The sequence below is a fragment of the Brenneria uluponensis genome, from assembly GCF_032395385.1.
Lineage (GTDB): Bacteria > Pseudomonadota > Gammaproteobacteria > Enterobacterales > Enterobacteriaceae > Prodigiosinella > Prodigiosinella aquatilis.
Window position 1 is genome coordinate 1496136 of the sequence record NZ_CP135917.1, and the last position, 114293, is coordinate 1610428.

Genomic DNA, 114293 nt, shown 5'->3' on the forward strand with positions numbered 1-114293 from the left:
GATCTATTGATCTGGTATTTACGATCGGCAAAAACGATTGGAATCATTTTCTCAAGGTAATATTCTTTCCCTGAGAATTATTAGAGTTATTAGTTTCCCGGGGGTGTTTAAAGTTATAAGAAAAGTAACTATTCTTTAAAAAATTTATTCTGTTACTTTGAAAGTGATGTTCTTTATCCTGATTTTAATAGGTCAATAATAGATGTGAAGAGGTGCTCGATGCCAAGAGTAGTAATATGGAGTGAATGCCACTACACAGAGCAGGGATTAAAACTGTTGCTATTAAGACGGATGGCATTTATTAGAGAGGTTGCCTCTATTCAATTCAATCCAAAGATTGAGTTGAATACTAAAGACTATCTCATCATTAATTTAACAGGTAGTAACTTCACTAGATGCCTGGATTTTCTTAAGGAAAATGAAGAGGCTATAGATTGGGGAAGAGTCATAATTTTGTCATCTGAAATAGATGCCTTTATCATTGAGCTGGTTTTGATCAAGAAATTTAAATTCATATGTGTGTCTAAAAATATCTCTGAGATAGAAGAATTGTGCGAACAGTTCATTCTTAATAAGAGTGTTGAAACAGCTGAGTATAAATTAAATGTTACAAATATGGAAAGGAAGGTCTTGATTATGCTGATGTCAGGGCTCTCAACTATTCAGATTTCTTATATGTTAAAGCTCAGCTTTAAAACAGTCAGTCATCATAAATGTAACTTCCTTAAAAAGATCGGTGTAGAGAAAACATCAGCTCTTAATTTTTGGTATCATCACCGAATATGTAATAAAAAAAAACAATGCAAAAAAGTCATTGAATATGCTTGATAGGGTATTCAATCCAAGCTTATACAATTTAACTATACGCTGGATTTCTAAGAGAGGGTTGGATATTGAAGCTTGATAGCCGAATAGACTTCTATTATACCTATGAACCCATAGTTGATTCTTATGGAAGAATATTTTGCTTTGAAATGTTAACCAGATTAAAGATGACAAATTCTGGCAGGAATCAGTGTATTTTCTCTGAACTGTCTCCTGAACTAAAAATAAAGATTTTTATTAATCAGGTTAGCATCATCATCGGCAATGCAAGGTTATATATTGAAAATAACATATTGGTGTCGATTAATATTGATCACGATATTGCAAAATTCATTCATGATGATGATGAAGTGTGTGAAATTTTAAAAAATGCACATTACATTAGACTGGAAATAAACGAATTTTTCCCTGAATTCAGACATGATTCAGATGGTTTTTTATTGTCGCACTTGTCCTCATTATGCCCGCTCTGGTTGGATGATTTTGGTGCTGGCCTGACTAGTTTGAACACTGTTATGACCAAAAATTTCGAATATATAAAAATAGATAAGGATTATTTTTGGAAGCATAGAGGAACTGATTCATTTCTCAGAATGCTTAGTCATATTCGTCCTTATACGCAGGGTATTATCATTGAAGGTATTGAAAAAGACGCTGACATGGCCTGTTTTGAAGGGATAAACAATTTGGCGATGCAAGGTTACAAATGGCCTTCCTTTTCTCAGGCCAGGTTTATTCGGTGGGCGTTAAAAAAAATACATTAATGTTTATTGTAAACGTTTTATAAATTGGTTTTTTAGACTAAAAAACCAAGAGCGGTAGCATGGAATAAATATATTATAAATATTGAAATATATACGGGTATTGCTTGTCTTTGAATAAAGATGTGATGGCGTAGTCATAAATGGCTTCTGTTTTATCAGGGGTGATTTATTAAATTAGCATTTAAAATGCATATTTATATTTGCTATGAAAATAAGTTGGGTTCATTGGTGACCAAAAAACCAAGGGCGGTAGCGTTGAAAAATATGATAATTGTAGATTGTCGTTTTTTGAAGATATTTATATCTCATAATGACTTAACGGATGAGAGCTTTTTCTGACCTTTGATTTTTAGGCTTGTTAATGTGATGACGTTTAAATAGTCCTTTAAATAGTCATTTTTAATTGAATGCGCAAAAAATAGTGATAGTAATTAAATGACGAAAATAAAGTTGCTAGCATTTGTTTTATCAGCCTCGTTGCTTAGTGGGTGTACCGTTATTCCTGGATCCTACTTGCCGGTAAGTAATAAGACAGAGATAAAACAAGCAGATAATGACTATGATATTAATCAGTTAGTTACGCTTTATCCGATGACTCCAAGCCTGATTGAGAAAATGCGGTTAAGGCCTGCGGTGGCTCGTCAGAACCCCATTTTAAATAATGAACTGAAAAACTATCAATACCATATTGGTCCCGGTGATGTTCTAAATATCACAGTCTGGGAACATCCTGAACTGACGACCCCTGCTGGACAGTTCAGAAGCTCTAGTGAATCAGGAAGTTGGGTACATAGTGATGGAACTATCTTTTATCCTTATATCGGAAAAGTAATGGTAGAGGGTAAGACGGTCAGTGACGTCCGCCAGGAGATTACCCGCCGACTGGCGCAATATATTAAAAGCCCTCAGGTCGATGTCAATGTTGCTGCGTTTCGCTCGCAAAAAGTCTACATCACCGGCGAAGTAGTGAAGTCTGGTCCGCAGGCGATCTCCAATATTCCGCTGACTGTCCTTGATGCGGTAAACCGTGCGGGCGGTATGACCGAATTTGCCGACTGGCGAAACGTCATACTTACCCATCATGGTCAGGATCTGCATATCTCACTGCAAGCTCTGATGCAAAATGGTGATTTGATGCAGAACCATTTACTGGACCCCGGCGATATTCTCTACATTCCCCGTAATGACGACCTGAAGGTTTTCGTGATGGGTGAAGTCAATAAACAGTCAACATTAAAAATGGATCGTTCGGGCATGACACTGACCGAAGCGTTGAGTAGCAGCCAGGGATTGAATCAGGCGGTCGCCAATGCAACAGGAATTTTCGTGATCCGCCCGTTGCGTAAGGCTCATGGAAGTAAAATTGCCAATATTTATCAGCTAAACGCGACAGATGCCAGTGCGCTGGTCATGGGGACTGAATTTCAGCTACATCCCTACGATATTGTGTATGTCACTGCGGCCCCGGTTGCTCGCTGGAACCGTGTTATCAGCCAACTGGTGCCTACGATTGCCGGGATATATGACATCACTCAATCTGGTAAAGACATTCAAAGCTGGAACTAACTATGTTTAGTTCAATATTGGTGGTTTGCATGGGTAATATCTGTCGTTCTCCATTGGGTAAGGCGCTGCTGGAAGAGCAATTGCCTGACATTAATATCGACTCGGCAGGTCTTGGTGCGTTGGTTGATTGTCCGGCAGATCCCAAGGCGCAAGAGATTGCGCTCAGGCATGGGTTAAACCTGGAGCATCACCGGGCCAAAATCCTCACTGTCGAAATGTGCTATCGGTTTGATCTGATCTTGGTTATGGAAAAATGTCACATTGAAATGGTTGAAGATATTGCCGCCGAAGTCCGTGGGAAAACATTCCTTTTCGGGCATTGGGGGGGGAGGCAGGACATTAGTGATCCCTACCGCAAGGATATTCTCTATTTCGAGTCAACATACCAGTTGCTTAACTTATATTCAAAAAAATGGGCTAAGGCGCTAAAGGGCTAATCAAGGAATATAATGCTAGATAATAAATCACCCACTCAGCAGTTAAATAGGGATTTTAACGAATTAAGTTTGGGGCAACTGTTTGGAATATTGATAGATAATAAATGGCTGATCACATTGATTGTGACGTCATGTATTATCCTGGCCTTCCTTTATTTGTTAATAGCAACGCCAGTCTACCGGGCAGATGCTATGGTGCAGGTAGAGCAGACTGAAGGGAGTTCAATAATATCCAGCCTTTCAACGGTATTGCCTTCTACACCACCTGCTTCAGAAACAGAAATAGAGCTTATCAAGTCCCGGTTGGTGATAGGGAAAACGGTCAACGACCTGGAACTGACAACGGAGGTCAGCCCAGATTATTTCCCGGTATTTGGCCGTCTGTACCATCAGATGACCAGCAAGAGCGCTTGTCCATGTATTTCCTTGTCCGGCCTGAAGGTGTCGGATGCACTGATGGAACAACCGCTGGAGTTAACGGTAACCGGGCAAAATTCATTTAGCCTGACCTATGACGGGGACGTTATTGCGACAGGGAGGGTCAATCAGCCAGTGGTAACTGGCGCGGTCAGCCTGCGTGTAACGCGACTCGATGCCCCCATTGGCACAGTATTTCAGGTCAAGAAAAGAGAAGTGCTAAATGTCATTAATGAGATTTTGAGCCATCTGTCTGTTACTGAAAAAGATAAAAACACCGGTATTATTGCCCTCAGCCTGCTGGGTAATGATCGGGTGATGATCCGCAAAATTCTCAACAGCATCACTCAAAACTATCTACAGCAAAATATTGAGAGTAAATCTGCTGAGGCGGCCAGAAGCCTGGAGTTTGTACAACATAAAATTCCTGAGATCAAAAGTGCTCTGATATTGGCTGAAGACCGGTTAAGTCGCTACCGTCAGCAAAACGACTCGGTTGACCTGTCTCTGGAAGCGAAATCCATGCTTGACGGCTCATTGCAGCTTGATAATGAGCTGAACCAGCTTGCGCTGAAAGAAGCCGATATATCCAGGTTGTATACCAAAGAACATCCGGTTTATAAGGCGTTGTTGGATCAAAAAAGGGTTATTGAGCAAGAAAAGCAAAAAATTAACAACCAGATTAGTCAGTTACCTAAAACACAACAGGAGATCCTGGGTCTTACGCGTGATATGGATGTCACTCAGGATATCTATGTACTATTGCTTAATAAGCAACAAGAACTCAGCATCACTAAGGCGAGTAATTTAGGCAACGTCAGGATTGTCGACCCAGCAATAACGCAACTCAAACCTGCTGAACCTAAAAAAGCCGCCATTCTTTTACTGTCAGTGTTTATCGGGATTATTGTCTCAATAGGATATCTGATGATGCGGACGGTTATGAACCAAGGGGTCAAGAATCCGCTGCAACTTGAGAACAACGGCATTAATGTCATCGCCACCATTCCGTTTTCTGAGGATCACTGGCATCGCAGTCGTATAAAAAATAGCGCTTACCCACTGGTCGATACACTTGGTGATGCGGTGGCCCTTGAAGCTGTCAAAGGTTTGCGTACCAGTCTGCACTTTATCGCACTGGAAAAGGGCAACAATATCCTGATGATTACCAGCTCAGCGCCAAAGCTGGGGAAAACCTTTATCAGCGCCAATCTTTCGGTGGTTATGGCGCAGGCCAATAAAAAAGTGTTGCTGATTGATTGCGATATGCGGCGAGGAAAGCTACATGAGATCTTTGGTATCAATAAAAATCTGGGATTATCTTCAGTCTTGTCGGGGCAGGTATCTGCTCAAAGCGTAGTATTTCAAACCAGTGTGCCGAATATGGATATCATCCCTCGGGGTAAAGTACCGGATAACCCTTCTGAATTGTTGATGTCACCAAAACTCGATGAGTTATTCAGCTGGGCCAGTAAAGAATATGACATTGTCATCATTGACAGCACGCCATTATTGGCGGTAACAGATGCTATCATTGTTGGTCGATATGCTGGAATTTCATTGCTGGTTGTTGGGTTCGAAAATACCTCGATGCGTGAAATTAAAACGGTGATTCAGCGTTTCGAACGTAGTGGTGTGAACATTGATGGTACGGTACTTAACTCATTTATGAAAAGAGCCTTCAATTATTACGCCTACGGTGGTGATTATATTTACTCTTATGAAAAAAAATCTGAAAACCGGTGATGTATTCTGTTTAAGCCGATTCATGTACGGTATTCATAAATGAAGTTATCATGACAATATTGAACGTTGGAGTCTGGATTGAAAATAAATCCAGGTTATTAAAAGTTGCGTCTAATTTATCCTTAAGACTGTTATCAGCTTTCATTGGCGTATCAGCCCAATTTGTCATGGGTTATATGGTATCTCCAGCACAATACGGGCAATACCTGATTGTGGTGACAGTCTGTAACCTTATGCTTATTTTTTCAAAATGGGGACTGGATACGCTAATTATCAAAGAAATTTCGAAAGAATTCATCAGCCATAAGGTCAGTTTGTTACAACATAAAACCTCAGTGATCTATTTTAGTCTGCTGATTGTTTTCTGTTCTTCCGTACTATTTATGCTTGTTCTCTATTTGGTGAAAGATAGCGGATTGTTCAGTTTTTATTGGTTATCTGGTATCAATGAAAAAATATTTTTATTGATCTCGTGTTTTTTGGGACTCTCAGCAATGGGGTTGTCGCTGCTGAGAGGGCAAAGTAAACCGGTAACCGCCGATCTGATAGAGAATATCATCAGACCTGTTTTTTTTATTGCTGTAGCTTTTGCTTTTTATTGCTGGTCAGGAATTAATGCACAAAATCTGGCGGTGATTTATATGCTGTCGTTTATGGTGATTTTCTTATGCTGTATTACACTCTCGACCCCTTTACTTCATCCGGTGAATATCTCTTTCGCGTACATAGGTTCTCAAAAAGGGCATTGGTTAAACCAGGCGCTGTTTATCAATATTACCGCTATCATCAGTTTTGCCTATTTCCAACTGGATACCTTGCTGGTTGCCAAATTTCTCGGTAATGAGAGTGCCGGTGTTTACGGCATGGTGTGTAATTTTACCCGCTTTGTCACCATGCTGGCGACGATACTTTCCCTGCAATTTCAGCCTATCTTTGTCAGGCTCAGTGAAAGGGCGAACCATGGTGAATTATTTAGTGTTCTTAAGAAATGTCTGTTGGTTTCATACCTGTTTTCATTGGCCGCTTTTATAGCATTGGTCATTGCTGGACGCTTTGTTCTTCATCTGATCAATCCTGCTTATGTTATTGGCTATCCAGCGTTGGTCATGGTGTCTTTTGCTCACACTTTCAATGCGCTGGCCATTGTTCTTATTGCTTTTGGTAATGTGGTTAACCTTCACAAAAAAGTCATGGTGTATTACGTCCTTGGCGCGCTGGTGACTACCGGTCTTGATCTGATTCTTATCCAAAAAATGAATCTGATTGGAGCTGGATTGTCATTAGCCTTGGGATTGCTGTTTTTTAATGTCTTTATCTCTATAGCGATATTTAAAAAAATGAAGAGCGAACGACATAATGAAATCAAATAAAATAATCTGTTATCCAAAGGTATCTCGATATGAGTTCGGTAATTATGGAATAGGAGGTCCAGGTCTGGGTAATATGTTATTTCCCTGGAGCAGAGCGTGCGTTTTTGCTAAAGATAATCACGGTATTTTGCTTAGTCCTGCCTGGGCTCAAATCAAGCCGGCGCGTTTATTGCGTGGTGATATGGATCGGCGGAATTACTCAGGTTATTTTAAGCACAATAATGAGTATTGGTCCGGGTTGAAAAAGATAATGGCAATTTTAACCACCCGAATCATTGATGAAAGCCAACGGCATAAAGCAGTATTGCAAAATAGTGTCATCGTTAAATTTGAAGGGATGGCGACGCTTTTCGAGGAGATCAAATCTGAGTCTACTTTTATTCGTCAGGAACTACTCGATATCACTCGTGAAGAGCATAAAAAAGCCCTATGTGAGGATTTTTCGCGTACGCTCTGCGTTCATATACGACTGGGTGATTTCCAGGCGCCAACGCCACAAGCGCTAAGCAATGGTCAGACTAATACTCGTATTCCTCTATCCTGGTACATAAAGTGTGTGGAAAAAATCAGAGCGCAATACCCAGTGCCGCTGAAAGTTTGTGTATTTTCTGATGGAAGCAATGAAGAGCTCGGTGAAATGCTTTCAATGAAAGATACTTACCGGGCTGATTATGGCAGTGCCGTGGCAGACTTATTAGCGCTGAGCTGTGGCAAGATACTTGTCGCCTCAGGTTCCACCTTTAGCATGTGGGCCAGCTATCTGGGGCGTATGGATGTCATTTGGTATAAAGGGCAGTTAAAGCAAAAACTTTACCATGCTGGTGAAGCATTGGAAGTTGAATGGGACGGCGAGGACAATAGCCTGGATAATATGTTCAAGAATAGGCATTAACATGTTTATTGTTAATGCTATTTTAGCGATACTTACCATTTTATTGGTGTTGTTATCTGTAGTTAACTCTGCTCGCAATGGATTTTACGACATTATTCCAGGGTTGATAGCGGGAGTGTTGGTTTTTATTGCCATGCCGTTGGTTATGGTGTTTGCTTTCGGTGAAATACCGCCCAGCTTTCTGTCAATTGATACATTAACGTTGCACGAAGATAATGGTATTTATTTCTTCATATTCCTTTTTGTTTCGTTGATATTGTTGGTTAACGTGTTGACGAAAAAGGTTAACTTTACGTTGAAACCCATTATTGACAAAAGTATCAACGATAAGTGCACAGATATTTTTGCGTTTTTAGTCATTGGATTGTATTTTTTTCTTACTGTTATTATTGTTTTGTCAACGAATAAAATATCGGGGGGGCACTGGAATGAAGCCTCACAAGATATGTATGAAAATAGCCTTGTATCCGTTGTGTTAGGTAACTTTTCCAACGTCTATCGTGTTATTTACCCGATGATATTAGCTTTGTTAAGAGTGGATTGTAAAATCAGCAAAAAAACTTATTCTATTCTGCTACTTCTGTATCTGGTCATTGAATTGGTTTTTGTGAATAATCGAATAGTGGTGATGTTTGCTGTAATGTCCTTAGCTTATGTTAATAAAAAAAGATTGGTCAGATTCTCCTTGGCTTGTATGATTATTTCTCCTTTTGTCGCATTTATTAATTATGCATACCCGATTGCACGGGGACTGATGTGGGTCAATGGGTTTTCAATCCAGGGAATAAGTGATGCATTTAGCCTGGCGATTGCTTACCGAATGAACGAACGATCCAATGGCGAAGGCTCCTTTTTTGCAGAGATATTCAATAACCTGTTTGAAGCATTCAATATGAACGTGTTTAAATATGTCTACAACACGTTTGGGCATATCCATGATTTCTATTATGGGAAGACAGTTTTGCTCAGAAGTTTTTCTTTCTTTATTCCGTCTTCGATTTGGCCCGGGAAGCCGGCGGGTATTGGTGTTAATTTGGGGAACATGATTACAGGTGAAAATATACTGACCCTCAACTCAACACCATTGGGGGAGTTTTATGGTAATTTCGGTTGGTATTCACTTATCTTCGCGCCAGCTTTATTTTTTATCATTTGGTTGATATCAAGGCCGTTGTTGGGAGTTAAGTCCATGAGCTTTTGTTTATTCATGATCAGTTTTGCAGCTCTGCGGTTTGATTTTTCTTTTATCATGATTTCTATTTTTACTCTTTATGTTACTACACTCATGACCCTTGCGATTTATTTGTTCAGATATCCTTCGTTGCGTTGAAGATAAACATGCTTATTCTGACATATCGTGTGTCAGTATTTTAATTTCAGGGTGTTATTGAAAAATGCACGATGGTTGTCAATAATATTGCGCCAGAGGAACTGATGAAATTATTCTTTTTTCAGCCGTACATGACTACTTATCGTGAACCATTTTTTGAAGATATTTATTGTAAAACCAATGGTGAATTTGAAGTTATTTGCAGTGTAACTCCACAGGATTTTCACAGTTCTGGTAAAGTCCATTTTAAGATGACGTCGTTGGCGATAAAAAAAATAAACCGACTGTTTTTTTTTCGTAACATACCCTGGAAGAGGATCCGTCAAACACCATCTTGTGTTATTCATTTTGCTGATTTTAAATATATTAGTCTCTATCAAAGTGTCTTATTAAAATGTATATCATTCACCAGAGTCTATTTACATGGGCAGGGTGGATATAAATCACATGGTACGATAGCGAAATTGTTTTATTTTTTCTCTGTTTTATTAACTGATGGTTATATTTGTTATAACGAGTTCTGTGCAATAGAGCTTAAAAAGAAATTGCCCTATTTTTTGCATAAAAAAGTATTCCATATCGATAATTGCCTGTATCTCAACCCTGTCGAGAAAATCAATGCCGATGCAGGAAAAAGTATTGCTTTCATCGGGCGCATCAGACCCCGCTGTGGCCTGGAGGAATTACTCGATGCATTGGAACTGGCCAGGCAGAAGGACACCAGCTTAACCATCGAAATTGTTGGTAACGGTGATCCCGATTTCATTGTCGGTCTGTCACGGCGCTACAGCTTCGCCCATTTTCATGGTGCCGTTTATGACGAGGAGCATATTAAACGCCTTCTCTCATCTTGCCTGGCGGGCGCGTATGGCGGCGATGCCGGACTATCAGTCGTTCACTACATGGCACTGGGCTTGCCGGTCATTGTTCACAATGATTTGCGCCAGCACATGGGCCCTGAGCCGGCTTATGTCAGGGATGCTAAAAATGGTTTGCTGTTTGAAAAAGGCAATATCAACAGTCTTAGCAAAAAGCTACTGCAACTCGCTGGTGATCGTGAATTGAGAAACCGTCTGGCGGGCGCTGCGCTTGATACGTTCCACACATTGCAGTCTCCCTCTATGGCTGACAAGTTATTGAACATTATTAAGGAATAGATCGTGTTATTTTTAGTGGATATGCCACCGCCGGTACATGGGATGTCAAATATTAATTTGGCGATGTACAACCGTGTATTAAATGAAAATATTGCTGTTGTTGTTATTGATACTACGCCACACTGGTGCAATCTGAAGACGCATACCCGGCGCTGGAAACTGGTTAAAATATTCCATGCATTATGGGTAATGATAAGAATCTTAAAGTATTGTGTGTTCAGTACAGACAAGAAAGTCTATCGGCCGATTAACGGAGATCGTGGGCAGGTTTTCGATTATCTGTATCTTGGATTATTGAGTTGGTTCAAATGTTCTATTATTATTCATCATCACTCTTTTAACTATATTCATACGCAAAAAAAACTGTTCAAGAAATTGGTGAAAGTGCTACAAGGAAATGTCCGACATATTGTTCTTAGCGATAATATGGGGGCGTCGCTTTCAAGACTTTATGGTATACCTATGAAAAATTTTATCACGATTTCCAATGCCTCTTTTTTTAATGATGCGGAATGCTGTACACAACAGCGGCGACATGACTCAACGCTTACTCTGGGGCATTTATCGAATCTGTGCCTTGATAAAGGGATTGGAATTATATCCAAGACGATTAAATCATTAAATAAAACCACCATTCCTTTTACGTTTATTCTGGCTGGGCCGTTCGCAGATGAAGTATCCAAAAGAATTGTTACTGAGTTGTGTGAAAATAATCATAATGTAAAATATATTGGTCCTGTGTATGGCGAACTCAAGAAAGCGTTTTTTAGTAATATTGATATCTTTTTATTTCCTTCCGTTTATAAAAATGAAGCAGAACCATTGGTGTTATATGAAGCTGCGCAGCAAGGCGCATTGCTGATTGGCAGCGAAACTGGCTGTATGAAAGAGATGATTTCTTCTCTGGATGGAATCAGCGTAGGACTGCCGCTAGAGAGAGAATGTCCTGACTTATTCATTGATGCAGTGGTGTCATATATCACAGCGACGCCAATGAGCGACGTACAACGCGCGAAAAATCATCGTAAGAATCAGTTTCAAATTCTGGTGGCAAAGAATCGGTTGAAATTACAGCAACTCATGAAGGATTTTACCGATGTATGAACTTGATAAATTTAGCCTTCCTCCAGGCTTTAGAGGACGTTCATCATTAATTGTCATTATCTGGTGGGCGGTTCAGGCAACACTTTTTTCTTGGTCACCGCAATTTTGTTATCGCTGGAGAGTTTTTCTGCTCAGAGTATTTGGTGCCAAAATTGGTAAAAATGTTCTGATAAGGCAGTCGGCAAAAATAACTTATCCTTGGAAACTTACCATCGGAGATTATTCATGGATTGGTGATGATGTGGTGTTATATACCTTGGGCAAAATTCGTATCGGCCATCATTCCATAATATCTCAACGTTGTTATTTATGTACGGGCAGTCATGATTACCTCTCATCCAGTTTCGATATTATAGAGAAACCTATTTATATTGGAGATTCTTGCTGGTTAGCCACTGATGTCTTTGTTTCACCTGGTGTGAGTATCGAGAATGAATGTGTAGTTGGGGCACGCAGTTCAGTATTTAATAATTTGCAAAATAACGCTATTTATCGGGGGACTCCAGCAGTAAAAATTCGGGATAAAGTCTGACATTACTTATTTTTTATTAATGGGGTTAATATGACCAAAGTTGCATTAATTACAGGTATTACTGGGCAGGATGGGTCTTATCTGGCAGAACTTCTGCTTGAGAAAGGCTATGAGGTTCATGGTATTAAACGACGTGCTTCATTATTCAATACAGAACGTGTTGATCATATCTACCAGGATCCTCACGAAACTAACCCGAAATTCTCTCTTCACTATGGGGATCTCTCTGATACCTCGAATCTAACCCGGCTTCTGGCTGAAATCCGCCCTGATGAAGTTTATAACCTGGGCGCAATGAGCCATGTGGCGGTGTCCTTCGAGTCACCCGAGTACACTGCGGATGTCGATGGTATTGGTACCTTGCGTTTGCTTGATGCCATCCGTTTTTTAGGCATGGAAAAGAAAACACGCTTCTACCAGGCTTCAACCTCAGAATTGTATGGTCTGGTTCAGGAGATCCCGCAAAAAGAGACTACGCCTTTTTATCCACGTTCGCCCTATGCAGTGGCAAAACTTTACGCTTACTGGATAACCGTCAACTACCGCGAAGCTTATGGCATGTATGCCTGTAACGGCATTTTGTTTAACCATGAGTCTCCGCGCCGTGGAGAGACCTTTGTTACCCGGAAAATCACTCGGGCATTGTCCAACATTTCGCAAGGCCTGGAAACGTGTCTATATCTTGGCAACATGGATTCATTGCGTGACTGGGGTCATGCAAAAGATTACGTCAAAATGCAGTGGTTGATGCTTCAGCAAGACAAACCACAGGACTTTGTTATTGCCACCGGGAGTCAGTATTCAGTGCGGCAATTTGTTGAACTGGCCGCCAGAGAACTGGGAATTACGTTGCGTTTTGAAGGGCAGGGCGTTGATGAAAAAGGCATTGTCGCGGCAGTAAGCGGCGATGACAACGTTAATGTGCAGGTGGGTGATGTGATTGTTGCGGTCGATCCCCGCTATTTTCGACCGGCTGAGGTGGAAACGCTACTCGGGGATCCTACTTTGGCAAAAGAAAAACTGGGCTGGGTACCCGAAACAACCCTACAGGAATTGGTAGCTGAAATGGTGCAGAGTGATCTCGAATCAGCGAAAAAATTCAGACTACTTAAATCACACGGTTATGGCATATCAATTTCCATGGAGTGAGTCGCTGATGAACAAACAACGCGTCTATGTGGCAGGTCATAAGGGTATGGTAGGTTCCGCTATTGTACGCCTGTTGGCAAAAAGAGATGATATTGAACTGGTATTGCGCGACAGAGCCGAGTTAGATCTGATTGACGCCAAAGCAGTGGATCGTTTTTTTTCCCAGGAGAAGATTGATCAGGTTTATCTGGCGGCAGCTAAAGTCGGTGGTATTGTCGCGAATAACACCTATCCAGCTGATTTTATTTATCAAAATATGATGATTGAAAGCAATATCATTCATGCCGCACATTGCCATGATGTCAACCGACTGCTGTTCCTGGGATCATCCTGCATATACCCTAAAATGGCGGTGCAGCCAATACAGGAAAGCCAGCTGCTGACCGGTGCTCTGGAAGAAACCAATGCACCTTATGCAACGGCGAAAATTGCTGGGATCAAGTTGTGCGAATCTTATAATCGCCAGTATCACCGAGATTATCGTTCGGTTATGCCCACCAACCTTTATGGGCCAGGTGATAACTTTCATCCAACTCAATCCCATGTTATTCCCGCGCTGATACGCCGTTTCCACGACGCAACACTGAACAATACGCCCGAAATCTGGGTATGGGGCAGTGGTAATCCAATGCGTGAATTTTTGCATGTAGACGATATGACCGCCGCCAGCGTGTATGTTATGGAGCTGGATGTTGCGATCTATCAGGCTAACACCCAGCCGATGCTGTCTCATATTAATGTGGGAACCGGGGTTGATTGCACCATCAGAGAATTGGCGGAAACCATAGCCCGTGTGGTGGGATATAGTGGCAATATCCTGTTTGATGCGACGAAACCGGATGGCACACCGCGTAAACTGTTGGATGTCACGCGGCTTAAAAACCTTGGTTGGCACGCTACGATTTCACTGGAGGACGGGTTAAAACAGACTTATCAATGGTTCCTTAATAATCAATCGGCTTTTCGAACATGAGCAGCTCTTCCCAGCGTTTTATTCCTGTCTGAATTCACATCACATCACATCACATCATGGCGTGATGTGTTGCTTTCTGATTGTTTTGTCAATTACGCAATAGACGGTGATGTTATTCCGTGGGGGGAAGCTTGGCCGATGAAAATAGTGATTTACGGAATTAATTACAAGCCTGAATTAACCGGAATAGGGCGATACACGAGTGAAATGGCGGAGTGGATGGCAGCACAAGGTCATGACGTTCACGTTATCACCACGCCGCCTTATTACCCTGAATGGCAGGTTCACCGAGGTTACAGTGCGTGGCGTTATCGAAAGGAGGTAAACGGTAACCTCACTGTGTACCGTACCCCTATTTATATCCCCACCAAGCCCAGTACGCTGAATCGTCTGATTCATTTGAGTAGTTTTGCGTTGAGTTCACTGTTTCCCTTACTGGCGCAAGGAAAGTGGAAGCCAGACAGGATCATTGCTATTGCGCCTACTCTGATTGCCGTACCAGGTATGTTGATGTTATCCCGATTAACGCGGGCGAAAACCGTGTTGCATATTCAGGATTTTGAAGTGGATGCCATGTTGGGTCTGGGCATGGCCAGTGAGGGCCGTTTTGCCCGGTTGGCCAGAGCGTTTGAAAAAAAATGTTTGTGCTCAGTTGATTACGTTTCTCTTATTTCACATTCAATGGTCAGTCAGGCCATTAAAAAAGGCGTGTGTGCCGCTAACACACTGTTTTTCCCTAACTGGACGGAAATAGAACGTTTCCTCAACGTCGATGAGATGAGTGTCGATATCTTACGCCACCAGTTGGGGTTAGCCACCGATAAAAAGATTGTGCTTTATTCCGGAAATATTGGCGAAAAACAGGGACTAGAAACGGTTATTTCCGTTGCAGAGCAGTTGCAGGATCAAGACATTATTTTTCTCATCATCGGGGAAGGTGCAGGTAAAGCCAGACTTGAAAAAAGCGTGACTGAAAAGCAGCTAACACGCGTTGTGTTTAAACCATTACAGCCTTATGAGCAACTGCCCGCATTACTAAAAATGGCCGATTGTCATCTGGTTATTCAACGTAAAGGCGCGGCAGATGCCGTTTTACCGTCCAAACTGACCAATATTCTTGCTGTCGGAGGAAATGCCGTGATAACCGCGGAGAAAGATACCGAATTAGGGCGTTTATGTCTCATGCATAAGGGTATAGCGACCTGCGTGGAACCGGAATCTTTTGAATGTTTGCTTTCCGGGATCACTTACGCTTTAACCCTGCCTAAATACAATGCGATTGCTCAGGAATATGCTCGGCGGTCACTTGATAAAGAAAACATTTTGAGCCAGTTCATTGCCGACATCAGGGGTTGATAATGAAAAGTTCTCCGTTGTATCCCGTTATTATGGCCGGCGGTAATGGTAGTCGACTGTGGCCTCTTTCCCGCACTTTGTATCCCAAACAATTTTTGTGCCTCGACGGTCTGAGCTCCATGTTGCAAACCACTATTAAGCGCCTTAATGGTATTGCTTGTGAAGACCCGATTGTTATCTGCAATGAAGCACACCGCTTTGTTGTTGCGGAACAATTGGAGCAGATGGGTAAGCTGACCAAAAATATCATTCTCGAACCCGAAGGACGAAATACGGCACCAGCCATTGCGCTGGCGTCATTATTTGTGACTAAAAGATTATCATCGTTAAATAGCGTTGTTGACAGTGGCGGCGGGGATGATGACCCGTTGCTATTAATCCTCTCTGCCGATCATGTTATTCGTGACGAGGAAATATTCCGGCAAACGGTACTTAGTGCTATTCCCCTGGCTGCAGCCGGTAATCTGGTGACTTTTGGTATTGTGCCTGATGCGCCCGAAATCGGTTATGGTTACATTAAGCGCGGTAACCCATACTCTCCACAGACTGCAACGGACATTGCTTACCATGTCGCTCAATTTGTCGAAAAACCCGATGCTGACACCGCCCGGCAGTATCTCGAAAGTGGAGAGTATTACTGGAATAGCGGGATGTTCATGTTTCGCGCCAGCCGCTATCTGGAGGAGATTGAGCGCTGCCGTCCCGATATTCTGGCCGCATGTCAGGCCGCCGTGGGTCTGGCCATCCCTGATCTGGATTTTTTGCGAGTGGATAGAGCGGCTTTCATGGACTGCCCGGACGAATCTATCGATTACGCCGTCATGGAGCAAACCGATGAGGCAGTCGTTGTGCCGATAAGTGCGGGATGGAGTGACGTAGGTTCTTGGTCATCATTGTGGGAAATAAGTGATAAGGATGGTCACGGCAATGTTCATCATGGCGATGTGCTGAACTACCACTCCGTCGATAACTATGTCCATGCTGAGTCTGGGTTGGTGACTACTGTAGGGGTAGAAAACCTGATTATTGTTCAGACCAAGGACGCGTTGTTGGTGGCCAGCCGTGAACGAGTGCAGGACGTTAAGAAAATAGTCGAGTTACTTAAGTTACAAGGGCGCTCTGAACATTATATCCATCGGGAGGTTTATCGTCCCTGGGGGAGGTATGACTCCATTGATACTGGGGAACGCTATCAGGTTAAACGCATTACAGTAAAACCCGGAGAAGGATTGTCTTTGCACATGCATTATCACCGGGCAGAACACTGGATTGTTGTTGGAGGAACGGCAAAAGTCACCAAAGGTACGACTACGCAATTAATCAGTGAAAATGAGTCTATTTATATTCCTCTGGGCGAACAACATTGCCTAGAGAATCCTGGCATGATCCCCCTGGAATTAATTGAGGTGCGTACCGGTTCTTATATTTCTGAAGATGATATTGTCCGATTAAAAGATCGCTATGGTCGTATCTAAATAATAAAGACAGTTTCGTTTTCTATAACCGAATAGATGAGCTTACTTTAATATATCTAAGGACTATGGCATGACTTTGCCTCTAACATGTTTTAAAGCCTACGATATTCGTGGGCGCTTAGGCAGCGAATTAAATGAAGATATTGCCTATCGTATTGGCCGCGCTTATGGTGAGTTTTTCAAACCTAAAAATGTGGTGGTTGGCGGAGATGTCAGATTAACCAGTGAGGCCTTGAAAAGAGCGCTAACGGAGGGGTTAAGGGATGCGGGAACTGATGTTATCGATATAGGGTTGAGTGGGACAGAAGAGATCTATTTTGCCACTTTCTATTTAGGGATTGATGGTGGTATTGAAGTAACTGCCAGCCATAACCCAATCGATTATAATGGTATGAAACTGGTGCGCACCGGAGCCAGACCAGTGAGCGGCGATACCGGTTTGCGGGATATACAGCGTCTGGCGGAGATTAATCAATTTTCCCCGGTCATTGAACAGCAACGGGGTAGTTATCAGGCACTTTCGTTGCTTAGCGAATATGTCGATCATCTGATGGGTTATATCAACCCTGAAAATTTTACTCCGATGAAATTGATATTCAATATTGGAAACGGTGCCGCTGGACACGTCATTGATGCTGTGGAAAAACGTTTTCAGCAACAGGCTATTCCTCTGACATTTGTCAAAGTGCATAACACGCCCGATGGCCATTTTCCCAATGGCATCCCAAATCCTTTATTACCAGAGTGTCGGGCAGAGACTGCACAGGCGGTATTACAGCATAAGGCAGATTGTGGCATCGCTTTCGATGGCGATTTTGATCGCTGTTTCTTTTTCGATAATCAGGGGGAATTCATCGAAGGTTATTATATTGTCGGGTTGTTAGCTGCGGCTTTTTTAGATAAGCAGCCGGGCAGTGTAATTATTCACGATCCCCGACTGAGCTGGAATACCATTGACGTCGTAAAAAAAGCGGGAGGGAAACCGGTGATGTCGAAGACTGGCCATGCTTTTATTAAAGAAAGGATGCGTAAAGAAGATGCCGTCTATGGCGGTGAAATGAGTGCACATCACTATTTCCGTGATTTCGCCTATTGCGACAGCGGAATGATCCCCTGGTTGCTGGTTGCAGAACTGATGTGTACCAAACAGACTACGTTGAGTGAACTGGTCCGTGACAGAATACGTGCCTACCCCTCATCTGGTGAGATTAACAGTGTACTGTCGTCGCCGGATACGGCTATCGCCAGAGTCTATGATCACTTCTCATCTCAAGCATTATCGGTAGATAAAACCGACGGTATGACTCTGGAGTTTATCGATTGGCGATTTAACTTACGCAGTTCAAATACCGAGCCGGTTGTCAGACTAAATGTTGAATCGAGAAATAATCCCGATCTGATGAAGCAAAAAACACAAGATATATTATCTCTGTTGCGATTGTAAAAATCGGTTCTGTTATTTCGATATTTCCATTTAGTAAAAAGCTCAGTATCACAGTGAGATATTTTGCTACATGATGGGTGTATTATGACAAATTTTAAAAGTGCTCAAATCAGAGCAAGCACATCAGTTATTCTAATGGTGCAGCGTTTTGCTGATGTGACAATTATTCTTCTTTCAGTCTATTTTTTTTATTTAGTGAAGAATGATATTTTTTTTTACGAAAAGATGGTATTGGTTCTTATCTCTCTGACCGTTTTTATGATGATTGGCGAAATAGAGAACGTATATCACTCCTGGCGAGGAGTGAAGTTTACGACGGAAATAATCATTTTGCTACAGAGCTGGTCACTAAGCATTATCGTTACCTATTTTATCACTATGCTATTCGGTATTGATTCCGATTTTATTCGTATTAGTTTATTTTTGCAGTGGTATTTCTGGGTTTCTGTGGGTTTATTCCTCAGTCGTTTGAGTATCAGGGTGATGACTCGATTAATCCTGCAAATGAGAAAATTTTCTCGCAATGTCGCAATTGCAGGCGCGCTACCCGTGGGGATCAATCTGGCCAGGAGCTTTAATGATGCCCGGTGGATGGGATTTAACGTCGTAGGTATTTATGACGATAGTGCCCAGAAGCAACAGATGGATTTTCCTTATGCCGGTGACTTTCAGACGCTGGTCCAGGAAGCCAGAAACGGTAATATCGACAGAGTTTATATTGCCATGCCGATGTCTGAAGAGAGGAAGATAAAAAGTCTGGTTTGGGAGTTACTCAATACCACTTGCTCGGTCATGCTTATTCCCGACATCGCTTCACTGAGCATTCTGCAAATCGGTAGCGAAGAGGTGAACGGCGTATCAATTGTGTCGCTTGTCGACACGCCAATGAACGGTATTAACCAGTTACTCAAAAGGTTGGAAGATATTATTCTGTCCTCAAGCATTCTTTTGATTATTTTTCCGCTGATGCTGTTGATTGCCGCGGTAATTAAATTAACCTCGCCTGGTCCGGTAATTTTCCGTCAGACTCGTTATGGTATGGATGGTAAGCCGATTGAGGTGTGGAAATTTCGCTCGATGCGTGTCACGGAAAATGGGGGCAACATTATTCAGGCAGTCAAAGGCGATAAACGTGTTACCCCGGTGGGGCATTTCCTGAGACGCACTTCACTGGATGAGTTGCCGCAGTTCATCAATGTACTTAAAGGCGATATGTCTATCGTTGGACCACGTCCACATGCAACTGCCCACAATGAACAGTATCGCATTCTTATTCGTGGGTATATGTTGCGTCACAAAGTGAAACCGGGAATTACCGGGCTGGCGCAGATTAATGGCTGGCGAGGGGAAACCGATACTTTGGATAAGATGTCTGCCAGGGTGGAGTATGATCTTGAATATATCCGTAACTGGAGTCTTTGGTTGGATATAAAGATATTTTTCATAACGTTCTATAAAGGTTTCATCAGTGATAAGTCTTATTAACATTTTATACTCGTCATACTCCAAGTTGCATGCGTGTTGGCTGTACTCCATTACTCGACTTACCCTTGGGCTTTGCCCCTTTAGAACCGCTGCAAGCAGTGTTCTAATCTGCTCCCGACAGATTTGTCACCCGAGTCACTTACCTAAGTAAGCTCATCGGGATTCTCTCGCTTGCCACCTTCCTGCAACTCGAATTATTTAGCGTATAGGTTGCCATTATCACACGCGATGTTCTGTAGTACGTGTTCTGTATTATCTCTGATGTTGGGTTATATAGTGGGAGTTTGTTATGGCAGCAAGAAACAGACCTTTATTGAAGTCGATTAACCGTTCCAGAAGGATATTAGGCATTAAAGCATTATGGTGTTTGCTGCCGTTGTCATTTCTGACCACAGGTAAAGCCTGGTCGTCAATGAAATCACCGGCAACGTTACCCATCCCGCCGGAAAGTTCCTCTTCAACGGCACCTCGGTATACCGATACCATCAGTATTCTGGATTTCAATGCTGAAACGTCGGCTGCCGATAATTATGCCGCTATTCAGGCAGCTCTGGATTCGGGCAAACACGTTTATATCCCTGACGGGGAATATAGCGTGTCCAAAACACTGCTAATCAGACATTCGGGGCAAAAAGTATTTGGATCAGGCTCTATCGTGATGTCAAAAGGAGAGGTTGAAAATGTCTTCATAGCGGAAGGCATAAATAATATCACCTTTGATGGCGTTACCGTTATTGCCGGCGGTGGTATCGGATCTATTTATCACACCTGCTGTATTAAATTGGTGCAATGCAATTACCCGACGGTGAACGGCTGTACTTTATCCGGGCATATTGGTGGTGCAGTGCAGTTGGTTAATTCCCATTATGCGGTAATTAACAGTAACCAAATTGGTGCGGCCGGGGATGCCGGGCAGGAGGATGCATTCTCTATTGATATCGCCGTCTATTTTAGCGGTGATGGTCATCATATTCGTGGTAATCGGTGTTTGGGGCAGGGTGGCTATGGCATAGTGGTACAGACGTTGAATGATTCTCCGGCGGATTTTGATCGTATTGATAACACGCTTATCAGCGAAAATATGATTGGCAAACACAGCTGTTACGGGATACTGATGTACCGCGGCAAGCAACGTTCCCAGGTAGTAGGTAGTGTAGTCAGCACCAATATTATTGATGGTATCACCGGGTCGAGAAAGAATCCGGCCAAAGGGGATAATAGCTTTGGTGCCGGGATTTATCTGCAAGGCGCAGAGGGGATATCGGTGACTGCAAACAATATACGAAATTGCAACCAACAAACCACCAGTGAATTATTGGCGCCAGCCGGAATTGGAATATCTAACTCCAAACGTGTGACGGTGGTGGGTAATATCATTGAAGACTGCCATTATCATGGTATTAATGTGAATGACTCGAATCATGATGGCTCGGTTATCGGCGGGATCAGCATTAGCGGTAATATGTTGCGTAATATCCAAAAAACCGGTGTTCGTATTGTCACTGCGTCAAATATCTTGATAAGCAATAATACGCTGGATACGTGTGAGCATGGTATTTATGTCTCCTCGCAGAAAAGCAAAACGCCCTGCGAAGATGTGGTCATCGCGTCGAATATCGTTAAAAATACGCGGGTAAATGGACTCTATGCCATGTTTTCCCTGGGCTGCATTATTTCACTTAACAGGGTCGATAATTGTGGCGGCTCAGGCATTGTACTGTTCAGTTCCGGCAATACCAAAATTGCGGAAAACATACTGAGCTTCGCCGCTGTTAGGGGCGTTGATATTGATGCCACCTGTTTCGGTTTGAATGTGGTCAGCGGCAATATGGTGACGGATAGTCATACGGCTTTTCATTTTGCGGCCAAAACACAGAGCGTCAATAACCTGAGTAGCAACAGCAAACTCGAATATAGCGGAGCTTTTGCGTAAGCGCCGTTAAATCGACGTACTCCCCCTATCCATACTGCGACACATTTTTTAAAAAGGGGACCAGGTCCACATTCCAGGGCAATAACGCGTCGAGTTTTTCTTGCGTATCCGCCTCGCCGATGTGATCCAGCACATACTGGATATACGCCGTCGGCTCTAACTGATTGGCCTTCGCCGTTTCGATCAAGGAATAACACCCGGCACTGGCGCTGGCGCCCTGCGAACTGTCGGCAAATAGCCATGCCTTGCGACCGACCGCAAACGGGCGGATGGCATTTTCCGCCAACGCATTGCTGATGTTCACCTGCCCATGATCGCAATAGCCTATCAATTCTGCCCAGTGGTTGAGCGTGTAGTCCATGGCCTGACGGGTCAGCGATCCCTTCATTATCTTGCCGACATTCTGCTCCAGCCATAGTTTGAATGCCTTGAGCAACGGCAGGCTATATTGCTGACGGGCCAGGTATTTGTCCGCTTCACTGCGCCCCTGCAGGCTCCGTTCAATGCCATACAGTTTACCGATGTAGCCCAGCGCCACATCCGCTTTAGTGGGTTTGCCTTTGGCAGATTTTGCGCCCTTGGGGACCGCTTTGCCCGCTTCAATATATTTGCGCCGGGCATGATCCCAGCAGCCGATACGCACGAGATTGTTTTCACGGCACACCGCGTCATAACCGGCATAACCATCGGTTTGCAAAATACCGGTGAATCCCGCCAACAGGCGCACGGGAACACTACCCGCGCGGCTCGGGTCATACTCGAACAGCACTGAGGGTTTATCGGGGGGGCCACCGCGTATCACCCACATCCATTTGTCCGATTGGGCGGTTTTGCCTTCTTCTTTCAGCACCTGGATGCGGGACTCATCCATTTGCAGGTAACGGCCACTGTTTTGCACGTCACGCAACCTGGCCAGCAGCGGGGCAAATACCTTGGCTAACCGGATGATCCAGTGGGCCATATTGGTGCGGCCTACCGGGTGGCCACTGCGGGCAAGCATGTTTTCCAGGCGGTACAGCGGCAGCCCATCGGCATATTTGGCGACGATGATATACGCCAGCAAGGCGGTGGTGGCAAAACATTTGCCCAGCGGATGGACCGGGCGGCGGGCAGCCACAATAAACTCCTCGCCATCGCGGTCAAACACCGCTTTTTCCTGCCAGTATTCGATGACTTTTAATTGGGCGGGAATAAACGCCAGCTCTTCTTTAACCTTGCTGAAGAAGGTGGCGCGGGCGCCGGCTTTTTCTTCGTCGGACAGGCACAACTCCACACGTTCACGCAGCAGGTTGGCGGAGAAACCGCGTTGGCGTTTTTGGGTGCCAGACGGCGGTGGGGGCGGCGATACGTCATCCGGCAGTTGAGCCAACAAGGACTCCATTGCCACGTCCAGTTCGGCTTCATCGAACAAGGCAATCTGGTCAGTATGCCGCTCACTGCTGGCGGCAAACTGTTGGGCTTTTTTGAGGCGGAGCAGTTCTTCGAGTAGGGCGATATAACATTCGCGATGTTGAAGCTGTTGCTGAAGTTCCTCGACCTGCGCCAGCAATTCAACCGCAGATAAACTGCGGTTGTCTGGGTTTTCGGCTGGCGGGAAAGTGGGCGTTTTCATGGTTAAATTATAACAAAAACAGCCACCTGATGCTTCCTGTTTCGACTAATTAACGCCATCATAATGCAGTTTTTTATGCCCATTGAGTAGACTGATATCGTAACCATCAAGCAGCCAGTTAATCTGCTCCCCGGTCAGGGGTAACAGGTCATCGGCCAGACTGGGCCATTTGAACTTCTCCTCTGCCAGCGCCTTGTAATAAAGGACAAAACCATTGTCTTCCCACATCAGACATTTGATTTTATTGCGCTGGCGGTTAGTAAAAGCATACAGCGCCCCGGTAAAAGGATCGTGTCCCAATTCCTGTTCTATCAGCGCCGCCAGCCCGTTGACCTGCTTGCGGAAATCGATGGGTGCGCGATAAAGAAAAATCTGTGGCATCGCCAGCGCCGGGCGTAAGTCACGGTTACGCATCAGAGTTGCCTGAGAATAGCGCCCAGCAGGGAAACATTGCGGTCATTAAGACCGGTGATCACCAGGCCATTGGGCAATGAGAGTGTCAGCTCGGTTGGGGTGTCGACGTGGGTGATGTCGGCGGTGACTTTGGCAAACCCTGGGGCCCGCGCTTGAGTCGGGTTATCGGTACAATATTTTTGCCGCCAGTAAACAAACTGGTGGTATGTCAGCTGCTGTTGCTGGCAGAAAACCTGGTCAGAAAGACCGGATGCTTGCCAGGTGGTGATCTGTTCGCGCCAATGCTCGGCCCGCTGTTGAGATGTCATGATTGCGCCCTGCATTTATGGTAGACAGCGGCAGTGTGGCGCAGTTAATCACTGAAAAAAAGATGCCGATTTAAGGGCGCTTACGCTTTTGCCACTGGAAACCCGCCGGGTTGATAACGATGATTACCCTAGCACTTGTTTTTCGGTCAGAAAATCAATAAACACCCGCACCTTTGGCAGCATATGGCGGCTGCTTGGCCACACCACCGAGAACTTTCCACCTTCTTTTAGATAAGACGATAATACTGACTCCAACTGTCTCGAAGCCAGATAACCACGCACGATAAACTCCGGCAAATAGGCAACGCCTAGCCCTTGCAATGTCGCCTGCAATATAGACTCCAGGTTGTTGCTGCTCAGCGCTAGCGGCAATTCCAGTGGTGTCGGGGTATTAATTCCCCACGTCTCCCACAGGCCGTTCCCCGGGAAACGGTAGCGTAGACAAGCGTGATGCTGTAGGTCTTCTGGCGTCTGCGGCGCCGGATGTTGTTTGAAGTATTCCGGGCTCCCGACAATCGAAAAACGAAATGGCCCCAGGCGGCGCGACATCATTTGTGAGCTACTCAGTTCGCCACTGCGGATCGCAATATCAAACCCTTCATCAATCACTGCCACTATCCGATCGCTGAAATCGAAATCCAGTTCTACCTCGGGATAACGCTGACGAAACTCAGACAAATGCGGTAACAGCATGCGGTAGCCGATGGCTGGGGCGGTAATGCGTAGTTTCCCGCGTGGTACGGCGGAAATCCGCACCAGTTCCTGCTCGGCTTCTTCCAGTTGCGCCACGATATTTTGGCAGCGTTCAAAGAACATCTGACCTTCATCAGTCAGGCTGATGCGACGTGTACTGCGGTTAAACAGGCGCACGTTGAGTTTCTCTTCCAGCCGCACCACACTTTTTCCGACCGCAGAAGCGGAGATGTTCATTCGCTCTGCCGCCGCGGCAAAACTCTGGCTTTGCGCTGCGCGAACAAAGGCCAGTAATCCGTTGAGATTATCCATTTCATCCTCTCACTCATTAGAGCGTTTTAGTCCGTAATAATCGGAAATAAAGCCTGTTTCGATAAGATTGCCGACATTTTATCATTATTAGCATGTTTTCTTTCTGTTGGGGATACTCATGAATTCATCATCCACCCATCCGGCAGGTAGCCTTCGGGTTCTGGTCACGGTGTGTCTGGCGGCGGTGATCCTGCCGCTCAATTTTGTCAGTGGCGCGGTGGCGACACCGGCTATCTCCCATGAACTCGGCGGCAGTGCACAGGCGCTAAGCTGGATAACTAATGCTTTCATGCTCAGCTTCGGTTGCTTCCTGATGGCAGCTGGCGCACTGGCCGATGAAATTGGTCGCAAGAAAGTGTTTATCAGCGGCGTCTCACTATTTGCCCTGCTGTCATTGTTACAGGCATTCAGTAACAGTTTGTTGTGGATTGATTTGCTGCGCGCTGCACAGGGGATCGCCGCAGCAGGGGCCCTGGCCGGTAGCGCCGCGGCACTGGCGCAGGAGTTCGACGGTGCCGCTCGCACCCGGGCTTTCAGCCTGATGGGCAGCAGTTTCGGCGTCGGGCTGGCGTTTGGGCCGTTTCTGGCCGGTGTGCTTATTGCGCATTTTGGCTGGCGCTCGGTATTTTTTTCCGCCACGGTAATTGCGGGTCTCTCACTGATCATCGGCGCATCGAAAATGCGCGAAACGCGTAATCCTCAAGCGTCAGGCATCGACTGGCCGGGCACCGTGTTGTTTACCGCCATGCTGGCGTTGCTAACCTGGGCGTTAATGACCATTCCACAGTTCGGTCTGCAAAGCCCGATGGTACTGATACTGCTGGTTGGTGCCGCACTGTTGCTGGCGGTGTTTGTGGTGATTGAGCTGCGTGTGAAACATCCGATGCTGGATTTGTCGCTGTTCCGCTATGTCCGTTTTATTGGCGTACAGGCGCTGCCGTTGGCGACGGGTTTTTGTTTTGTTGTCTTGCTGGTAATACTGCCGATGCTGTTCATCGCCGTCGCCGGGCTGAGTGAGGAGTGCGCTGGTCTGATTATGATGGCGCTATCAGTACCGATGTTAATTGTACCGCTGCTGGCCGCCTGGCTGACGCGCTGGATTTCAGCGGGTGTGCTATGTACCTCCGGTCTGGTAATTGCCGCAGGCGGTCTCGGCTGGCTGAGCCAGGCCGTTCTGGCACAGAATATTACAGGGATGATTGCGCCGATGTTAGTGATCGGTGTTGGCACCGGTCTACCGTGGGGGTTGATGGACGGGTTATCGGTTAGCGTGGTTCCCAAAGAACGTGCAGGGATGGCGACCGGTATTTTCAGCACTACACGTGTTGCCGGTGAAGGTGTTTCGTTGGCAATAGTTGGCGCCATTCTCGCTGCACAGCTTCATGATGCGTTGGCTTCGCATTTCGCCTCCGGCGATATCAGCCAGGCAGCGCAAAGACTGGCAACGGGCAATCTTTCGCTGGCGAAACAGCTGATTCCGCAGGCCAGTACGGCGCAACTTCAGCAACTGTACGCTGCGTCTTTGCATCCTTTGTTGTTATGCCTGATGGCGATCACGCTGTTTTCCGCGCTGGTGGTGTTGCTGGCATTGCGCGGAAATGCGCAACCTCGTGAGGTGATGGCGATTTGTCAGAAGGATCTGTCGCCATAATTCACTTCCAGTACCGGGCGTAGCCGTGCGTAGATTGTTTCAATCTCCGACGGTATATCCACCTCAGCGATAAAGTCGGCACCTCGCGGGCCGTATCCTCCTGGTGCATTGCGCAGACGGGGGATCTCCCCCAGCAGCAACGAAGCAAAACGGGGTAGTGACCACAGACTCTGGTTATCCCTTCCGGCAAAACGCAGGCTTTCGCCATCGCGCTCAAGCTGTGGCACAAATGTCGGCCAGTTAAGGAAACTGATTTCAGGACGATCACGCCAGACGTGGCGGAAACTGGCGTCGGTACGTAATTGCATCAGCGGATCCTGGGTCAGGGTGATTTGCGTATGCGTATCACCGGCGGCTTCCAGCACACGGCGTGCCTGTAATGCATTATCGCCGCAGTTGGTCGACGCAGTTTCTAATAGCAACTGCTCTGGCGACAGCGCAAAGCACTGCACGCCGATGTCATATAACACTTCCGCTTCGCTGCGCCCATCCGTGGCAATGTGCTGATAACGCGGATGTTGCTGCACCGCTTGGTATAGCAACGTTGTGGAATGACCGATGCCTCCGGCAATCAGCAATCTTGAAACAGAACCCTGAATCAGTGCCTGAAATGCCGCCTCGGCAGTAGGTAAAATCGCGTTGCCCAGCAGGATCAATAGCGAAGGCTTGCCAACCGGCCCGTGTCCGGTCGTCTGATCATAAGCGAGAAAACGTGCCAGTTGATTCATATCGGCAATAACAGCATCAGAAAACATCACCATCTCCATTCAATAAGTTCTGACATCAATAATTGCTTAACCTGACGCAAAAAGGTAAAAATTTCATCACTAACTCAGTAATCAATAAGATTAAATGCAAGTCTATAGAACAAAAATTATTGTTAAGACGCGGTTTGCTTCAACGTTAACGCCACTGGATTTCTCTCCTGAATGAAAATAATACTCATTTTTATCTGAGATAGTTTACTGCTTACTTAACGCCAGTTTCACAGCAAACAGGATATACCCGTCATACTTCAAGTTGCAGGTGTGTTGGCTGCGTTCGTTCACCCGAATCACTTATCTGAGTAAGCTCATCGGGATTCACTCTCTTGTCGCCTTCCTGCAACTCGAATTATTTTGGGTATAAACAATCCGCCAGTAAAACGATCCATCCACTTGACTACCAACGCCTTATTAAGGCGGTGAGATATACGACGGGTCATTACTATCAATGGTAATGACCAGAGTGTACCAATCATAATGGTGTTATTAATTTATTTAATGAGCATCTGGCTATTATATTGACTTAACGATCCAATCATTTCATGTGCAGGCATTATTGTTAGTAACATAATATTTTATTTATGAGAAAACGATGAGCAATTAATTTTAAATTTAGTGGCTTTGTAATCCCTCCAACTTTAGTACCTCGGTTATCGAGACGCCTTCGGATAGTTGTGGCCGTGCTGATCGTCTTCTCAAGCGTTGGAAGGTGAGACGGACGGGAACGATGGAACACTCATTGTGGGTCTATTTGTGAATTTAGTTAAGAGTGATGAAGAATAGTGTTGCTTGCGTAAACAGTGTGACACATCGTACGATGCCAGACAGTGGAAAAAATTAATATAGGATCAACGGGACGTTTACCTCGCCAGATGCTCGAGAGTGCGGGAAGTACTCGACCTCCGTGTAAAAAAGATCATCCTGACTGATCACCCAATATTCCGTATGGGTCCCGGTCAATGAGGCCTGCGAGCGGATAGTGCGCGCCGATGTGCTACCGTTCGTGATCGACATGGCTTCATGGTCCGCCATGCGTGTTTAAGTCCACAAGTAACTATAGAGGATAATCAATATGGCATACGCTAGCACCAATCCCTACACGGGAAAAACCCTGAAGACGTTCCCTGACGCTACCGACATGGAAGTGTCGCAGGCATTGGAACAGGGTCAAGCAGCGTTCCTTAAGTGGAAGGATGTCACTATCGCTGAGCGTGTTGCAGTGCTACAGAAGGCGGCTGATTTGCTGCGCAAGAAATGCACTGAGTACGCCGGGGTACTGACTCTGGAAATGGGAAAGTTGCTAAGCGAAGCGAAAGCGGAGGTCGAATTGTCCGCGGCGATTTTTGAGTATTACGTCGAGAACGCTGAAAAGCTTCTGGCACCGCAGACGCTGCCATCCAAGGATCCGGCAGTGACTGAGGCGATGATAGTGCACGAACCGCTGGGGATTATTCTGGCGATTGAACCCTGGAACTTCCCGTATTATCAAATCGCCCGCATCATCGCCCCACAGTTGGCCGCTGGCAACGTGGTCGTGCTTAAGCATGCCTCTAACGTACCCCAGTGCGCTGACGTCTTTGAGAAGTTGATGCTTGAGGCTGGTTTGCCGGTCGGCGGCTTCAAGAATCTCTACGCCACCCGCAGCCAGATCGAGATGATGATTAACGACCCACGCGTGCACGGCGTAGCGCTGACGGGCTCGGAAGACGCTGGTGCCATTGTTGCTGCCCAGGCGGGCCAGGCGCTGAAGAAATCCACGATGGAACTCGGTGGTGCTGACGCCTTTGTGGTATTGGCCGACGCCGACCTGGATAAAGCGGTGAAGTGGGCGGTGTTCGGGCGCCACTGGAATGCGGGCCAGGTATGTTGCTCGTCCAAGCGCCTTATCGTGGTCGAGGCCATCTACGATGAGTTCGTCAAACGCTATGCTGCGGGTGTGGCCGCGCTCAAGGCCGGCGACCCGATGGATCCATCTACCACCCTGGCGCCACTATCTTCTCAAGGTGCAGCCGATGATGTCATAAAACAGGTCGAAAAAGCGGTTGCTCAGGGTGCTACTGCTACCGTGATTGGCGCCGAAGTACCATCCAACGGTGCTTTCGTCCGACCCGTGATGTTGACCGAATTGACTGTGGATAATCCCGCTTATTATTGGGAGTTCTTCGGTCCGGTGTCGCTAATCTTCAAGGCCAAAGACGAGACAGAAGCCATCGCTATCGCCAACGATTCACCGTTTGGCCTCGGTGGTTCGGTATTTACCCAGGACATTGCGCACGGTGTTGACGTAGCCAAAAAGATCTCTACTGGTATGGTCTACATTAACCACCCGACCGCGGTGAAGGCTGACCTGCCTTTCGGTGGTGTACGTCGCTCTGGTTATGGTCGTGAGCTGATTGATCTGGGCTTGAAGGAGTTTGTTAACCACAAGTTGATCGGTGTGACGGATATTGATGGTGCGTTTTGACGTGTTGTTAGCGCGGCCTTTTAGGTCATGAAAGTTCCCATCATGATGACTTCATGCCAGCCGATTCATCGGTAGCAACGAAGGCCAAATGCATGAAGGGTGACTTGTCTGCCGGGTATTCCTGTTTCATTGGGAACGCCCGGCAGGCGGACTGGGACGGTCTGGATCAGTGACAGTAATTTGCCCAGCGCAGCCGATTTACGTTCTGGTGAATTACGCTTCTCGCCTCATTTAGCATTTTTGATAAGGGTGACAACGACATTACGTGAGTGCAGCCAATGTTTACTATTTCGGAAGTAAAAAAGGACTCTCTTGAGCTGAAAGCGCTTATCTCTGAGCTGGATGCTTTTCAATTGCCACGCTATCCCCTGGAAAGCGCTCACTGTATTGATTTAAGTACACAAGATGATGATGCGATTTGTTGTTTATTAGTTCGAAATTCAGATGGGGCAGCTATAGGTTGTGGTGCATTATTATTTCAGGATGGAAATGCGGCTGAAATAAAAAGGGTTTTCATTAAGCCATCCTGCCGAGGTGTAAAGTTAGGGTATAAAATCATTTCCCATCTCGAAAAAGTCGCTATTGTGAATGGTTGTAAAATAGTGAGACTCGAAACAGGTATTTATCAACAATCTGCGATAAATCTGTATCAAAATTGTGGCTATCAATTTTGTGATCCTTTCATTCCATACACTCAAGACCCACTGAGTGTTTATATGTATAAATGTTTAGATAAATCTCATCGTTAACAGAAATGGCGACATACTGATGGAGTGAATATATTAAAATAGTCAATTATGAAATTTATATTACCATGTCAGCCTCTCCTTTTTCGTTGCAACACTGCCTATATTACCAACAGAGTGTTAACAAAAACATTGCAAAATAAATAATAAATTCATTAATTGTTATTGGTGATAATCATTTTATCCTCAGCATACTTTACGTTGTCAATGTGTTTGTGCTGGTCGCTTTTACTCACTCCAGTTACTTACTTATACCAGTGCCTGGGGATTGACTCGACTGCCGTCTCCCTGTGATTCGATGTGTTTAGTTAATATGGATATAAAATGTTGACGAATTGTTTATGCATTGATATGGTTGGCAACCATTAGAGTCATGGTGTTTATATATCAATAATAATGACTGGGATTGTTTTATCAGGGAAAATATCGGTAATTCTTGTTTTTTTACTAGTATTTTCTGGGAATATTGTTGATGAATAAAGAAATCAGTTATTTTATAGAAAGAAAGCTAAAGTCCTATGGGAATGTTTTATTCGTTTACTTTATGATGGATAAATCTTCTTTATCAAATCCTGTTTTTATTTCTAACTATCCCCAAAAATGTATTGATACCTATATTGATAATAAACTTTTTATCAATGATCCTGTTATACATTTATCTTTGAAAAGAGTAACTCCATTTTCATGGGATGATAACGATCTCGCTGTTTTACGATCTGAAAATGAAGATGTTGCTATGTATCTAAGGGAGCATGACATCACCGTAGGTTACACGTTCGTTCTTCACGACCATGATAACAATCTGGCGATCCTGACTATTGCTAACAATGATGAAAAAAATGATTTTGAGGATTTTATAAAGAGCAGAGAGAATGATTTACAAATGTTGTTAGTGACTACTCACGAAAAAGCAATGAAATATAAACACTTCGTTAAAGGTAAAACGGCGCCCTTGGATTGCTTGCAAAGTGCATTGATTACACCACGTGAAACGGAAGTGCTTTTCTTGGTCAGTAGAGGAAACACTTATAAAGATGTGTCCAGAACACTGGGTATCAGTGAAGCAACAGTGAAATTCCATATCAATAACTCTGTCAGAAAACTTAATGTCATTAATTCTCGCCATGCCATAAGCAAAGCACTCGAGCTCAATCTGTTTCGAGCCTTCACGGAATCTCTCATGACCAGAAAATTGGTTGCAATATAGTATATTTTAATACCTATATTTCGTTATATGGCTGACCAACCTTTAGATGATGCTGTACATCTATTACCTATATAAAAGAATAGTATCACCTATACCAATAATATTTTCAGACTATTCTTTTACGAAGGTTGTTTTTTCATCTGATTAGTTATAATTAACGCAGAATTAAAAATCGATCTCTTCGTCATATAAGGTATATTATTGTGAGCAATGGTTTTTGTATCATTTATAAAGGAACAGATGCCGATATAAATAAACTTCAACAATCCTTTAGTGGCAAAGGTGAAGTATTACATAGCGGGTATCTTTATATAGGTCAAAATACACCCTACCATAAATTCCCTTTTGAAAAAGGGACTGCTTATCTTATTGGCACACTCTACAATCCAGATTTTCTGAAAACAGTAGCCGGAGTGTGGGATGGGGAAGCCTATACCGCAAATAATGCCGCTTTACTGGCTCTGCTGTATATGCGTCTTGGTGAAGGGGCGCTTGCGATGGCAGAAGGAGAATTCTGCTTCTTGATTGAAGATCCTCAAGGTGAATTGACCTTGGTGACCGATTCACGGGGTTTCTCACCCGTTCATGTTGTAGAAGCGGGAAAAAATTGGGTTACTAATTGTCTAAAATTTGTGACTACGGTTGAAGATGAGAACGCATTATATTTTGAAAGTGAAGACCGGGTTTGTCAGCGTTCTCTGCGGGCTGATGATTATACACCCATAAAAAATGCTCAGCGTCTGAAACCGGGTTCAATCAATGTCATTACCTATGATAGTGAAGGTTATTTATTTAATAACTGCAAAGCACTGGTTAGCCCATCCAGTAATCACACCTTGTACCTGCACCGCAAAATCCTTCTTGGTCTGATCGAACGTTACCTTACCGCCCCTCTCGACGAATTATCCCAATGTTATGACACGGTAGGAATTCCCCTTTCGGGTGGCCTCGATTCTAGTCTCGTCACCGCCATGGCCAGCCGTCGTTTTAAACAGCTCAATACGTATTCGATTGGGACAGAACTCAGCAACGAGTTTACGTTCTCTCAACAGGTAGCTGATGCTTTGGGAACTCACCATCAGGTGAAGATTCTTTCCGAAGCCGAGGTTATCAACGGCATTATCGAGTCTATTTACCACAACGAAATTTTTGATGGTTTATCTGCTGAAATTCAGTCGGGTTTATTTAATGTCTATCGGCAAGCACAGGGGCAGGTGAAATGCATGCTGACGGGTTATGGCTCTGACTTACTGTTTGGCGGCATTCTTAAACCCGGCATGCAATACGATAATCCTAACCAACTCCTATCCGAGCAAGTTTATCGCACCCGTTGGACTGGGGAGTTTTCAACACATGGCGCTAGCCATTATGGAATTGATGTTCGTCACCCCTTCTGGACGAATCATCTGATTGCCCTCTGCCATACGCTGGAGCCCGATTACAAAATTTATGACAATGAAGTCAAAAATATCCTGCGTGACTATGCCGATACGCTTCAACTGCTACCGAAAGAAATCGTTTGGAGAAAGAAAATAGGTATCCATGAAGGATCATCGGTTAATCAGGCGTTTGCCAATGTCCTTGGATCCCATGTCGATAATTATCAGGTCAAGAGCCGTTTTACCTACCGTGTTTATAAAGCATTTCTACAGCGGAGACTGACCATCGATGAAGTCACTCCATCACAACTTAGCGCTTTGATTAATTAGGAATAATTATGGTATTAGAAGAAAACCGAGGAGCGGTTAGGTTAATTACGCTGAACCATCCTAATGAGCATAATCCTTTCAGCCGTTCACTTGAAAATTGTGTCAAGGAAGCACTTGCCCGAGCCAATGATGACGATGCTGTGCGAGCCGTGGTGGTATATGGCGGAATTGGCCGTTCTTTTTCTGCCGGCGGTGATTTCAATGAGGTTAAACAACTGTCCCATAGCCACGATATTGAAGCCTGGATTGATAGAGTTATCGATCTGTATGAAGCCGTATTGAACGTAAATAAACCAACGTTGGCCGCCATTGATGGCTATGCCATCGGTATGGGATTCCAGTTTGCCCTGATGTTTGACCAAAGATTAATGTCAAAAACGGCGAATTTTGTCATGCCAGAATTAAAACATGGCATCGGTTGTTCCGTCGGTGCGGCAATTCTGGGATTTACCCATGGCTTTAGCACGATGCAAGAGATCATTTATGAGTGTCAATCGCTTGATGCGACACGCTGTATTGACTACCGGCTGGTTAATCAAATCGTGGACAGCGAGGTGCTGCTGGATATCGCCATTAAGCGAGCGGAAAGCATGGCAAATTATCCAGTTGCTGCGTATCGCAATACAAAGAAAACAGTAAATCAACCGTTTATCAGTCTACTTGAAGAAACGCGCGAAGCGTCGAAATTGGTTCACAAAGCGGCTTTTCAGGCGAGAGATGCTCAACATCATTTTAAAGAAGTGCTAGGCGAAAAATATTAAAAGGAGAGGGTAATGGATAACAATGTGAAATTTAATCCGATCATGGCATCTGGTTTTGGTGCTTATATCGACCATAAAGATTTTCTGGAAGCAAAAACTGAAACCATAAAAAAACTGCTGATGCGGCAGGGATTTGTGGTGGTTAAAAACCTGGATATTGATGCCGATACCTTTCGCGATATTTATTCTGCCTATGGCACTATCGTAGAGTATGCGGACGAGAAAATCGGTGTGGGGTTTGGTTATCGGGACACACTAAAGCTGGAAGGGGAGAAAGGTAAAATTGTCACAGGACGTGGTCAATTACCTTTTCATGCCGATGGTGGCCTACTGCTTTCTCAAGTTGATCAGGTATTCCTGTATGCCGCAGAGATCAAAAACGTGAAATTCCGAGGCGCGACTACGGTATGTGATCATGTCCTTGCTTGCCAAGAAATGCCCGCTCACTTATTACGCGTACTTGAGGAAGAGACCTTTGAAGTTCGCGTTTTAGAACGAGGATATTATGTTGATGTATCACCTGCGGGGTGGTTTAAGGTACCCGTTTTCACTGATCTCGGCTGGGTGAGAAAGATGCTTGTTTATTTCCCATTTGATGAAGGGCAGCCAGCTAGTTGGGAACCGCGTATCGTCGGTTTCAGCGACCAGGAAACCCGAACTTTCTTTAAGGAATTAGAAACGTTCTTCAAGCAACCCCGCTATTTCTACAAACATTTCTGGGAAGATGGTGATTTACTCATCATGGATAACCGCCGCGTGATTCACGAGCGTGAAGAATTTAACGACGATAATATTTTGCGTCGACTCTATCGCGGACAAACAGCTGATCTTTGATCCACCTCTTTCCGGTGTATTTATGCGCCGGAAGGTTATTCTCTGGGAATAAAAATGAACAAAGATCTCGCCATAATCTATAAACGTTACTCTTCAAGTGAACTACTTTTTAAATATTTATCAACAAAAACGCTTACTCATAAATTGACACGTAAATTCTCACTTCTTTTCCTGAAAAAATATCTATCTCGTCCTAAAGGGAAACTGTTTTCATTAATTAATGACATCTATTTTGGTGGTCAGACGTTAGATGAAGTAAAACAGACCGCTGTTAATCTGGCGCAAGCGGGTATCTCAAGTATCCTCGATTATGCAGTCGAAGGTGAAAACGATGAAGCACAGTTTGATTACGCTGTGGAGAATACCCTGCGTTTAATCGACATGTCACAAAAAATGGAAAGTATTCCATTTGTGGTCATCAAGCCCTCTTCACTAGGGCGCTCGGCAATATATGCCAGACAGAGTAGGGCATCTGTGCTGAATGCCTCGTCAGATGAAGAATGGGCTGGAATTGAGGCTCGATACCGCCGTATTTTCGAATATGCCGAGGCTCACAACGTCCGGGTAATGGTTGATGCCGAGCAAACAGCCATTCAGCCGGCAGTGGATCGGTTGGTGTTGAATATGATGCGCGTGTTTAATGTCAGAACCGCCACCATTACGCTAACGTTGCAATTTTATCTGAAAGATCAATTGCGCCTTCTTGATGAATATTACCAGGAGGCCTGTTTATATGATTTCGTATTAGGCGTGAAGGTTGTGCGTGGTGCCTATCTGGAAGAAGAAAAAAAAGTTAATGGTGGCGCGTGCTGCTTTTCCACCAAGCAAGAAACGGATCGCAATTATAACGCAGCCATTGACTATATTTCACCACGCCTTGACAGGATTTCACCCTTCTTCGCTACACATAATGAAGACAGTCTGTCTCGTATTATGAAAAGTGAAGTGCTACATGCTCACCAGGTCTGGGTGGGGCAACTGTACGGCCTGGGAGACCACATCACTTATTCCTTATCGTGCCTGGAATTTCGTGTGTGTAAGTACCTACCTTATGGTCCTCTTGATAAGTCGTTACCCTATTTATTGCGGCGAATCGAAGAAAATGCGATTGCCACGGCAACGTTTAAAAAAGAAAATAAACTCCTGCAGAAGGAGTTACTGCGACGTTTGGCCGGAGGAGTATAAATGGCTGATTATCAATGTAAGGTAATTAATTCCAATACTACGTTTTTACTGTCATCAGATGAAACTATTCTGAGTGCAGCCCATGAGGCTGGCGTTAAGCTTCCCTACCGATGTGCCGCTGGTCATTGCGGCGTATGTAAAGTGCGTCTCACGGCCGGTGAAGTCAAAATGGATCACTCAGGCGGTATATCGCGCAACGACATTGCTAGCGGGTATATCTTGCCGTGCTGTTCCATACCACTCACTCACCTCGAAATTGAACCTGGGTCGTCATGTTGAAAAATCGTATTGCTTTTTTTTTGCTACTTTTCACTTTCCAAAATGTGGGTAGCGCCCACGGAGAAATACTGCCGATAGAGGAAGTAAATGTAGACGGGGGGGATTTCTATGTCGGCCTCGTTTTTGGTAAAGAGGATTATGCCGCCCATGCCAACACGCATCTGACACCGTTTTCTATCATGAGAACGGAGGTTACATATCACCAATATCAGGCATTGCAAGCATGGGCGGAGACGCAAGGCTATCAAATAAGTGGTGGTTGTAACGGCGCTACGTTTGAAGACTGCTGGCCACCAGAAAAAGACGGCGGTCGGCATCCTGTCACTAATGTTTCCTGGTGGGACGCGGTTATTTTTGCCAATGCATTAAGTGCCCAGCACAACTTACAACCCTATTATGTTACCGCCGACGGCCAGGCACTGAAAATTCCGCCAGAAGAGGGTACCGACAGCGGTATACGAGAAAATCCTCAGGCATCGGGCTATCGCTTGCCTACACTAGCAGAGTGGCAGGTAGCGGCCAGAGGAGGAAATAAAGGATTGAGCGATGGGACCTATGGCAGTCGCTATGCAGGTAAAGACCAACCAGAGAGTGTTGCAAACCTCCCGGTATCAGGAACCCAGACATTCAGCACGCTACCCGTGGCCTCTAAGCAACCAAATTCGCTGGGTCTGTATGATATGAGCGGTAATGTTTCTGAGTGGTTGAATGAGGATTACGCAGTAAAGGGCGGTAAAAAGATGTACTACTTTTGCGGTGGAAGCTATATGGATCGGGTTGGTTCATTAGCGAGTTGCGATGTACATACTCCCGGTTTTGCCATGTCTGATATTGGTTTTCGTTTGGTGAGGCCGATCGATGATAAATAAACGCTTCTGCTTATTTGCCCTGCTTATTAGCTGCGCAAACGCCTATGCTTTGACACCGGTAACGCTGAAAAATGGCGTCAATCAATTGGATATAAACCAGGATGGGTTAAAGGATTACGTCGTTCTGGCGCAGTTTGATAACAATACGTCGCATCCCAATCTTGGGCTCACTTTTTTTATCCATCGTCCGGATGGTGGATACAGCATCATGCCGGTAACAAATAGTTCCGAATTCACCTGGTTTGATTATCGATTGTCTGCCAGCGCTGATTTTCTTGTTCAGGATAATCGACTGTTCAAGATAAAAAAACGCTATTATCTAGTAGCAGCAAGGAAGACAGAGGAAGATTTATTTGATGTTGGCAAAGTTTCACTAACGATTTATCGTTTCAAGGTTTCGCGAGATGATCCCGGCGTACCACTCTATGAATGGTCGATGAGTAAGACCGTAACAGCCCAACGCTCCTATCAGTCGGCCGATGAAGCTTATCAGGAAGTCGATGAGGCAATGTTAACAAGATGAAAATCTACTCTCTGATGCTCTTGATGTGGCTATTTTCTGTTGATGCGTTGGCAAAAAATGACAGTAATACCTACCGGCAACTACTTCAGGATTTTTTTGGTGCAGAGCCGCCACTGTGTCTGGGAGAAAGAGCGTGGCCGGTGGACAGTCATACTAATGATTCGCCTTGGGTCAGCGGTCGCCTGAATGCGCTGGTGGATGCTCGGCTGGCACGAAAGACTCAGGAGGGCAAAAAAATAATTTATAATTTGACTCCTCTCGGGGAGAAAAACTGGCGGAAATATGGTGACTTATGTTACGGCCGAATGCATGTCACACGTATTGAAAAAGTCGATCACATTAATCGCGAGTTGACGGTGGTCTATTTCTACTACCGCCTGGAGCCGCTAGAACGTTGGGCTCGAAATCGTTCGCTACGTTTTGCTTTTAGTGAGCTGGATAATCTGGTGAACGGAATGGATAAGATACGTTACATCGCGACCATCCGCGAAACCCTGGGTGGCGCGGCCAAACTACAAGATTACCCTACACCGGTTGAGTTGGATTATTGATTACTAACGAGCAGATAAGATGTCCGCTTGACACTTATTATCGCATCTCTCTTTGTTCATCCCATTGGCTGCGATGGACAACCTGTTAGGCCGCTTTTGTCATTGGCACGCCATGAACACACCCGTTGGTTTATGTCCACCGATAGTCGTTGTCCCGGCTACTGGACCGAAGATCTGGAGTATCTACCATGACTGATACCGTAACTGTGCTGCGTGGCAACCGTCACCGTTGGAAAGTGCTGGGCATTGGCGTAATAGCGAATGTCTGCTTTTCGATGATAGTGGGCGGCCTGCCGGCTACGGCGGTGTTTGTGCGCTCCGGTTACCACATTACCAATGCTGAACTGGGATTTGTGTTGGGGATGTTAGGGCTTGGAATTGCGCTCAGTGAGCTGCCATGGGGACTGCTCACCGATCGCTGGGGAGATAGGCCAGTATTGTTGACGGGATTGTTCAGCACTGCGGTGATGTTGCTATTAATGGCGGCGTTTGCTGCGCCATATACTGATTTTATTCCCGCTTATGGTCTGTTGATTGCATGCGCTTTGGCGATTGGATTACTGGGCAGTAGTGTCAATGGTTCCAGTGGGCGGGCAATCATGGCTTGGTTTCAAGAAGGCGAGCGCGGTTTGGCAATGAGTATCCGCCAAACTGCCGTGCCAATGGGCTATGGTCTTGGTGCTCTGCTGCTGCCTTTTCTGGCGGCAAATTACGGGTTTGTGGTGATGTATATCGTGGCGGCGATATTGTGTGTGGTTGCCGGCTATTATGCCTGGTTATGGTTGCATGAACCGGATCCCCAGCATCATGCCAGCATGGCAGCGGGGATTCAGTTTCAGGTAAGTAAGGGGCCGCTGCATGATATTGCTGTCTGGAAAATTGTGTTGGCCATCGGCTTTTTGTGCGTCCCACAGTTGGCTTTACTGACCTTCGGCTCAGTATTTCTGCATGATTTTGCCCATCTGGACATGATGTTGGTATCGGTTAGTCTGGCCGTGATCCAGGCTGGAGCTATAGTTTTCCGTATCTGGAGTGGTCGTTGGACCGACAAAAACAAGAACCGTAAAAATTATCTGAGAACCTGTACCGCAATGAGTATTGTGGCATTTGCTGCGCTTGGTTTACTGGTCCATTACTGGCCGGGTATGCAGAATGGATCCCTGTCTACCGGGTTGCTGGTGGCTCTGTTTGTGTTCTCGGGCGTAGTGGTTTCCGCCTGGCACGGTGTGGCCTATACCGAGCTGGCATCAATGGCTGGCGTTAAACGTGCCGGTACGGCGTTGGCGATGGGAAATACCAGCGCGTTTATCGTTATGTTTATCACCCCGATAGCCATTCCCTGGTTGCTGGTTTTTGCCACCTGGAGTTCAGTCTGGTTGGTTTCGGCATTGTGTGCCGTAGGCGCGCTGATCTTCTTCCCGAGAGTCGGAAAGTAACGGTAGCTGGAGTTATGGATCGTACTCGCTCAAGAGTGATGAAGCGTCGTGTTCTGGTGTGAAGCCTCTGGTTCAGCATCGTCCAGGGTGGATCGGTGTTGCGGCAGTTGGGGCCCCCGGGAGCGATAATCCTGTGAATCGGATAACCCGGTTTCCCTTTCTTCCCGGTCACTGTCATCTCAAGATTCGACAACAAATTTTGGTTCACAGAAAACCGGAAAATTTACCGAACGGGCGATAAAGCATACTTTATGAATTCGATCATGAATGGATTTTGCCAGCTCTTCATTCGAACGACTCCTCAGCGTGACTTTGGGTTTAAGCGTGACAGAAACAAAGCGACCGGCTCCACTTGCCTCTACTTCACCAATACCGACAGGATTATCTTCGTATTGCGTCACTACGATTTTTTCATCTGATGCATAGTGGAGATACCAGAGCATATGACAAGCCGATAATGATGAAATCAGCAAATCCTCCGGGTTCATCTTTGTCGCGTCACCGCCGAGAAAGGGATCGTTCGAGCATTGTATAACCGCCTTGCCCGGCACAGCGATGTCCCAGGTGCGATCATAGCCTCGATAGTGGACTGTTCCTTCACCCCGATTCCCTGTCCAGACGATGTGAGAAATATAATTGTGATGCATATCAGTCTCCCTGCTGTTGCTATTCAATAGAACCTTATAGTGGGGCCACCCAGGTAGGTGGCGAGGATTGGCAATTTCATTTAACTCTGTATGTTTTCGCTGGACGAAATCGACGACGTGGTCTCTTGGTTGTGGTTTGTGGCCAGAGCCTGTTTCAGCATATAGAGATGGGCCTCCAGAAATTGCGCCGGTGCAATCGGATTTAAACGATCGAAGATCATATGCCAGATGATTGCCATAACCATAGGACCAATAAGTACTTCCGGTGTGGTGCTCAAGGGAGATGGCACTAACTCGCCGCGTGAGATGCCGCGCTCGATGATCTGATGGAGAATGTCTTGTCCCTTACTCACCAGAAGTCGATAGTAGAGTTCCGAAACCGCCGGAAAACGCCTTCCTTCGCAGATGATAATCCGTGCCAGGAGTTCGACCTCTGTGGTGAACAAGGTCTTATAAAGACGCTGAATCAACAGGGTCAGAAGATCCAAGGTCGAACCCTCATATGTTTTGATGAGTTGAGGTAATGTCTCGAAAACTGGCGCAATGCCCGACGATAGTGCCGCCTCGAAGAGCATTTCCTTGCTTTCAAAATAGCGATAAATCGTGCCTTTGACGATGCCGGCTCGGGTCGCAACGTCTTCCAGTCGTGTCGCCTCGAAACCATGCTCAGCAAATTCGGCCAATCCCGCAGCAATGATTTCCTGAGGTCGAGCTTCCTTACGCCTCCTTCGCTGCCTACCTGTTGGCTCGGATGTATGCTTTTCCATCGATCAATGCCTCCACCTTGGTTGTACTGCACCGATGCTTTTTCGGCGCATTGTGACTGACCGTTTGTAACACATAATGACTTTCAGGTCACTAATTGATTGACAAGAAATTTACCCCGCTCAATAATGACTCTACAGTCATTAAATAAACACTTGCTGCGAGGTACACACAATGTCTGTTCATGGAACCTACAAAATCACGGTCAAAACGCCGCTTGGACCACAGGAAGCGAAATTAACGCTCTGTACCGAGGGCACAACGCTTTCCGGCTTCATAGAGAATATCAAGGGGCGGACCGATTTCTCTGGTGGTGTCATCAACGAGAACGAACTCCGGTTTTCCGCCCGTATCAGTACGCCTATCGGTCGTGTCCACGCCGATATAGCAGGGCGAGTTGAGGGCGATCGATTTATCGCCACGGCTAAGTTGCCGCTTGGAAAAGCGGAAATCGAAGGTGTTCGTCTCTAACAATCAAGAAAGGAAAAATGCCATGTCTACTATCGTCCCGACCTATTCGCTTGCCGAGCGTGATCGGCGCTGGTCCATCGCCAACCAAATGATGGAAGACCTCGGTCTTGACGCATTGCTCGTCTACGGTGACCGCGAGGGTGTGTTTCCCGCCTTTTATGCTCCTGATACATGGTTCACCAACGAACGCCCAGGGTCGATCGTCATCGTTCCGAAGGGTGAAGAGCCAATCACCATCGTATTCCTGACTACTGCCATAGAAGATCATATCCAGGCCGCTTCGATAGGCTATAGAAGCTGGATTAAGCCTGAGAATATTTATGCCGGAAAGATGGGAACAAACGTCGTTGAGATCATAGAGGATCATGGTCTGGATAAATGTAGTATCGGCGTAATCGGCCTGGAACCTTACCCGCCTTACTATTTTGACGGCGTCATTCCCTATAATACGTGGAAGACAATTGTTGATGATCTGCCAAAGGCAAGTTTCAAGCCGGTCGGTAACGACTTTTTCGCCCGTACAGCCGCCAAAAGCGTTGAAGAGATTGCTGTTCTGAAATGGTCAGCGGATGTCGGTGAAAAAATGTGTTCTGCAATGCATTCTGCTGCCCGTCCAGGCGTGAGGGAGAATGAAATCTATGCGGCCGCTCTCGAAACGGCAGCTCGCAATATCGGGTATTGCGGTCAGATTCTGCTCGGATCCGGCCCGGAATTCGTCGGATGGGGTCAGCCAGTATGGCTCTATCGACCGGAGATGCCGCGCACCATCAGGGAAGGCGATATCATTCTGTCTGAGGTTTTTTCATCGTTCGGCATGCTCGAAACCCAACACCAGCCGGCGATCGCCGTAGGTAATATTCATTCTGACTTTTATGATGCCGCCGCGTTGGCGAGGGCTTCCTATGAGGCGGGCGTAAAGGCACTCAAGGCTGGTACTGTCTTCTCCGAGGTCGTCGAAGCGATGCGTTCGCCGATGCGCGATCTGACTTGTTGGCAAGTTCATCCCCTCATTCATTCGCTGACACCATATAACATGATCGGCGCGGGCGAGCGTATCGCTGATCAGCCTGAAATGGCCCGTTATGGAAAAGTGCTGCCGTTCCCGTCGATGGGCACCGACCGGGTACTCGAAGCCGGAATGGTATTCTCCCTTGAGCCCAACTGCGGCATCGGTCGGCGAGTGATCAATCTCGGCGGGACCGTTATCGTCGGCGAGAACGGCGGGATTGAGCTCAACAGCAACTCGACACGATTGATGCATGCTTAGCGTTTATCCGAGGAAAACGGACACCGGTTTTTAGAAATAAGATGTTTTAAAATAATGAATTATCGCATCTATGCACTCTTGCTCCAGGTAGGACGGTTGCTTCTTTATAGTCAAGCCGCCGTCCTTTCTCACGGCATTCCTTCGTCGACTGAAGGAGAACGGTTTCGTGAAGCCGAAGGTCTAATGCAACCGACAAACATAAGATGCGCGGAAGCCTCACGGAATTTGGGCGTACAACACTGGAAGGTTACTACTCCTGCCGGGAGTGGTAGCTTGCGGATATTATTTGCCAACATCTTTCGGAAAATGAGCGCGCTATCCTTCTCAATGCGAGAGACATCATTGAGCGATTGGTCGCCATTGTCGAAAGTGGCTTAACACAAAGAGAATCCCATGAACACGATAATCATCGCCCTTGACTACATTGTGGATATTATGCACCCAGACGGGAAGATTGCTCGTTCTGCCCGGCATGCGTTTGAACGAAACGTCGTGGAGAAAGCAAACAGCGCTTTGGAAATAGCACGCTCGAAGAGATGGCCCGTCGTCCTGGTTAAGGTCGGGTTTTCACCGAGCTACATTGAACAGCCCAAACATTCACCCATGTTCGGTCGTGTCCATGAATTCGGTGCTCTCAATCTTGACGGTCCGGGTACGGCGTTCCACCCGGACCTTCATGTCGAACCAAGTGATTTGGTTCTCATCAAGCCACGCGTGAGCGCATTTTACGGCACCGTCCTGGAAGCTGTCTTACGCTCGAAAGCCATTGACCGGATTGTTCTGGCAGGTGTCAGCAGCACATGGGCTGTCCAATCGACTGCGCGCGATGCACATGACCGCGATTACTCGGTCGTCGTCGTCGAGGATGCTTGCGCAGCCAATTCCGAAGAAGAGCACCAGGAGTCCATGAAAGTTCTGGCGACGATTGCCGAGATCGTTTCAGTAGCGGATTTGAAAGACCTATGATGAAGCGGGCGCGATGGCTGGAAGGCATGCTGGATGAGATCGCCTGGCGACCGTTGATGTGGGCGCTTCTGGTTGTCTCGCCTTCCGTTATTTTGTTCTTTATATTTGGCAACACTCATTGGCTGGCGACGACGGCGCTTGTCAGTATGTGCACGATGATTGTCGAAGAAAGGTTGGTTCTCACGCCATTCGGCGTCTTATTACACGGTGTTGCGATCACTGCCGGATTTGTCATACTCGTCACGGCATCCTCGTCGTCTACTTTTTTTGTCGCCTTGTGCGCTGTCATGACGGTCGCGTCGATCTGGCTCACGATAAAAGGCCATGCCCTGCGGTCGTTGGGGAATTTCACATTTATTCCAACCCTTTATCTTGCCAGTGAATCTCTTGAAGCGTCCACAGCGCAACAGTTGATTGTGCATGCCGCACATGAACTTCCCTATATCTTAATCGGCCTGGTTCCGGTCATCATTTTAGCGGTTTTAAGACATTCCGCGCAGGAACGTTCCTCCTCATTTGTCATCTATGGACAGCGTACTTTCTTTCTTTTGTCGCACAGGACGGATTTCGGAGAGCGACGGCAGGTTGTCGAGGCCTGTCTGACTATCGCCTGTGCTGTCGGTCTGGCGGCGACTCTCGTCGAATGGCAGTCGCTCAATCACGGACAATGGGTGATCTGGTCGGCGGCCAGCGTGGTGACAGGTGAGTCGGGTACTGAACACCGGAAACTGTTTGACCGTGCGTTCGGTGCGCTCATCGGTGTTCCCGTCGGCATCGTTGCTGGATGGGAATTGCCACATACGGCCTCGGCCTATGGAATGAGCGTTATTGCGGCTTTACTCACATTGATTGCATTCCGGCGCTATATACTTGGCTTTGGATCACGTTGTGCTTTTATCGCTCTCGCTTTGACGGTCGGAGGGCAGGCGGTTTCCGTCGCGGGCGAGCGCATTATTAATGTGATTCTCGGTGGGCTCATCGGTATTACATGTGTACTCGTTGTCCGTTGGTTGTCGAGTGCGTTCGGAAACAGGCCACACTCTCAATCCCATTAGAGTGGTTCTCAAGAAACGGATAACCATGTATGACGAGGGCCTCACCGCCCTTGAGTTGAAGAATTAGCGAACTAACCGCAGAATATAATGGTTTATACCCTATTTTTAATTAGTGAGTTATCGGGTTAAGAATAATGCGCGTTTCCTGCTATTTTGAGAGAGCGACATTTTTTAGAACGCCATGACGGAATTTGGCTCATTGATTTACCCACTCTTCCACCTGTAGTCCTGACACGCGCTAAAACGCATGGGCATTATTCGTTACCAGTATCAATCCTACTGAACGGGCATGTCCAGCCAGCATGGCATCATACGGACCGTGGGTGCTCTTTTTCTTGTCAGCATTGCGCGAATTTGGCCGGTGTGGACAGCAGATGCAAAACCATAAATTTGTACTTCCAGACGGGCGGAAAAGTTCTCGATCACCGTGAGTTTTTTCCATGGTAATCACCGTGGATAAATTTTACGTTATCGTTGGCATAGCATGTTATTGGGATTACGAGGGCGTTATGTCATGGCATCGTCTCGATGCTACTTGGTTCCCGTTGTGCTGGGTGGACTCAGCGACAAACAATCCGTGTGATATCAACAAATATAACGGGTTTTGTCGAATGGGGTAGAACCTGGAATGGTACGCCCTACTGGATTCGAACCAGTGACCTACGGCTTAGAAGTCCGCTAACTTACTATTTACATTAGTTTTTCGTGATTTCATTAAGTTTCAACTATTTGATATTTAATGATTTTAATGTGTTGTCTGATATTGCCATGTATCATAGTATTTCACCACTAAGACACCCGTTAAGGCACCTGTAATGGCTGGAATGCTACTTACCGACAGCAAGATAAAAGGTATCAAACCCAAAGAGTCGGCGTACTACGTTTGGCAGGCTGCGGCGACTCGCGGCACTGGCAGGCTGGGGATAAAAGTATACCCGTCTGGCCGTAAAGTGTTTGTCTACAAGTACCACAAAAACGGTGCCAGAAAGTTTTTGTCCCTAGGTGATTATCCCCATCTTTCACTGGCAGATGCAACAGCTAAAGCACTTGAGGCTGCGGCTAATGTTTCAGCGCCAGAGCCGGTGGTTTTTGAACATGCAACGGTCCAACAGTTATTCGATGACTACATTGCAGATCAGAAGAGGCTGGAGCGCCGCTCTTACGATAAAACAGAAAATAGGCTCAAGCAGGTGCTGGCTACAGGGTACATTTCTCCAGACATGTCGGCGAAAGATGTAACACCAGACCATATAAAGAGAGTGCTGGCGGATTTTATTAAGCGAGGGGTGTTGGCAGGGGCTAACAAGGTTCGAACAAGTCTCCACGCAGTTTTCAATTTTGGTCTGTTTGCTGATAACGATCCTGCCAACATAAACGGTAAGGTTAAGTATGGCCTTGATCGCAATCCCGTGTCTGTAGTCCCCGCTCAGAAGGGGGCGGATAAAGCGCTGGATAGGTTCTTAACGTGGGATGAGTTAACGCAATTATTACAACTGTTGGATGTGTCAGATATAGTCTGCCCGATCAATCCTGACTTTGCCAGATTGGCACTTTTGTGTTTGTACACTGGTGGTCAGCGTCCGTGGGAATTAATGACAAACACGCGCGATAATTGGGACAAAAAAGGGAAAACACTTACTGTACCGCCGCATATTTCTAAAAATGGTGATTATCACGTTGTTGCGCTTTGTCCATGCGCGATCTGCATTCTTGAAACGCAGGAACGGTTATATCCTGGCTCACCATTTCTATTTCCGGCAGAGACAAAAGAAGGGCATTTACTGTCTGCTGAATTCAGTAAACAGCTTCGTAAATTATGTCTTAAAACAGAAATTGCGGCATTTACACCAAGGGATATCAGAAGGACGTTTAAAACGCTGGCAGGGGAAATGGGCATTAGTTCAGAACTGCGTGATATCGTCCAGAATCACAAACGTCCGGGCGTATCACGCAAGCATTATGACAGGTATGACTATCTGAAGGAAAAGCGCGAAGTGATCGCGTTGTGGGAAGGGAAATTAAAGTCGCTGGTTTGAAAAGTCCGCCGTGTTCTGGCGGTCGGCTTTATCAATTCTGTGATTGTTGCTGAACCCAAGCTTCATATACGTGTTCGGGCCAGCCAAGGAATGTACCGCTGGCGCTTTTTTGCGGTGCTGGAAACTCTTTCTTTTTTGCATACATTCGCCAAAGCGTTGGATAGCTTTTACCTGTCAATTGGCTCATCTCTTTTCGTCCAATATAGCGTGTTGCCATCTTGTGTTACCTCTTATTGTTGGTGGGGCGCTAATAAGCGCTGCCAGATAGCAGATACATACTTAGCCTGGTGTTCAGCGTCGGCCAGCGCATTGTGGCGCTCCCCGTTAAACGGCATATCCCTTTTCGGGTCAAATCCAATTTCTCGTCCCAATTCGACAATGGTTCTGACGTCACGGTCATTGAACCATTGCCAGATATCACCGAAGCATTCTCGCTTAATCGACTCACGTAAAATGACGTTATCAAACCCCGCGCCATTACCCCAAACTTGTAGATATCCTGGGTCGCTATTTTCATTCACGAACAATTTCAGGTTATGCAGTACCAGTAAGAGAGGGGGAGTTTTAACGCAGATAGCAGCGCGAGCTTCTTCGCTTTGTTGCAGCCACCAAATGATGGTGTCTGCATCAGGAACACCGCCGCCATGTATCGTACTTTTCAGTGTTACAGGGCTATAAAACTCTGGCCCCAATTCGCCAGTTTTCGGTTCAAAAAAAACAGCCCCGATTGCGACAATTGGGGCCTGTGGGTTTTGACCCATTGTTTCGAGGTCAATCATTAAGTGGTTCATGGATTCTCCAGATTGATGCAATAAAAAAACCGCCTAATGAATTACGGGCGGCTGTCTGTGAATAATTTGGTGTAATGACCCTAACCTGTTATTCACTCACAAACCCCGGCATAAACGCTGCTGCATACGGTTTTGTCGTTTAGTCCGGCAAACAGATCAAATTGACTTCCCCCCCGCGTCGTTAGCGCCCAATCACGATACGTTTCAATACCGTGAGATTCGACGGTAATACACGCGATACGCCTTTCTGCTTTTCGTGGATCTTGTGTGGAAGGGAAAAAGGTACTATTCCCATGACGCGAACAGGTGGCAACCAGCCTTTCCCATGCAGCTACACGGGCTATCTCTTCCGGCCATCGAGTGAAAATTTCTGCCAGTTCAGATTTGCGGGCATGGATGCAGGGCATGCAACCAACCCGACTGCATCCCTGTTGATACAACGGATTTGGTTTAATACCGTGACGCTTTGCCAATGCGAATACGTCGGCATGAGTCCACGTTAGGATCGGGCGATAAACATTTAACCCCGCGGTGTTATCTGCATCGGTTTCCCACTCCGGCAGTAACGCCCGCGATGGAGACTCCTCAGCACGAACCCCTTGCCAACTAATCACCTCGTCATAATCAGCCAGAAGCGGCATGACAAGTCGATCACGAATAGGGGCATGTTTTAGCTCAAAAGTACAAAATCTGGCTTTAGTGGAGGGGAAGCGGCCTTTCCACATACAGAGGTCAAGAAAGGGAACACCTGTAGGTTTTAGAACATCAAGCGCACGTACAATGGTTGCGGTGGCCAGCGCTTCGGTCATGTAGCATTCAGTAACCAGAGTGATAGGCCAATGTTCCGCAATAAACTTGCGCTTACCCTCTATGCGATCATCGAACGACGCTTTAACCCTGCACACTTTCCCCAGCTTAGATTCCAGATAATCCAAATAATCCATTGTCTGCGGGTGTTCGTGTCCGGTGTCAGCAAATGCTGGAATGTGTTCAACATCGGATTCTATGGCTAATAGCCATTGTGCGAGAGAGTCCTTACCACCTGATACGCTAATGATGTTGAGGGTATTCGGTGTTGCACATCGGGCGTCAAGAGTGAACTTCACGCTAGCACCCCGCACATCTTTTGCAGAGAACGATGATGATTCATCACTGTAGCAACGTATGATGCATCACGATTTGTCACTTCAACGGAATAGGTTTTATTGGCTACGCGAACGCGATAGGTTTCGCTATTTTTTCTACGCGCATAATTTCCGTAGCGCTGCTGGTGGTTTTGAAGTGCTGCTTCTGCGGCCTTTCTTTCGGGTGGGGTAGGATTACCCCTTATGATATGACGCATAGTAGTAAACCTCTGGTAATAAAAAGCCCCGCTGGTGGTGAGGCTCGTTATTTATCGATTTGGTTGTTGTAATCATTGTGGGTGAGTAATTCCCAGTTGGTGCCGTCGCGGGATAGCAGACGCCAACGCTTATTTTATTTTGGCTGAGGTTCATTCTGTCCCTCGCTGTAGTCTCTAAACTCTGTAAGAATTTTCATCACTTCGTTTTTCACGCCATCGGGCAGCATCAGGTAATCGCGTAGCCCATCCTGACTAACGATCGGCGTGGACTTATAAATCAACTCAATCAGGCGTTTCGTTTTTGCTGTTGTGAATTGTGGCTTGGCAATAGCCTTGGTTATTTTCTTCTTGCCTGCGGATTCGGCCTTTTCCATTAATTTGGAAATGACTTTATCTGCATAAACGCCGTGTTCTCGGTTTATTTCGATAGCAAGGGCATAATTCAGAGAGCCAGAACGAACCAGGCTTTTGACATACGGTGAGCACTCTTGATGTAACTGCAAATGCTGAAGAATATCGGACTCAGAGCGTTTAACTTTCTGTGCAATCTGCGCGTTACTCCATCCTTGATTGACCAGCCGATAATATGCCGCCCCGCGCTCCAGCGGTGTTAGCGCTAGTCCCTGAGAACTGGTGACCATGAATGCTATTTTGTCGGCATTAGTACCAATAAAATCCTTGCATTCAATACGCAGAATTTCACATCCTGATTCATTTGCCGCCAATGCACCGAAATAGCGGTGGTGACCATCGATGACCTTAACGCCTCGCTCTGTCACTTCCACTGCCAGCGGGGGAATATATTCCCCAGCCATAAACGCGTCTTTAAACTCGTCGACGTGGGTCTGATTTAACTCGCGAATGTTATAGCCATCTTCAGTGTAAATTTCTTCAAGCGGGACAAGATGTGTTTTTCTAACCGTGATTCCGGTTTCTTTGCTGGCATAGCGTTGATTCAAAGTAGCCATATTTAATTTCCTGTCGGGTAAATGCTTCACTATGCGAACCGCGCGGCTCGCATAAGGCAGCACTTAGATGGAACCTTCATAAACCGGGATGGTTCCGAAAGCGTTTTGCAGTTCGGTAACAATTTCACTGAATGCGTGTTCGACGATTTTTTCCGGGTCGATCAGTTCGTACCAGAGAAATAGCTGACCCTCTTTGATGCGGTAACGAAAGCGGGCGTCAACCTGATATGGGTTACCGTTGTGGAACGGGGCAATGGCCAGGCTGATTTTTTCCGGTAGTTTGGTGTTACCGCTGCCAGACTTTTCATCGCTGTAACTCATTTGGAATGTGCCGTCATTCAGGCGTTTTACTGACTTGAATTCAGATTTACGCGTTTCCGAGAATGCGAGAACCATTTCCAGTAGTTCCACACCGGATGGCCCTGCATAGGTTTCGCTAATTGCTGCAATATCACCGATGCGTTTTTCGATAAACTCACCGAATTCCACCTGGCGCATAGCGCTACCATCTTTTGACGCCCATTCCTGCCACTCTTTGGAAAATGGGCAGTCGTAGATAGCCTGATGGTTACCCCAGTTCGGGAGCTCTGCATTTTCGTGATAGTCGAGAACAGCGATAATCTTTGTTTTCGTATTATCGGCAAAGATGGCTGTGCGGGGGTCTTCGTATTTTTTAACGTAAGCTATCAGTGACGAAACCGAAATCAGGTTAACTCGCTGGCGGATTCGTGTCGGCTGATGCTGGAATTGTTCCAGCGAGGTAACATCATGCCCGTCCGGTATAACTGCCACCGGGATGTCCGTATCCGGCGTATGAGCGGTAATAGCCAGATTACGAATTTCAGACACGGCAGAGCCGTCAACAATCTGTGACATAAATATTTCCTTGATTGTTTATTTTATGAGGGGTGTTAATTCTCAGGGTGAAAATTAACTGTTGGATTGCAACTTGATAGGTGCCGCGTTGTTTTTGGTATTGATGACCTGCAGATCAATTTGAATCTGGTCAGGGTCATCACGTAGTAAATCGCCGTCTGATGTAGAAAACATGATGGTATCGGCCAGCTCAAGTTTAGGTTTGTTGAACTTAATATCTGGCGTGATTTTCAGCGTGTCCTCTGTGCGACTGTTCAGCATTTCACAATTAATGGTTAGTGTGACCGAGCCTTTTTTTCGAGTCTCACGAACAGCTTTAATAATCATTGCAAGTGTTTCAGTTAATTCATCGTCCAGAGTTCCTTTATTGATATAAGAAATCTGTTGGCTGAATGGTGTGCATTTACTTTCAGCATTTTCAGACATAGATACTTCTCCTCTTCACACACAGAAGCGGATGATCGCTTCTCTCTGTAAAAAGAGCGGCCAGCTGTCGAACATTATCTTCATCCTCCGTTAGTTGGTTGAAAATTTCATGTTGTGTGCCGGTTACGAATCCGGCGACGCAATACGCGCCCGGTTATGCCCCCTGGTGAAGGCGGAATTATTGGGGGGAGAGTTCGTTAAAGCGGTTTAGAAATTCGCGCTCTGCATCTACTGCGCTCATCGGAACAATGATTCTGTTAGACGGCTCAATACCGTCTAAAATTGGCCAGTTGCCTGAGTTGGGATGCAATAGAGCGCACTTCTCAGTCGCTAGCATGACCAGATCGGCATGTTTAACCACAGGGCTCATCTGGAATGGTAAGTCAAACTTGATGCGAACCATTGCCTCAACATCCATTTCGATCTGCTTGTAGTCAGGCAGTAGATGTTTGAGTGGCGACATTATGTCGTTGACGTATGCCTCGTGAGCGTCATGCATTAATGCCTCAAATGCAAATTCAGGCGGCACAATATAGCTAGCACCAACTGAGTGTTGTGCTACCGAGTACGGCCAATGTGTATGGCCACAGAATCGGTTGATTTGGGAAAGTGCGTGGGCGATATCATCGATGCAGATATCATCTGGACGGGACTGGTTGTAATTAAAACACCGCCCGGTGTATGTTGAAATCCAACTCATTGCCGTTATGCCTCACTGTGATAATTCTGCGAGAATGCGCCGCCCTGTGTGCATAGCCAGACGGAATGTAATTGCTGGTGGAATACCTGCACGTTCCAGGCAATTGCTGTATGACCGCATACGTTGAACTAGCCGCAAATGTTGTGCTGAGGAGAGGCGGCTCTTGTTGGTGTCAGGTTTCATAATGACCTCAACTGCTGGTGGGAGTTGTTTCATTCATGCGTCCGTGGTGCCAGAGGTGGCAGGGTGGAATCGCTTGATGCTCCGGGGTATTTACCCACGCCCGGCCGTGCTATCCTCTTGGCCCCAACAGCAAGGAGGATTAAAATGTCAGAAAAATTAATTCGTCATTTTGCTTCTGTTTTCTCAGATAGCGACATTGAAGGGCTTAAAGTTTTCAATAATTTCGTCTATCCGGTTGGTAAGGATGGGAAATTTATTGAAGGGGTAGAGCAGGAGCATATTCGCTGGTTGATCTCAAAAAACGAGATGGAAAACCTTTACAATTTACTCAAAAAAGAGCTGGGTAAGGACTAGTTAATCTGGCCTAATTCCCTGCGTGTTTTTTGAGTCATTTCGCAGTCAGCAACAAACGCATTAATTTTCTTACCATCACGAATTGCGGCGTTGTGTTCTTCAACCAGAGCCGCATTTTTCGTGTCTTTTTCAGCATTACCCGTTGGCTTGCTTAACGGGTGATTCAGCACAGCCAAATCACGTAATGTTTTTTCGTCTGGTACAAATTTTTCGTTGTTCATTCACTTCCCCTTGTTCAGTAGTTCCATTGAATAATGGATTTAGAGAGAATTTTGTTTTTCCAACTCAATAATCCGTTTAGCTGCGAAATAAAGAACACTTTCCATTGTGTCAATAAAGTCCTCTCCATCTTCCTTGTTTCCTGCTGCAACCATTAAAATAGCGTCTTTGAAATCACTACTTCCATCTGTAACGGCAATTGCGAAGTCATCTTTTCCGCGTGCCATAACAATTACTTTTGGATTATTTATCATGATGTATCCCTTATTGTGAGTGGTCTTAATGAAGCGCCACAGATGACGCTTTATAAGTCCGCTAAATCCTTTGCTATGGTCACGACGTAGCTCTCACTACCCCTGCACCCCTCGCACTCGCCCCAGTTTTGCAATGCTGGAGGTCTAAGCGGTCATCAGAGACGATTGGCTGTCTCGATGACATTATATTAGGCATAGCCTAAGTATAAAACAATAGGTGACGCCTAATTTTATTGATGTGACAATACATATTTAAGTAATACATTGATTAATATTGGTATTTATTTTGAACAATGAGTGATGGATTAGCTGACAGGCTGGGTAGGCTGGAGTTAACCAAGCGATAGGCACAAAAAATCCCGCCGTAGCGGGATGGGGTGTATAAAAATTATTTAGAATATGAATCTTGCGACAGCAAGAGATATGGCGGCTGTAGCGATGATTGTCGCAGCCAGCCACTTGGTTTGTTTGCCGATTTCTTCATGTAAATCAGCTTTCGTCGCGTAATTAGATTTGATTACTGCGATGTCTGTACGCAGGTCTGACATAGTATTTTCGAGTTTTTCAACGCGCTTCTCTAGCATGTCATCACCTCCACCGCCGCCTGTAGGAATATCGCTGTTGAATGGCACCACATTATCAGGCGTTGGCATTTTTTTCACCTATGGCGTTTGCCGCATTTTCCTTAATCCACGTCACTATGGGCTCGGCATCTATATTTATAGTGTGGCTACATTTTTTGCAAACGATAGAAAGATAGTATTGGTTAGCATTAGGCGCGTATATACTTTCTTTTTTAAATACATTTACATAGGACCCAAGTCTCATACCCACGTGCATTCCCACATTTGCACTTACCTGCGGTACAGATAGATCAGATGAACCACATAAAGTACAGTGAAGTACAATTCCTTTGCGGGTAAAGTATAAAATTAAATTGTCCAGATTGATTAATTCGAAATCATGTCCGCTTGCCATTAAATCAACCTCATTACACATACCTGCTTATGCCATGGCTGTAGATAACGCGCCCAATGATCTTAAGATGCTGCTCATTCATTTCGGTGATTAACCAGTCTGCATACTTAGAGTTATCCGAGCGAACTAGCAGCCCATCAGCGGTGAACTGTAAACGCTTAACCAGTAGCGCCCCTTTGAACGAAAAGACGTAAATTCCATCACCATCGAAGTAGTCTTTTGCGACATCAACGAAAATGTAATCTCCTGTCTCAATGGTTCCAGACATACTATCGCCAGTGACCGTAATCACTTTGATTGTATCGGCTGGGCGGTGACCGAATATTTCTAGAGCTTTGCTGGATTCATAACTGATACTGTTAATCGTTTCGGCTATATCACTGGACTGAAATCGCCCATTTCCCGCACTAACTTCTACGCCCAAAACTTCCACCCTGTAAAAGTTGTCATTTTCTTCTTTGTTTGATTCTTGTGCGAGTGCGCCTAAATTAGGGTAGCTACCTAATCCCCAATGTTCTGGGCCAACCACATCCGAGAAGTAACTCCAAAGCTCTGGCAACTTATCCTTTGATATCGATCCTTTCTTAATCCAGTCGTGGATCGACGGCGCTTGTATTTTGAAATGACGAGCGATATCCGCCTTTGTTTTGACGGCACCGGAGGAAATTTTTCTATCTATGGCCTGCTCAATCGCTCGGCCCAAATCTTTTCCGCTAAGCATTGCCTAATAATCCATGCAATAAACGGGTTAGGCAATTCCTATTGACTGGTGATTAGGCATGGCCTAATATCATTCCAAACGAATAGCCTACATGTGTAAACCATGAATAAAACTGAACCCAGTACAGCAATTTTGAATGCTTGCCACATTGTTGGTGGGCAGGCTTCGCTGGCTCGTTCTCTGGGCCTATCGTCTCCCACAATCAACCAGTGGGTGATGGGGGTTCGTCCTATCCCTGCTGACCGTTGTCCTGCGATTGAAAAAATCACAGCAGGTGCAGTGACGTGTGAAGAATTGCGACCAGATGTGGATTGGGCGTATCTGCGTGGGACCCAAACCAAAGATAATTCCTCAATCAATCTGCGTTAGTTGATAGACGAATGATGGCAAACAAATCGTTAAACGGTAACCACAGCCAGGAGAACCCAACTGTGACACAGGATAAACCAGCAGATTGGCAGGCAGAGAAACAACCCGAATGGGTGATCGCCGTAGCCAGAAAAATCATTACGGGATTACCGGGTGGATATGCCGAGGCCGCTCAATGGCTAGGTGTTACTGAGAATGCGCTGTTTAACCGGCTGCGCTCTGATAGCAATCAAATATTCCCGATCGGCTGGCTGATGGTGTTACAGAAAGCTGGTGGCACAACCTTGTTTGCCGATGCGGTATCACGCCAGTCGAACAGCGTTAACGTGCGCCTTCCGAGCATTGAAGAGATCGAGAATGGCGATGTGAATTTACGCCTGATGGAAGCCATAGAGTACATCGGCAAGCACTCCGAGTTAATCCGGCATGCTACAGAGGATGGCGTGATAGACGCAGAAGAACGGCGAGCTATCGACGAGAACAGCTATCAGGTTATCGCTAAGTTTCAAGAAAGCATCATGTTGCTCTACAGCGTTTTCTGCCCGCTGTCTGAACAACTACCAAATACACAAATCATTCCACATCAGCGCGAATAACGCTGGTGGCCATCTGCCGTAATCACACAACCGTTTAATTATTTCGGAGGTGCCAGATGGACACATTCAACTATGTGAAACCTGTTATGCCCACGGTTTTTTGTCGTGAGGATGGCCCGTGGATTCAAAAACTGATTAGTGATTTACCTCGTGGGCAACAGGAAAAAATTGCGGTTGCCTACGCCGAGGCTTACCAGGAGGCGTTCGACGCTGAGCCGGTTTCATACCGGCAGGAGAACGCTGGCCGCAAATCGGCAAACAAACGCCTGCGCCTGTACGTCGCCCGGTATTCCCGCGCAGGCAATGGATTCACCTCACCGCCACCGCTGGTGGGCCAGCTATCGGAGAGGCCAGCATGATTTTTTGTTTGGATGTTTTTTTATACGGGGAGCGGGGAAGGGTAAGAGGGGGAAAGGGGGTGATCGGGTTGGGGTGAGGGGGAGGAGCAGCACTACCAAAGAGAGACTTATTTAAAGAGATCGATCAGTGAATTACCGGGTAATGGAAATTTATACAGTGGTGGAGTGAAAAAACGAACATGCTGAACATAACACCAAATTTAGCGCAGGGACGGGCATTGAACGCACTACGCCAGAACTGGAAAACGACTGCCAGTTTCATGATTTACAGCCCTGTTGGCAGTGGCAAGACTGGCCTGGCGGCGTTTATCACTGATGGGCTTGTTAGTCGCAACATGCGCGTAATGTTTGTGGCTCCGTATACCGTATTGCTTGACCAGACTGCAACTCGTTTTGTTGAGTACGGTTTACCCGATGACGAAATTGGTTATGTTTGGCGTGACCATCCAGCATACGACCCGCAGCGCCTGATTCAGATCGCCTCTGCCGACACACTGATCCGTCGTGAGTTTCCCGATAACATCGATCTGCTGTTTATCGATGAGGCTCATCTGAAACGCAAAAAGATTTTGGAAACCATCGATCACCTGACGCAGAACACTGCGACGAAAGTGATCGGTCTGTCCGGCACACCGTTTGCCAAATTCCTGGGTAATTACTACCAACGCCTGATTAAACCCACGACCATGAAAGAGCTGATCGAAATTGGCGCATTAAGTAAATACGAATTTTACGCCCCATCAACCCCAGACCTGAGCAATGTTAATACCGTCAGTAACAGCGACTACGGCAGCGATTACAACGAGGGGCAACTCGGTGCGGTCATGAGTGATGCCAAATTGGTATCTGACATCGTTCAGAACTGGCTGGAGAACGGGCAAAACCGACCTACAGTCTGTTTTTGTGTCAACGTGGCACATGCAAATTTTGTCGTAGTGGAATTTAACCGGATGGGTGTTTCAGCGGAAGTTATGACGGCTAAAACACCTCATGACGAACGCCAGCTGATTATCCGCCGCTATGAGCAGGGCATCACAAAAATTATCGTCAATGTCGGGGTTCTGGTTGCTGGGTTTGATAGTGACGTGCGTTGCCTCATCATCGGCAGACCTACTAAATCGCCGATTCGGTGGGTACAGACATTAGGCCGTGGACTGCGTACTGCGCCGGGTAAAGACCTGTGCCTGATATTCGATCATTCCGGCACTGTCCATAAATTGGGTTATCCCGACGATATCGAATACGACGGGTTGCTATCCAGTTCTGACGGCATGGAAGATACCCCTGTCAATACATCAAAACCTGATCAGACCGAACGCCTGCCGAAAGAATGCCCCTCATGTCATTACGTGAAGCCTGCCGGTATCTACATTTGCCCCAAATGCGGGTTCAAGCCGTTAGCTGGTGAAGATGTAGATACCGACAGGAGTCGCCGCCTGACGAAAGTCTCAAAAACAAAAGAGAAAATCACATCAGAAATGAAACAGTCGTGGTGGTCACAAATCCTGTTCTATCAGCGCATTCGCAGTACCCAGGGTAAGCCCGTCAGTGATGGTTGGTGCTCCCACACATATCGCAAGAAATTCGGTGCATGGCCCAAAGGGTTACATCGCACTCCGCAGGAAATGTCACCGGAAGTCATGAATTACATCAAGTCTCTGCGCATCGCCTACGCGAAAGGGCAGCAGAAAGCAGAACAACAACAAGGGAACGCCGCCGCATGAATACACAAATTGCTGCAATAGGCCGCTGGCCAGAAATATTCGAATATTACGGTTTGCCACCGGTAACCGGGAAAAATCATTTCAAAGGGGAGTGTCCGCTATGCGGTCGTCGTGGAAAGTTACGCATTGACGACAAAGAGGGAACCGGCTCTTACATATGCGTGTGTGGTTCTGGCGATGGCTGGGCAATGCTGACAAAAGCCACCGGGAAAAATTTTGCGACGCTGGCGCCAGAAGTCGATAGCCTCATCGGGAATGTTTATATTCGTGACGAGCAGGCACGACTACCAAAAACGACAGCCACCGCTCATCGTGAGAAAGTGATCCGTAAGTTCCCAACGCTGTTACCTCTGCTTGGAACCGGCGCAGATAGCTATCTGAAAAATCGCGGTATCACCAGTCTTCCGGTTGAGTCTGTTCGTTATTGCGACAGCCAACGCGCCAACGGGGGTATATTCCAGGCTATTTACTCGCTAGCTACAGACGACAAAGGCACGTTGTGCTATCTGCACCGAACCCTGTTGGACGGTGACAAAAAAGCCAATATCGCAGCACAGAAGAAATTGACCAAGCTACAGGAGGATTCCTATCTGGAGCACGCCGGGTCAGTGGCCATACGCATGTTTCCAGTTTCATCCACGCTGGGCATAGCGGAGGGCATCGAAACCGCGCTGTCCTGTCATCAGATAACCCACTGCAATACCTGGGCAACCCTCAACACAACGTTCATGAAAAAATTTCGCGCCCCGCGTGGAGTAACCCATCTGATTATTTTCGCCGACATGGACAACAACGCATCTGGCCATGCTGCGGCGTTTGAATGCGCCCGCGCCAATATGCTGGCAAAAAACGACATTCGGCAGGTTTCTGTTCGCTGGCCTCAACGTGGTGATTTCAACGATTTACTGACAGAAGGCCGTGACGTTTATGAACAGATATTTTACAGGGACGGTGTTCAATGAAGGTACTGCTTAATGCCTCTGTGGTTGCTGATTTGGGATTGGTCATATTGCGCCCCGGACGCGATTTATTGTCACTGTTTCGTCAACGTATTGTCGTTACACCTGCGTCGTCAGACCTTAAAGACAAACCCTCCGGTGTTCTGAAGGTTGAACAGCCTCTAATAAACGATAACTGGATGCCGTTTCTGACACATGAGCGAGTTCTTATCGCTGCTGGTGGACAGCCCGGTCTGATTTCATGGTTGAAACAGGGGGTGGGGTGCCAATGGCACGGAGAGTATCATCATGAACAGCTGACAATCCTGGAATATGAAAATGGTGCTATTCGGTTATGCTGGCATCATGATAATGAGTTGCGTGAAAATCCTGACGTTGTGCGAACTCGTGTAGCACAAAATATCGCGGAGTATGTCGTTATGACTGCGCGCCGTTGGTTCTATTTCCCCGAAGGCCATCAACTTACCGAGCCGGAAATCAGCTGGTGGTCTGTCTTGAAGGGGGTTTCTGATTTACTCCCTGAGCACGCCATACGGATCAGTCTGCATCTGCCTGCTGCCACTGTCCCTCACGGCACACTACGGGAGTGTGACATTACCTGGGAACGCCCTGCAAATGAAATTCTGGACGAAAAGTTAGAGCGGGTTAAACCCATTCTGAAACTGGCTATTGATGATGAGCCCGCCGCTGGTTTTATGCTGCTCCCAAAGCTGTCCCGTTGGGAATGCGAAAAATATACCCGTTGGGTAAAAACACAGAAGTGTTGCGCGTGCGGTGCTCCATCAGATGATCCTCATCACATCATTGGTCATGGCATGGGTGGAATGGGAACAAAATCACATGATCTGTTCACAATCCCACTCTGCCGGTTTTGCCATGACGCATTACACAGAGATATCAACGCATGGGAAGCCGAATACGGTAGCCAGGTGGAATTACTGTTTCGTTTTCTGGATTGGGCGTTGGGAATTGGCGCGATAGTTATTTATCGGAAGGGGGATAAGAATGCGTAATATTCAGCAGGTATTAGAGCTATGGGGTGCATGGGTGGCAGATAATCCCTGTGAGGTTTATTACTCATCAATTGCTGCCGGGTTTAAAGGGCTAATCCCCAGTAAAATAAAATCACGCCAACAGTGCAGTGATGATGACGGCTTAATCATTTCCAGTTGCATGGCGGTACTGAACAAAAAAAATCAGGCCGATCATGACCTTTTGTTTGATTACTACGTCTTTGGCAAAACGTTTATGCAACTGGCGTCAAAGCTCCATTGCTCTGATACCTACGTTGGCAAGCGGTTGCAAAAGGCTGAAGGAACAATCGACGGTATGTTGATGGCGCTGGATATCTCGCTGGAAATGGATCGTGTCCGGCAGCGTGAGGTTTTGCCCACGCAGATATGTTAACTAACATAGTCAGAAACGGCTTTTGACGTAAAGAAAGGCTGTGGTTCAATGCCAAAATAGCGAAGCCCCAAGTGCGTCAACACTCAGGACTTCTAAGGGTATGTTAATTCAACTATGCGAGAAAAATTAACATGAACAGTATATCAACTGTTTGAAATTGTTACTATGAAGCCAATCACTGAAATCACCTGTATACGTAAATATTTTCTTTACGATCGTAAAAGAATGGTTATTCTGATAAGAGTGGTTATGTAGTCGCAAAGCTTAAAAAATAATCAAAAGTCTTGCTCCCACAAGTTTTTTTTGTTTCTGGTATAATAAGTCACCAGCAAAAGACAGGAATGGTGCCTTATGATTGAGATATTTAATTCTTTCGAATTATGGGTACAAAGTTATTATTCAAGCTTGTCTTGGCTTCAACTAACAGACATTGCTGTTCACCTATTTATTCTTCCACTTTTGATATTAAAAGGTTTTTATATCAGGCTATACGAGTGGAGATCTTTTAATCGTTATGTTGCTTCAGGTATTTCAAGCGATTCAGCAAAAAGACGGGCCAGAAATGCGTTTCGAAGTGGGGAAAAGAGAACTTTAGGAGCAAGATTATTCGATAGGCTCTTCCTATATTTAATGAAACGAACGACTAACTAAAAGACAAGCCGCTTATGCGGCTTTTTTTATGTCCTCAATTTAGTTGTGAGGACACTAACACTGAAACTGCGAAAATGCGGTATCGAATAAAGAAAATCCCTGGCATATGCCGGGGCTTGATTGTTTGTGAAATGGGCGGTGTACATGATGCTGATAACATCATGCACACCATTCACCCGTTAGAAGGTCACGAGCGAACCGAGGCCCATTGCTGATGTGCACACAGCAAATGAAGCCTATCAAAAAGGGCGACTCTGATCCATGGGAAATACTGTAAATTTAAACAGCATTAATATTGTTAATGCTGATTCTTTCGAATTCATCAAAACGCTCCCTGATAACTGTATCGATCTGATAGCTACCGATCCACCGTATTACCGAGTTAAAGCGTGTGCATGGGATCGACAGTGGGAAAGCATTGAAAACTATCTTGCGTGGCTGGATGACATGCTGGCAGAGTTCTGGCGCGTCCTGAAGCCGGCCGGCAGCCTTTATTTGTTTTGTGGATCGCGCCTAGCGGCAGATACCGAATTGCTGGTGCGCCAGCGTTTTGATGTATTGAACCACATTATCTGGGCGAAACCGTCGGGTCCCTGGCGCCGGATGCGTAAAGAGGACTTGCGGGCATATTTCCCCGCGACTGAGCGGATCGTTTTTGCTGGTCATTACGGTTCTGAGGGATTTGCAAAAGGACAGGTAGGCTATGCCACCAAGTGCCAGGAGCTGAAAGCTCAGGTATTTCGACCACTGATTGATTATTTTCGCAATGCCCGCTCTGGGTTAAAAATTACCGCTGCGGAGATCAATACAGTAACTGGTACCCAGATGTGCTCACATTGGTTTTCAGAGAGTCAATGGCAGTTGCCGAACTCGGTGCAGTACGCAGCATTACAAAATTTGTTCGCTGAGAAAGCGGCTATTTCCGGCATGGACAGCCCGCTGGTGGATCCCCACCCTGATTTACTTGAACATTACGATGCCCTGAGTAAAACCTATGCCGGGCTGGTAGTGGAATATGACGAGTTGCGCCAGCAATACCGAGATTTGCGACGGCCGTTCGCTGTAACATCCGCAGTTCCTTATACCGACGTTTGGGCATTCCCGGCTGTTCAGTATTATCCAGGAAAACATCCGTGCGAGAAACCGGCAGATATGATGCGTCATATAATCCAGACCAGCAGTCGGCCCGGCCAAGTGGTTGCAGACTTTTTTATGGGGTCAGGCTCGACAATCAAGGCCGCTATCGCACTGGGGCGTCATGCTCTTGGTGTCGAGATGGAGGAGGAACGATATCGGCAAACACTCCAGGAGATAGAAAAGCCTTCTACTTAATCTGCAAGCGATAGAATTTTAGAAATTCGCCATCAGTGCGTTTTTTCATTTGTAAATTTCCTTCATTTGAGTAATCAAAAATGTTGATATGGTAAGCATAAATGATTACTATAATGACATGTTCAACAAAATGGAGGAGTGGTGAAGCAAAGCGAGTTCAGGCGGTGGCTTGAATCTCAGGGAGTCGAAGTTTCGAATGGTACAAATCATTGGAAGCTTCGATACAACGGGAAGCGAAGTGTAATGCCCCGTCATCCCGGTTCTGAGTTAGACGAACGACTCAGAAAAGCGATTCTCAAGCAACTTGGCCTTAAATAAAACCAGCCCTCCGGGGCTGGTACTTGCAGAGATTCATCATGACGATATGCGATATCCAGTAAAGCTAGATCATGAAAATGGCGTTTTTGTAGTCTCATTCCCCGATATACCCGAGGCGTTAACACAGGGAGAATCGCAGGAAGAGGCGTTACAAATGGCGCTGGATGCCCTGGTAACTTCTTTTGAGTTTTACTTTGAGGATAGTGAAAAGGTTCCAGCGCCGAGCGCGATCACTGACGACTATGTTGATGTTCCGGCAAGCATTGCGGGCAAGGTTATTATGCTTAATGCCTTTATAGACTCAGGCTTAACTCAGGTTGAGCTGGCGTCGCGTATGGGCATTAAAAAGCAGGAAGTAACACGGCTGTTCGATCTGCATCACTCAACGAAAATAGACACTATTCAAAAAGCAATTTCAGCGCTGGGTAAACGCCTGGAACTAGTCGCCGCTTAATGCGTTAACCTAAATCACTATGCGTTAAGTTAGCTCCAAGGCTCACTTCGGTGGGCCTTTCCTTTTTCTTCCCCTGCCAAATCTGACGATCAATTCTAAATTACGAAGCGCCTACGGCAACGGGCAGACCCCTATTACTACATCACTACCCTCGGGAACATCGAGGAGGCCGGAGCATGATTAAAATGCCTGAGAAAATAACGACGGTCGGGGCGTATTCGTCATCCGGCCTGCTAATCGCGTTAGGAAAGTTTTTCGATTGGTTTCACCACATCGACTGGAGCCAGGCGGCGGTCATTATCGGGATCGTAGTGGCTATCGCGACGTATTTCACGAATGTTTATTTTCAACGCAGACAAACCCGAGCAATAGAGGCCGCGGCCTCGTTAGGGAAGACGATTATTCGCGGAGATTAATCATGGCCAACTTTAAGAAAGCGGGTGGTGCCGTTGGTGTGGTGTGTTCCGTAATGACAATAATTGCCATCGTGGTTTCTAACGGACAGGTTCGTACAAATGAACGTGGGTTAGAGTTGATCGGCAATGCTGAATCTTGTCGTCGTGATCCGTATGTGTGTCCAGCAGGCATTTTGACAGATGGCATTGGCAACACTCACGGCGTGGTAAATGGAACCAGAAAGACCGATCAGCAAATCGCGGCAGACTGGCAGAAAAACATTCTCGACGCTGAACGTTGCGTCGACAGGTACGCAAACGGAAAAAAGTTGCCAGATGGTGCGTTCAGCGCTGCCTCAAGCATTGCTTTTAATGCCGGTTGCCCGACGATGCAAAAATCAACGATGTTCCAGTTATTCCGGGCCGGAAATATTCATGCAGCGTGTGAGCAGTTTCCGCGTTGGGTATACGGTGGCGGTAAAAAATTGCCGGGGCTGGTGGTTCGTCGGGATAAGGAGCGTGCGTTATGTCTATCCTTCCAGGCTGGAAAGTAACGATAGTTGCATTGATGGTCGGTATAGCTATCGGTTGGTACGTTCAGGGTTTGCGATGGGATGCTGACATTGCCGAACGCATCAAACAACAATCTGATGATATCAGCGCGAGCCAGCAGGTGATTATTGCAGGTCAGGCGTTAGAGTTTCAGCGCTATAACGAAATTGCACGGCAGGCCAATCATTACGCCATCAACATCAAGGCTCAATCAGATGAGAAACAGATTGTATACCGCACGATCATCAAACGCGATCCGGCTAGCCGTCAGTGTGTGCCTGATGATGTGGCTCAGCGGTTGCTCGACTACACGCACCGTTTACGTGCCAGCGCAATGCACTCCACTGCCAGCGGAACTGACACAGCCAGTGCTGATTCCGCTGCCACCGCCTGCCGATTGACGTATGGGCAAGCCGTCTACTGGATTGACCCGTTGCTGACTATTATCGACAAGGTCAATAATGACCGCGCAAGCATACGGCAGATTGAAACTAAGAGGCATAAATGACCTTTCTCTCCGAATTCAAATTATGGCTAAAAGCTATCTTGCCGCTGATACACATTGCTTTCATCAGGCCGTCTTTGGGCGGTTTTTTTATTGCCCCAAGTGTATTAGCGCGGTAAGTAGTGCATCCCAGTTATTCTTATAGCTATCTTCTGTGGCTGGAGTAATTTTGAATAATGGGGCTTTGTGGTGCCATGTCGCAGTTTCAAATACGTCAGCGCTTGGTACAATGAAAATTTCAGGGGAAATGCGTTCTTTGAATTCGCCTGGCATATTGCAAAATATGTAAAACAGATCTGGCGACACACTGGGCTTGTGTGTCCCAATCATCCATTGGCGAGGCTGGCTTCTTGCCCATGAGCCCTTAACTTGGATACTAATGCTTTTTGAACCATCAATTGTGGCGACGATATCAACAGCACTTGTTCCACTAGTTGTCAGGGCTGCACTTATTCCAAGCCTTGAAAGCATGTATGCCACGTAAAACTCAGCGGCGTCACCAGCATTTTTGGCACTTAATTTTTTCTCGTTTGTCATGTCGTTTGTCCAGAAATGCAACTTTGCATAATTTCTGAATATTAAACAAAATTTATCCCCATTCCCATCCCTATTCACTGAGTGCCTGTGATAATGCTAAATTACTCTCATGAACAAAAAAAGGCGTGGGTATGAAAATAGATCATGAATACTTAAAGGGTCTTCTTGAGGCTTTTGAAGCCTCTGGAGAACCGCAAACAGACATAAACAAATTAAAGCAAGCTGGATATGATTACGGGACAAATGAGTTCTTATTCCATATGCGCTTGCTAGATGATCGTAATTTGATTGCCAGGACTGATGGACAATTTGGCATGGGTTTTTCTGAAACTACCGACGATGGCGGATCATGGAATGAATTCTCTTTACGTCTAACTGCTAGTGGTCATGATTTCCTTGAGGCGATTAGAAATAAAGAGGTTTGGAATACAGTTAAGACGGGCTTCAAAGATGCGAGCATTGGAACAATTGTTAACGTGTCGAAGTGCTTATTTGAAGGGTACATTCAGAAAAAAATAGACAATATTCTTGGGGCTTAAGCACCTATCTCGAATATTGTGATTCTTTCAACTCAGCCTCGCAATAGCGGGGCTTTTTACGCTATCACATTGTTCATTTTCGAATGGGTTAGATAATGCCGAAGTTGTTAAGAGCTTGGATTAGCTCATAGCAAAGAACAATAAATTTCATTAACTCTGACCTTGCCAGTAATCGGATAGTAAATTTAAGAGGCGACATATAAAAACTCCTTTGGTTTGTGAATATCTATTGTGTCGGTTAATTCAAAATGACCGAGATTGAGGAGTAACTGAGCTACAAAAGGAAAACCATATGCCACCAAGAACACCGAAAGCATGCCGTGTTCGCGGTTGTCGAAACACAACTACCGACCCAAGCGGCTATTGTGAACAACACAAAGGCGAAGGGTGGAAATCATACAAACCTGGGCAAAATCGACATCAGCGCGGCTATGGTACTCAGTGGGAGGCGATACGTTTGCGAGTGCTGCAACGCGATAGCTATCTGTGTCAGGACTGTCTGGCTGATGGAGTAGTGCGTGAAGCACGGACAGTTGATCATATCGTACCCAAGGCACATGGAGGAGTGGATGCAGACAGTAACCTTCGCTCACTGTGCTGGCCTCATCATCGTGCGAAGACTGCACGAGAACGCATCAAATGACAATTATTATCATTTTCAGTGTTAATGCACTGTATTGGTGCTAAAAATTCACATGTCAGGTGGGGAGGGGCGGGGTAAATCTCTGTGACGCTTACCCTTCCGTACTGCCCGCCCCGTCAGATTTTTATACCCGCGAAAAATAAAATTTAACTGGCGAGGGTGAAAATAGCTTTATTTATTATTTTTTAACAAAAAGTGCTTTATGGGGGATCGAATGGCAGGTGTAGCGGGTCGTTCAGGTCGTCCACCTAAACCGACTAATCGCAAGGTGTTAGCTGGTAATCCGGGCAAGCGCCGCTTGAATAAAACCGAACCTTCGTTCACCCCGATCAGTGGCGTTGAGCCTCCATCCTGGTTTGACGATATTGCAAAAACAATGTGGTCGATGGTTTCTAGAGAGTTATGTGCACAACAAATATTGTGCACTACTGACTTACACAATCTGGAAATGTTTTGCTTGGCATATTCAAATGCCAGGGCGGCACAGTTGCACATTGAAAAGAACGGTATTGTCATGGTTGGTTCAATGGGTGGACCTATAAAAAACCCGTCACTGACAGTTCTCAATGAAGCTATGCGCCAGATGGCAACATTTGGCGGTATTCTCGGGCTGGACCCAGCCAGCAGACAACGATTAATCGGTCCATCCAAGGGTAAATCAGACAATCCATTCGCCAATCTATGACCAGACGATCATATGTCAACGTTAACGCAGCCAATGCGTACGCGCGTGATGTTGTGCGCAGAAAAATACCAGTCTGCCGGTATGTTATAGATGTCTGTCAGCGTCACCTGGACGATCTGGCACAGGAAAAGAGTAAAAAGTTTCGTTTCCGCTTTGATCGGGATAAAGCGGAAAAAGTTGCAAAATTTATCCAGTTGCTGCCCCATACAAAAGGCGAGTGGGCATTCAAGCGAATGCTGATCACGCTGGAACCGTGGCAGTTATTCATCATCTGTAGTGCATTCGGGTGGGTACACAAAGGGAGTGGATTACGCCGATTTCGTGAAGTGTACATCGAAGTTCCACGTAAAAATGGCAAATCGGTTTTTGGTTCTGGTATCGGCCTGTTCTGTTTTGCGTGTGATGATGAATTCGGTGCAGAAGTCTATTCTGGCGCGACAACAGAAAAACAGGCGTGGGAGGTTTTTCGACCAGCCAGGCTGATGTGTAAACGGACTCCAGCACTGACCGAGCATTACGGTATTGAGGTAAACGCGCAGAACATGAATATTCCGGCAGATGGGGCCAGATTTGAGCCGCTGATCGGAAACCCTGGCGACGGTGCATCGCCACACTGTGCGATCGCCGACGAGTATCACGAGCATGATACTGATAACTTATACACAACAATGCTCACCGGGATGGGGGCCAGACGTCAGCCATTGATGCTGGCCATTACGACAGCTGGTTACAACATTGAAGGGCCATGCTACGACAAACGGCGTGAGGTCATCGAAATGTTGAACGGCACAGTTCCTAATGATGAGCTGTTTGGCATTATCTACACGATCGATAAGGGTGATGAATGGACTGACCCTGCTGTTTTGCGCAAAGCAAACCCCAATATGGGGGTATCAGTTTACAGTGAGTTTCTGATCTCTCAGCAAAACAGAGCAAGAAACAATGCCAGACAAGCCAACATATTCAAAACCAAACATCTGAATATTTGGGTTTCTGCCCGAGCTGCTTTTTTTAACTTGGTTAGTTGGCGGAACTGTGAAGATGAGACGCTATCCATTGAGCAGTTTGAGGGGCAATCTTGTTATTTGGCGTTTGACCTGGCCAGAAAGCTGGATATGAACAGCATGCCGAGACTGTTTACGCGAGAAATTGACGGACGGCGTCATTATTACTGTATTGCTCCCCGGTTTTTCGTTCCATATGACACCGTGTTCAGTGCTGATGTTGAGGATCAGCGCACCGCAGAACGGTTTCAAAAATGGGTCAATATGGGTTTTTTGACCGTTACTGACGGTGCGGAAATTGACTATCGCGTCATTTTGGAAGCCGCCAAAGAAGCCAACAGGCTGAATCCTGTCGAGGAATCACCGATTGATCCGCACGGAGCAACAAACCTTAGCCATCAGTTGGCTGATGAACAGTTGAGTCCGATTACTATCATCCAGAATTACACCAACATGTCCGACCCCATGAAAGAACTTGAGGCTGCGATCGAGTCAGGCCGATTCCATCATGACGGCAACCCGATCATGACCTGGTGTATTAGTAATGTGGTCGGAAAGAACATGCCGGGTAACGATGATATCGTGCGTCCCATCAAGGAGCGCAGTGAAAACAAAATAGATGGTGCGGTGGCGCTGATCATGGCTATCGGGCGTGCAATGCTGCATGAGCCTGCCGACTTCCTTTCATCATTGGACCCTGACGAAGACGTTTTAATTCTATGAACTCATTGATTGCTGATGTCATTGGGCTAACCGGATGTGGTTTGCTCACTGCGGGGTTTTATCTGCAGTTCGGGTTAGCCCCGGCGCTGATGTTCTCCGGATGCCTGTTGCTGGTGGGTGCGCTGGCGATCGCCAGAAGGGGGAAACGTGCTGTTTGATGCATTTTTTAGAAACGAGTCCCTTGAAAGCCCAGCTACGCCGATAACGGGCGATTCTGTTGATATTGATGGATTGTTTCGCTCTGATGTTTATGTAAACCCTGAAACAGCAATGAAACTCGCGGCGGTGTACGCCTGTATTTATGTGCTGTCATCAAACCTGGCTCAAATGCCGCTTCATGTTATGCGAAAGCACAATGGCAAAGTGGAGCCAGCACGCGACCACCCGGCATTTTACCTGATCCATGACGAGCCGAACACGTGGCAAACCAGCTACAAATGGCGCGAGCTGAAACAGCGCCACATCCTCGGCTGGGGCAATGGTTATTCATGGGTAAAACGGAACCGGCGTGGTGAAGTTGTTGGCCTAGAAAGCTGCATGCCGTGGGAAACAACCCTGTTGAAAACCGGCGGGCGCTATACATATGGCCTTTACAATGAAGAGGGCGCTTTCGCTATAAGTCCGGATGACATGATCCATATCCGGGCGCTGGGAAATAACCAGAAAATGGGGCTCAGCCCGATTATGCAGCATGCTGAAACCATCGGTATGGGGATGAGCGGGCAGAAGTACACGGAAAGCTTTTTTAGCGGTAACGCCAGACCGGCAGGTATTGTTTCTGTCAAAACACCGCTTCAAAAAGAGAGCTGGAGCTGGTTGAAAGACGCCTGGCAAAAAGCAGCGCAGGCGCTACGCAGCCAGGAAAATAAAACCATGCTTCTGCCTGCTGATCTCGATTATAAGGCGCTGACAGTTTCACCGGTCGATGCCCAGATCATCGATATGACCAAACTTAACAGGTCCATGATCGCCGGCATTTTCAACGTACCGGCGCACATGATTAACGACCTGGAAAAGGCGACTTTCTCAAACATCACACAGCAGGCTATTCAGTTTGTCCGCTACACCATGATGCCATGGGTTACCAACTGGGAGCAGGAGCTCAACCGGCGACTTTTCACCAGGGCTGAGCTAGCCGCAGGTTTCTACACGCGATTTAACCTCACTGGCCTGTTGCGCGGCACTCCGCAAGAGCGCGCTCAATTCTATCATTTTGCCATCACTGACGGCTGGATGAGTCGTAACGAAGCGCGTGCGTTTGAAGACATGAACCCGGTAGATGGACTGGACGAAATGCTAGTCAGTGTTAATGCCGCAAACCCCGTTAAAGACTTTACTACCGACCCAAAAAGCGAGGAACAAAACAATGGATGATCGCGAAGTCCGCTGTTACAGCGGCGAGGTTCGGGCGGAGCAACACAGCGAACAACCGACGCACATCATCGGTTACGGCTCTGTGTTTAACAGCCGTTCGGAGCCGCTATGGGGATTCCGTGAAATCATTAAGCCAGGCGCGTTTGATGATGTGCTGAATGATGATGTGCGCGGACTATTTAACCATGACCCGAATTTTATTCTCGGTCGTAGCGCCGCCGGAACACTTTCACTGTCTGTCGATGAGAAGGGGCTCCGGTATGACATCGCCGCGCCTGATACACAGACAATTAGCGATCTCGTCATTGCGCCGATGATGCGTGGCGATATCAGCCAATCATCTTTCGCGTTCCGCGTGGCGCGCGACGGCGAGCACTGGTACGAGGACGACGAAGGTATTGTTATCCGTGAAATTACCCGTTTTTCCCGGCTGTTTGATGTGAGCCCGGTGACGTATCCGGCCTATCAGGAAGCAGATTCCGGTGTTCGCTCTATGAAAGCTTGGCAGGAAGCGCGCGACAGCGGCGCGCTGGTGCAAGCCATTAATCAACGAATGGCGCGTGAGCGCCTGCTGACCCTTCTTAACGCGTAAGGAAAAAACAGACATGAAACTGCACGAATTGAAGCAAAAACGTAACACCATCGCTACTGATATGCGCGCATTACACGAAAAGATTGGTGATGCTACGTGGACTGACGAACAGCGCAATCAGTGGAACACCGCTAAATCCGAGTTGGATAGTCTTGATGTGCAAATTGCGCGTGAAGACGAGTTGCGCCGACAGGATCAAACGTATGTTGACGAATCTGAGCCGGAACAACGTCAGCAACAGAAAAATAACGGCGATTCGGCATCACTGGCACAGGAAAAGCGCGCTGCAGCATTCGATCGATTCTTGCGTAACGGCTTTGCTGAACTCACCAGTGAAGAGCGTCAGGCGCTGAAAGAATTGCGCGCACAGGGCACATCTCCCGACGCAAAGGGCGGCTACACCGTACCGACGCAGATGCTGAATAAAATCGTTGATTCGATGAAAGCCTACGGCGGTATTGCCAGCGTTGCACAGATTCTCAATACGTCGAATGGACAGGATATCACCTGGTCAACGTCTGACGGCACAGCCGAAGAAGGCGAACTGCTGGGTGAGAATACTGAAGCATCTGAAGAAGATGTAACGTTTGGCACCGCGATTCTTGGTGCTAAAAAGTTATCATCTAAAATCATCCGTGTATCTAACGAACTACTGCAGGACAGCGGTGTGGACATTGAAGCGTATCTGGCTGCTCGTATTGGTCAGCGTATTGGCCGCGGTGAAGCGAAATATCTGGTACAAGGCACTGGAGCGGGTACGCCAGTCCAGCCAAAAGGGCTGGTTGCATCAGTCACTGGTACGGTAAATACCGCCGCGGCTACGACATTCACATGGCAGGAAATGAATAAGCTGAAACATGTAATCGACCCGGCTTATCGTGGTGGACCTAAATTCCGCTGGGCATTCAACGACGCTACATTGCAAGTGGTTGAAGAAATGGTTGACGGGCAAAATCGCCCGCTCTGGCTGCCCGATGTCGCTGGTGGTACCCCGGCCACGATCCTGAACATTCCTTATGTTATCGATCAGGCAATCGACAGCGCCGCTGCAGGTAAAAAATTTGCCTTCCTCGGTGACTTTGACCGCTTCATCGTGCGCCGTATTACCTATATGACGCTGAAGCGTTTGGTTGAGCGTTACGCCGAATATGATCAGACCGCATTCCTGGCTTTCCATCGGTTTGACTGTGTACTGGAAGATACAGCAGCGATCAAGGCACTGGTGGGTAAACCGGCGTAGCTGAAAAGCTGAGTTAACCACAGCCGCGTAAGCGGTTTTTTTATGCCCGCTATCTGGCGGGCATGGAGTTCTTCATGCTGTTGACACTGGATCAAATCAAGCGCCAATTGCGTCTGGAGTCTGATTATACGGATGAGGACGAATTACTCACGCTGCTGGGAACCGCAGTGCAGCGGACTACCGAAACGTATGTGAACCGAAATTTGTACCCCAGCGCACAGGATATACCGGACACAGACCCTGATGGGTTGGCGCTGTCTGACGATATCCGGCTGGCAATGCTGTTGCTGTTGACGCATTGGTACGAAAACCGCTCATCCGTATCTGATTTTGAGAAAGCAGAAGTGCCACAGGGTTATGCGTGGATAGTTGGCCCGTACAGGTACATACCGCTATGAAAATCACACCGACCCAAACCGAAGCGCATTACAGGATGCCTGAACCCGGAGAACTGGATCGTCGTGTGCTGATTCGTCAGCGTATTGACGTTCCTGCAGCGGATTTCGGCACGGAAAAAACGTTTCAGGGAGAACAGCCAGTCTGGGCAAAAATACGTCAGGTTGGATCAGCAACATACCGTGATTCTGTGCAAACGGGCGATATCATCACTCATTATGTTTTTATCCGTTACCGCAGCGGTATCACTTCTGATTTTGAGGTTGTTCACGGCGATATCGTTTACCGTATCAGCCGAATCCGTGACCTGAATTCGGCGCATCGCTATCTGATGTTCGAATGCTGCGATTTGGGTAAAAACACCTACACGGAAAATCTCTATGGCTAATCAACCACTGGCTACGCTGCACATTGATTTTGATCAGCCTGAAGACATGGTATTTAACCGCGCCAAAATGCGTCGCGCTTTTGTCCAGATCGGTCAAGTTCACATGCGTGACGCACGGCGTTTGGTTATGCACCGCGCGGCATCAAGGGCCGGAGAAAACCCAGGATTCAGAACCGGTAAGCTGGCACGGTCGATAGGGTACTACGTTCCCCGAGCATCAAAGCGGCGCTCAGGGTTGATGGTGCGCATTGCTCCCAACCAGAAGCGGGGTGAAGGAAACCGTCAGATTGTCGGTGATTTTTATCCTGCGTTTCTGTTTTACGGTGTTCGCCGTGGCGCTGTCCGAAGGAGAAAACATCATCAAGGTGCATCTGGCGGAACACCGTGGCGGATTGCTCCCCGTAATAATTTTATGGCACAGGTACTGAATACTCGATCACCATGGACGAAATATATCCTGTCCAGAGCGTTACGTCAGTCTCTGCGGCCACCACGTAAAAAGAGGTCATCATGAGATTATCCCCCATCGTGGCGACCCTGCGTTTGAAATGCCCGAAATTTTACGGTCGCGTTGCTGGTGCAGCCCAGATGAAGAGCCTGCCTGAAACAGCAAAAATGCTATTGCCAGCGGCATATGTGGTCCCGTCTAACGATGATGCGAGCGAAAACAAATCACAGACTGATTATTGGCAGGATGTAACAGAAGGATTCGCTGTAATCGTTGTACTCAACAGCAGTCCGGACGAACGTGGGCAGGCAGCAGCATTCGATGCCGTTCATGATGTGCGAGCGGAACTTTGGTCTGCGTTGCTGGGATTGAACCCTGAGCCAGATAATGGCGATGTGATTGAATATGCTGGTGGCCAGGTGGTGGCAATGGATGCTGCCCGTTTGTATTACCAGTTTGATTTCACGAGGAAACGCGAAATATCCGAATCCGAAACACGCCAAAACACCGATCTGGAGGAGTTGCCTGAACTGGATATCATTTCAATTGATGTTGATTTTATTGATCCGGGCAACGGCCCAGACGGAAACATTGAACATCACACCGAGTTAACCATACCCAGCGAGTAAATATTATGTTTGTGAAACCTAAAGACGGACGGTCAGTCCCTGACCCGGCCCGCAGCGATCTGCTGCCCGCAGATGGCAGAAACGTTATTCAATCCGGCTATTGGCAGCGGCGCATTGAGGCCGGTGATGTTGAGGTAGTCGATCGTACAGCAACTAACACCAAAAAATCAGAGGTGAAAAATGACGGTTAGTTACAACGAAATTCCGTCTGATATTCATGTGCCGCTGTTCTGGGCTGAAATTGATAACTCAAAGGCGAACACAACATCAGACGGTACTGCGCCCGCACTGTTGCTGGGGTACGCAAATTCTGACGCGGCGATCATCCGCAATGGGTTAACTATCATGCCATCTGCAGGGTTGGCGGGTAGCATGGCGGGACGGGGAAGCCAGTTGGCGCGTATGGTTAACCGCTATCGCAATGTCGATCCAACCGGGGAACTGTGGGTCATAGCACTAGATGAGCCGTTGGCAGGAGTAGCGGCGACGGGAACGATTACTGTTGTCGGCTCCGCCCAGGAATCCGGCACAGTTTATCTGTATATCGGTGCAGAACAGGTTCAGGCAGGCGTAACTGCTGATGATACAGCCAGCGATGTTGCGACAACTATTGCGGCTGCAATCAACGCAAATACTGATTTGCCGGTAACCGCGACCATTGCTGCAGGCGTGGTGACGCTAACGGCTCGTCATAAGGGGTTGTGTGGTAATGACATCCCCGTAACCATCAACTATTGCGGCATTGTCGGCGGCGAAACTACACCGAATGGACTCACGATCACTATTGTGGCTATGTCTGGCGGTACTGGTGCGCCAACGCTAACCAATGCTATTGCGGCAATGGGTGATGATCCGTTTGATTTTATCGGTACACCGTTCAATGACATGGCCAGTGTGAACACTATTCACACTGAAATCGCCAGCCGTTGGGGGTATTCGCGCCAGCTGTATGGTCACGCCTATTCAGCGAAAATCGACGCACTGTCGACGCTGGTTGCGTATGGTGATTCGTTAAATCTGCCACATGTCACTATGCCGGGTTATGAACCAGCAACACAGACTGCTGCCGATGAACTGGTCGCGATGCGTACTGCACGCAATGCCATTTTCATCCGCAATGACCCGGCTCGTCCGACGCAGACCGGCGTACTGACCGGTGCACTGCCAGCGCCAAAGGGAAGCCGATTCATGTTCACGGAACAACAATCGTTGCTGAGTCATGGTATTGCAACGGCTTATGTTGAAAGCGGCTCGCTGTTGATTCAGCGTGATATCACGATGTACCAGACGAACAGTTATGGCGTGTCTGATAACTCGTTCTATGACAGTGAAACGCTGCATACCAGCGCATATGTTATGCGTCAGTTGAAATCGGTCATTACCAGTAAATATCCGCGTCACAAATTGGCAAATGACGGTACCCGGTTCGGTGCTGGTCAGGCCATTGTCACCCCGGCTGTTATTAAGGGGGAACTGCTGGCCGTTTATCGTCGTCTGGAGAGGGCTGGGATCGTAGAAAACTACGATTTGTTCAAGAAATACCTGGTGGTAGAGCGCAGCGCCGACGACCCGGATCGTCTCGATGTGCTATTCCCGCCTGATTACATTAACCAGTTACGTGTCTTTGCAGTGGTTAATCAATTCCGCCTGCAGTATGACGATAGTGAGGCTTAATCATGGGAAGAATTGCAGGTACCTGTTACATCAAGGCGGATGGGCTCCAGTTGTCCGCCAGTGGCGGCGTCGAGGTGCCAATGAATACATCACAAAAAGATGACGTGATCGGTTCTGATGGCTCTATTGATTACAAAGAAACCTACCGTGCGCCATATATCAAGGCGACGCTGAAAGTCACCGGTGATTTCCCGGTGGATAAACTCACTTCGTCGGATTCCATGACTATCACTGCCGAGCTGGCAAATGGAATGGTTTACGTACTCAGCAGTGCGTGGGTACATGGCGAACTTAATCACAATGCGGAAGAAGGCACTGTCGATGCTGAATTTCACGGCGAAGAAGGCGGGTATCAATGAAAGAGCTGAAACTCAGTAAACCGATCATGGCACATGGAGAGCGCTTGCACGTTCTGGAACTGCGCGAACCCACGTATGACGAAGTACAGAAATACGGTTTGCCGTTCTCTTATGGCAGCGATGGCAGCGTAAAAATTGATACTAGCTCTGCCCTGAACTACATTCCGGGGCTGGCAGGTATCCCGCCATCATCAGCAAAACAACTGGCACTGAATGACATCACCACTATCAGTCTGATAATCGTCGGTTTTTTTATGGCGTCGGAGAGTCAGGAAGCCTCAGAAAACGACTCTATAACGTCGCCCATTTCTGGGGAGTGAACCCTCTGGAATTAAAAAAAATTGGCCTCGGTGAGTTTTTTGAGTTGGAAGCCGAAGCTGTGCGAATCAATGAGGAAATGAACCGTGGCCGATAGTTTCCAGCTTAAAGCGATTATTACTGCTGTTGATAAACTGACTTCGCCACTCAACCGGATGAGTGGCAGGGTAAAATCATTCCAGCAGGAATTTTCCAATACAATGGCAAAGGCTGCAGGGCTTGGTGTTGCCTTGGGTACTGGATTTATTTATCCAATAAACCAGGCCATCGAGTTTGAATCCAGCATGGCTGATGTCAAGAAAGTGGTTAATTTCGATACGCCAGATCAGTTCAAACAGATGGGTGAGGACATCATGAAACTGTCTGAGCGCCTGCCAATGGCTGCGAATGATATGGCAAAAATCGCCTCTGCAGGTGGCCAGGCGGGCATTGCCAGTAAAGACCTGATGCAGTTCGCTGAATCCGCTGTGAAAATGGGGGTAGCCTTCGATCAGACAGCAGAGGAATCTGGCCAGATGATGGCGCAGTGGCGCACTGCGTTTAAAATGACGCAGAAAGAAGTCGTCACGTTGGCAGATAAAATCAATTACCTCAGCAACAACGGCCCAGCCAATGCGCAAAAAATATCAGAAATCGTTACCAGAATTGGCCCATTGGGTGGTGTGGCCGGTGTGGCATCCGGTGAAATTGCCGCGATGGGGGCAACGATTGCGGGAATGGGTGTTGAGTCAGAGATTGCGGCGACGGGTATCAAAAATTTCATGCTGGCTGTAACAAAAGGAGGGAGAGCAACTGCATCACAAAAAGAGGCTCTTAGCTTACTGAAAATAAATCCTAAGCAATTGGCTGCAAGTATGCAGAAAGATGCAAAAGGAACCATCGTCAAACTACTTGAATCTATATCAAAACTGCCGAAAGTAAAACAGACGCCAGTGCTTAGCGCGTTGTTCGGAGCGGAGTCTATTAGCGCGATCGCTCCACTACTAACTAATCTCGATCTGTTAAAAACTAATTTTAAGCGTGTGGCAGATGCTCAGCAATATGCCGGATCAATGCAAAAGGAGTATGAAAGCCGCGCTGCAACGACAGAAAATAGCCTGAAACAACTAAGAAATACATTTAATGTTACTGGCATTACAATCGGATCGGTATTTCTCCCTGCCATTTCTGAGGGGGCTAAAAAATTACTGCCATTCATTGATAAGTTCCGTACCTGGGCAAAGGAAAATCCAGAAACCATCAAAGGCATTATGAAATTTGCGGGGGCTCTTGTCGTGGTCGGTGGTGGCGCAATGATTGTGACTAGGGCATTTCGTCTTATGGAGTCAGTCATGAAAATGTCTACTGCTGGGAAATTGGTCACTCTGCTTGTGGCTGGTGGTTGGATGATTGCCGAAAATTGGGAAACGGTTGGTCCTGTAGTAAAAAAGGTGTGGGATAGAATTAATGGTGTTACTGATGCCATCGGTGGGGTGGAAAATATTTTGACTAGCGTTGCAGTATTTACTGCTGGGAAATGGTTAGTGGACATGATTGCAGGGATAGGTGGTGCCGGTGCTGCTGCGAGAGGGCTGGCTGGCAGTTTAAAAAGCATAGCCGCTATGGGGGTGATAACAGTAACGATTGCTGTGCTGTTTGATATTATGAAGCAGTTAGACAAACTACATAAAGACGCTGAAAAACAGAATACAGATATTGGGTCAATGCTGGTAAATCAGGTAGATAAAAAAGATGCGGCTCGGGGTTATAATGGATTTTTACCCAGACTCAAAGAGCTGCTTGGGTTAAATAACGATAATACTGAACATGCTAAAATGCTAACAGTATTGGGCAACAAACAGAATGGCGAGTTGAAAATAACTTTTGAGAACGCTCCTGCAGGAATGCAGGTTGTTCCCGCTGGTGGACAATCATTACCGTGGTTGCAGACTGATGTCGGATATAGTCGATACTCTGGTGTTAACAATATTTTATACAAATGACATGTTACCAGCGGGGAAAAAGAGAAATCGAATTCATCATGCAGAGTTGTTAATTAATTAGGTTCTGTTAAAAGTAATCAGCCTCGGCCTTAGCCGGGGCTTTTTTATGCACGGAGCTTTTCATGAGCTGGAAAGATTATCTGCAGGATGCCTCGCTACGTGGCGTCCCGTTCAAAGTTTCGTCTGATGAGGCCCGATTTGGTCGCCGGGTCCAGGTGCATGAATACCCGAACCGCGATAAGCCGTATTCTGAAGACCTAGGGCGTGCAACTCGTCGCTTCTCTGTTGAGGCGTATGTTATCGGCGATGATTTCATGATCCAGCGTAACAAGCTGATCAACGAAATCGAAAAGGCTGGCGCGGCAAAACTGGTGCATCCGTACTACGGCGAAATGAGCATCACGATTGACGAGCTGGCACGGGTTACACATACGGATAATGAAGGGCGGATGTGCCGCATTTCATTTTCATTTGTCGAAGCTGGTGAACTGTCATTTCCGACGGCGGGACTTGCTACAAACAATAAACTGAGCGCGTCAACGTCCTGGCTGGAAGATTTTCTGACAGACCTATACGGGGATTTCTCTCTTGGTGGTCTGAGTGATTTTATCAGTGATGGTGTTATATCTGATGCAGAAGACATGATCGACGAGATAACGAACACGTTTAATTACATCGATCGGGGTGTAACGGCTGCATCAAGACTGCTCAAGGGGGACATGAGCGTTATTCTGAGCGGTAGCGGCAGCAATTTATTCAGCAGACTGCAAACAATGTGGCGATCAGCAAATCGTTTGAATAGCAATGCTAAATCGCTGGTGTCGCTGATAAAAAACCTGACCGGTGTTACTGCAGGGCATGATTTCGCGCCGCGCGGCGTCTGGAAAACTAACAGCAAAACAACGCAAACACGTGTCACGAACAGCAACACTGTAGCGCAAGCGATCAGGAGTAGCGCTCTGGTTGAATCTGCGTATGCCGTTACATCACTGCCGAAATCAAAATCCAGCGTTAAAGCACAGCTGGCGGCATCCAGCGGCGCTGGCGGCACGGCAACATCAAAAAACATAACGGTATCTCACCCGGCGGTAACTGATATTGATGCATCTGATTCAGTGACAAATGCAGGCTCTACCAGTTCTACAGCCACTGATGAAATACCGTCGTGGGAAGACCTGCATGACATCAGACACGCACTGAATACAGCGATAGATAACGAGCTGTCTCGTACGACAGATGATCAGTTATTTCAGGCGTTGGTTCGTGTGCGAGCGGATGTTAACAACGATATCTCGGCGCGGCTGACGCAAATAGCGCAGCTGACTCAGCGCACTACTAATGAAGTGCTGCCCGCGTTGGTGCTTGCTGCTGACTGGTATGATGATGCTAACCGCGCTGACGAAATCATTTCTCGCAACAATATCACTCACCCAGGCTTTGTGCCGGTAACAACTCTGACGGTGCCTGCAAAATGAATGAAAGCAATTTGGTTATCCTACGCGTGAACGGGCGGGAGTGGGGCGGCTGGACACAATGCCGGATATCGGCCGGCATTGAGCGCATTGCCCGTGATTTCAATGTGCAGATAACACGAGATTGGCCAGGGAGTACCGACCAGAAAAACATCCAGACGCGCATTAAAAAAGGTGATTTGGTTGAAGTGCTGATTGGTGATGATCTGGTGATTACCGGATACGTTGAGGCACTACCAGTTCGGTATGGCGCTAAATCTCGCATACTCGGCATCGTTGGGCGCAGCAAAACCTGCGATTTGATTGATTGCTCTGCTGAACCAAAACAATACGGTCAGCGAACGTTGGCACAGGTGGCCGCGGACCTCGCAAAACCTTTTGGTATTACTGTTATTGACTCGACGGATAACGAAACGCTACAGAGCGTCCAAGCCGATCAGGGTGAAACGGTTGTTGATGTGCTGAGTAAGATGCTTGGCCTGCAGCCAACACTGATTTACGACAATGAGAAAGGGAACCTCGTAATTGGTGATATTGGTGTGGAACGGGCCGTGACCGCTTTGGTACTAGGTGAAAACATTCTCACATGTGACACGGAACAGAGTATCCGTGACAGATTCAGCGTTTACACCGTTTCCGGCCAGCGTAAATCAGATGATATCGATTTCGGTGAAACAACCACATCGGCTATTCGTGCAAAAACGGTTGATGGTGGCATTAGTCGTTACCGTCCACTGATTATCAAGCAGACCGGTAATGCCACAACGTCATCATGCGGTGACCGTAGTGATTTTGAAGCGAAGCGCCGCGCGGCCAAAACTGATGAAGTCACATACACGGTGCAGGGCTGGCGTCAGGGTAATGGTGAATTATGGCGTCCGAATATGACCGTAATTGTTTATGACCCGGTGCTGGACTTCGATAATCGGGAAATGGTGATTTCAGAAGTCACATACAATCAGGACGAAAACGGCACGATTTGCGAGTTGCGTGTCGGGCCGTCAGAAGCGTACTTGCACAAACCCACAAAGACTAAAAAGGCCAAAAAGAAAAAAGAGGCCGATTTCTGATGAGCAATCCACTTTCCGTACTGCAGCGCTCTTTGTCTAACCTGCTGGCGCGTGCGGTAGTGACGGGACTCAGCACTGCGACAAAATGCCAGATGCTGCAAATTAAAATGGCTGCTGATGAGTTGAAGGCCGACATTGAGCATATTGAGCCTTACGGATTCACTTCTGCTCCGCATGTTGGCGCTGAGGCTGTGGCGGTTTATATGGACGGAGATCGGTCTCATGGTGTTGTGTTGGTCGTCGGCGACCGTCGCTATCGCGTCACTGGCTTACAGGCTGGTGAGGTGGCAATTTACACCGATGAGGGTGACAGCATCATTCTGAAGCGTGGGCGGGTCATCGACGTAACGACTAAAACGTTTATCGTCAATGCTACTGAAAAAATGACGGTGAACACGCCGCTACTTGAGGTTCCTGTTGGCGATATCAGCGACAAAAAATCTACCCTGCAGAGTGTAAGGGATACCTTCAACGGACATAACCACCCCGGCGATAGTGGTGGAACAACAGGAACACCGGATCAGACAATGGAGTAATTATGCAACTGAAACTGATGGTTAACGGCGTCAGCCGGGCGGTTTCACACATCACTGATCCGCTGACTCGTGCGGTGGCTATATCACTGTTTACGTGGCGCCGAGCCGGGCCAGATGACGATGTTAATAGCGTCATGGGGTGGTGGGGAGATTCCTACCCAACCCGGCAAAACGATCGCATCGGTTCTCGTCTTTATCAGTTACGCCGCGAAAAACTAACGAACAAAACCCCGATGAAAGCTCGAGAGTACATTATCGAAGCGCTTCAATGGCTGGTGGATGACGAGGTTATTGCTCATGTGGATGTCTCAACCGAGCGAACTGATGTTAACAGCATGTACGCCGCTGTGACGCTGTATAAACAGGATGGCACCGCGATAGCATTAGCATTTGATGATCTCTGGAGGGAATTAGATGGCTGATAGCGGATTCTCGCGGCAGACATTGCCACAATTAATTACAACAATTCGTAGCGACGTACTCAGCCGTCTGTCTGCTGATTCGACACTCGCAGAACTGCGCCGCAATGATGCAGAGGTGTATTCCCGTGTGCAGGCGGCAGCGGTTCATATTGTGTATGGCTACATAGATTATCTCGCACGAAACCTATTGCCTGATCTCGCTGACCTGGACTGGCTAATACGGCACGGCAACATGAAGCGGGTAACGCGCAAGTCAGCCACCGTAGCAGCGGGATATGTTCGTTGGGACGGCGTAGAAAACGACATTACGATCAATGAGGGTGTCACTATTCAGCGTGATGATCTGGTTACATATACAACAACTGCCTCGGTAACATCATCAGGCGGTGTTCTGCGTGTGCCTATCATATGTGATGAAACGGGAATAACCGGTAACACTGATGATGGCATTACCATGCGCCTGGTTAGCCCTATCAGTGGACTATCCTCTGCAACTTTAGCGGACACAATTGAGGGTGGAACAGATATTGAGGGCATAGAAGATTTTCGTGCCCGCATTATTGAACGCTGGTATTACCCGCCACAGGGTGGCGCAAATACAGATTATATAACCTGGTCAAAGGAAGTTGCCGGGGTTACACGTGCCTGGTGTTATCGCCACTGGATGGGAACGGGGACGGTTGGTGTCATGATTGCGAATAGCGACCTGATAAACCCTATCCCGGATGCAGCTGTGGCGGCGGCGGTGCAAGAGTATATCGAACCACTGGCTCCGGTGGCGGGGGCTGATTTGTATGTGTTTGTTCCGAGCGCTCACACCATCAACTTTGAGATAAACTTGAATCCTGATACCGCTGCTGTGCGTGCTGTCGTTGAGGCTGAACTCCGATCAATGGTGTTGCGCGATGGCATACCAGAAGGTGTTATCAAACCGTCTCGCGTTAGTGAGGCGATCAGTATTGCCACTGGTGAATATAGTCATGTACTGATTAGTCCTATTACTGACATTAGCATTGAACGGGGTGAGGTAGGTGTCATGGGGACAATTACATGGGATTGACGGATAAATACGAATACCTTTTGTCGAGTCTGCTGCCGCACGGCCCGGCATGGGACTCTGATGACCCGTTGTTGTTGGGCTTGGCATCATCGTTGGCTAAAGCCCATCAGCGTTCTGATGATTTGATGGCGGAGGCTGACCCGCGCACAGTCACCGAACTGCTCGACAGGTATGAAGCTATATCTGGATTACCTGATTCCTGTGCACCGGATGGTGTTCAAACACTGGCTCAGCGCCGACAACGTCTGGACGCAAAAATCAATCTGGCTGGCGGCATTAACGAGGCATTTTATCTAAAGCAACTAAAAGCGCTCGGATATGAAGATGTGACGATATCACGCTATAACAAAAGTGTTTTTCGCTGTACATCAACGTGTCTGGGTGGTGCATTTAGTGATTCGTGGAAATATTATTGGCAGGTGAATTTCACCGAGACGACAAAAATCACAAATATGGCGTGTACCGGCAGATGCACGGATAGCGTCAGAACCTGGGGTGACGCCGTTGCTGAATGTGTAATGGAAAAACTTGCCCCCAGTCATACCTACGTCATTTTTAAATACCCATCTGAATAATTCATTCCGAAATCGGAGTAATCATGCATCGTATTGATACAAATTCGGCCCAGGCTGACAAATTTGGTGTGGGCAAAAACGGCTTTACAGAGGGAAACCCGCAAACGGGTGAAGCGGTCACAGCGCTTTCTGGTGCGTTTTTTGATGCCGTACAGGAAGAGATCTCTGGGGTGATTGAGGGGGCAGGTTTAACCCTCAACAAAGGCAGTAATTATCAATTATGGGCAGCACTGCAGTCGGTGTTTGCAAAATTAGCCAGCCCAGCATTGACCGGAGTGCCGACGGCACCGACTCCAGCACAAGCGACAAACAGTACGCAGATTGCCACTACTGAGTTTGTTCAGTCCGAACTCAATAGCTCGTTGGTAGGCATCCCGCTGCCCTGGCCGCAGGCCACCGCGCCAACTGGCTGGCTAAAATGCAACGGTCAGGCATTCAACACAACGTTATATCCAAAGTTGGCCACGATATATCCGTCTGGCACTTTGCCCGACCTGCGTGGTGAGTTTATTCGTGGCTGGGATGATGGGCGTGGGGTTGATAGTGGACGCACGATATTATCTCAACAATCCCATGCGATGCAGCAAATGACAGGCTGTCAACGCCACGATCTTTGACCGTTATTTGCCATTTTCATGCCCGCTAGATGCTTTCTTTACTGATGCTGTCCGCTTTCCGCCATTTCATCGTCACTGATTGGCGTGGCGTTTTTGGTCAGCACTCCAGCTTTACGTTTTTCCTTCAACCTATAGCTTTCTCCTTTGATATTCAGCGTGGTTGAGTGATGCAGCAGCCGATCCAGGATCGCCGTAGCCAGCACGTTATCTCCAAACATCTCTCCCCAGTCTGCGAAGCCTTTATTTGACGTCAGGATGATGCTCGCTTTTTCATATCGACGGTTCAGTAGCCGGAAGAACAGGCCGGCTTCCTCTCTGGTCATTGGCAGATAGCCTATTTCATCCAGGATCAGCACCCGGACATAACTCAGTTGCTGTAACTGGCGCTCCAGCCGGTTTTCCAGTTTCGCTTTCATCAGCGTCGCGATCAGTCTGTCCAGTGGCATGAACAGTACCCGATGCCCTGCATCCGCCGCTTTCACGCCGAGAGCAACGGCCAGATGGGTTTTCCCGACACCTGGAGGACCCAGCAGGATTACATTCTCGCAGCGCTCCACGAACGCCAGACCGGCCAGCTCCCGGACAACCTTACGATCGATGCCCGGCTGGAAGGTGAAGTCGAACTGCTCCAGCGTTTTGACCCATGGCAGACGCGCCTGCTTCAGTCGGGACTCCATGCCGCGCTGATGTCTGCCGTTCCACTCCTGCTGCAGCGCCATGCACAGGAACTCCCGGTAGTTCAGCTCTTTTTTAGCCGCCTGCTCCAGCAGGCTTTCAACGTGATAGCTCAGGTGCTCCATTTTCAGGCGACTCAGCAGCGCTTCAAGTTCATGCATCACAGCAACTCCTCATAAGCACTCAGTGGGCGATGTTCTACCATGCTGACCTGCTGCCAGAGCGGGGCGTGGTGTTCCGGCACAGTCTGCCAGCCAGACGATGCTGAACAGAGTCGGTGTGACGCCACCTGTTGCTCATTGCTGTAGATCCGCAACTCATCATCCAGTGAGATCCGTATTGAGACCGGCTGTCCACACAAGGTTTCAGGAACACTGTAACGATTGCCGCCAACCTCGATATAACTGTCCCAGGACACATGGCGGATGTCGAAGTAGCTGGTATCGAAGTCTGTATCCGGCAACGGCTGCAGATGCTCCTGTTCCAGCGCGAAGCGCTGTTCCGGTGTTTCTTTGAACTGGCGAAGCTCCCGTTTATCAGCAACATCCGCCATCCACTGCTCCAGTTGCTGGTTAACATGAGCGAAGCTGTCGAACGTGCGGTACCGGACGAAGAAGTTCTCCTTGAGATACTTCACCATCCGCTCTACTTTTCCTTTGGTTCTGGCCCTGCGTGGGCGGCAGGCCCGTGGCAGGAAGTCATAGTGATCGGCCAGCAAGAGGAACCCGGAGTTGAACACCACTTTTCCGTTGTTATTTTTCAGCACCGCTGCCTTCTGGTTATCAACCAGCACAGTTTTCACACTGCCATCGAAGTAGCGGAAGGCGCGAACCAGCGACTCATAGGTGTGTTCAGCATCCTGCTTTGGCGCGGCGAAGACATGGAAGCGTCGGGAGAACCCCAGCGTATTAACCGCGAAGTTAACTTTACACCGTAGCCCGGCAACCTCCAGCTCGACTTCGCCCCAGTCGTGCTGGAGCTGATATCCCGGCTGGGTTTCGAAGCGAACCGTTCTTTTTGATGGGCGCATTTTACGTTTGGGCTGGATGTAGTAACGCAGCATGGAACGCCCGCCGGTATAGCCCATTGCCTTAATTTCCGCGAGGATGACCTCGCTATTCCAGACATTCTCGGCCAGGCGCATGTCAATGTAGTCCATAAACGGTTTCAGCTTAACCATTTTGTGGCGAGTCTTTCTGGCTGGCGGTTCAGGGTATTTGAGGTAGCGTCTGACAGTTCGTTCAGAGCAACCCACCTGAGTCGCAATATCGACAATGTACGCACCCTGCTGGCGCATTTGCTTTATCATGTAAAAGTCCTCTCTGCTCAGCATGTTGATGTCCTTTCTGGTGTGAGAACCTAAAGGAAACAACATGTAGGGTGGAGCGGACAATACTAATGGTGAATTACCGTCTTATATCACTGGCGCTAACAAGGCAGTGTACCCGGGGTGCATGCGCAAACGATAGGGGCTCAATTCGGCGGCCTCGGTGTGTTGGGAATGAATCATGTTGACAGCACAATACCTCCAGCAGAGGGAGGCGCGGATTATGGAGGATTCGTCATGACGTTTGATAACAACATTTCGGGCATCAATACATCAACAGAAAATAGACCACGCAACGTCGCTTTTAACTACATAGTGAGGGCTGCATAATGAGTGATTCAATTCAGGCACAAACACACCTCGATAATACCGGGTTGGCCGTAAACGCGGGCTGGATAACTGTTTACCATGCTGACCCACAGACCCGCGAATACAGCATGGCCAGTGATGAATACCTGATGCAGGGTGTGGGTATTCCCGCCGACAGTTACGCCGATGAACCCACACCACCTGAAGCTGGTCAGGCATTACGCCGTACGGCAGACGGTAGCGCATGGGAACAGGTACCGGATTATCGCGGACAGACGGTATACAGCACGCAAACTGGCCAGGCGCAAACGGTCACCGCTCTCGGTAATTTACCGGATGATGTGACGCTACTGACGCCTGTAACGGCGTTTGATGTGTGGAATGGCAGTGCGTGGGTAACCGACACCGACGCTCAACACGCCGCCGCTGTCACTGTCGCACAACAGGAACGGGCGACACGCCGCGCAACCGCTAACGCCCGTATCGCAGAGCTCACCTACGCGGTGGATCTGGCATTGGCAACAGACAAGGAAAAAGCGGCCTTGACTGACTGGAAAACCTATATTGTGCTGCTGAGCCGCATTGACACGTCTACAGCACCGGATATCGACTGGCCGACGGTGCCGGTGAATTGATGATTTTACGACAGCGTTATTCCCCCATAATTCCACAAAGGCATAAAAAAACCAGCCTTAATAGGCTGGTTTTCTTGGGGAAATTTGGTCCACGAGAGGATTTGACCCTCTAAATAGAAGTTTCACTAAAGCACCCGTTAAAGCACCTGTGAATATATATAAAATACGGAAATTAAAGTTAACTTATTGAACTATATGGTACGCCCTACTGGATTCGAACCAGTGACCTACGGCTTAGAAGGCCGTTGCTCTATCCAACTGAGCTAAGGGCGCTTTACGCGGATACTGTTGAATATACGATTGTTAAATAGATAACAGTGGGCTGGATTATACCCACCCGTCCCGGTGAGTCAATGTATTGGCGTGTGATTCAGACCATACGGCCAATCCCTGAACAAATACGTCATCGGCGAAGGGGATAATGACTGATAAGGCGTCGCCATCTTTGTACTACAGATGGCGGTTAAGCAGCGTTACTTCACTTGCTTGAGCACCATCTCAATATAAATTTCTCGTAACCGACGGGTTATTGGTCCAGGTTTTCCATCACCAATGATTTTGTCGTCCAGGCTGACAACCGGCAGCACAAATGTGGTCGCGGAACTAATGAAAATTTCACTGGCATGGTAAGCCTCTTCTGGCGTGAAACACCGTTCCTCCAGACTAAGGTGGTCCTGCTCGACCAGTTTCAACAGTGACTGGCGGGTAATGCCATGCAGAATATCGTTACTGAGCGGGCGGGTGACGATGGTTTTATCGGCCAGAACGATGTAGCAGTTGCAAGAGCTGCCTTCGGTAATGAAACCATTCTCAACCATGAAGGCGTCATCCGCATGCCGGGAGTGGGCATACTCTTTTGCCAGGCAGGCCGCCAGCAGGCTCACCGTTTTTATATCACGGCGATGCCAGCGAATATCAGGACTGGTCACCACATGCAGGCCACTTTCGGCCTTGGGATTGTCGAATATGGCGCGGGCCTGGGTAAACAGCACCAGCGTAGGTCTCACATCGGCAGGCGGGAAGTGAAAATCACGATCGCCCGCATTACCCCGACTGAGTTGCAAATAGATACCACCTTCTTGCAACTGATTTTTTTCGATCAAGGTTTGGTGGATATTTCTCAACTCGTCAACCGACATCGGTAAAGGTAGTGACAGCTCATGGCAGGAGCGCTGCAAACGCGCCATGTGGCCGTCGAACTCCGCCAGTTTTCCATGAATTACCGAGGTTACCTCGTAGACGGCATCAGCGAAGAGAAAGCCGCGGTCAAAGATGGATACCGTGGCATTCTGTTCTTCGACAAACTTCCCATCAACATAAACAATACGTTGCATCACAACACTCCTGATCATTATTCAATGCACGACGATGTGCGTTATCCCCATAAGGCAGCTTGCGGCGGCAACATGGTGCTGCCGTTATATTGCAGACCTGCGTCACGATCGCGTTGTAGTAACAACGGGCCGTCGAGATCAACCACACTCGCTCCTTGTGCCACCATAAATGCCGGGGCTATGGAAAGTGACGTGCTGACCATACAGCCAACCATGATCTGCATCCCTTTATTCAGGGCAAGTGCGCGTAAGCGAAGCGCTTCAGTTAGACCACCGGTTTTATCCAACTTGATGTTTATCATGTCATAACAATCCAGCAGCTTGTCCAATGACTGACTGTCATGGCACGATTCATCGGCACAGATAGGTATCGGATGAGGCAATGTCGCCAGAATGGCATCTTTTCCAGCGGGAAGCGGTTGTTCGATCATTGTGACGCCGAGCTGTGCCAATTCAGGAACCAGTAAGGTATACAATGTGGCGTCCCAGCCTTCATTCGCGTCGACGATCAGTCGGGCGAGGGGGGCGCCTTTACGTACGGCGGCGACGCGCGCCAGATCGTCTTTATCAGCCAGTTTCAGTTTCAGTAATGGACGATGGGCATGCTGTTGCGCAGCCCGATACATATGCTCCGGTGTATCCAACGACAAAGTATAAGCCGTTTCCAACGTGGTGAGATTAGGATAGTTCAATCGTTGCCAGATCCGCTGTTGGTGCTGTTTACATTCCATATCCCAGAACGCACAGTCGAGAGCGTTGCGGGCTGCACCCGCCGGAAGCCGGGTTTGTAATGTTTCCCTGTCCATATCATTGCGCAAATCGCTGGTGAGCGAGGAGAGTTGTTCCATTACACTCTCTATTGATTCACCATATCGAGCATAAGGAACGCACTCACCATATCCGGTCAGGTCGCCGGAATGCAGGGCTACCGTCACGACATCAGCCTGCTTTTTACTGCCACGCGAAATGGTAAAAACATGACTCAGTGGCCAGATCTCATGAAAGAATTCTATTGATTTCATATTGTTGCCAATTGGTCCACAATGCGCCCAACGCCTTGACGGAAAGGATCCACCGTGGGAAGTCCCAGTTTGTTTTCGATATTGGTCATTAACAGTATGGCTTCCTCGTCGCTAAGTGCCGCCGTATTGACCGAGATACCGACAAATCGGCAATCAGGGTTGGTTAATCGGGCCATGGCAAGGTTCAATGCCATACAGTCAGCCAAATCGGGGATCGGGTAATCGACGCCGCGCATGGTTTTGCGGGTCGGTTCATGACAAAGTACCAGCGCATCAGGTTGAGCCCCATGAATGATACCGGTGGTAACGCCCGCAAAAGAAGGGTGGAACAGAGAACCTTGCCCTTCGATAACATCCCAGTGGTCGGCATCATTTGCCGGTGTAAGGGTTTCTACTGCACCGGCGATAAAATCGGAAACCACCGCGTCAATGCTGATACCCGCACCGCTGATAAGAATACCGGTTTGCCCTGTTGCTCTGAATGTGGCTTTGCCACCACGGGCGAGAATCTCTTTTTCGATGGCCAGCGCGGTATACATTTTTCCACAGGAGCAGTCGGTACCAACCGGTAATAATCGCTTCCCTGAACGTTTACGTCCGTTGGCTACAGGATAGGACTCGGTGGGATGGCGGACATCAGACAGTGAACGACCGAGTTTGGTCGCCAGTTCACTTAATGCCGGTACATCGGCCAACTTATTGTGCAATCCGGCCGCCAAATCCATTCCGGCTTCCAATGCTTCACTCAGTACGGTAATCCATTGTTCCGAAATAATGCCACCCCGGTTAGCCACACCAATGACCAGCGTTTGTGCCCCGGCCGCCCGTGCTGCGTGAATATCGACGTCCGGCAATCCACAATCGGCATGGCAACCTGGCATACGATATTGTCCGACACAATATTCCGGATGCCATTGTTTAATACCGATAGCCACTTTTGCGGCTAATTGATCGTGGGCATCACCAAGAAATAACAAGTAGGGCTTTTTAATATCCATTCTTTTTCCTCATAAACGTTATAGGGCGAATAAGTGAAACATGGTCAGATGGTGATTTTATTGGGGTATAAAAAGATTGTGTAATTGATAATATATGTAGTTGTTTATGTCAATACATCTTGCTTATCTAATTCATAAAATCAGATTATAGTATTTTTATGGATTTTTAATCCAATAAGTTAAAACTAACAAGATTATTATTCTGTATAAATTAATTTTATCTGTTTTTTTTGCGGTTTTTTATAAAAAAGAGGATTCATGATGAAATGTGTTTCTGATTATATGTTTGATTTTAAGTATTTTTATATTTTCCGTTTTATGATCAAATGCATCATTTTGGTGCGTTGATTTATTATTGGGCCCTAAAATAAAGCATGCCTGATATTGTTTTAAGTTTGTTAATTGATATCAGCGAGACGGTGATTGTCTGAGATCGAGGAAACTCGGGTCTATTCAAGGATGCAGATAAGATAAGTAATGATATAAAGGTAATGTAATAACCACATTACACCCTCTCAATGCGCCTTTCTCTTTATCCGTACTTTACCTGTCCTACTTGTTGAGGCAGCAATAGGATTATATCGAAAATAACAGAATGAGGTGTGTTTATTACCATAATCATTATAGAATTTACTGAATTAACTTTAATTTTAACAATTTTATAAAATAAAACCATTTGACATATGACCAGACGAAGTCGGTGCTTTTTTTATACATACGATTCATGGTTAATTCAGCCAAGCGATAATCTGTTGCTGAGTTAAATCTTTCTTCCTTGTCGTCACTCGTTAGGCGTATTTCCCCAGTTATTCGATCTGATGCGTCTATTTTTTGCCAATGAATTTAATGATAATAATCAATTATCCCTTATGGTTTATTCTTACATAAAATGTAAAATCAGTTTTTTCAGATTGAAGAGCCCACTACCCATAGGTTCTTCATCTTATAAAAAACTGAACTGCCCACGCTGGGTAATCGCAATCCGGTGCTTAACCTGTTCGCTCAGGATTAACCATTATAGAAAATGATTAACGTTCTCCTGTCGGAGGCATAAACTTAGCCAGACTTTGTTTTTGCTTACCCATTTCGTCCATGTTAGCCGGGTTTAGCCAAAGTTGCATAGCCTGACGGATCCCTGGCCACTCGTCATCAATGATCGAATACCAGCGGACGTCACGACTATGCCCCTTGGAGACCTGCGTCTGTCTGAGGGTACCTTCATATTTAAATCCCAGACGTTCTGCTGCATTAATCGCATTCTGATGCAGACTGTCACATTTCCACCCGCATCGCCGGTATTGCAACGTTTCCAGCGTATAAGACAGCAAAAGATATATTGCCTCGGTACTACATAAGGTTCGTTTCATCAAAGGTGACCAGTTTATCCACCCTATTTCTATAGCGCCATTATTTGGATCGATGTGTTGCAAAGCGACAAAACCCACAGCTTTACCTGTGGAAGCGCTAATTACTGCATAAAAAAGAGGATCCTTGCTTTGAGCAAGAGAAGCAATGTAGTGATCGCATTGCTTAATAGTGATGGGTCTTCTGATGTGAAAGTAGGTCCAGTCGCGCTCGTCATCAATGCAGTACCAAGCGGCAAATAAATCCTGGCTATGCTTGATGTCAATCGGCTCAAGAAGACAATAGTCTCCTCTGAGGATAATTTTTTGAGGGAGAGGTCGAGCCTGCCAGTCGGGTAATGATTTGCCCAATTCTTGACCATAAATATTTATTTCTGTCATTATCAAGCCCACCTGTGTTGTCGAATTTATAAAAAATGTAGACAAAGCATCCAGAAAATATTTTCACGCCTATTCGGCTGGATCTATCTCAATTCAATACCTTTCCCAGCGGCAAACAGGCAAGCTTTGCCACTTGGTCTATCCAGTTGATCATAGAATAACCCCATCAAATTGCTATATTACCGGGAACACTTACCTTATATATCGCACACAATCCGAATGACTATACACACGTTGGATAATATCCACGTTGTTCATGGTGTTGAATATGATACAGGGCAAGGGATGGCTCAATATTCTGCAACGCACTGCATTACCCTGATAGTTTGACTCAACCAATCGCTTATATGGGGCAACTGTCCTATTAACCATTTTGTAAAATGGATATACAACACATTATTCTTTGTATCGTTACCAAAGGTTATTTTGCAGAATAAAGTTTCGCCAAGACTGAGATTTAGGTAAAAATTTGTCGGTAGTGATATCGACAGATTGCGTAATCTGAGATAGTTTGAGTGGCAGCCCTGAATGGGCTACAGCGTCGCTCGGACGGTCCGGGCGCTCACGTTACTTCGAGGATCTTATGGCTGATTTCAATTCTCCGCGTCGTTTTACTCGTATCGATCGTCTTCCCCCTTACGTATTTAATATCACTGCTGAATTAAAAATGGCTGCGCGTCGCCGTGGCGAGGATATTATTGATTTTAGTATGGGTAATCCGGACGGCCCGACGCCACCCCATATTGTAGAAAAACTTTGTACCGTAGCGCAGCGTGAGGATACCCACGGTTATTCCACATCCCGCGGCATTCCGCGGTTGCGCCGTGCCATCTCTCGCTGGTATGCCGATCGTTATCAGGTTGATATTGATTCGGAAAGTGAAGCGATCGTGACCATCGGCTCGAAAGAAGGGCTGGCGCACTTGATGTTGGCCACACTCGATCATGGCGACACGGTATTGGTGCCCAATCCCAGCTATCCAATTCATATCTATGGTGCGGTTATCGCCGGTGCTCAGGTCCGCTCTGTACCATTGGTGGAAGGTGTGGACTTCTTTAATGAACTGGAGCGGGCAATCCGCGAAAGCATCCCCAAACCCAAGATGATGATTTTGGGTTTCCCATCAAACCCGACCGCGCAATGTGTTGAGCTGGATTTCTTTGAGCGGGTGGTGGCGCTGGCCAGGCAGTATGATGTATTGGTAGTCCATGATCTGGCCTATGCAGATATCGTCTATGATGGCTGGAAGGCTCCGTCCATTATGCAGGTGCCGGGTGCGAAAGAGATTGCGGTTGAATTTTTCACGCTATCCAAAAGCTACAACATGGCTGGCTGGCGAATCGGCTTTATGGTGGGGAATGCCGAACTGGTCAACGCGTTGGCCCGTATTAAGAGCTATCACGATTATGGTACTTTTACGCCATTACAGGTAGCTGCTATCGCAGCATTGGAAGGGGATCAACAGTGTGTGCGTGATATTGCCGAACAATATCGGCAACGTCGTAACGTGTTAGTGCGTGGTCTGCATGAAGCTGGATGGATGGTCGATGAACCTAAGGCTGCCATGTATGTGTGGGCAAAAATACCGGATGCCTATGCTCACCTGGGATCGTTGGAGTTTGCCAAGCGTCTGCTTTCTGAAGCGAAAGTCTGTGTGTCTCCGGGGATCGGTTTTGGCGATTATGGCGATACGCATGTACGATTTGCATTAATAGAGAATCAGGATCGTATCCGCCAGGCAGTCAGGGGAATCAAGGCTATGTTCCGGGCGGACGGTTTGTTGCCAGCGCTTCGTTCAGGCGCTGCCAAGGTTGATTAAGTAGTGCGACAGCCTTTTTTGCCGGCAGAGAAATTTTTCTGATAGTTTGATCACGATGTGCTTTACCGTTACTTGTAGCGGTAAAGTGATAGTGTTTTTCTATCAGCCCTAATAGATGGAACTTAACCAATAAGACGAGTCATGTCATGCGCTTATCGCCATTGAAAATCTTGTTTATCAGTATATTTTGTCTCAGTGTCGTGGGGTGCCAACATTCTGCGCCGGTGAAACCGGCTTCTGGTCATCAGGCAGTGAACACGCCAGTTAATGAGCAGATTAATCAACTTGCCTCGTTAATTGCAGCTGGCAATTATCTGAAGCTGCAATGTAATCGCAGTGATTTGCCAGATAATAACACTATGCAGAAAACGGCATTACAGTTGGCGAAACAGAAAGGGTGGGACACCAGTCACTACCAGGCATTGCCGCAACTCAGCGCGAATCTGTATCAAGGGTTATTAAAAGATGGCACATTGAAAGCAACGCAGTGCTCCGCTTTTAATCGTTCGCTAGAACCATTTATTGAGGCTATGCGCAGTAACAAGTGACATTGTCATTCGGCGGGAGGTGCTGCTGGCTTTCCTCCCGGCCAGTCTTCCAGCGCATCAAGGATAACGGGTTCACCGTTAAAGCTGAACACGGTGACATCCTGCTCAATTCGCTCAATAATCAATCCCTTTATCGGGCTGTCTCCCTCATGATAAAGCTGCCGATTAAGCGTAATGCTGCGCTGTTTTTGTCCAGAGGTATAGACATGTGCGCTATAGATTAACGGCGGTAATTCCCCCGGTTCCACTGTATTCAGCGCACTATTATTGATGGTGTGCTTTACCGGGAGTCTCTTTTTTTTATGCTGTGTTTGAGCGGGGGGCAGGTTTCCCACCAGGCGGCCGGTTGTGTTTTTAGTCTGAACAGTGTGCGGCAGAATGGACGCGGCAATAGCGGTGGTGGGAACTATCAGCGGGGGATTTTCCATTTCCGTCCAACGTTGATGACTTAGCCATCCGAGAGAAATCAGCAGAGTGGCGTAAATTGCCAGCAGGTAGCCGGGAATACGATAACCCGCAGTAACGTCCGTGGCTGATGACTTGACTTCCGGTGTTTTATCCACATCTACCTCAAACGTTATCTCAATGTGATGCTTATCCCAAGCAAACGGCAAGAACAGCAGGAGCCAGCAGCATTTCATGCCTTATTTTTAATAAAATGGGAAGCGTTAAAAAGTCTCTTACACCATTTGTGTGACCTAAACTTCATTTCGACAAAAAACTGTTATCTTAGTAATTAATACCGGCAAAAACTTGAGCTTTGTCGCAAAAAAAATACATCAATATGTTTTAATGAAACAATGTTTTGATATTGTTTTTTTGTTGTTTCTTTTTAAGTTATAGTGCTAAATAAAATCAGTGTGTAAGACAAAAATGTTGGAGGTTAAATAGTCGAATCAGGATAACAATAATATTATTGTCATCCTATGATAATGGTGATAACGGAAAATCTGTGTCAATAGGTATAAGTGGATTTTATGGGAATTTTATTTTGTTTGATGTTATTAAACCGTTATAACTATGATATGGCACTGCATGCCAGATAGATTTCAAGTGCATGGGGAGAGCAGTGAATGATTCCTGATGCACTGACATGATTTATTGATTTTAATAAGTGAAAAACGTGTACAGAGTCAGTTTCAATACTGGTTATAGTGGCTCTTGGGAGATCGGACAACAACGCCAACACCAACACACCATATGACGGGTATAAAATAACGAACGATAAGTATAATGATATTGCTGTTTTTTAGTACACCATATTTGAATTATGCGTTTGCTAATAATTAATATTTTCATGTTGTGATTAATGAAAGCAGATTATAGACATGGTGAATGTTTGTAATGAACGTGTCATGTTTTTATTATCAGGATATTACCCGTTTCTAGAGCGCAGCCGCCTTACTAATACCGAAGAAGAGCTCAATTGATTTATCTTGGTGATTGTTCCTGATTTTTGGTTAAATGTGAGTCTATATCCGGAAAAGGGCGTTACATAAAAATAAAGAGGTTTTTTGCTCTAGTGACGGGAATCTGCAATTACTGCTTAAACACTATTTCTATACCCAAAATAATTCGAATTGCAGGAAGGCGGCAAGTGAGCGAATCCCGATGAGCTTACTCAGGTAAGTGATTCGGGTGAGCGAACGCAGCCAACACACCTGCAACGTGAAGTATGACGGGTATATACATGAAATAGTGGGTGGTTGAGCTACTGGTGATGGATATACAGTGATGACATATGTCTATGGTTTCCCCTTAAACCGGGATGTGTTTCATTGGGGAGCGTATTAAATATATATCGATACCGGGATTATTATCCAAGTATGCAATAAGGCAGCAGAAGTGGTAGGCAGCATGATGATGTTTTCACCTGTGAATGCCTGCCCTGTAGTAAACCCTTTGCTTCATATCATCTCCGCGGGTGGGGGAATAATAGGGCCGCGAACAAATAGGGACAATGTTTGCAGATGAAAATTTCACGACTGCCACCTGTATCTCCGCTTGTTATCAGGCGTACTTTGCTCTGTGTGTTGCTGTTACTGATTTGTCAGCAATTGGCGATGTTAGTCTGGCAGATGGTATTACCACAAAATATGCCACTGCCTGCTGCGCATGTCATGCCGGTACAGGCTAAGCAGCAGTCTGTGACGCTGGGTGCTTTCACATTATTTGGTGTCTCGTCTGAAAAAACTAAAACGGCTGGCGGGCTGGATTCCGTCCAATTGAACAATCTACCGCTTTCTTCTCTGAAATTAAGTCTGACTGGCGTTGTCGCCAGCCGCGAGAGTGGCCGATCAATAGCTATTATTAGTAAGGATAATCATCAGGTTAGTCGTGGCGTCGGTGAGCGGGTACCAGGCTATGATGCCAAGATTGTCTCTATTCAGTCGGATAAAATCATATTGCAGTATCAGGGACGCTATGAGGCGTTGGGCTTATATGATCAGGAGCGGGACGGTCAAACCGATATCGCGCAGTTGAAGGAGCAACTACAACAACGTCCTGCAGCAGCGATTAGTGATTATCTCGCTTTTTCTCCTGTGATGACAGATAGCAACAAACTTTCCGGCTATTTACTTAATCCCGGAAGAGACAGTGATGCATTCTATCGGGTTGGTTTTCAAGACAACGATCTGGCTGTGGCGATGAACGGTCTGGATTTGCGGGACGAAAAGCAAGCCAAGAAAGCGATGGAACGCATGTTGGATGTGCATGAGTTCACCGTGACAGTAGAGCGGGAAGGGCAGCGGAAGGATATTTATTTAGAGCTTGGGGGAGACGAGTAAAGTGTTTGCTAAAGGAATAATAAAACGCTGGGGTTGGTTAGGCATAATCGCCCTTTTGCTCGGATCATCCTGTGGATGGGGCGCCGAGTTTTCAGCCAGCTTTAAAGGCACCGACATTCAGGAATTTATTAATACCGTCAGTAAAAACCTGAATAAAACTGTCATTATCGATCCGACGGTACGTGGCACCGTAACGGTACGCAGCTATGACATGATGAATGAGGGGCAGTATTACCAGTTCTTTCTCAGTGTGCTGGATGTATATGGTTTCTCTGTCGTATCAATGAATAACGGTGTGTTGAAAGTGGTTCGCTCAAAAGACGCCAAGACATCTTCAATACCGGTAGCCAGTGACGAGCAGCCGGGGGTAGGCGATGAATTGGTTACCCGCGTTGTCCCTGTCAATAATGTTGCCGCCCGCGATCTGGCGCCGTTATTGCGTCAACTGAATGATAATGCCGGTGCGGGCAGTGTCGTACATTACGAACCTTCCAACGTTCTGTTGATGACCGGGCGTGCAGCTGTCGTGAAGCGGCTGATGGAAATTATCGATGAGGTAGATAAAACCGGTGACCGCAATGTCGTGACTGTTCCGCTAGTTTACGCTTCTGCGGAAGATGTGGTCAAACTGGTAACCAATCTTAACAAGAGTGATGAGAAAAATAGCTTGCCGAGCACAATGCTGGCAAATGTGGTGGCGGACGAACGCACCAATTCGGTGGTGGTGAGTGGTGAAGCGCACTCCTTAAAGTGGGCAGTAGACATGGTCCATCAACTGGATCGCAAGTCGGTGGCACAAGGCGGGACTCGGGTCATTTATCTGAAATTCGCCAAGGCATTGGATCTGGTGAATGTGCTTACGGGAAGTAACAGCGGCAGTAGTAATAGCCGAAATACTTCCAGCAGTAGCGGCAACAAAAGCAAGTCGGGAAGTTCAGACTCAAGTAGCAGTAGTACAAGCAGTTCGTCTTCTGGTAGCAGTTCTTCTGATAGTACCAGCACGGGGTTTGGTTCCGCTTTTGGTAGCAACTCGAGTTCCGGTGGAAAGACCATCATCATTCAGGGCAAGGAAGTGACCATTCGGGCGCACGATCAGACCAATTCACTGATCATTACCGCGCCGCCTGATATTCAGCGCGATCTGGAAAAGGTTATCGATAAACTGGATATTCGCCGTCCACAAGTGTTGGTTGAGGCCATCATTGCGGAGGTCCAGGATGCGGATGGCCTTAATCTGGGCATCCAGTGGGGTAACAACCGTGCGGGGATGACGCAGTTTACCAACACCAGTATGCCTATCTCGACCGCAATAGTCGGTACTGATCAGTATCGATCTGACGGTACGTTAACCTCGGCTTATTCCAGCGCGCTTGGCAGTGTGAATGGCATCGCAGCCGGTTTCTATCACGGGAACTGGTCAATGTTGCTGACAGCATTGTCCAGTAATAGCAAGAACGATGTGCTGGCGACGCCCAGCATTGTTACGTTGGATAACATGGAAGCGACGTTCAACGTGGGGCAGGAAGTCCCGGTTCTTACCGGTTCTCAGACGACCTCCGCCGACAATATTTACAGTACGGTGGAGCGCAAAACAGTGGGTATCAAACTGAAGGTTAAACCGCAAATTAACGACGGTGATTCAGTGTTGCTACAGATCGAGCAGGAGGTCTCCAGCGTTGCGGACTCCAGCAGCAGTACAACCAGTGATCTGGGCGCAACCTTCAATACCCGCACAGTGAATAATGCCGTCATGGTGAACAATGGCGAAACCGTCGTGGTTGGCGGGCTGCTCGATAAATCTACCGTCGAGACGGATAGTAAGGTTCCGCTACTGGGCGATATTCCCTGGTTGGGTAGCTTGTTCCGTTCCAAGAGCCGTACGGTGTCAAAACGTAATCTGATGCTATTTTTGCGGCCAACCATCATTCGTGACCGCGAACAGTTTCGGGATGCATCGGTGGCTAAGTATCGTTCCTTCGATCATGAACAGGATCAACAGCGTGGTGCGGGGCAGGGAGAGCGAGTATTGAATAATGATACGCTGCATTTACCTTCTGGCGGAAATACCTACATCTTCAGTCAAGTACAATCCGCCATTGCCACGTTTTATCCTCGGGAGGGCCGATGAGCGAATCGCTTATCGACGCTGTCGAGTCACGTCCTCTGCTGCCATTCGCCTATGCGCGAGCCCAACAGATTCTGCTGTTACAGGGTGAGCCAACCTCGGTTGCACAGGTTCTCTGTGTACCGCAAACATCGGCGATGGCGCTTCTGGAAGCGCGGCGCGTGGCAGGAATACCGCTAAATATCAGTCGGGTGAGTGCCGAAGCGTTTACGCGAGAGCTGGTGATGCGCTATCAGCGCGATTCAGAAGAAGCGCGGCAACTGATGGAAGACATCGGTAACGATATTGATTTCTATACATTGGCGGAAGAGCTGCCCAATAGCGATGATCTGTTGGATGCTGAAGATGATGCGCCAATTATCCGCCTGATTAATGCCATGCTGACGGAAGCCATCAAAAACAAGGCATCCGATATTCATATTGAAACCTACGAACGTAATCTGCTGATTCGTTTTCGTGTCGATGGTGTATTGCGGGAAATTTTGCGGCCGCAGCGCCAGCTGGCATCGTTGCTGGTTTCGCGTATCAAGGTTATGGCCAAACTGGATATCGCCGAGAAACGTGTCCCGCAGGATGGTCGTATGGCATTACGCATTGGTGGCCGTGCCATTGATGTACGGGTTTCAACATTGCCATCAAACCATGGTGAGCGGGTGGTGTTGCGTCTGTTGGACAAAAACAGTGTGCAGCTGGACTTGGATGCACTCGGTATGACAGAGAACAACCAGAAGCAGTTGGACACGCTGATTCACCGGCCACATGGCATCATCCTGGTGACCGGGCCGACCGGCTCGGGGAAAAGTACCACGCTTTACGCTGCGCTCAGCCGCCTTAATGCCACCGAGCGCAACATCATGACGGTGGAAGACCCGATTGAATATGAATTGGATGGTATCGGCCAGACGCAGGTGAATACCAAAGTGGATATGACATTTGCTCGTGGGTTGAGGGCCATTCTGCGCCAGGACCCGGATGTCGTGTTGGTTGGAGAAATTCGTGATAGCGAAACAGCACAAATTGCGGTGCAGGCATCCCTGACCGGTCATCTGGTGTTATCCACACTGCATACCAACAGTGCGTTGGGTGCGCTGTCGCGCCTGAAGGATATGGGCACCGAACCTTTTTTGCTGTCTACCTCTCTGCTGGCGGTGTTGGCCCAGCGGTTGGTGCGTACCCTGTGTCCGGAGTGCCGTCAGCCTTATGCGATTGATGAAGAGCAAGCCCATCAATCCGGTCTGCCTGTCGGTACGACATTGCATCATTCGGTGGGCTGTGAGCAGTGCAACTTCACTGGCTATCGCGGCCGTACCAGCATCCATGAACTGTTGTTGATTGATGACCGGGTCCGGACGGCTATCCATCGTGGTGACGGCGAATTGGATATTGCCCGTATGCTGGGCCATAGCCGCACCACTATTCGTCAGGATGGAATGGAAAAAGTATTGGCCGGTATCACTACCTGGGAGGAAGTGGTGCGGGTGACCAAAGAGGAATGACATGGCGCTATTTCAGTATCAGGCGTTGAACGCGCAGGGAAAAAAATGCCGTGGCTTACAGGAGGCCGACTCCGCTCGTCAGGCGCGGCAGCTTTTACGTGAAAAAGGACTGACGCCGTTGAAAATGGATGAGCAACGTGGTGAAACGACGGCGCAAAAAGGTTTTGGATTGTCATTACGACGCGCTCACCGTATCAGCTCGGGTGACCTGGCATTGCTGACCCGACAACTGGCAACCTTGGTTGCCGCGGCGTTACCGTTGGAAGAGGCGTTAGATGCGGTTTCGAAGCAGAGTGAAAAACCGAAGCTGAGCCAGTTGATGTCATCGGTTCGGATGAAGGTCATGGAAGGACATTCGCTGGCTGAGGCCATGAGCAGTTTCCCCGGCAGTTTTGAGCGATTGTATTGTGCCATGGTGTCAGCCGGAGAGGCCTCCGGTCATCTTGATGCGGTGCTTAATCGTCTGGCTGATTACACCGAACAGCGCCAGCAGATGCGTGGGCGTATTCAGCAGGCGATGATTTACCCTTGCGTGCTGACGGTGGTAGCCATTGCGGTGGTGAGTATTTTGCTAACGGCAGTCGTGCCTAAGGTAGTGGAGCAGTTTATTCACATGAAACAGGCATTGCCATTGTCAACCCGCTTGTTGATGGGGATAAGCGATGGAGTACGCACCTTCGGGCCCTGGGTGGTGTTGGCTGTGGTACTCGGCATTATGGGGCTACGGGTGTTGTTACGTCAGGAACAGCGGCGTATTGCCTTTCATCACCGCCTACTGTTTTTACCGCTGATTGGACGCATTGTGCGGGGCCTGAATACCGCCCGTTATGCCAGAACCCTGAGCATTCTCAATGCCAGTGCAGTGCCACTGTTACAGGCGATGCGCATCAGCGGTGATGTGATGACCAACGATTACGCCCGCTTTCGGCTGAGTCAGGCGACTGATGCGGTACGCGAGGGCGTCAGTTTGCATCGGGCGCTGGAGAAGACGGCGCTGTTTCCCGCCATGATGCGCCACATGATTGCCAGCGGAGAACGCAGCGGTGAACTGGATAGCATGCTCACTCGTGCCGCCGACAACCAGGACCGTGAGTTCAATGCGGAAATGACGTTGGCACTGGGGCTGTTTGAGCCGTTGCTGGTGGTCAGCATGGCTGGGATCGTGCTGTTTATCGTTTTGGCTATTTTACAGCCGATTCTGCAACTGAATACCCTAATGAGCATGTAGTAAAGATTGATATTGAATGAGGTAATAAAAGATGGAACGACGTCAACGAGGTTTTACCCTGTTGGAAATCATGGTGGTTATCGTCATTCTCGGAATATTGGCGAGCCTGGTGGTGCCTAATCTGATGGGAAATAAAGAGAAGGCTGACCGGCAAAAAGCAGTTAGCGATATCGTGGCGTTGGAGAGTGCGCTGGATATGTACAAGCTTGATAACAACCGTTATCCCTCAACGGAGCAAGGATTGCTGTCGCTGGTGAAAAAACCAACGGTACAACCAGAACCACGCAACTATCCACAGGATGGATATATTCGCCGTCTGCCGCAGGACCCGTGGGGCGCGGAGTACCAACTGCTTAATCCAGGACGTCACGGCAGGCTGGATATTTTCTCCTATGGTCCAGATGGCATACCGGATACGGAAGATGACATCGGCAACTGGAATGTTGGCACGCGTGCGCACAATAGCACCACTAACGAGTAATCAATTGTGCGGCAACATGGATTTACTCTGCTGGAAATCATGTTAGTAGTCCTGTTGGCTGGACTGGCTGCCATGATGGTCATGATGTCCATCCCGGTTCCCAAGTCGCAGGACAGTGCCTGGCAAATGTCCCGTTTCCGGGCGCAACTGGAATTCGCGGTGGCAGACAGCCAGATGAATGATCACATCCTCGGTATTTACATCTTCCCTCAGCGTTGGCAGTACGTTTTGTTACAACGTCAGGTGATGGATTTGCCTGATGATCAACAGCGTTTGAGCTATGCGTGGCAACCCTGGACACCCCATCGCATGGCATCGGTTACCGAGTTGCCTTCGGTATTTCAACTGGAACTGGCGGGTGCGGGAAAAGCGGCAGGCAACAGCAAGCGCGTTTCTGCTGCTGACAGAGACCCCGATATTATCGTTTTGCCCGGCGGTGAAGTGACGCCGTTTCGGCTGGCATTTCGAACTAAAGATCAGCGCACGACCTGGCTACAGGTGGATGAGAACGGCAATTTGCTCACGTCACAGGATGTGGAAAGATAGCGATGAAGCAACAAGGGATGACACTGCTGGAAGTGATGATCGCGCTGGTGGTTTTTGCGCTGGCAGGCCTGACGGTGTTAAAAACCACCGCGCAGCAGGCTGGCACGCTGAGTCGACTGGAGGAGAAAACCTTTGCTTCCTGGATTGCGGACAATCAACAGGTACAGGTGCAACTGGAGAACAGTTGGCCGGATACCCGCTGGATAGAGGGCGAAGTTCCCTTTGCCGGAACGCTGTGGTACTGGCGTTTGCAAGGTGTGGAGACGGCCGATAGTCATGTACGCGCGTTAGATGTCGAGGTCCGTCACAATAAAAATTCACCGTCGTCGGATGCCTGGTTGCGCAGTTATGTGGTTCGTAAGGGAGAGCCGGCACAGTGAAACCCTATTCAGCGATACGTGGCTTCACCTTACTGGAAATGATGTTGGCGCTGGCGGTATTTGCGGCGTTGAGCCTGAGTACCTCTGAAGTGTTGAATGGCGTAATACGCAACGATACGGTCTCAGCGCGCAAAGCCGGTAGACTGGCCGAGTTGCAGCGTGCATTTTCGCAGATGGAGCGGGATTTCTCACAGATTGTTCCCTATCGTCGTGCGGGAAGCAAACATGGTTTTTATGCCGGGCGATATCAGTTTGACAGCAACGACTGGGCTGTCAGTTTTATCCGCAATGGCTGGCTTAATCCATTGGGTGTATTACCGCGCTCAGAGCTGCAACCCGTGAGCTATCGTCTACGTAACAATACCCTGGAACGTCTGTTTTATGATTCGCCCGATCCACTCAATGGGCAGGAACCGGCAATCCGGCCGTTACTGACCCATGTCGATGGTTTCGTCCTGCATTTTTTTGGAAAGAGAGGCTGGCAGGATCGTTGGGACGATCCCGATAATCTGCCGGAAGGTATTGCTGTGGTTGTGAATCTGCGGGATTACGGCGAAATAACGCGGTTGTTCCTGCTGACGCATACCTACAAAGAGAAGAAAAAGAATAAGACTGGTACACAGGATGGCGACACGGAAGCGCGTCAGGATACCACCTATAATCCTGATGCGGGGCAGTCTGCGAGCGGGAATGGTTCATGAACAGTCGGCAGCGTGGTGTCGCGTTGTTGGTCGTGATGCTGATTCTGGCACTGATGGTGACCGTAGCGTACTCGATTACCGAGCGAACAGGCATGGCCTGGCAACGTACGGAAAGTCAGCTTAACCGGATGCAGGCGAAGTGGTATGCCCGAGGCGCGGAAGCTTTGGTAGAAAGCATCTTGTTGCAGGATGCGCTAGCCTCACCGAAGCAGACTGCTCTGGGGCAATCCTGGTCGCGGGTGATGCACCAGACGTTGTCCGATGGCGGAGAAATCCGCAGTCAGGTGCAGGATGGTTTGACCTGTCTAAATTTGAATGCACTGAATCAACATGACAACAAGAATGGAAATACGGAAAAAACCAGCGATACGCTGATGTCTGCGCCTTATGCCGCGAAGGTGTTACGGCAACTCATTATTGGCCTGGGCGAAGATGCCACACGGGCGGACAACGTGGCTGACGCTATCCGTGACTGGATCGATGAAGATAGTCAGCCACGAGCCAAGGGCGCTGAAGACGAAAGCTACCCGGCCTATCATCCGGCAAACCAGAATATGGTGGATGTGAGCGAACTGCGCGTGGTGTCCGGGATGGATACCGCGCTTTATCGCCGGTTATTACCGTATGTCTGCGTCCTGCCAGTGAAGACGATGATGATTAATGTGAACACCCTCCGTGTTGAGCAGGCTCCGCTGATGTCTGCATTGTTTATGGGAGAGCTTAATACCGAGGATGCGCAAGCAGTATTGTCACAACGTCCGGCGAAAGGATGGGGCAGCGTGAACGAATTTATCCGGTTGCAGCAGTTACCTGATGGCAGTAAGGCTGGCGCACAGAAAGTGCTGGCGATTAAAAGTGAATGGTTTTTTGCCGATGTGCAGGTTCTGGTCGGTGACAATGACTTTTACCAGCGCAGTCTGTTCCATATTGATGGTAAGAAAATTGATGTAATACAACGGCAATACGGGGGATATAGGACGGTGAACCCATGAACAGGACAGAGAACGCCAGTGGGAAACAGCATCTTGTCGTGCGTTTATCCGCAGACGCGACAGACAGTCTTGAATGGCTGATTTGGTCACCCGGTCGTCAGTTGGTTGTCGCTCAAGGGAGCGGTACGGTAGCGGAGTTGAAGGAGAGTTTGGCGGCTTGCCCGGTAGTTTCCGCCCGGGTACTGGTCCCTTCTACTGACGTGGTTTTTCATACATTGACGTTGCCACGTCAGTCACGACGGCAATTGTTACAGGCGATTCCCTTCATGTTGGAGGATCAACTGGCGGCAGATGTTGAAAAACTGCATTTTGCCGTTGTAGAAATACGTGATGAGCAGGGTACGGTCGCCGTTGTGCAGAAAGATCGGATGAGGCAATGGCTGAAACAGTGCCACGAGATTGGGGTCAGTGTGGAAACGTTGTTGCCGGATGTGTTGGCATTACCCCGGCTGGACAGTGCCTGGAGTGCGTTGAGTCATCACGATTTGTGGTTGTTCCGACAGGATAGCGGTATCGGCATGGCGGCAGAAACCTGCTGGTATCAGGAACTGATAAACGCGTTTCAGCCATTGCCGGCAGTACATTGCTACAGCCCGGTTCCTGCTGAAGCTATCACCTGGCAGCCACAACCCGTCGCGGACTTGTTGACACTGGCCGCGAAAGCCTCATTACCGGTGAGTATGGACCTGCGACAGGGCGAATTTGCGCTGGTGAAATCCTGGCGTCAGGCTGTTCAGCCATGGCGTGGTGTATTGATCGCGCTGTCCGTCTATCTCTTGTTGCTGGCAGGGGATGCTGGTTGGTCACATTATAAACTTTATCAGCAGGCAAATTATTGGCATCAGGAGAGTATCCGTGTTTACCGCAAGCTGTTCCCGGAGGAAACCACGGTTGTCAATCCACGGGCGCAGATGCAACGTCATTTGCAGCAGGCCCAAGTAGGGAATTCGTCCGCTACCCTGACCGAACAGATAAGTCGCTTACAGCAGTTGGTCGCTCACAATGCCGGAATTCAATTACAGTCACTGTCTTATGAACATGCCCGGGGTGAGTTGCGGTTGAATCTACGCGCTAATTCATTTGAACAAATGGAGCAGTTTCGTCAGCAGGCGATGGCTTATTATCAGATTCCACCGGGTGAGATAAAGCAGGAAAAGGATCATGTGGAAGGGCAACTGTTATTAAGGAGTCAGCCATGAATGAACTGCGGCAACGCTGGCAGAGTATGAGCCTTCGGGAGAGGGGGTTGATGCTGGTATGTGTGGGGTTGGTGGTTCTGTGCTTGCTGTATTACCTTCTGTGGCAACCCTGGCAACGACAAAGCCAGCAATGGCGGCGGATGATTGAACGTGAACGACAGACGGTCAGTTGGATGCCGAAGCAGGCGGCGCGGCTACCGACATCGAGGGGACGGAAACCGCCGGTGAGTGGACGGGAGGTCAGCCTGACAGTACTAATTCCGCAAACCGCCGCACAATATGGCATCACCATTCAACGTTTACAGCCGCAGGGAAATCAGGTGTCGGTGACATTGTCTCGCAGTGATTTTAATACCTTGATGCGCTGGCTGTTGGAACTGGAGCAGAAAAACGGTGTGACTGCCCAGGTACTGGATGTCGCCGTGGTGGAAAACAGTACGGGAAATGTAGACGTGAATCGACTGTTGCTGGAACGATTAAAGGGTGGCTAACATATTGATGGTTCGCCACAAAATGCGAGATGCCGTGCAAACATCATCGTCGGATTACGGTGATGTTTGGTTTGATACCCAGGCTATGCCAGCATCGTTATCGCAGCAGGGAGAACAGGGGGGGAGTAACGCATGATGGATCTAAATACATTTGCTACTGTATTTCCGTGGACATGGCAGGCCGCCCTGTTTGTGTGCGGATTATTGATTGGCAGTTTTCTCAATGTGGTCATCCATCGCTTGCCAATTATGCTGGAGCGTCGCTGGCAGCAGGAAGCCTGTTTTCATCTTGGTCTGGCTGAACCAGAGCCCGTTTCTCGCTATGATCTCTGGTGGCCGCCCTCTACCTGCCCTGATTGCCAGCAACCGCTGCGTTTCAGAGATAACGTTCCTGTGCTGAGCTGGCTGTGGTTGCGTGGGCGCTCTCACTGTTGTCTCCGACCTATTTCCTGGCGCTATCCGCTGATTGAAGTGTGTACCGCGCTGCTATTTGTACTGGCTGGCAGTTGGTGGGCACCGGGATTGGCGTTACTGGGAGGACTGGTACTATTCTGCTTCCTGTTAGTGCTGGCGGTGATTGATATCCGAACCCAATGGTTGCCGGATGTGTTGACGTTACCGTTGCTGTGGCTGGGGCTTCTGTTTAATCTGTTTGAAACCTTTGTGCCCTTGGGTCAGGCAGTAGTGGGTGCAATGGCGGGTTATCTTTCACTGTGGTTGATTTATTGGCTGTTTAAACGCTTCACGGGGAGAGACGCTCTGGGATACGGTGATTTCAAGCTCCTGGCCGCACTGGGTGCTTGGGTGGGATGGTCGGCATTACCAAACCTGGTGCTGATCGCTTCATCACTGGGATTATTACTGACGCTGTTGTGGCGTGGTGCTCGGCGGCAGAATATACAGCAGCCGCTGGCGTTTGGCCCCTGGCTGGCGCTGGGTGGCGGCATCAGTTTGGTACTGAATACCGTTAGTGGATTGAGTGGGTAATTGCCAGGACTCCCCCAGGAATGAAGAGGTATCCTCGGTCGACATACCGGGGTTTACTCCACCATCAGTATGAAAGTCCCTACCCACAAAAACAGGATGAATGAAACCTCCATAAAGAAGTACTTCATTTATTTTTCTCCAGAAAAAGTCAATTGAGCAACGATTGCGATTGCACGTTTATTGTTCAGGGTATCATACCGACAATTATCCCACTGACGGTGCCCTGTATCATCCTCGAACGCATATCAGGCATGATGGAATTGGCGCTAAATTTACGCCTGGTGTGGGGTCAATTCAAGCGATAAACCTCTTTTGAAACAAGGAACGGTATTGAAAATATTTACACTATATTACGTGCCGTGACGTTATTTTTCTGGCTATGAATGTTTGTATTTTTCAGGTAGGCGGATGTATCGCGTCGGGTCGTTCGATGATACATGTTCCCCCTTCGAGAATAGTGAACGACAATGGTTTGTTACCCCATGTTTAGCTTACCGCTATGGCGTTTTCCCCCATCACTAATTGACATATTCCCAGTCGGTTGAAGCCTAATAATGCGCGAGATCAGTATTTTTATACATTCAATCGTTATATTGTTTTATATATAACGATTAGCAAGGGAAAAATGATGCAAAAACAATGGCGGTCATTACTGATTATTGCGCTTTTCATGATTTCGACATCGGGGTGGGCAACGCGTCAGGTTACTGATCAACTAGGACGTCGAGTCACCATACCGGACCAGGTAACCCGAGTGGTCGTCTTGCAGCACCAAACGCTGAATCTGCTGGTGCAACTGGATGCACAGGACACGCTGGTCGGCGTCTTGTCCAGTTGGAAAAAACAGTTGGGTGAAGGTTATTTACGCTTGGCACCCCGCCTGGCAACGCTGCCAATGCCGGGTGACTTGACGCAGGTTAACATTGAAAGCTTGCTTAAACTGGCTCCGCAGGTGGTGTTTGTCGCTAACTATGCGCCGCCCGAGATGCTGTCGCAGATTGAACATGCAGGCATTCCGGTGATTGCGGTTTCGTTGCGTCAGGATAAAGCCAGTGAGGCGGATAAGATGAATCCGGCGATGGATGATGAAAATGTGGCTTATAACGAGGGACTGAAAGCCGGTATTCGTCTGATTGGCAACGTAGTAAATCGCCAGTCACAGGCAGATGCGCTGATTGCTTACACGTTTAAACAGCGCCGTATCGTGGCGGCGCGTTTAAACGATATTCCGCTGAACAAACGGGTGCGTGTTTATATTGCGAATCCTGATCTCACGACCTACGGATCAGGTAAATATACCGGGCTGATGATGTCCCATGCCGGGGCTATCAATGTTGCTGCCGCTTCGGTGAAAGGATTTCGGCAGGTATCGATTGAGAGCGTACTGCAATGGAATCCACAGGTCATTTTAGTGCAGAACCGTTACCCGGATGTGGTGGGACAAATCATGCATGATCCGGCATGGCAGTCGATTGATGCGGTGAAACATCACCGGGTATATCTGATGCCTGAATATGCCAAAGCCTGGGGCTATCCAATGCCGGAAGCACTGGCGATTGGTGAATTATGGTTGGCAAAGCAGCTTTATCCGGCGCGTTTTAAGGATATCAATATGCAGCGTGCCGCCAATGACTACTATCGGCGCTTTTATCGTACGGATTACCAACCCGCTGTTCTCGCTACAGTAAAATGATGAGGGGCAGTTACCGAATCACGTTGTTGTTGATTGTACTCATGACGTTACTGATCGCCGTGGGATCGCTCGCGGTGGGTCAGTTTGAGCTGCCTATCGAGCGTATTGTGTCGATTCTGATTTCACCGTTTACTGGCGTAGATTCGACTCTCACTGAGGTGGAAAGGCAGGTGGTGTGGGATGTCCGGCTACCGCGCGTATTGTTGGCATTGTGCGCCGGTAGTGGGCTGGCGCTATGTGGTGCCGCATTACAAGGGGTGTTTCGTAACCCGCTGGTTGATCCACACATTATTGGCGTGTCGGCTGGTTCCGCTTTCGGTGGCACATTGGCTATCCTGTTTGGCTGGCCGCCTTTGTTGTTACTACTGTCCACGTTTACCGCCGGCATGGTAGCCCTGCTGTTGGTGTTTATGATCGCGTCACTGCTGGGCAGGCAACAGATTCTGGTATTAATTCTGGCAGGGGTACTGCTCAGCGGTTTTTTCGGCGCGTTAGTCAGTCTGATGCAATATCTGGCGGACACGGAAGAAAAACTACCCAGCATCATATTCTGGTTGTTAGGCAGTTTCGCTACGGCACAATGGGATAAAGTGATGATGCTGGCCGCATCGTTGACGGTGGCCGGTGGACTTTTACTGCGATTACGCTGGCGCATCAATGTGCTTTCCATGGGAGAACAGGATGCCACCACGTTGGGTATTCCCGTTCCGCTGTTACGTTGGTTGATCCTGACGCTCTGCGCGCTGATTGTCGCCGCACAGGTTGCGGTAAGCGGCTGTATTGGTTGGGTGGGCCTGGTGGTTCCTCATCTCGCGCGCTTGTGGGTCGGTCCGGATCATCGTCGTCTGTTGCCTGTATCGATGTGGTTGGGCGGCGGTTTTATGGTGTTGGTTGACGATGTGGCCCGCAGCCTGACGACGGCGGAGTTACCACTTAGTATCATTACGGCATTGTTGGGCGCACCGATAGTCGTGCTGTTGCTGTGCCGTAACCGAAGGGAGAATCGACTGTGACTGCCCCGATGTTGACAACAGAAAATCTGGGGTGTGGTTATTCTGCCAGGCAAGCGCTGTTTGCTCCGTTGAATCTCCACATTCAGGCTGGTGAGATTACCGCCATACTGGGGGGCAATGGACGAGGGAAAACCACGCTGATGCATACGCTGCTTGGGTATTTATCACCGTTAGCTGGCCGTGTGACACGTTATGGCAGTATCGGGTTTGTGCCACAGCGCTTTGCGCCATCTTTTGCCTACAGTGTGCTGGATATTGTACTGATGGGACGGGCAAGTAAGATTGGCTGGTTATCCATGCCTTCAGCGCAGGATATCGCACTGGCTAACGCAGCATTATCTCAACTGGATCTGATGGGTCTGGCGGATCGACCATTCAACACGCTATCCGGCGGGCAGCAACAGCAGGTATTGATTGCCCGGGCGCTGACCACGGAGTGCCAGATCCTGATGTTGGATGAACCTACGGCGGCACTGGATTTACAGCATCAGGCCAGCGTGTTGCAACTGCTGCGACGGCTGGCAAAGGAGCAGGGGATTAGCGTGGTGTTTTCCACCCACGATCCCGCGCAGGCGATGATGATCGCGCAGCGCTCACTATTGCTGATGAATGACGGTGAATGTCTACACGGGCTAAATGGTGACGTTCTGACGGAAGACAATCTGACCCGGTTGTATGGCATCCCGGTCAAAATGCTGACTGTTGCGTTCGCTCAACAGCATTATCGTACCTTGATCCCTCTGTTTACGGCGATGGAGTCCTGATGAATCGGGCATTACGTGTCTTTGCCGCAGGAAGTCTGAGACAACCTTTCAGCGTGCTGCTGAAAACATTCACACAACGCTATGGTGTGGAAACAGAACCCACGTTTGGCCCTGCGGGGTTGTTGTGCCAACAACTGATGAGCGGGGGTGTCGCCGATTTGTTTGCCTCCGCTGACTGTGGGCATCCGTTACGCTTACAGTCGCAGGGAATGACCGGGAAAACGGCTCGTTTTGCGACCAATCAGCTGTGCATAGTGATGCGCAATGATCCCGCATTGACCGGACAAGACTGGTTGTCAACGTTGCTTGATTCGCGCTTCACACTATCAACTTCTACACCGGGTAGTGATCCTGGTGGCGATTATGCACATCAGTTTTTTGATCGGATCGAGTGTTTGCATCCCGGTAAAGGAAACCTGCTGCGCAGCAGGGCGAAACCTTTACTGGGTGCGGGACTCACGTCATTGCTTCCGGCGGGGACGATAGCTAGCGCTAACCTGATCCTTACCGGACAGAGTGATATCCATATCGGTTATGCCAACTACATTCCACAGATGCGACGTTATCCCGAACTGCACATTGTTAAACTGGCAGCACCTTATGCCGTTACGGCAGAATATATGTTGGCAACGCTCAAACCTGAGCAGCCAGAAGCGGTATTACTGGCGCGTTACCTGCTGTCTGAAACGGCACAGTGCTGTCTGGCCGAATATGGTTTCGGAACGATGATGTAACGAACGGTGTTATTTTGCCGCACGGTCAGGAGAGCGATTCTGGTATGATGTCTGTCGTTTTACGCTGGCGATGGGCTGGCGTCGCCTTCGCTAACGGGAGCACTTACCTTGATTTCCACCGATTTTTCTTCTCTCCCACTTCCAGCGTCGCAATTATCCAATTTGCAGGAACTGGGGTATGCCGCGATGACACCCGTGCAAGCGGCTGCGTTACCCGCCATTCTGCGCGGTGAAGATGTGCGGGCCAAAGCCAAAACCGGCAGTGGTAAAACGGCCGCTTTTGGTATTGGTCTACTAAACACCATCGAGACAAGTTCATTTACCACTCAGTCGTTGGTGTTATGCCCCACGCGAGAGTTGGCCGATCAGGTAAGCAAAGAGCTGCGTCGACTGGCGCGGTTTACCCAAAATATTAAAATCCTGACCCTGTGTGGTGGGCAGCCGATGGGGCCACAACTAGATTCGCTGGTTCATGCGCCTCACATCGTGGTGGGAACACCAGGTCGGGTTCAGGAGCATCTGCGCAAAGGGTCATTGTCTTTGGCCGCGATGAAAATTCTGGTACTGGATGAAGCCGATCGTATGCTGGATATGGGGTTTACCGAGGCGATTGATAATGTGATCAGCCATACGCCATCTCAGCGACAGACGCTGTTGTTTTCCGCTACGTATCCGGCGGAAATTGCGCGTATCAGCGCCCGGGTACAGCGTCAGCCAGTCAGTATCGAAGTTGATGAAGAACACGATGAGACCGCTATTGAGCAGCATTTTTACGAAACATCCCGTGAACGTCGGCTTCCGCTGCTGGTTGCACTATTGAGCCAGCATCAGCCGGCCTCCTGCGTGGTGTTTTGCAATACCAAACGTGAGTGCCAGAGCGTGTTCGACGCGCTGGCCGCACAGGATATCAGTGTGCTGGCACTGCATGGCGATATGGAGCAGCGGGATCGCGATCAGGTGTTGGTCCGTTTTTCCAATCACAGCTGTCGTGTGCTGGTGGCAACTGATGTGGCCGCACGAGGGCTGGATATCAAGCAACTGGAACTGGTGGTGAATTTCGAACTGGCGTTTGATCCTGAAGTGCATGTCCATCGTATCGGACGTACCGGGCGGGCGGGTATGCAAGGGTTGGCGATCAGTCTGTGTACGCCGGAGGAGATGAATCGTGTTCATCTGCTGGAAGATTATCTCGGTATTACCGTGAACTGGCGCCAGGCAGCATCGGTAGGTGGTGGCATGGTGGCGCTGGAGCCGGAAATGGTCACGCTGTGCATTGACGGAGGGCGTAAGGCTAAAATCCGTCCGGGTGATATTCTTGGTGCCCTGACAGGGGACGCTGGCTTAACCGCGGCGGAGGTGGGTAAAATCGACCTGTTCCCGGTTCATGCTTACGTGGCTATTCGTAAAAGTAGTGCCAAGCGTGCTTTGCAACAGCTTCAACAAGGGAAAATCAAAGGGAAAAGCTGCAAAGTTCGGTTGTTACACTAAAGCTGGTATCTGCTTGTATAACCCCGATACAAATCGATGATCACGTGGTAGGCTGGTAACTTATATCTGGAACAATGTTGCTACCGGATGTTAACAAAATGGAGTCGGCACAAGAGGATGAGGCCCGTTCGACGGTGATGCCGTGTGGCCAAGTGAGTCAAGCTGTTATGCCCGCTCCATTGATACAGTTAATCAACAGGGAGAAACTGAGCCTGATGCAGAAAACAGAAGTGGACCTGCGGCTGGCGGAAATTGACCAACGCTTAACGATGATATTGGTGCCGGGATTACGTGACAGTGATGACGAACACTGGCAAAGCTGTTGGGAACAACGATTCCCTTTCTGGCAGCGTATTCGTCAGAAAGAGTGGTATCAGGCAGATCTTGATCGTTGGGTGTTGGCGATTCGCCGTGAGCTGTCGGCCTGTACCCAGCCGGCGATTTTAGTCGGTCACAGCTTTGGGGCACTGGCTTCCTGCTATGTCGTGCAGCAGAAAATGGAAGGCATTGTCGGGGTGATGTTGGTAGCACCTGCGGAACCTATGCGTTTTGAAATTGAAGATCGTATTCATCCAGAT

At 47.7% G+C, this 114293-nt stretch carries 128 protein-coding genes, 2 tRNA genes and 1 pseudogene (1 of these 131 only partly in view); 96 read left to right on the top strand and 35 right to left on the bottom strand.

The window, feature by feature from the left end:
• Positions 1–219: 219 nt before the first annotated feature.
• From RS889_RS06885 to RS889_RS06970, 18 genes are all read left to right on the top strand, one after another.
• Positions 220–828, top strand: coding sequence for a LuxR C-terminal-related transcriptional regulator (locus RS889_RS06885; protein ID WP_021016769.1), 609 nt, complete (start codon positions 220–222; stop codon positions 826–828).
• A 65-nt stretch (positions 829–893) separates the two neighbouring features.
• Entirely contained in the window at positions 894–1589 is a 696-nt protein-coding gene (locus tag RS889_RS06890; protein WP_315709949.1) for an EAL domain-containing protein, read from the top strand.
• A 435-nt stretch (positions 1590–2024) separates the two neighbouring features.
• Positions 2025–3155, top strand: coding sequence for a polysaccharide export protein (locus tag RS889_RS06895; RefSeq protein ID WP_315709950.1), 1131 nt, complete (start codon positions 2025–2027; stop codon positions 3153–3155).
• Between the two features lie 2 nt (positions 3156–3157).
• A complete protein-coding gene (locus RS889_RS06900; RefSeq protein WP_021016766.1) occupies positions 3158–3592 on the top strand; it encodes an arsenate reductase/protein-tyrosine-phosphatase family protein in 435 nt (144 codons plus the stop codon).
• A gap of 12 nt (positions 3593–3604) precedes the next feature.
• Complete coding sequence (locus tag RS889_RS06905; RefSeq protein WP_315709951.1) at positions 3605–5755, top strand: polysaccharide biosynthesis tyrosine autokinase; 2151 nt, start codon at positions 3605–3607, stop codon at positions 5753–5755.
• A gap of 50 nt (positions 5756–5805) precedes the next feature.
• A complete protein-coding gene (locus tag RS889_RS06910; protein WP_315709952.1) occupies positions 5806–7125 on the top strand; it encodes an oligosaccharide flippase family protein in 1320 nt (439 codons plus the stop codon).
• Complete coding sequence (locus RS889_RS06915) at positions 7112–8017, top strand: alpha-1,2-fucosyltransferase (protein ID WP_315709953.1); 906 nt, start codon at positions 7112–7114, stop codon at positions 8015–8017. The genes RS889_RS06910 and RS889_RS06915 overlap by 14 nt, the downstream gene beginning before the upstream one ends.
• A gap of 1 nt (position 8018) precedes the next feature.
• Complete coding sequence (locus RS889_RS06920) at positions 8019–9347, top strand: hypothetical protein (protein WP_315709955.1); 1329 nt, start codon at positions 8019–8021, stop codon at positions 9345–9347.
• A 104-nt stretch (positions 9348–9451) separates the two neighbouring features.
• Positions 9452–10504, top strand: a complete 1053-nt coding sequence (locus RS889_RS06925; RefSeq protein ID WP_315709956.1) for a glycosyltransferase — start codon at positions 9452–9454, stop codon at positions 10502–10504.
• 3 nt (positions 10505–10507) lie between these two features.
• Positions 10508–11608, top strand: a complete 1101-nt coding sequence (locus RS889_RS06930) for a glycosyltransferase family 4 protein (RefSeq protein ID WP_315709957.1) — start codon at positions 10508–10510, stop codon at positions 11606–11608.
• On the top strand, positions 11601–12140 hold the full coding sequence (locus tag RS889_RS06935; RefSeq protein ID WP_315709958.1) for a putative colanic acid biosynthesis acetyltransferase: 540 nt from the start codon (positions 11601–11603) through the stop codon (positions 12138–12140). Before RS889_RS06930 ends, RS889_RS06935 begins: the two co-directional genes overlap by 8 nt.
• A 30-nt stretch (positions 12141–12170) precedes the next feature.
• The gene (gmd, locus tag RS889_RS06940; protein WP_021016758.1) at positions 12171–13289 is read left to right on the top strand and encodes a GDP-mannose 4,6-dehydratase; all 1119 of its coding nucleotides are present in this window, start codon (positions 12171–12173) and stop codon (positions 13287–13289) included.
• Positions 13290–13296: 7 nt separating this feature from the next.
• Entirely contained in the window at positions 13297–14262 is a 966-nt protein-coding gene (fcl, locus tag RS889_RS06945) for a GDP-L-fucose synthase (protein ID WP_315709960.1), read from the top strand.
• A 138-nt stretch (positions 14263–14400) separates the two neighbouring features.
• Positions 14401–15618, top strand: a complete 1218-nt coding sequence (locus RS889_RS06950) for a glycosyltransferase WbuB (RefSeq protein WP_315709961.1) — start codon at positions 14401–14403, stop codon at positions 15616–15618.
• A 2-nt stretch (positions 15619–15620) separates the two neighbouring features.
• A complete protein-coding gene (locus RS889_RS06955; RefSeq protein ID WP_315709962.1) occupies positions 15621–17093 on the top strand; it encodes a mannose-1-phosphate guanylyltransferase/mannose-6-phosphate isomerase in 1473 nt (490 codons plus the stop codon).
• Between the two features lie 70 nt (positions 17094–17163).
• Positions 17164–18537, top strand: coding sequence for a phosphomannomutase CpsG (cpsG, locus tag RS889_RS06960; protein ID WP_315709963.1), 1374 nt, complete (start codon positions 17164–17166; stop codon positions 18535–18537).
• Positions 18538–18621: 84 nt separating this feature from the next.
• A complete protein-coding gene (locus RS889_RS06965) occupies positions 18622–20022 on the top strand; it encodes an undecaprenyl-phosphate glucose phosphotransferase (RefSeq protein WP_315709965.1) in 1401 nt (466 codons plus the stop codon).
• A gap of 289 nt (positions 20023–20311) precedes the next feature.
• Positions 20312–21955 (top strand): right-handed parallel beta-helix repeat-containing protein, encoded by a 1644-nt coding sequence (locus tag RS889_RS06970; RefSeq protein WP_315709966.1) that lies wholly within the window; start codon positions 20312–20314, stop codon positions 21953–21955.
• Between the two features lie 25 nt (positions 21956–21980).
• Here the strand turns inward: RS889_RS06970 and tnpC are convergent, their stop codons facing one another.
• The 4 genes from tnpC to RS889_RS06990 all read right to left on the bottom strand — a co-directional run bounded on the left by tnpC (position 21981) and on the right by RS889_RS06990 (position 25294).
• Entirely contained in the window at positions 21981–23567 is a 1587-nt protein-coding gene (gene tnpC / locus RS889_RS06975) for an IS66 family transposase (RefSeq protein WP_315707817.1), read from the bottom strand.
• A gap of 45 nt (positions 23568–23612) precedes the next feature.
• The gene (gene tnpB, locus RS889_RS06980; RefSeq protein ID WP_290180505.1) at positions 23613–23981 is read right to left on the bottom strand and encodes an IS66 family insertion sequence element accessory protein TnpB; all 369 of its coding nucleotides are present in this window, start codon (positions 23979–23981) and stop codon (positions 23613–23615) included.
• Positions 23981–24289, bottom strand: coding sequence for an IS66 family insertion sequence element accessory protein TnpA (gene tnpA / locus RS889_RS06985; protein ID WP_315708356.1), 309 nt, complete (start codon positions 24287–24289; stop codon positions 23981–23983). The genes tnpB and tnpA overlap by 1 nt, the downstream gene beginning before the upstream one ends.
• A 123-nt stretch (positions 24290–24412) precedes the next feature.
• Complete coding sequence (locus RS889_RS06990; RefSeq protein WP_315709967.1) at positions 24413–25294, bottom strand: LysR substrate-binding domain-containing protein; 882 nt, start codon at positions 25292–25294, stop codon at positions 24413–24415.
• A gap of 118 nt (positions 25295–25412) precedes the next feature.
• Between RS889_RS06990 and RS889_RS06995 the strand changes: the two genes are divergently transcribed.
• A complete protein-coding gene (locus RS889_RS06995; protein WP_315709969.1) occupies positions 25413–26945 on the top strand; it encodes an MFS transporter in 1533 nt (510 codons plus the stop codon).
• On the opposite strand, the gene RS889_RS07000 is transcribed toward RS889_RS06995, so the two are convergent.
• A complete protein-coding gene (locus RS889_RS07000; protein ID WP_315709970.1) occupies positions 26924–27700 on the bottom strand; it encodes a YdcF family protein in 777 nt (258 codons plus the stop codon). The two genes, RS889_RS06995 and RS889_RS07000, sit on opposite strands and share 22 nt — an antisense overlap.
• 1081 nt (positions 27701–28781) lie before the next feature.
• Here RS889_RS07000 and RS889_RS07005 point away from each other — a divergent pair.
• The 12 genes from RS889_RS07005 to RS889_RS07060 all read left to right on the top strand — a co-directional run bounded on the left by RS889_RS07005 (position 28782) and on the right by RS889_RS07060 (position 40273).
• Complete coding sequence (locus tag RS889_RS07005; RefSeq protein WP_315709971.1) at positions 28782–30173, top strand: NAD-dependent succinate-semialdehyde dehydrogenase; 1392 nt, start codon at positions 28782–28784, stop codon at positions 30171–30173.
• 278 nt (positions 30174–30451) lie between these two features.
• Complete coding sequence (locus RS889_RS07010; RefSeq protein ID WP_315709972.1) at positions 30452–30922, top strand: GNAT family N-acetyltransferase; 471 nt, start codon at positions 30452–30454, stop codon at positions 30920–30922.
• Between the two features lie 469 nt (positions 30923–31391).
• Entirely contained in the window at positions 31392–32126 is a 735-nt protein-coding gene (locus RS889_RS07015) for a helix-turn-helix transcriptional regulator (protein WP_315709973.1), read from the top strand.
• Between the two features lie 203 nt (positions 32127–32329).
• Positions 32330–33835 (top strand): asparagine synthase family protein, encoded by a 1506-nt coding sequence (locus tag RS889_RS07020; protein WP_315709975.1) that lies wholly within the window; start codon positions 32330–32332, stop codon positions 33833–33835.
• A gap of 8 nt (positions 33836–33843) precedes the next feature.
• A complete protein-coding gene (locus tag RS889_RS07025; protein WP_315709976.1) occupies positions 33844–34596 on the top strand; it encodes an enoyl-CoA hydratase/isomerase family protein in 753 nt (250 codons plus the stop codon).
• A gap of 12 nt (positions 34597–34608) precedes the next feature.
• Complete coding sequence (locus tag RS889_RS07030) at positions 34609–35430, top strand: TauD/TfdA dioxygenase family protein (RefSeq protein WP_021016742.1); 822 nt, start codon at positions 34609–34611, stop codon at positions 35428–35430.
• 54 nt (positions 35431–35484) lie between these two features.
• A complete protein-coding gene (locus RS889_RS07035) occupies positions 35485–36615 on the top strand; it encodes a proline dehydrogenase family protein (protein ID WP_315709977.1) in 1131 nt (376 codons plus the stop codon).
• Complete coding sequence (locus RS889_RS07040) at positions 36616–36894, top strand: 2Fe-2S iron-sulfur cluster-binding protein (RefSeq protein ID WP_315709978.1); 279 nt, start codon at positions 36616–36618, stop codon at positions 36892–36894.
• Positions 36888–37763 (top strand): SUMF1/EgtB/PvdO family nonheme iron enzyme, encoded by an 876-nt coding sequence (locus tag RS889_RS07045; protein ID WP_315709979.1) that lies wholly within the window; start codon positions 36888–36890, stop codon positions 37761–37763. The genes RS889_RS07040 and RS889_RS07045 overlap by 7 nt, the downstream gene beginning before the upstream one ends.
• On the top strand, positions 37753–38286 hold the full coding sequence (locus tag RS889_RS07050; RefSeq protein ID WP_315709980.1) for a carbapenem self-resistance protein CarG family protein: 534 nt from the start codon (positions 37753–37755) through the stop codon (positions 38284–38286). The genes RS889_RS07045 and RS889_RS07050 overlap by 11 nt, the downstream gene beginning before the upstream one ends.
• The gene (locus tag RS889_RS07055; RefSeq protein ID WP_315709981.1) at positions 38283–38837 is read left to right on the top strand and encodes a carbapenem biosynthesis protein CpmH; all 555 of its coding nucleotides are present in this window, start codon (positions 38283–38285) and stop codon (positions 38835–38837) included. The genes RS889_RS07050 and RS889_RS07055 overlap by 4 nt, the downstream gene beginning before the upstream one ends.
• A 188-nt stretch (positions 38838–39025) precedes the next feature.
• On the top strand, positions 39026–40273 hold the full coding sequence (locus tag RS889_RS07060; RefSeq protein ID WP_315709982.1) for an MFS transporter: 1248 nt from the start codon (positions 39026–39028) through the stop codon (positions 40271–40273).
• A 179-nt stretch (positions 40274–40452) separates the two neighbouring features.
• On the opposite strand, the gene RS889_RS07065 is transcribed toward RS889_RS07060, so the two are convergent.
• Positions 40453–40920, bottom strand: coding sequence for an OsmC family protein (locus tag RS889_RS07065; RefSeq protein ID WP_315709983.1), 468 nt, complete (start codon positions 40918–40920; stop codon positions 40453–40455).
• A gap of 80 nt (positions 40921–41000) precedes the next feature.
• Entirely contained in the window at positions 41001–41687 is a 687-nt protein-coding gene (locus RS889_RS07070) for a TetR/AcrR family transcriptional regulator (RefSeq protein WP_315709984.1), read from the bottom strand.
• A 172-nt stretch (positions 41688–41859) separates the two neighbouring features.
• On the opposite strand from RS889_RS07070, the gene RS889_RS07075 reads away from it, so the two are divergent.
• The 4 genes from RS889_RS07075 to RS889_RS07090 all read left to right on the top strand — a co-directional run bounded on the left by RS889_RS07075 (position 41860) and on the right by RS889_RS07090 (position 45444).
• Positions 41860–42156, top strand: a complete 297-nt coding sequence (locus tag RS889_RS07075) for a hypothetical protein (protein ID WP_315709985.1) — start codon at positions 41860–41862, stop codon at positions 42154–42156.
• 22 nt (positions 42157–42178) lie between these two features.
• Positions 42179–43423: a M24 family metallopeptidase gene (locus RS889_RS07080; protein ID WP_315709986.1), complete on the top strand. Its 1245-nt coding sequence runs from the start codon at positions 42179–42181 to the stop codon at positions 43421–43423.
• 393 nt (positions 43424–43816) lie between these two features.
• On the top strand, positions 43817–44389 hold the full coding sequence (locus tag RS889_RS07085) for a cysteine hydrolase family protein (protein WP_315709987.1): 573 nt from the start codon (positions 43817–43819) through the stop codon (positions 44387–44389).
• Positions 44386–45444: an FUSC family protein gene (locus tag RS889_RS07090; RefSeq protein WP_315709988.1), complete on the top strand. Its 1059-nt coding sequence runs from the start codon at positions 44386–44388 to the stop codon at positions 45442–45444. The genes RS889_RS07085 and RS889_RS07090 overlap by 4 nt, the downstream gene beginning before the upstream one ends.
• A gap of 238 nt (positions 45445–45682) precedes the next feature.
• Here the strand turns inward: RS889_RS07090 and RS889_RS07095 are convergent, their stop codons facing one another.
• Together RS889_RS07095 and RS889_RS07100 are read right to left on the bottom strand one after the other, a co-directional pair.
• Positions 45683–45886, bottom strand: a complete 204-nt coding sequence (locus tag RS889_RS07095) for a hypothetical protein (protein ID WP_315709990.1) — start codon at positions 45884–45886, stop codon at positions 45683–45685.
• A gap of 187 nt (positions 45887–46073) precedes the next feature.
• A tRNA-Arg gene (locus RS889_RS07100) sits at positions 46074–46151 on the bottom strand.
• A gap of 108 nt (positions 46152–46259) precedes the next feature.
• On the opposite strand from RS889_RS07100, the gene RS889_RS07105 reads away from it, so the two are divergent.
• A complete protein-coding gene (locus tag RS889_RS07105) occupies positions 46260–47480 on the top strand; it encodes a tyrosine-type recombinase/integrase (protein WP_315709991.1) in 1221 nt (406 codons plus the stop codon).
• A 31-nt stretch (positions 47481–47511) separates the two neighbouring features.
• Here the strand turns inward: RS889_RS07105 and RS889_RS07110 are convergent, their stop codons facing one another.
• The 9 genes from RS889_RS07110 to RS889_RS07145 form a co-directional block, all read right to left on the bottom strand.
• On the bottom strand, positions 47512–47697 hold the full coding sequence (locus RS889_RS07110) for a helix-turn-helix transcriptional regulator (protein WP_315709992.1): 186 nt from the start codon (positions 47695–47697) through the stop codon (positions 47512–47514).
• Between the two features lie 13 nt (positions 47698–47710).
• Complete coding sequence (locus RS889_RS07115; protein WP_315709993.1) at positions 47711–48271, bottom strand: 3'-5' exonuclease; 561 nt, start codon at positions 48269–48271, stop codon at positions 47711–47713.
• 92 nt (positions 48272–48363) lie between these two features.
• A complete protein-coding gene (locus RS889_RS07120) occupies positions 48364–49377 on the bottom strand; it encodes a phosphoadenosine phosphosulfate reductase domain-containing protein (protein WP_315709994.1) in 1014 nt (337 codons plus the stop codon).
• The gene (locus RS889_RS07125) at positions 49374–49613 is read right to left on the bottom strand and encodes a DUF4060 family protein (protein ID WP_315709995.1); all 240 of its coding nucleotides are present in this window, start codon (positions 49611–49613) and stop codon (positions 49374–49376) included. The genes RS889_RS07120 and RS889_RS07125 overlap by 4 nt, the downstream gene beginning before the upstream one ends.
• Before the next feature lie 47 nt (positions 49614–49660).
• Positions 49661–49732 (bottom strand): hypothetical protein, encoded by a 72-nt coding sequence (locus RS889_RS23760; RefSeq protein ID WP_425475140.1) that lies wholly within the window; start codon positions 49730–49732, stop codon positions 49661–49663.
• 15 nt (positions 49733–49747) lie between these two features.
• Entirely contained in the window at positions 49748–50581 is an 834-nt protein-coding gene (locus RS889_RS07130; protein ID WP_315709997.1) for a ParB/RepB/Spo0J family partition protein, read from the bottom strand.
• A 63-nt stretch (positions 50582–50644) separates the two neighbouring features.
• Entirely contained in the window at positions 50645–51457 is an 813-nt protein-coding gene (locus RS889_RS07135) for a YfdQ family protein (RefSeq protein WP_315709998.1), read from the bottom strand.
• A 54-nt stretch (positions 51458–51511) separates the two neighbouring features.
• Entirely contained in the window at positions 51512–51883 is a 372-nt protein-coding gene (locus RS889_RS07140; RefSeq protein WP_315709999.1) for a hypothetical protein, read from the bottom strand.
• 178 nt (positions 51884–52061) lie between these two features.
• Entirely contained in the window at positions 52062–52583 is a 522-nt protein-coding gene (locus tag RS889_RS07145; protein WP_315710000.1) for an HD family hydrolase, read from the bottom strand.
• A gap of 246 nt (positions 52584–52829) precedes the next feature.
• On the opposite strand from RS889_RS07145, the gene RS889_RS07150 reads away from it, so the two are divergent.
• On the top strand, positions 52830–53120 hold the full coding sequence (locus RS889_RS07150) for a hypothetical protein (protein ID WP_315710001.1): 291 nt from the start codon (positions 52830–52832) through the stop codon (positions 53118–53120).
• Here the strand turns inward: RS889_RS07150 and RS889_RS07155 are convergent.
• The 6 genes and pseudogenes from RS889_RS07155 to RS889_RS07180 form a co-directional block, all read right to left on the bottom strand.
• On the bottom strand, positions 53117–53341 hold the full coding sequence (locus RS889_RS07155) for a hypothetical protein (protein ID WP_315710002.1): 225 nt from the start codon (positions 53339–53341) through the stop codon (positions 53117–53119). The two genes, RS889_RS07150 and RS889_RS07155, sit on opposite strands and share 4 nt — an antisense overlap.
• A 39-nt stretch (positions 53342–53380) precedes the next feature.
• Positions 53381–53593 (bottom strand): hypothetical protein, encoded by a 213-nt coding sequence (locus RS889_RS07160; protein WP_315710003.1) that lies wholly within the window; start codon positions 53591–53593, stop codon positions 53381–53383.
• Positions 53594–53985: 392 nt separating this feature from the next.
• Entirely contained in the window at positions 53986–54246 is a 261-nt protein-coding gene (locus RS889_RS07165; protein WP_315710004.1) for a hemolysin XhlA, read from the bottom strand.
• Positions 54233–54571, bottom strand: coding sequence for a hypothetical protein (locus RS889_RS07170; RefSeq protein ID WP_315710005.1), 339 nt, complete (start codon positions 54569–54571; stop codon positions 54233–54235). Before RS889_RS07170 ends, RS889_RS07165 begins: the two co-directional genes overlap by 14 nt.
• Before the next feature lie 13 nt (positions 54572–54584).
• Positions 54585–55004 carry a S24 family peptidase gene (locus RS889_RS07175; RefSeq protein WP_425475141.1) on the bottom strand — a complete coding sequence of 140 codons (420 nt, stop codon included), beginning with the start codon at positions 55002–55004 and terminating at the stop codon, positions 54585–54587.
• 57 nt (positions 55005–55061) lie between these two features.
• Positions 55062–55292: pseudogene (locus RS889_RS07180) on the bottom strand (DNA-binding transcriptional repressor RacR); the annotation flags it as partial.
• A 102-nt stretch (positions 55293–55394) separates the two neighbouring features.
• Between RS889_RS07180 and RS889_RS07185 the strand changes: the two are divergent.
• The 13 genes from RS889_RS07185 to RS889_RS07245 all read left to right on the top strand — a co-directional run bounded on the left by RS889_RS07185 (position 55395) and on the right by RS889_RS07245 (position 64916).
• Positions 55395–55661 (top strand): helix-turn-helix domain-containing protein, encoded by a 267-nt coding sequence (locus RS889_RS07185; RefSeq protein ID WP_315710006.1) that lies wholly within the window; start codon positions 55395–55397, stop codon positions 55659–55661.
• 62 nt (positions 55662–55723) lie between these two features.
• Entirely contained in the window at positions 55724–56257 is a 534-nt protein-coding gene (locus RS889_RS07190) for a YmfL family putative regulatory protein (RefSeq protein ID WP_315710008.1), read from the top strand.
• A gap of 86 nt (positions 56258–56343) precedes the next feature.
• On the top strand, positions 56344–56616 hold the full coding sequence (locus tag RS889_RS07195) for a hypothetical protein (RefSeq protein ID WP_315710009.1): 273 nt from the start codon (positions 56344–56346) through the stop codon (positions 56614–56616).
• A gap of 179 nt (positions 56617–56795) precedes the next feature.
• Entirely contained in the window at positions 56796–58340 is a 1545-nt protein-coding gene (locus RS889_RS07200) for a DEAD/DEAH box helicase family protein (RefSeq protein ID WP_315710010.1), read from the top strand.
• A complete protein-coding gene (locus RS889_RS07205; protein ID WP_315710011.1) occupies positions 58337–59302 on the top strand; it encodes a toprim domain-containing protein in 966 nt (321 codons plus the stop codon). Before RS889_RS07200 ends, RS889_RS07205 begins: the two co-directional genes overlap by 4 nt.
• Positions 59299–60312 carry a DUF968 domain-containing protein gene (locus tag RS889_RS07210; RefSeq protein ID WP_315710012.1) on the top strand — a complete coding sequence of 338 codons (1014 nt, stop codon included), beginning with the start codon at positions 59299–59301 and terminating at the stop codon, positions 60310–60312. The genes RS889_RS07205 and RS889_RS07210 overlap by 4 nt, the downstream gene beginning before the upstream one ends.
• Positions 60305–60706, top strand: a complete 402-nt coding sequence (locus RS889_RS07215) for an antiterminator Q family protein (protein ID WP_315710014.1) — start codon at positions 60305–60307, stop codon at positions 60704–60706. The genes RS889_RS07210 and RS889_RS07215 overlap by 8 nt, the downstream gene beginning before the upstream one ends.
• 912 nt (positions 60707–61618) lie before the next feature.
• Complete coding sequence (locus RS889_RS07220) at positions 61619–62689, top strand: DNA-methyltransferase (protein ID WP_315710016.1); 1071 nt, start codon at positions 61619–61621, stop codon at positions 62687–62689.
• 141 nt (positions 62690–62830) lie between these two features.
• Positions 62831–63007, top strand: a complete 177-nt coding sequence (locus RS889_RS07225; protein ID WP_315710017.1) for a type II toxin-antitoxin system HicA family toxin — start codon at positions 62831–62833, stop codon at positions 63005–63007.
• 46 nt (positions 63008–63053) lie between these two features.
• Positions 63054–63461, top strand: coding sequence for a type II toxin-antitoxin system HicB family antitoxin (locus RS889_RS07230; RefSeq protein WP_315710944.1), 408 nt, complete (start codon positions 63054–63056; stop codon positions 63459–63461).
• Between the two features lie 176 nt (positions 63462–63637).
• Entirely contained in the window at positions 63638–63877 is a 240-nt protein-coding gene (locus RS889_RS07235) for a phage holin (RefSeq protein ID WP_315710018.1), read from the top strand.
• Positions 63878–63879: 2 nt separating this feature from the next.
• Positions 63880–64410, top strand: coding sequence for a lysozyme (locus RS889_RS07240; protein WP_315710019.1), 531 nt, complete (start codon positions 63880–63882; stop codon positions 64408–64410).
• Entirely contained in the window at positions 64383–64916 is a 534-nt protein-coding gene (locus tag RS889_RS07245; RefSeq protein ID WP_315710020.1) for a hypothetical protein, read from the top strand. The genes RS889_RS07240 and RS889_RS07245 overlap by 28 nt, the downstream gene beginning before the upstream one ends.
• A gap of 87 nt (positions 64917–65003) precedes the next feature.
• Here the strand turns inward: RS889_RS07245 and RS889_RS07250 are convergent, their stop codons facing one another.
• On the bottom strand, positions 65004–65450 hold the full coding sequence (locus tag RS889_RS07250) for a hypothetical protein (RefSeq protein ID WP_315710021.1): 447 nt from the start codon (positions 65448–65450) through the stop codon (positions 65004–65006).
• A 131-nt stretch (positions 65451–65581) separates the two neighbouring features.
• Here RS889_RS07250 and RS889_RS07255 point away from each other — a divergent pair, with 131 nt between their 5' ends.
• The 24 genes from RS889_RS07255 (at position 65582) to RS889_RS07370 (ending at position 84196) form a co-directional block, all read left to right on the top strand.
• Positions 65582–65989, top strand: coding sequence for a DUF2513 domain-containing protein (locus RS889_RS07255; RefSeq protein ID WP_315710022.1), 408 nt, complete (start codon positions 65582–65584; stop codon positions 65987–65989).
• A 292-nt stretch (positions 65990–66281) separates the two neighbouring features.
• Positions 66282–66632: an HNH endonuclease gene (locus RS889_RS07260; protein ID WP_315710023.1), complete on the top strand. Its 351-nt coding sequence runs from the start codon at positions 66282–66284 to the stop codon at positions 66630–66632.
• A 214-nt stretch (positions 66633–66846) separates the two neighbouring features.
• On the top strand, positions 66847–67317 hold the full coding sequence (locus RS889_RS07265) for a phage terminase small subunit P27 family (RefSeq protein ID WP_315710025.1): 471 nt from the start codon (positions 66847–66849) through the stop codon (positions 67315–67317).
• Entirely contained in the window at positions 67314–69044 is a 1731-nt protein-coding gene (locus RS889_RS07270) for a terminase large subunit (protein WP_315710026.1), read from the top strand. The genes RS889_RS07265 and RS889_RS07270 overlap by 4 nt, the downstream gene beginning before the upstream one ends.
• Positions 69041–69202 carry a hypothetical protein gene (locus RS889_RS07275; RefSeq protein ID WP_315710028.1) on the top strand — a complete coding sequence of 54 codons (162 nt, stop codon included), beginning with the start codon at positions 69041–69043 and terminating at the stop codon, positions 69200–69202. Before RS889_RS07270 ends, RS889_RS07275 begins: the two co-directional genes overlap by 4 nt.
• A complete protein-coding gene (locus tag RS889_RS07280) occupies positions 69192–70418 on the top strand; it encodes a phage portal protein (RefSeq protein WP_315710029.1) in 1227 nt (408 codons plus the stop codon). Before RS889_RS07275 ends, RS889_RS07280 begins: the two co-directional genes overlap by 11 nt.
• Positions 70411–71010, top strand: coding sequence for an HK97 family phage prohead protease (locus tag RS889_RS07285; RefSeq protein WP_315710030.1), 600 nt, complete (start codon positions 70411–70413; stop codon positions 71008–71010). The genes RS889_RS07280 and RS889_RS07285 overlap by 8 nt, the downstream gene beginning before the upstream one ends.
• Before the next feature lie 13 nt (positions 71011–71023).
• Positions 71024–72250: a phage major capsid protein gene (locus RS889_RS07290; RefSeq protein WP_315710031.1), complete on the top strand. Its 1227-nt coding sequence runs from the start codon at positions 71024–71026 to the stop codon at positions 72248–72250.
• Positions 72251–72324: 74 nt separating this feature from the next.
• Complete coding sequence (locus RS889_RS07295) at positions 72325–72648, top strand: head-tail connector protein (RefSeq protein WP_315710032.1); 324 nt, start codon at positions 72325–72327, stop codon at positions 72646–72648.
• A complete protein-coding gene (locus RS889_RS07300) occupies positions 72645–73034 on the top strand; it encodes a phage head closure protein (RefSeq protein WP_315710033.1) in 390 nt (129 codons plus the stop codon). Before RS889_RS07295 ends, RS889_RS07300 begins: the two co-directional genes overlap by 4 nt.
• A complete protein-coding gene (locus RS889_RS07305; protein WP_315710034.1) occupies positions 73027–73548 on the top strand; it encodes a hypothetical protein in 522 nt (173 codons plus the stop codon). The genes RS889_RS07300 and RS889_RS07305 overlap by 8 nt, the downstream gene beginning before the upstream one ends.
• Positions 73545–74111, top strand: a complete 567-nt coding sequence (locus tag RS889_RS07310) for a phage tail terminator protein (RefSeq protein ID WP_315710035.1) — start codon at positions 73545–73547, stop codon at positions 74109–74111. The genes RS889_RS07305 and RS889_RS07310 overlap by 4 nt, the downstream gene beginning before the upstream one ends.
• Positions 74112–74116: 5 nt before the next feature.
• A complete protein-coding gene (locus RS889_RS07315) occupies positions 74117–74302 on the top strand; it encodes a DUF2635 domain-containing protein (protein WP_315710036.1) in 186 nt (61 codons plus the stop codon).
• On the top strand, positions 74292–75785 hold the full coding sequence (locus RS889_RS07320; RefSeq protein WP_315710037.1) for a phage tail sheath subtilisin-like domain-containing protein: 1494 nt from the start codon (positions 74292–74294) through the stop codon (positions 75783–75785). Before RS889_RS07315 ends, RS889_RS07320 begins: the two co-directional genes overlap by 11 nt.
• Before the next feature lie 2 nt (positions 75786–75787).
• On the top strand, positions 75788–76144 hold the full coding sequence (locus tag RS889_RS07325) for a phage tail tube protein (protein ID WP_315710039.1): 357 nt from the start codon (positions 75788–75790) through the stop codon (positions 76142–76144).
• Positions 76141–76464, top strand: a complete 324-nt coding sequence (locus tag RS889_RS07330; protein WP_315710040.1) for a phage tail assembly protein — start codon at positions 76141–76143, stop codon at positions 76462–76464. The genes RS889_RS07325 and RS889_RS07330 overlap by 4 nt, the downstream gene beginning before the upstream one ends.
• 84 nt (positions 76465–76548) lie before the next feature.
• A complete protein-coding gene (locus tag RS889_RS07335) occupies positions 76549–78444 on the top strand; it encodes a phage tail tape measure protein (protein ID WP_315710041.1) in 1896 nt (631 codons plus the stop codon).
• Positions 78445–78566: 122 nt separating this feature from the next.
• On the top strand, positions 78567–79919 hold the full coding sequence (locus tag RS889_RS07340) for a DNA circularization protein (protein ID WP_315710042.1): 1353 nt from the start codon (positions 78567–78569) through the stop codon (positions 79917–79919).
• Entirely contained in the window at positions 79916–80986 is a 1071-nt protein-coding gene (locus RS889_RS07345) for a phage baseplate assembly protein (protein WP_315710043.1), read from the top strand. Before RS889_RS07340 ends, RS889_RS07345 begins: the two co-directional genes overlap by 4 nt.
• Positions 80986–81522, top strand: coding sequence for a phage baseplate assembly protein V (locus RS889_RS07350; RefSeq protein ID WP_315710044.1), 537 nt, complete (start codon positions 80986–80988; stop codon positions 81520–81522). The genes RS889_RS07345 and RS889_RS07350 overlap by 1 nt, the downstream gene beginning before the upstream one ends.
• Positions 81523–81530: 8 nt before the next feature.
• Positions 81531–81944 carry a phage GP46 family protein gene (locus RS889_RS07355; RefSeq protein ID WP_315710945.1) on the top strand — a complete coding sequence of 138 codons (414 nt, stop codon included), beginning with the start codon at positions 81531–81533 and terminating at the stop codon, positions 81942–81944.
• Complete coding sequence (locus tag RS889_RS07360) at positions 81937–83004, top strand: baseplate J/gp47 family protein (RefSeq protein ID WP_315710046.1); 1068 nt, start codon at positions 81937–81939, stop codon at positions 83002–83004. Before RS889_RS07355 ends, RS889_RS07360 begins: the two co-directional genes overlap by 8 nt.
• Positions 82995–83579, top strand: a complete 585-nt coding sequence (locus RS889_RS07365; RefSeq protein WP_315710048.1) for a YmfQ family protein — start codon at positions 82995–82997, stop codon at positions 83577–83579. The genes RS889_RS07360 and RS889_RS07365 overlap by 10 nt, the downstream gene beginning before the upstream one ends.
• A 23-nt stretch (positions 83580–83602) precedes the next feature.
• Entirely contained in the window at positions 83603–84196 is a 594-nt protein-coding gene (locus tag RS889_RS07370) for a phage tail protein (protein WP_315710049.1), read from the top strand.
• A gap of 38 nt (positions 84197–84234) precedes the next feature.
• Here RS889_RS07370 and istB read toward each other — a convergent pair whose 3' ends face one another.
• Both istB and istA read right to left on the bottom strand, forming a co-directional pair.
• Positions 84235–85032: an IS21-like element helper ATPase IstB gene (istB, locus tag RS889_RS07375; protein ID WP_315707434.1), complete on the bottom strand. Its 798-nt coding sequence runs from the start codon at positions 85030–85032 to the stop codon at positions 84235–84237.
• A complete protein-coding gene (istA, locus tag RS889_RS07380; protein ID WP_315707433.1) occupies positions 85032–86204 on the bottom strand; it encodes an IS21 family transposase in 1173 nt (390 codons plus the stop codon). The genes istB and istA overlap by 1 nt, the downstream gene beginning before the upstream one ends.
• A gap of 323 nt (positions 86205–86527) precedes the next feature.
• Here istA and RS889_RS07385 point away from each other — a divergent pair, with 323 nt between their 5' ends.
• Positions 86528–87142, top strand: coding sequence for a tail fiber assembly protein (locus RS889_RS07385; RefSeq protein WP_315710050.1), 615 nt, complete (start codon positions 86528–86530; stop codon positions 87140–87142).
• 196 nt (positions 87143–87338) lie between these two features.
• Here RS889_RS07385 and RS889_RS07390 read toward each other — a convergent pair.
• From RS889_RS07390 to RS889_RS07415, 6 genes are all read right to left on the bottom strand, one after another.
• A tRNA-Arg gene (locus RS889_RS07390) sits at positions 87339–87415 on the bottom strand.
• 200 nt (positions 87416–87615) lie between these two features.
• A complete protein-coding gene (locus RS889_RS07395; protein WP_021016734.1) occupies positions 87616–88476 on the bottom strand; it encodes a D-amino-acid transaminase in 861 nt (286 codons plus the stop codon).
• Between the two features lie 41 nt (positions 88477–88517).
• Positions 88518–89498 carry an N-acetyl-D-Glu racemase DgcA gene (gene dgcA / locus RS889_RS07400; RefSeq protein WP_315710052.1) on the bottom strand — a complete coding sequence of 327 codons (981 nt, stop codon included), beginning with the start codon at positions 89496–89498 and terminating at the stop codon, positions 88518–88520.
• On the bottom strand, positions 89495–90496 hold the full coding sequence (dgcN, locus tag RS889_RS07405) for an N-acetyltransferase DgcN (RefSeq protein WP_290179883.1): 1002 nt from the start codon (positions 90494–90496) through the stop codon (positions 89495–89497). Before dgcN ends, dgcA begins: the two co-directional genes overlap by 4 nt.
• A 630-nt stretch (positions 90497–91126) precedes the next feature.
• On the bottom strand, positions 91127–91339 hold the full coding sequence (locus RS889_RS07410) for an Hha/YmoA family nucleoid-associated regulatory protein (RefSeq protein ID WP_315710946.1): 213 nt from the start codon (positions 91337–91339) through the stop codon (positions 91127–91129).
• Between the two features lie 185 nt (positions 91340–91524).
• Positions 91525–92241: a GNAT family N-acetyltransferase gene (locus RS889_RS07415; RefSeq protein WP_021016731.1), complete on the bottom strand. Its 717-nt coding sequence runs from the start codon at positions 92239–92241 to the stop codon at positions 91525–91527.
• Positions 92242–92824: 583 nt separating this feature from the next.
• On the opposite strand from RS889_RS07415, the gene alaC reads away from it, so the two are divergent.
• Entirely contained in the window at positions 92825–94060 is a 1236-nt protein-coding gene (alaC, locus tag RS889_RS07420; protein ID WP_315710054.1) for an alanine transaminase, read from the top strand.
• 146 nt (positions 94061–94206) lie between these two features.
• Positions 94207–94608: a type II secretion system pilot lipoprotein GspS gene (gspS, locus tag RS889_RS07425; protein WP_021016729.1), complete on the top strand. Its 402-nt coding sequence runs from the start codon at positions 94207–94209 to the stop codon at positions 94606–94608.
• 5 nt (positions 94609–94613) lie between these two features.
• Here the strand turns inward: gspS and gspB are convergent, their stop codons facing one another.
• Complete coding sequence (gene gspB, locus RS889_RS07430) at positions 94614–95249, bottom strand: type II secretion system assembly factor GspB (protein WP_315710057.1); 636 nt, start codon at positions 95247–95249, stop codon at positions 94614–94616.
• 1329 nt (positions 95250–96578) lie between these two features.
• Here gspB and gspC point away from each other — a divergent pair.
• Genes gspC through RS889_RS07495 form a run of 13 tightly spaced genes read left to right on the top strand, consistent with a single transcriptional unit; the run spans position 96579 to position 108023 of the window.
• A complete protein-coding gene (gene gspC, locus RS889_RS07435; protein WP_315710058.1) occupies positions 96579–97397 on the top strand; it encodes a type II secretion system protein GspC in 819 nt (272 codons plus the stop codon).
• Between the two features lie 43 nt (positions 97398–97440).
• Complete coding sequence (gene gspD / locus RS889_RS07440; RefSeq protein ID WP_315710948.1) at positions 97441–99525, top strand: type II secretion system secretin GspD; 2085 nt, start codon at positions 97441–97443, stop codon at positions 99523–99525.
• Positions 99522–101018, top strand: a complete 1497-nt coding sequence (gene gspE / locus RS889_RS07445) for a type II secretion system ATPase GspE (protein WP_315710059.1) — start codon at positions 99522–99524, stop codon at positions 101016–101018. Before gspD ends, gspE begins: the two co-directional genes overlap by 4 nt.
• A gap of 1 nt (position 101019) precedes the next feature.
• Positions 101020–102246 (top strand): type II secretion system inner membrane protein GspF, encoded by a 1227-nt coding sequence (gspF, locus tag RS889_RS07450; RefSeq protein ID WP_315710060.1) that lies wholly within the window; start codon positions 101020–101022, stop codon positions 102244–102246.
• Positions 102247–102277: 31 nt separating this feature from the next.
• Complete coding sequence (gspG, locus tag RS889_RS07455) at positions 102278–102727, top strand: type II secretion system major pseudopilin GspG (RefSeq protein WP_021016723.1); 450 nt, start codon at positions 102278–102280, stop codon at positions 102725–102727.
• A 6-nt stretch (positions 102728–102733) separates the two neighbouring features.
• Positions 102734–103273: a type II secretion system minor pseudopilin GspH gene (gene gspH / locus RS889_RS07460; protein WP_315710061.1), complete on the top strand. Its 540-nt coding sequence runs from the start codon at positions 102734–102736 to the stop codon at positions 103271–103273.
• 2 nt (positions 103274–103275) lie between these two features.
• Positions 103276–103653, top strand: a complete 378-nt coding sequence (gspI, locus tag RS889_RS07465; RefSeq protein ID WP_021016721.1) for a type II secretion system minor pseudopilin GspI — start codon at positions 103276–103278, stop codon at positions 103651–103653.
• On the top strand, positions 103650–104354 hold the full coding sequence (gene gspJ, locus RS889_RS07470; protein ID WP_021016720.1) for a type II secretion system minor pseudopilin GspJ: 705 nt from the start codon (positions 103650–103652) through the stop codon (positions 104352–104354). Before gspI ends, gspJ begins: the two co-directional genes overlap by 4 nt.
• Positions 104351–105346 (top strand): type II secretion system minor pseudopilin GspK, encoded by a 996-nt coding sequence (gene gspK / locus RS889_RS07475; RefSeq protein WP_315710062.1) that lies wholly within the window; start codon positions 104351–104353, stop codon positions 105344–105346. The genes gspJ and gspK overlap by 4 nt, the downstream gene beginning before the upstream one ends.
• A complete protein-coding gene (gspL, locus tag RS889_RS07480) occupies positions 105343–106545 on the top strand; it encodes a type II secretion system protein GspL (RefSeq protein WP_315710063.1) in 1203 nt (400 codons plus the stop codon). The genes gspK and gspL overlap by 4 nt, the downstream gene beginning before the upstream one ends.
• Positions 106542–107036, top strand: a complete 495-nt coding sequence (gene gspM, locus RS889_RS07485) for a type II secretion system protein GspM (protein WP_315710064.1) — start codon at positions 106542–106544, stop codon at positions 107034–107036. Before gspL ends, gspM begins: the two co-directional genes overlap by 4 nt.
• On the top strand, positions 107029–107172 hold the full coding sequence (locus RS889_RS07490; RefSeq protein WP_315710065.1) for a hypothetical protein: 144 nt from the start codon (positions 107029–107031) through the stop codon (positions 107170–107172). The genes gspM and RS889_RS07490 overlap by 8 nt, the downstream gene beginning before the upstream one ends.
• The gene (locus RS889_RS07495) at positions 107172–108023 is read left to right on the top strand and encodes a prepilin peptidase (RefSeq protein ID WP_315710949.1); all 852 of its coding nucleotides are present in this window, start codon (positions 107172–107174) and stop codon (positions 108021–108023) included. The genes RS889_RS07490 and RS889_RS07495 overlap by 1 nt, the downstream gene beginning before the upstream one ends.
• Before the next feature lie 53 nt (positions 108024–108076).
• Here the strand turns inward: RS889_RS07495 and ypdK are convergent, their stop codons facing one another.
• A complete protein-coding gene (gene ypdK, locus RS889_RS23765; protein WP_425475142.1) occupies positions 108077–108151 on the bottom strand; it encodes a membrane protein YpdK in 75 nt (24 codons plus the stop codon).
• Positions 108152–108693: 542 nt separating this feature from the next.
• Between ypdK and RS889_RS07500 the strand changes: the two genes are divergently transcribed.
• The 6 genes from RS889_RS07500 to RS889_RS07525 all read left to right on the top strand — a co-directional run.
• Positions 108694–109716 (top strand): ABC transporter substrate-binding protein, encoded by a 1023-nt coding sequence (locus RS889_RS07500; RefSeq protein ID WP_425475143.1) that lies wholly within the window; start codon positions 108694–108696, stop codon positions 109714–109716.
• On the top strand, positions 109713–110729 hold the full coding sequence (locus RS889_RS07505) for a FecCD family ABC transporter permease (RefSeq protein WP_315710067.1): 1017 nt from the start codon (positions 109713–109715) through the stop codon (positions 110727–110729). Before RS889_RS07500 ends, RS889_RS07505 begins: the two co-directional genes overlap by 4 nt.
• Positions 110726–111493 carry an ABC transporter ATP-binding protein gene (locus tag RS889_RS07510; RefSeq protein ID WP_315710069.1) on the top strand — a complete coding sequence of 256 codons (768 nt, stop codon included), beginning with the start codon at positions 110726–110728 and terminating at the stop codon, positions 111491–111493. The genes RS889_RS07505 and RS889_RS07510 overlap by 4 nt, the downstream gene beginning before the upstream one ends.
• Positions 111493–112227 carry a molybdate ABC transporter substrate-binding protein gene (locus RS889_RS07515; RefSeq protein WP_315710070.1) on the top strand — a complete coding sequence of 245 codons (735 nt, stop codon included), beginning with the start codon at positions 111493–111495 and terminating at the stop codon, positions 112225–112227. The genes RS889_RS07510 and RS889_RS07515 overlap by 1 nt, the downstream gene beginning before the upstream one ends.
• Before the next feature lie 108 nt (positions 112228–112335).
• Positions 112336–113715: an ATP-dependent RNA helicase DbpA gene (gene dbpA / locus RS889_RS07520; RefSeq protein ID WP_315710071.1), complete on the top strand. Its 1380-nt coding sequence runs from the start codon at positions 112336–112338 to the stop codon at positions 113713–113715.
• A 215-nt stretch (positions 113716–113930) separates the two neighbouring features.
• Positions 113931–114293, top strand: partial view of an RBBP9/YdeN family alpha/beta hydrolase gene (locus RS889_RS07525; RefSeq protein WP_315710950.1) — the 5' portion only. Its footprint extends 204 nt past the window's final position; 363 of the gene's 567 nt are visible here — the first part of the coding sequence; its start codon is at positions 113931–113933; the stop codon falls past the right edge of the window.

What these genes read in the sequence shown, in the direction of transcription:
- RS889_RS07325 (WP_315710039.1), top strand. Translation starts at nt 75,788, where the DNA reads ATGGGAAGAATTGCAGGTACCTGTTACATCAAGGCGGATGGGCTCCAG.
- RS889_RS07330 (WP_315710040.1), top strand. Translation starts at nt 76,141, where the DNA reads ATGAAAGAGCTGAAACTCAGTAAACCGATCATGGCACATGGAGAGCGC.
- RS889_RS07350 (WP_315710044.1), top strand. Translation starts at nt 80,986, where the DNA reads ATGAGCAATCCACTTTCCGTACTGCAGCGCTCTTTGTCTAACCTGCTG.
- RS889_RS07285 (WP_315710030.1), top strand. Translation starts at nt 70,411, where the DNA reads ATGGATGATCGCGAAGTCCGCTGTTACAGCGGCGAGGTTCGGGCGGAG.
- RS889_RS07360 (WP_315710046.1), top strand. Translation starts at nt 81,937, where the DNA reads ATGGCTGATAGCGGATTCTCGCGGCAGACATTGCCACAATTAATTACA.
- gspL (WP_315710063.1), top strand. Translation starts at nt 105,343, where the DNA reads ATGAACAGGACAGAGAACGCCAGTGGGAAACAGCATCTTGTCGTGCGT.
- RS889_RS07135 (WP_315709998.1), bottom strand. Translation starts at nt 51,457, where the DNA reads ATGTCACAGATTGTTGACGGCTCTGCCGTGTCTGAAATTCGTAATCTG.
- gspF (WP_315710060.1), top strand. Translation starts at nt 101,020, where the DNA reads ATGGCGCTATTTCAGTATCAGGCGTTGAACGCGCAGGGAAAAAAATGC.
- RS889_RS07080 (WP_315709986.1), top strand. Translation starts at nt 42,179, where the DNA reads ATGTCTACTATCGTCCCGACCTATTCGCTTGCCGAGCGTGATCGGCGC.
- dgcN (WP_290179883.1), bottom strand. Translation starts at nt 90,496, where the DNA reads ATGGATATTAAAAAGCCCTACTTGTTATTTCTTGGTGATGCCCACGAT.
- RS889_RS06970 (WP_315709966.1), top strand. Translation starts at nt 20,312, where the DNA reads ATGGCAGCAAGAAACAGACCTTTATTGAAGTCGATTAACCGTTCCAGA.
- gspS (WP_021016729.1), top strand. Translation starts at nt 94,207, where the DNA reads ATGCGCTTATCGCCATTGAAAATCTTGTTTATCAGTATATTTTGTCTC.
- RS889_RS07110 (WP_315709992.1), bottom strand. Translation starts at nt 47,697, where the DNA reads ATGGCAACACGCTATATTGGACGAAAAGAGATGAGCCAATTGACAGGT.
- RS889_RS07260 (WP_315710023.1), top strand. Translation starts at nt 66,282, where the DNA reads ATGCCACCAAGAACACCGAAAGCATGCCGTGTTCGCGGTTGTCGAAAC.
- RS889_RS06900 (WP_021016766.1), top strand. Translation starts at nt 3,158, where the DNA reads ATGTTTAGTTCAATATTGGTGGTTTGCATGGGTAATATCTGTCGTTCT.
- RS889_RS07230 (WP_315710944.1), top strand. Translation starts at nt 63,054, where the DNA reads ATGCGATATCCAGTAAAGCTAGATCATGAAAATGGCGTTTTTGTAGTC.
- RS889_RS07320 (WP_315710037.1), top strand. Translation starts at nt 74,292, where the DNA reads ATGACGGTTAGTTACAACGAAATTCCGTCTGATATTCATGTGCCGCTG.
- istA (WP_315707433.1), bottom strand. Translation starts at nt 86,204, where the DNA reads ATGCTGAGCAGAGAGGACTTTTACATGATAAAGCAAATGCGCCAGCAG.
- tnpB (WP_290180505.1), bottom strand. Translation starts at nt 23,981, where the DNA reads ATGCGTAACCGTGACTTACGCCCGGCGCTGGCGATGCCACAGATTTTT.
- RS889_RS07025 (WP_315709976.1), top strand. Translation starts at nt 33,844, where the DNA reads ATGGTATTAGAAGAAAACCGAGGAGCGGTTAGGTTAATTACGCTGAAC.
- RS889_RS07245 (WP_315710020.1), top strand. Translation starts at nt 64,383, where the DNA reads ATGTCTATCCTTCCAGGCTGGAAAGTAACGATAGTTGCATTGATGGTC.
- RS889_RS07185 (WP_315710006.1), top strand. Translation starts at nt 55,395, where the DNA reads ATGAATAAAACTGAACCCAGTACAGCAATTTTGAATGCTTGCCACATT.
- RS889_RS06920 (WP_315709955.1), top strand. Translation starts at nt 8,019, where the DNA reads ATGTTTATTGTTAATGCTATTTTAGCGATACTTACCATTTTATTGGTG.
- RS889_RS07170 (WP_315710005.1), bottom strand. Translation starts at nt 54,571, where the DNA reads ATGGCAAGCGGACATGATTTCGAATTAATCAATCTGGACAATTTAATT.
- RS889_RS07345 (WP_315710043.1), top strand. Translation starts at nt 79,916, where the DNA reads ATGAATGAAAGCAATTTGGTTATCCTACGCGTGAACGGGCGGGAGTGG.
- RS889_RS06910 (WP_315709952.1), top strand. Translation starts at nt 5,806, where the DNA reads ATGACAATATTGAACGTTGGAGTCTGGATTGAAAATAAATCCAGGTTA.
- gspE (WP_315710059.1), top strand. Translation starts at nt 99,522, where the DNA reads ATGAGCGAATCGCTTATCGACGCTGTCGAGTCACGTCCTCTGCTGCCA.
- RS889_RS07090 (WP_315709988.1), top strand. Translation starts at nt 44,386, where the DNA reads ATGATGAAGCGGGCGCGATGGCTGGAAGGCATGCTGGATGAGATCGCC.
- fcl (WP_315709960.1), top strand. Translation starts at nt 13,297, where the DNA reads ATGAACAAACAACGCGTCTATGTGGCAGGTCATAAGGGTATGGTAGGT.
- RS889_RS07210 (WP_315710012.1), top strand. Translation starts at nt 59,299, where the DNA reads ATGAAGGTACTGCTTAATGCCTCTGTGGTTGCTGATTTGGGATTGGTC.
- RS889_RS06995 (WP_315709969.1), top strand. Translation starts at nt 25,413, where the DNA reads ATGAATTCATCATCCACCCATCCGGCAGGTAGCCTTCGGGTTCTGGTC.
- RS889_RS06905 (WP_315709951.1), top strand. Translation starts at nt 3,605, where the DNA reads ATGCTAGATAATAAATCACCCACTCAGCAGTTAAATAGGGATTTTAAC.
- RS889_RS07040 (WP_315709978.1), top strand. Translation starts at nt 36,616, where the DNA reads ATGGCTGATTATCAATGTAAGGTAATTAATTCCAATACTACGTTTTTA.
- RS889_RS07250 (WP_315710021.1), bottom strand. Translation starts at nt 65,450, where the DNA reads ATGACAAACGAGAAAAAATTAAGTGCCAAAAATGCTGGTGACGCCGCT.
- gspG (WP_021016723.1), top strand. Translation starts at nt 102,278, where the DNA reads ATGGAACGACGTCAACGAGGTTTTACCCTGTTGGAAATCATGGTGGTT.
- RS889_RS07165 (WP_315710004.1), bottom strand. Translation starts at nt 54,246, where the DNA reads ATGCCAACGCCTGATAATGTGGTGCCATTCAACAGCGATATTCCTACA.
- RS889_RS07300 (WP_315710033.1), top strand. Translation starts at nt 72,645, where the DNA reads ATGAAAATCACACCGACCCAAACCGAAGCGCATTACAGGATGCCTGAA.
- RS889_RS07050 (WP_315709980.1), top strand. Translation starts at nt 37,753, where the DNA reads ATGATAAATAAACGCTTCTGCTTATTTGCCCTGCTTATTAGCTGCGCA.
- RS889_RS07370 (WP_315710049.1), top strand. Translation starts at nt 83,603, where the DNA reads ATGCATCGTATTGATACAAATTCGGCCCAGGCTGACAAATTTGGTGTG.
- RS889_RS06885 (WP_021016769.1), top strand. Translation starts at nt 220, where the DNA reads ATGCCAAGAGTAGTAATATGGAGTGAATGCCACTACACAGAGCAGGGA.
- RS889_RS07365 (WP_315710048.1), top strand. Translation starts at nt 82,995, where the DNA reads ATGGGATTGACGGATAAATACGAATACCTTTTGTCGAGTCTGCTGCCG.
- RS889_RS07290 (WP_315710031.1), top strand. Translation starts at nt 71,024, where the DNA reads ATGAAACTGCACGAATTGAAGCAAAAACGTAACACCATCGCTACTGAT.
- RS889_RS07275 (WP_315710028.1), top strand. Translation starts at nt 69,041, where the DNA reads ATGAACTCATTGATTGCTGATGTCATTGGGCTAACCGGATGTGGTTTG.
- RS889_RS07155 (WP_315710002.1), bottom strand. Translation starts at nt 53,341, where the DNA reads ATGAACAACGAAAAATTTGTACCAGACGAAAAAACATTACGTGATTTG.
- RS889_RS07315 (WP_315710036.1), top strand. Translation starts at nt 74,117, where the DNA reads ATGTTTGTGAAACCTAAAGACGGACGGTCAGTCCCTGACCCGGCCCGC.
- RS889_RS07220 (WP_315710016.1), top strand. Translation starts at nt 61,619, where the DNA reads ATGGGAAATACTGTAAATTTAAACAGCATTAATATTGTTAATGCTGAT.
- RS889_RS07160 (WP_315710003.1), bottom strand. Translation starts at nt 53,593, where the DNA reads ATGATAAATAATCCAAAAGTAATTGTTATGGCACGCGGAAAAGATGAC.
- RS889_RS07015 (WP_315709973.1), top strand. Translation starts at nt 31,392, where the DNA reads ATGAATAAAGAAATCAGTTATTTTATAGAAAGAAAGCTAAAGTCCTAT.
- RS889_RS06955 (WP_315709962.1), top strand. Translation starts at nt 15,621, where the DNA reads ATGAAAAGTTCTCCGTTGTATCCCGTTATTATGGCCGGCGGTAATGGT.
- RS889_RS07130 (WP_315709997.1), bottom strand. Translation starts at nt 50,581, where the DNA reads ATGGCTACTTTGAATCAACGCTATGCCAGCAAAGAAACCGGAATCACG.
- gmd (WP_021016758.1), top strand. Translation starts at nt 12,171, where the DNA reads ATGACCAAAGTTGCATTAATTACAGGTATTACTGGGCAGGATGGGTCT.
- RS889_RS07195 (WP_315710009.1), top strand. Translation starts at nt 56,344, where the DNA reads ATGCCCACGGTTTTTTGTCGTGAGGATGGCCCGTGGATTCAAAAACTG.
- RS889_RS07240 (WP_315710019.1), top strand. Translation starts at nt 63,880, where the DNA reads ATGGCCAACTTTAAGAAAGCGGGTGGTGCCGTTGGTGTGGTGTGTTCC.
- RS889_RS07140 (WP_315709999.1), bottom strand. Translation starts at nt 51,883, where the DNA reads ATGTCTGAAAATGCTGAAAGTAAATGCACACCATTCAGCCAACAGATT.
- gspI (WP_021016721.1), top strand. Translation starts at nt 103,276, where the DNA reads ATGAAGCAACAAGGGATGACACTGCTGGAAGTGATGATCGCGCTGGTG.
- RS889_RS07095 (WP_315709990.1), bottom strand. Translation starts at nt 45,886, where the DNA reads ATGGAAAAAACTCACGGTGATCGAGAACTTTTCCGCCCGTCTGGAAGT.
- gspB (WP_315710057.1), bottom strand. Translation starts at nt 95,249, where the DNA reads ATGAAATGCTGCTGGCTCCTGCTGTTCTTGCCGTTTGCTTGGGATAAG.
- RS889_RS07385 (WP_315710050.1), top strand. Translation starts at nt 86,528, where the DNA reads ATGAGTGATTCAATTCAGGCACAAACACACCTCGATAATACCGGGTTG.
- RS889_RS07500 (WP_425475143.1), top strand. Translation starts at nt 108,694, where the DNA reads ATGATTTCGACATCGGGGTGGGCAACGCGTCAGGTTACTGATCAACTA.
- RS889_RS06935 (WP_315709958.1), top strand. Translation starts at nt 11,601, where the DNA reads ATGTATGAACTTGATAAATTTAGCCTTCCTCCAGGCTTTAGAGGACGT.
- istB (WP_315707434.1), bottom strand. Translation starts at nt 85,032, where the DNA reads ATGCATGAACTTGAAGCGCTGCTGAGTCGCCTGAAAATGGAGCACCTG.
- RS889_RS07060 (WP_315709982.1), top strand. Translation starts at nt 39,026, where the DNA reads ATGACTGATACCGTAACTGTGCTGCGTGGCAACCGTCACCGTTGGAAA.
- RS889_RS06950 (WP_315709961.1), top strand. Translation starts at nt 14,401, where the DNA reads ATGAAAATAGTGATTTACGGAATTAATTACAAGCCTGAATTAACCGGA.
- dgcA (WP_315710052.1), bottom strand. Translation starts at nt 89,498, where the DNA reads ATGAAATCAATAGAATTCTTTCATGAGATCTGGCCACTGAGTCATGTT.
- gspK (WP_315710062.1), top strand. Translation starts at nt 104,351, where the DNA reads ATGAACAGTCGGCAGCGTGGTGTCGCGTTGTTGGTCGTGATGCTGATT.
- RS889_RS07235 (WP_315710018.1), top strand. Translation starts at nt 63,638, where the DNA reads ATGATTAAAATGCCTGAGAAAATAACGACGGTCGGGGCGTATTCGTCA.
- RS889_RS07515 (WP_315710070.1), top strand. Translation starts at nt 111,493, where the DNA reads ATGAATCGGGCATTACGTGTCTTTGCCGCAGGAAGTCTGAGACAACCT.
- RS889_RS07395 (WP_021016734.1), bottom strand. Translation starts at nt 88,476, where the DNA reads ATGCAACGTATTGTTTATGTTGATGGGAAGTTTGTCGAAGAACAGAAT.
- RS889_RS07310 (WP_315710035.1), top strand. Translation starts at nt 73,545, where the DNA reads ATGAGATTATCCCCCATCGTGGCGACCCTGCGTTTGAAATGCCCGAAA.
- RS889_RS07115 (WP_315709993.1), bottom strand. Translation starts at nt 48,271, where the DNA reads ATGAACCACTTAATGATTGACCTCGAAACAATGGGTCAAAACCCACAG.
- RS889_RS07085 (WP_315709987.1), top strand. Translation starts at nt 43,817, where the DNA reads ATGAACACGATAATCATCGCCCTTGACTACATTGTGGATATTATGCAC.
- RS889_RS07505 (WP_315710067.1), top strand. Translation starts at nt 109,713, where the DNA reads ATGATGAGGGGCAGTTACCGAATCACGTTGTTGTTGATTGTACTCATG.
- RS889_RS06965 (WP_315709965.1), top strand. Translation starts at nt 18,622, where the DNA reads ATGACAAATTTTAAAAGTGCTCAAATCAGAGCAAGCACATCAGTTATT.
- RS889_RS07005 (WP_315709971.1), top strand. Translation starts at nt 28,782, where the DNA reads ATGGCATACGCTAGCACCAATCCCTACACGGGAAAAACCCTGAAGACG.
- alaC (WP_315710054.1), top strand. Translation starts at nt 92,825, where the DNA reads ATGGCTGATTTCAATTCTCCGCGTCGTTTTACTCGTATCGATCGTCTT.
- RS889_RS07255 (WP_315710022.1), top strand. Translation starts at nt 65,582, where the DNA reads ATGAAAATAGATCATGAATACTTAAAGGGTCTTCTTGAGGCTTTTGAA.
- RS889_RS07065 (WP_315709983.1), bottom strand. Translation starts at nt 40,920, where the DNA reads ATGCATCACAATTATATTTCTCACATCGTCTGGACAGGGAATCGGGGT.
- RS889_RS07125 (WP_315709995.1), bottom strand. Translation starts at nt 49,613, where the DNA reads ATGCGTCATATCATAAGGGGTAATCCTACCCCACCCGAAAGAAAGGCC.
- RS889_RS07055 (WP_315709981.1), top strand. Translation starts at nt 38,283, where the DNA reads ATGAAAATCTACTCTCTGATGCTCTTGATGTGGCTATTTTCTGTTGAT.
- RS889_RS07265 (WP_315710025.1), top strand. Translation starts at nt 66,847, where the DNA reads ATGGCAGGTGTAGCGGGTCGTTCAGGTCGTCCACCTAAACCGACTAAT.
- RS889_RS07295 (WP_315710032.1), top strand. Translation starts at nt 72,325, where the DNA reads ATGCTGTTGACACTGGATCAAATCAAGCGCCAATTGCGTCTGGAGTCT.
- RS889_RS06895 (WP_315709950.1), top strand. Translation starts at nt 2,025, where the DNA reads ATGACGAAAATAAAGTTGCTAGCATTTGTTTTATCAGCCTCGTTGCTT.
- RS889_RS07415 (WP_021016731.1), bottom strand. Translation starts at nt 92,241, where the DNA reads ATGACAGAAATAAATATTTATGGTCAAGAATTGGGCAAATCATTACCC.
- tnpA (WP_315708356.1), bottom strand. Translation starts at nt 24,289, where the DNA reads ATGACATCTCAACAGCGGGCCGAGCATTGGCGCGAACAGATCACCACC.
- RS889_RS07340 (WP_315710042.1), top strand. Translation starts at nt 78,567, where the DNA reads ATGAGCTGGAAAGATTATCTGCAGGATGCCTCGCTACGTGGCGTCCCG.
- RS889_RS07045 (WP_315709979.1), top strand. Translation starts at nt 36,888, where the DNA reads ATGTTGAAAAATCGTATTGCTTTTTTTTTGCTACTTTTCACTTTCCAA.
- RS889_RS07215 (WP_315710014.1), top strand. Translation starts at nt 60,305, where the DNA reads ATGCGTAATATTCAGCAGGTATTAGAGCTATGGGGTGCATGGGTGGCA.
- RS889_RS07495 (WP_315710949.1), top strand. Translation starts at nt 107,172, where the DNA reads ATGGATCTAAATACATTTGCTACTGTATTTCCGTGGACATGGCAGGCC.
- RS889_RS07070 (WP_315709984.1), bottom strand. Translation starts at nt 41,687, where the DNA reads ATGGAAAAGCATACATCCGAGCCAACAGGTAGGCAGCGAAGGAGGCGT.
- RS889_RS06990 (WP_315709967.1), bottom strand. Translation starts at nt 25,294, where the DNA reads ATGGATAATCTCAACGGATTACTGGCCTTTGTTCGCGCAGCGCAAAGC.
- RS889_RS07030 (WP_021016742.1), top strand. Translation starts at nt 34,609, where the DNA reads ATGGATAACAATGTGAAATTTAATCCGATCATGGCATCTGGTTTTGGT.
- tnpC (WP_315707817.1), bottom strand. Translation starts at nt 23,567, where the DNA reads ATGAAAACGCCCACTTTCCCGCCAGCCGAAAACCCAGACAACCGCAGT.
- RS889_RS07200 (WP_315710010.1), top strand. Translation starts at nt 56,796, where the DNA reads ATGCTGAACATAACACCAAATTTAGCGCAGGGACGGGCATTGAACGCA.
- RS889_RS07035 (WP_315709977.1), top strand. Translation starts at nt 35,485, where the DNA reads ATGAACAAAGATCTCGCCATAATCTATAAACGTTACTCTTCAAGTGAA.
- RS889_RS07105 (WP_315709991.1), top strand. Translation starts at nt 46,260, where the DNA reads ATGGCTGGAATGCTACTTACCGACAGCAAGATAAAAGGTATCAAACCC.
- RS889_RS07010 (WP_315709972.1), top strand. Translation starts at nt 30,452, where the DNA reads ATGTTTACTATTTCGGAAGTAAAAAAGGACTCTCTTGAGCTGAAAGCG.
- RS889_RS07305 (WP_315710034.1), top strand. Translation starts at nt 73,027, where the DNA reads ATGGCTAATCAACCACTGGCTACGCTGCACATTGATTTTGATCAGCCT.
- RS889_RS07205 (WP_315710011.1), top strand. Translation starts at nt 58,337, where the DNA reads ATGAATACACAAATTGCTGCAATAGGCCGCTGGCCAGAAATATTCGAA.
- cpsG (WP_315709963.1), top strand. Translation starts at nt 17,164, where the DNA reads ATGACTTTGCCTCTAACATGTTTTAAAGCCTACGATATTCGTGGGCGC.
- gspM (WP_315710064.1), top strand. Translation starts at nt 106,542, where the DNA reads ATGAATGAACTGCGGCAACGCTGGCAGAGTATGAGCCTTCGGGAGAGG.
- RS889_RS06925 (WP_315709956.1), top strand. Translation starts at nt 9,452, where the DNA reads ATGAAATTATTCTTTTTTCAGCCGTACATGACTACTTATCGTGAACCA.
- RS889_RS07000 (WP_315709970.1), bottom strand. Translation starts at nt 27,700, where the DNA reads ATGTTTTCTGATGCTGTTATTGCCGATATGAATCAACTGGCACGTTTT.
- RS889_RS07145 (WP_315710000.1), bottom strand. Translation starts at nt 52,583, where the DNA reads ATGAGTTGGATTTCAACATACACCGGGCGGTGTTTTAATTACAACCAG.
- gspC (WP_315710058.1), top strand. Translation starts at nt 96,579, where the DNA reads ATGAAAATTTCACGACTGCCACCTGTATCTCCGCTTGTTATCAGGCGT.
- RS889_RS07075 (WP_315709985.1), top strand. Translation starts at nt 41,860, where the DNA reads ATGTCTGTTCATGGAACCTACAAAATCACGGTCAAAACGCCGCTTGGA.
- RS889_RS06915 (WP_315709953.1), top strand. Translation starts at nt 7,112, where the DNA reads ATGAAATCAAATAAAATAATCTGTTATCCAAAGGTATCTCGATATGAG.
- RS889_RS07270 (WP_315710026.1), top strand. Translation starts at nt 67,314, where the DNA reads ATGACCAGACGATCATATGTCAACGTTAACGCAGCCAATGCGTACGCG.